This window comes from Ruegeria sp. AG7 (assembly GCF_056541545.1).
The window spans coordinates 55,596-168,552 of the sequence record NZ_JBQFYP010000007.1 but is presented as its reverse complement, the minus strand read 5'-3'; the positions used below and the strand labels follow the sequence as shown (position 1 = coordinate 168,552).

Genomic DNA, 112,957 nt, shown 5'->3' with positions numbered 1-112,957 from the left:
ACCGGATGGAGATCATCCCGTTGGCCGGTTACACCGAGGACGAAAAGCGTGAGATCGCCAAGCAGCACCTGATCAGCAAACAGGTCAAGAACCATGGTTTGAAAGCCAAGGAATTCGAACTGACCGATGAGGCGCTGCAAAAGATCATCCGCACCTATACCCGTGAGGCGGGCGTACGGAACCTTGAACGTGAAATCGCCAAGGTTGCGCGCAAGTCGCTGACCAAGATCATCAAGAAGGACGCGGAAACCGTTAAGGTCACACCCGAAAACCTGCAAGATTTCCTGGGTGTGCCGAAATTCCGTTATGGCCTGGCCGAGCAGGACGATCAGGTTGGTGTTGTCACCGGTCTTGCCTGGACGTCAGTGGGTGGCGACCTGTTGCATATCGAAGCGTTGAAACTGCCCGGCAAAGGGCGGATGAAGACGACCGGTAAGCTGGGCGATGTGATGAAGGAATCCATCGACGCCGCTTCGTCCTATGTGCGTTCGATTTCACCTCAGATCGGGGTAAAGCCGCCGCAGTTTGACAAGATCGACATTCACGTTCACGTGCCGGATGGCGCGACACCCAAGGATGGCCCATCGGCTGGTCTGGCCATGGTCACGTCGATTGTCTCGGTTCTGACCGGTATTCCGGTTCGGAAAGACATTGCTATGACCGGCGAAGTCTCACTGCGCGGGAATGCGATGCCGATTGGTGGTTTGAAAGAAAAACTGCTGGCCGCGTTGCGTGGTGGGATAAAGACCGTTTTGATCCCGGAAGAGAATGAAAAGGATCTGGCGGATATCCCGGACAACGTCAAAGAAGGGCTGAAGATCATCCCGGTCAAACATGTCTCGGAAGTTCTGGAACATGCTTTGGTGCGTAAACCGGAACCGATCGAATGGGACGAAGCCGCGGAAGAGGCCGCAGCAGCGGCTGCCGCGTCGCCCGGTAATACCGGACCTTCCGCGACCGCGCATTAAGTCTTTGGTGGGTCAACAAAAGGCGAAGCAATAGCTTCGCCTTTTTTGTTGAGGGATGTAGTGAAGACCGCACCATGCAGCGCCAAGACGCTGCATGAAACCAGCGTTTCATTTTGGGCATCGGTGTGCTCTGGAAAATGGTGGGTGATAACGGATTTGAACCGCTGACATCTTCGATGTGAACGAAGCGCTCTACCACTGAGCTAATCACCCATGGGACGGGGTGATATCTTTCCCGAAGGTTGGCTGCAAGGGAAATAGAACCTGCGGCATCCGCAAAAAATCGCGCCGTATACAAAATTCTGGAATCTGACAAAAAACTTGAAAACGCCGCTTGACGCTGCCCGAGCGTAGCCATAATACACCCAAACGTTCAGCAATGAACATGCAGCGGGCGGTTGTAGCTCAGTTGGTTAGAGTACCGGCCTGTCACGCCGGGGGTCGCGGGTTCGAGCCCCGTCAACCGCGCCATCGCTGCCATCCTTGGTCCAGGCAAAAGGCCACGAAAATAGATGCGCGGTTGTAGCTCAGTTGGTTAGAGTACCGGCCTGTCACGCCGGGGGTCGCGGGTTCGAGCCCCGTCAACCGCGCCATTTTCCTCCTCAATCAGATCAACGGTTGCGCCTTTACGGGCACCTTTTCCAATCCATTGATCATTGCAGGTTCTAATCGGCGAAATTTCGACTGTTCACTAAATGTTCTAACTTTTCTGTTGGAGTCTTGGTCTGGCTCGCCTATCTCTTAACCACTTGTTTGTTGGGGGCCGCATATGGCTGAGCTGAAGAATATCGAGGTGCGCGGCGCGCGCGAACATAACCTCAAAGGTATAGACGTTGATATCCCTCGGGATCAGTTGGTGGTCATCACCGGACTGTCGGGTTCGGGGAAGTCCTCATTGGCGTTTGACACCATCTATGCCGAAGGCCAGCGCCGGTACGTCGAAAGCCTTTCGGCCTATGCCCGGCAGTTCCTGGATATGATGGAAAAGCCAGATGTCGACCATATCAGCGGCCTGTCTCCGGCAATTTCGATTGAACAAAAGACGACGTCCAAGAACCCGCGTTCAACTGTGGGCACGGTAACCGAAATCTATGACTATCTGCGTCTGCTGTTTGCCCGCGCCGGAACGCCCTACAGCCCAGCCACCGGGCAACCGATTGAGGCGCAGCAGGTGCAGGACATGGTCGACCGGATCATGGCAATGGAAGACGGCACGCGCGGTTATCTTCTGGCCCCCATCGTGCGCGATCGGAAGGGTGAGTACAAAAAAGAATTTCTGGAGCTGCGCAAACAGGGTTTCCAGCGCGTCAAGGTGGACGGAGAGTTCTACGAACTGGATCAACCGCCTGTATTGGATAAGAAATTCCGTCACGATATCGATGTGGTTGTTGATCGACTGGTTGTGCGGGAAGGTATGGAAACGCGCCTGGCCGACAGCCTGCGCACCGCTCTGGATCTGGCGGACGGGATTGCCATATTGGAAACTGCCCCGCGTGTGGGTGATCCGGAACGCATCACATTCAGCGAGAATTTTGCCTGCCCGGTCAGCGGTTTCACCATTCCCGAAATCGAACCACGCCTGTTTTCGTTCAACGCGCCCTTCGGTGCCTGCCCGGATTGTGACGGTCTTGGAGTTGAGTTGTTTTTCGATGAACGCCTGGTGGTGCCGGACCAGACGCTGAAACTCTACGATGGTGCTTTGGCCCCATGGCGCAAGGGTAAATCCCCTTATTTCCTACAAACCATCGAGGCCATTGCGCGCCATTACGAGTTTGACAAGAACACGCCCTGGAAAGACCTGCCTTATAATGTGCAGGAGGTCTTTCTGCGTGGGTCCGGGGATGATGAAATTCAGTTCCGGTACGATGAAGGTGGGCGCGTCTATCAGGTGACCCGCAGTTTTGAAGGCGTGATCCCGAATATGGAACGCCGGTACCGCGAAACCGACAGCGCATGGATTCGTGAGGAATTTGAACGATATCAAAACAATCGTCCCTGCGGCGCCTGCGAAGGTTACAGGCTTCGGGCCGAAGCGCTGGCGGTAAAGATCGCCGGGCTGCATGTGGGGCAGGTGGTGCAGATGTCGATCCGTGAGGCTTTGGCGTGGATCGAAGACGCGCCCAACCACCTGAGCGCCCAGAAAAACGAAATTGCCCGCGCCATTCTCAAGGAGATTCGCGAGCGACTCGGTTTCCTGAATAACGTTGGTTTGGAATATCTTACGCTGTCCCGTTCAAGCGGAACACTGTCAGGTGGCGAGAGCCAGCGTATTCGTCTGGCCAGTCAGATCGGCTCGGGGCTGACCGGGGTTCTCTATGTTTTGGATGAGCCTTCGATCGGGCTGCATCAGCGAGACAATGACCGGCTTCTGGGTACGCTCAAGAACCTGAGGGATCAGGGCAATACGGTGATCGTTGTAGAACATGACGAGGAAGCCATCCGTGAAGCTGACTATGTTTTCGATATCGGTCCGGGAGCAGGTGTACATGGCGGGCAGGTGGTCAGTCATGGAACGCCTGCGCAAATCGCGGCGGATGCGGCCTCCATTACCGGGCAGTACCTTGCAGGAACGCGTGAAATCGCAGTTCCGGTACAGCGCCGTAAAGGCAAGAAGCAGAAAGTCACGGTGGTCAAGGCCACAGGCAACAACCTGAAGAATGTCACAGCCGAATTCCCCTTGGGCAAATTCGTTTGTGTCACCGGAGTGTCTGGCGGGGGTAAATCCACCCTCACCATCGAGACATTGTTCAAAACCGCGTCAATGCGGCTGAACGGAGCACGTCAGACACCAGCACCCTGTGAAACCATCAAGGGGCTGGAACACCTCGATAAGGTCATCGACATCGACCAGCGACCCATTGGGCGAACGCCGCGTTCAAACCCGGCGACTTATACTGGCGCCTTCACCCCGATCCGAGATTGGTTTGCCGGTCTGCCCGAGGCTAAGGCACGCGGATACAAACCGGGTCGCTTCAGCTTTAACGTCAAAGGCGGGCGGTGCGAGGCATGTCAGGGTGACGGTGTCATCAAGATCGAGATGCACTTTCTGCCGGATGTCTACGTGACTTGCGAAACCTGCAAAGGCGCGCGGTATAACCGCGAGACGCTTGAGATCAAGTTCAAGGGCAAATCCATCGCGGATGTGCTTGATATGACAGTGGAAGATGCGCAGGAGTTCTTCAAGGCCGTGCCGTCAATCCGGGACAAGATGGACGCCCTTGCTCGTGTGGGTCTTGGCTATATCAAGGTGGGTCAACAAGCCACAACGTTGTCAGGTGGCGAGGCGCAGCGGGTAAAGCTGTCTAAGGAACTGTCGAAGCGTTCAACCGGGCGAACGCTCTATATTCTCGACGAACCGACAACAGGTCTGCATTTCGAAGATGTGCGCAAGCTGTTGGAAGTGCTGCACGAACTTGTCGATCAGGGCAATACTGTGGTGGTGATTGAACATAATCTGGATGTGGTCAAAACTGCGGATCATATCATCGACATTGGACCTGAAGGTGGTGATGGCGGTGGCGAAATCGTCGCCACCGGAACACCAGAAGACATAGCCGATGTTGAACGCAGCCACACCGGGCGATACCTGAAGCCGATGCTGAAAGGGGCGCGCGTCGCGGCAGAATAAGTGCCTAGACGCGGCCTCAGTTCAGGATATCTGCGATCGCGCCGATCAGGTTCAGGACTTTGCGTGTCTCGGGGTCGACCCGGTACACGTAATCACCCGCACGGACATATGAGTAGTTTCGGTTCAACCCATAGCGATAGGGGTCATTGATCCAACGGTAGTCGTTGGTAATGAAGTCACCATCGCGATAGATTTTCTTTGCCTGACCAGGCGGCACGCAGGGAACGGATTTCTTGGCCAGGCCCGGAGGGCAATGCCCGGCCTTGTTCTTTGCAACCGCGGCAACCGGGGAAAGGGCCAAAGCCGCCAGAGTTGCCGTCGTCACCAAAAATCTCGTCATGTCGCCGTCCTTTGCGATTTGGCCAGCCGGGCCTTTTGTTCATGACTGCCTAGATGGTCGCTTGCCCAACATCTGTCAAATCGTTGGGCAAGATGCCGCCAGTTGTCTTAGTCACGCCCGCGCTTTTCGAACCGTGGCAGCATGGCACTGAAATCGCGTCCCTTGCCATCTTCGTTCTCGACAAATTGCTCATAAAGCGCGGTGGCCACCTGACCCATCGGTGTATCTGCATCTGCACTCTCTGCCGCCTGCTGGCTGAGGCGCAGGTCCTTCAGCATCAGCTCAGCCGCGAATCCGGGGGCGTACCCATTGTCCGCCGGGCTTTGCGGACCGACACCGGGGGCAGGGCAATAGGCGTTCATCGTCCAACTGTATCCGGACGACGTACTTACCACGTCAAACATCTTCTGCCGGTCCAGACCAAGCTTGTCGGCTAGGGCGAAGGCTTCACAGGTTGCGATCATGGTGACACCAAGGATCATGTTATTGCAGATTTTGGCGGCCTGGCCGGCACCGGCCTCACCACAGTGAACAGCTTTCTGCCCCATGATGTCGAACAGGGGGGATGCCTTGGCAAACGCGGCCTCTGATCCGCCAGCCATGAAGGTCAGCGTGCCAGCTGCAGCACCACCGATGCCGCCTGAAACCGGCGCGTCTACGGACAACAGTCCGGCGTTGATGGCCTGATCCGCAACTGCCCGCGCGCTTTCCACGTCAACCGTCGAGCAATCGATTAACACGGCACCTTGTGCCATTGCGGGAATGATTTGATCGGCAACGGCCCTCAGAATCGCACCGTTTGGCAGCATCGTGATGACAGCATCGGCCGCTGCGACGGCTTCCGAAGCGGTTTCGGCCGGAGTAACCCCGTCAACCGTCACGCCCGCTGTGTCAAAGCCAAGTACCTTATGACCGGCTTTTGCCAGATTGGCCGCCATTGGCGCGCCCATGTTTCCCAGTCCGATGAAACCGATTTGCATCTCTTAATCCTCTTCGAAAGTCAGGGCGTCCGCACCCAGGGGCTGAAGCATTTTCGACACGGCAACCAGAGGGACGTTCATGTCAGGAAACTGCCAGTTCGGATTGCGATCCTTGTCGATGATCTGCGCGCGGATACCTTCCAGAAAATCTCCATGCTCCATCGCGCGGTAGGTAAAACGATACTCCATCTCCAGAGCTCGGCGTATGGTCAGAGAAGGGGTGCGCAGGCGGTGAAGAATCTCGATCGTGCAGGTCACGGAAAGCGGTGCGTTCTTCCTCAGCATGCCCAGAGTTTTCGCCGAAAACTCACTGTCGTCTCTGTGCAGACTGTTCAGAACGTCGCCAAGGGTTTCACCGGAAAAATGCTGATCGATTTGGGCCTGCATGTTCACCAATTCACCATCAGTCGGTGTATCGGCGTGGTCAGCCAATAGTTCAGCGTTTCCAGAGGCTTCGAGCAACTCGATCAGATCGGACCATTGCGATTGCGGGATGAAAAGATCGGCAAACCCTGCAAAGATCGCATCCGCAGGCCCCATCCGATAGCCCGTTGTCCCTAGAAACTCACCCGCGCGTCCGGGTGCAAGGGCCAGCATCAACGAGCCGCCGACATCCGGCACCAGTCCGATGGAGCATTCTGGCATGGCAATCTTTGCGCTTTCTCCCACAACGCGATGGCTGCCATGGCATCCGATGCCAACACCGCCGCCCATCGCGAACCCCTGAAGAAAGCTGATGACCGGTTTGGGATATTCGAATATCAGGGCATTCAGACGGTATTCGTCACGCCAGAATTTCTGACCGTAAGAAAAATCGCCCTTGGTGCCGGTTTCATAAAGTTCAGCAATATCACCGCCCGAGCAGAAGGCTTTTTCCCCTTCGGCGTCCAGGATGATCAGGTCGATCTCATCGTCCTCGCGCCAGTTGCGCAGAGCTGTGTCGATGGCCATGCACATGTCATAGGTCATCGCGTTCAGCGCATGAGGACGGGTCAGGGTGATACGCCCGGCACGGCCTGTGGTGCGGATATCGATATCTGACATGGATGCCTCAGCGATTGGCAAGCAACTGGCGCGATACGATCACACGCATGATCTCGTTCGTGCCTTCCAATATCTGGTGCACACGAAGATCACGCACAAGCTTTTCGATGCCGTAATCAGCAAGGTAGCCATAACCACCATGCAATTGCAGGCACTGATCCACCACTTTCGATCCGGTCTCAGTGACGAATTTCTTGGCCATGGCGCAGAACTTCGTGGCATCGGGTGCGCCCTGATCCAGCTTCCAGGCTGCCTGCCGAAGGAACGTGCGCGCGGCCTGCAATTCGATCTCCATATCCGCCAGACGGAACTGAAGGGCCTGAAACTGGTCGATGGATTGGCCAAAAGCCTTACGTTCAGACATGTATTGCAGCGTCATGTCCAGCCCCGCCTGAGCGGCCCCAAGGGAACAGGCAGAAATGTTAAGCCGACCGCCATCCAGCCCCATCATCGCATATTTGAACCCGTCACCTTCCGTGCCCACAAGGTTTCCGGCCGGTATCTTGCAATCGTCGAACTGAACTTGCGCGGTGGGTTGGCTTTTCCAGCCCATCTTCTGCTCGAGCGCGCCGAAGCTGAGTCCGGGCGTGCCGTCTTCAACGTAAACGGTCGATATCCCTTTGGGTCCATCCTGACCGGTACGCACCATGCAGACGTAAGCGTCGGAATATCCGCCGCCTGAAATGAAGGCTTTTGTTCCGTTCAGCGTATAGCCTTCATTGGTTCGTTCAGCACGTGTCTTCAGCGCCGCCGCATCCGATCCAGAACCGGGCTCGGTCAGGCAATAACTCAGCACAGTTTTCAAGCTCAGAACATCGGGCATGATGCGCGCCTTGAGGTCATCGTCGGCAAAATTGTCGAGCATCTTGGCGCACATGTTATGGATTGACAGGAACGCTGCAACCGACGGGCAGGCCATCGATAAGGCCTCAAAAACCAGGGTTGCATCCAGACGGGTCAGGTTTGACCCACCGCTAGCCTCTGACACGTAAAGGGCACCAAAGCCAAGCTCTCCGATTTGGGGCCACAAGGTTTTGGGGATCGTTCCATCAGACTCCCATTGCCGGGCAAAAGGGGCGATATGTTCCTGCCCAAAGGCATGTGCCATATCGAAAATGGCTGTTTGTTCCTCGCTGAGTGCGAAATCCATGGCGCTCCCTCCCATCGGCAATGAATTGAACGGTTGTTTATTTCTGAATTCTTACAGAAATTTTGCAGGTTCAACAATGGCTCTGGGCAGGGGACTGTCGTCGCCAGTGCCTAAAGATCCGCGTGGAACTCTTCGATCAGGTGGCGCACGACGGCCTTGCCGGGATCTTCCCCTCGTGCGGCAGCCTCGGCGTGAACGCGGCGCTGGCGTGTGGCCGAGGTGCCGTTTTCGGCAATCTGCCGCAGGCGGGCAAGTTCCGACATTGTGCCCAGTGCCTCGGCATCTTCGGCCAGCAATCCCATCAGATCACCGATCAAATCGGACATGGGTTTGATCGAGCGATCGCCGAAGTCGATCAATCCTTCGCCCACACCATATCGCTGCGCGCGCCAGCGGTTTTCACCAATAAGAAAGCGATCATATTGCCGCCAGCGCAAGTTGCGATCTTTCAAGCGGCACAGCATTCTGGTCAACGCCTGAATAAGGGCGGCAAGTGAAAGCGTGTGCTCCAACCTTGGCTGGACATCCATAATCCGCGTTTCAAGCGTTGGAAAGCGATGCGAGGGGCGCAGGTCCCACCAGATCTTAGTGGTATCTTCAATGACCCCCAGTTCAATCAAAATACCTGTCGTGCGTTCATATTCGCCCCAGCTTGCAAAGACCGGCGGCAGACCAGTGCGCGGCAAATTGTCAAAGACAGTCAGGCGGTACGAAGACAGGCCCGTATCCTCGCCATTCCAGAAAGGCGAGGACGTGGACAACGCCAGAAGATGCGGCAGGAAGTAAGACAATTGCGGCATCAGATCAGAACGCAATGCTTGGCTTTCAACCCCGACATGAACATGCATTCCGCAGATCAGCATCCGGCGGGCCACGCCCCCCAGCGCATGTTGCAGCGCATCATAGCGTTCTTTGCGGGTGTGATGCTGATCCTTCCAGTTTGCGAAAGGGTGGCACGACACGGCTATTGGCGACAGATTATAATCCGCTGCCCGTTCTGATACACAGGACCGCAGGCGTTTCAGGTCCTCGCGCGCCGAAGCGACGGTTGCATGCGGGCGGGTGCCGACTTCAATCTGGCATTGCAGGAATTCGGGGCTGACCTGACCTTCGAAATCATTCTGACAGGCTTCCATCAGCGCTTCGGGGGCTTCGGACAATTGGAGGCTGTCGCGGTCTACAAGAAGGTATTCTTCTTCGATCCCGATCGTGAATTCCTGCTGCATGGCGGCCCTCGCGGTAGTTATTTCGATCAGTGAATACGGAAATTTTCTTTTTGCCAAGGGTTTGCCCGGCTTGTCCTTGCAGAGGAACGACTAGCAAAGGTAAGGAACATCGCAGCAAAGACTACGGAGCCAGCGACTTGAAACCCAGAAAATTCCCGCAGATCAACGCCGCCCTGGATGAGCTGGGTGTGAAACTGGTCGACAAGGTCACCGAACAGGATGAGCGCACACGGTTGGAAGCTTTTGAGGCTGCCGGAGGTCTGACGCGCCCCGTCTATGCTTTGTCCCCGGGGATGGATGGGTTTGATATTTCGCAGCTGGCCAGTGAATACGCCATGCACAAGAATGCGCTAGAGGCGCTGAAGGATCCAGAGCGCAATCAGACTGGCTATCGTACCGGAAACGGCTATTACGACAGCCCGGACGCGGATGCCTTGTATCTGATGATCCGCCGCTTTCAGCCCCGGCGGGTGATCGAGGTTGGATGCGGTAACTCGACCCGAGTAACCCGGCAGGCGGTCATCGATGGCGGGTTTAACACCACAATTACGGCCATCGATCCGTATCCCCGCGCTGACATTGTCCATGTTGTTGATCGGTTCGAACAAAAACGGCTGGAGGAGGCCGACCCGGCGCTGTTTTCAGAGCTGGAAGCCGGCGACATCCTGTTTATTGATTCCAGCCACGTCGTGCGGATGAGCAACGACGTCGCTCATCTTTTTTGCCGCATCATTCCAACACTGAAGCCCGGAGTGGTGATCCATGTGCACGATGTTTTTCTGCCCTACGAATACCCCAAGCGGTTCTTCTATGATTGCCCAGGTTGGGGTGAGCAGTACATGCTGCACGCTTTGCTGCAATCTGGCGCGTATTCAATGCTTTGGCCGGGATATTACTTGCAACAGGATCGACCCGATGCTGTCGCCGATTTGCCCTTTTTGGCTGAAGGGCGCGCGCAAAGCATCTGGGTGCAGCTAAAAGAAAAATGATCTCAGACTGATCCGGCGTGACGAAAGCCACGTATCCCTTTCCATAACAAGCTGGAGAGGAGAAGACAGCCATGTTTCGTCGTACTTTTATGGGTGCCGCCGCCGCATTTGCATTTGCCATGCCGCTCAAAGCGCAGGCTGCAGATATCGTTGATACCGCTGTAGCAGCCGGATCGTTCAACACGTTGGTGGCCGCAGTTCAAGCCGCAGGTTTGGTAGATACCTTGAAAGGAAAAGGTCCATTCACCGTCTTTGCCCCGACAGACGAAGCCTTTGCCGCACTACCCGAAGGCACGGTGGAAACGTTGTTGTTGCCGGAGAACAAGGATCAACTCGTATCGATCCTGACATACCATGTAGTACCAGCCAAAGTGATGTCCGGCGACATTGCTGGCAAGCGCGCCAAGGTTCTGACTGTTCAGGGTGATCGGCTTAGCGTGAATGCCAAAAACGGCGTCAAAGTGAATGACGCCAAGGTCATACAGGCAGACATTGAAGCCAGCAATGGCGTGATCCACGTGGTCGACGCTGTTATCCTGCCGGAATGACGCTCTGTTCCTAAAGAGATCAAAGCCCCGGCGTATGACCGGGGCTTTTGCTTTTCTGAGCTGGTAGATTAGATCAAACGAACCTGTGTGCCGACCTTAACCAGCGGATACAGTTCTTCGACATGCTGGTTGTAAAGGCCGATACAGCCAGACGAACTCTGCCGGCCGATCTTGCGGGTGTCATGCGTGCCATGAACCAGGTAAGCGGGCCAGTCCAAATACATTGCACGGGTGCCCAGCGGGTTTCCGGGATCACCGCCATCGATCCGAATAGGTAGGCTGGGGTCACGCTCGCGCATCGAGGCAGTCGGTGTCCAGCTTGGAAACTCGGTCTTGCGCACAACTTTTGTGTAGCCGCGTTTTGTAAGCTCTTCGCTCATGGGTACAGAGCTGGGGTACAGCTTATAGGTGCCATCCGGCGCCCAATAGTGAACCGCGCGGCTGGTAATGTCGGCCAACAGGCAGCCTACGCCCAGCTCATCAAAATGGTCCTGCCAGTTTTGCTGCGAGAAGGACGACACATTGCGCCGTACCGGCAACTGTGTGCTGATCGCGTCTTCGGTTTGCGGGAAAGCATCAGTGCTTTGTGCCCGAACAAGGGCGGGGGTCGCCATCAGGGATGCAACGCCTAGCAGGGCGGAACGACGAGTTATTCGGGATTGGGACAAGGTTGCCTCCGGTAAGTTCACTGCTCGCTGTGTATTTGGCGGCAAGATATTTCCATTGGACGCAATTTTCCAGAGCGACGCACCTGAATTTCTTGTGAGCGTGGGGAATTTGAAAGCTGGTCGGCGGAAAGATGCGAAAACCCGGCCCTGAATGCGGCCGGGTTCCATGGTCGTGCAGGCTGAAATCAGTCCATGGCTTTGAAGTTGAACTCGCCACCTTCCTTGATGCCGGACGGCCAACGTGCGGTCACTGTTTTAGTGCGAGTGTAGAACTTGAAGCTGTCCGGGCCATGCTGGTTCAGATCACCAAACATGGATTTTTTCCAGCCACCAAAAGTGTGATAAGCCAGCGGAACGGGGATCGGAACGTTGATACCCACCATGCCGATATTGATCCGGCTCGCAAAGTCGCGCGCTGTGTCACCGTCGCGGGTAAAGATCGCTGTGCCGTTGCCGTATTCGTGGTCCATCGCCAGGCCAATCGCCTCTTCGTAGGAACCTGCTCGGACAGTCGACAGAACCGGGCCAAAGATCTCTTGTTTGTATATGTCCATGTTCGGAGTGACGTGGTCAAACAGGTGCGGGCCGACAAAGAAACCGTCCTCATAACCTTGCAGGCTGAAGTCGCGGTTATCGACAACCAGCTTTGCGCCTTGCTCGACACCCGAATTGATCAGGCCAAGGATACGTTCTTTCGCGGCGGCGGTTACAACAGGGCCCATGTCGACATCGTCACCAGCGGTGTAGGGGCCTACTTTCAGCTTTTCGACGCGTGGGATCAGCTTTTCGATCAGCTTGTCCGCGGTTTCTTCACCAACGGGAACCGCAACAGAGATTGCCATGCAGCGTTCGCCAGCTGCGCCAAACCCGGCACCGACCAGCGCGTCGGCGGCCTGATCCAGATCGGCGTCCGGCATGACGATCATGTGGTTCTTGGCACCACCAAAACACTGCGCGCGTTTGCCGTTTGCTGTGGCGCGGCTATAGATATACTGCGCGATCGGGGTAGACCCCACAAAGCTGACGCCCTGAATGATCTCGCTGTCGAGGATCGTATCAACGGCCTCTTTGTCGCCATTCACGACCTGAAACACGCCTTTGGGCAGACCGGCTTCGACAAACAGTTCGGCCAGCATCAGCGGAACCGAGGGGTCACGCTCGGAGGGTTTCAGAACAACGGCGTTACCGCAGGCCAGTGCAGGACCGACATGCCACAGTGGCATCATCGCAGGGAAGTTAAAGGGCATGATCGACCCCACGACACCTAGTGGTTGGCGCATGGAATACATGTCGATGCCGGGGCCTGCGCTGTCTGTAAACTCACCCTTCAGCATCTGCGGTGCACCGATGCAGTATTCGATCACTTCCAGACCACGCTGCAAGTCGCCCTTGGCATCGGGGATGGTCTTGCCGTGCTCGCGGCTTAGTGCCTCGGCCAGTTTGTCCATGTCGCGGTTCATCAGGCCGACCATTGCCATCATGACACGTGCACGTTTCTGAGGGTTGGTTGCGCCCCATTCCGGCTGGGCAGCGGCTGCGGCCTCAATCGCCGCCGTGGTTTCCGCAGCACTTGCCATCGGGCACTTGTATTGAACCTCGCCCGTTGCCGGGTTGTAGACGTTGTCGAAACGACCGGATGTACCGGCGACCATTTCGCCGTTCAGGAAATGGGTCAGATCTTGCATCAATAACTCCTCCGATAGATTTATGCGCACAATAGGCTTGCAGAAATCCCGCGAACAGAGGCAATGTCTCAAAAGAGTTTTGCAAAAATGCAAAAGGAAGCGGTGTGACTCCAAACTGGGACGATATGCGGATCTTTCTGGCCGTGGCGCGCGAGGAAAGTCTTTCCTCCGCTGGTCGTATCCTGAAAATCGACCCCGCCACCGTGGGGCGACGTGTTGCGCGATTGGAAACGACGCTGGATTCTGCGTTGTTCACCAAGTCGCAGCAGGGCTATGTCCTGACACCGGCAGGGCAGCGCCTGTTGGAGCATGGGTTGCATGCCGAAGAGGCGATGCGCGCAGCGGCCGGGGCCGTGGCAGGATCCACGAAATCACTCAGCGGGCAAATCCGGATCGGCGCGCCAGATGGCAGCGCAAATTACCTGTTGCCCCAGGTCTGCGCCAGGATCAGTGATTCAAACCCGGAACTGGATATTCAGATTCTGGCTCTGCCGAGGGTGATCAACCTGTCCCGTCGCGAGGCCGATATGGCCGTGACCGTCAGCGCGCCAACCGCAGGGCAGCTTTTGGTCAAGAAAGTCAGTGACTACAAACTGCACATGGTCGCGACCGATGAATATTTGAAACGTCACGAACCAATCCACTCGGTCGCTGACCTCAAGGGGCACCGGTTGATCGGTTACATCCCTGACATGATCTTTGACCGCGAACTGGATTACCTGAACGATATTGGGGTTGACCGTGTCGCGCTTGCATCGAACTCGGTCTCGGTGCAATTGCGGCAGGTCAGTTTGGGAACAGGCGTTTGCGTGGCACATGACTTTACGTTGCCGTTCCATCCGGGGCTACGGAAAATCCTGACGGATCAAGTGAGTCTGACACGAAGTTTCTATCTGGTCCGGCATGAAGGAGATCAGCGCAATGAACGGCTGAACCGCTTTGCCGATGCCCTAACGCGCGGCATTCGCGAGGAAGTGCTTCGATTGGAAGCAGATGCCGGTGCTTGACAGGTCGCCACAATCGCGCAACGCTTTGGAATAAGTGTTATTATTCCGGAGGAATTCTTCATGTTGGTACAGGCTATCCTGACGTCCAAAGCGACAAACGGCGTTGTAACGGTGGCGCCAACGGCGACAGTTTCAGAAGCCTCGAAAATTCTTGCGGAAAAGCGGATCGGGACGGTTGTTATTTCGGACGATGGCGGAGAAACCGCTATTGGAATTCTGTCTGAACGCGACATCGTCCGCGAGCTTGCCGCCAGCGGTAGCGGCTGTCTCGACCAGCCTGTAAAATCCTACATGACGCAGGATCTGATCACGACGACGCGTCAGGCCTCAGTTCAGGATATCATGGCCCGCATGACAGAAGGGCGCTTTCGACATATGCCGGTTGTCGAAGACGGTAAACTGATCGGCATCGTCACACTTGGTGACGTGGTAAAGGCCCAATTGGCCGAACTGGCGATGGAAAAGGACGCCCTGGAAGGCATGATAATGGGGCACTAACAGCAAGGGGTGCCAAAGCAATCACTTGCACCTGCAGCAAAGTTGTGTTTGCTTGCGCAGAAATTTTGTTGCGCAGGAGGGCGCGATGCGGGTTGGTTTGTATCCGGGAACCTTTGACCCTATCACCATAGGGCACATCGATATCATTCGCCGGGCGGCTGCATTGGTGGATAAACTTGTCATTGGCGTCGCTATCAACCGGGACAAAGGCCCCTTGTTCTCGCTGGAAGAGCGCGTCGCGATGATCGAGGCCGAATGCGCCGAACTGACCGAACAAACCGGCACAGAAATCATCGCTCATCCCTTCGAAAACCTATTGATCGATTGCGCAAGGGATGTCGGTGCACAGATCATCGTGCGCGGTTTGCGCGCTGTCGCGGATTTCGAGTATGAATTCCAGATGGTTGGTATGAACCGCGCACTGGACGACTCGATCGAAACTGTCTTTTTGATGGCCGAAGCACGCCATCAGGCGATTGCTTCAAAACTGGTGAAAGAAATTGCCCGTTTGAACGGAGACGTGTCGAAATTCGTCACGCCCCGTGTCAATGCGGCACTGCGTGAGCGGTTAGGCTAGGGCACCCATAGCGGCGGCCGTATCCAGCATCCGGTTCGAAAATCCCCATTCGTTGTCATACCAGGCCAGCACGCGAACCAGCGTGCCGTCGGTGACTTTGGTTTCTGCCAGTGACACCGTCGAGCTGTGCGAGTCGTGGTTGAAATCGACCGAGACCAGAGGACGGCTTTCCGCGGCCAGAACACCGGGGATCTTTGCCGCGGCATCAATGAACAGTTGATTGACCTCATCTTCGGTCGTTGGGCGCGAAACCTCGGCAACCAGATCAACGACCGAAACGTTCGGGGTGGGTACCCGGATGGCCTGACCCGTCAATTTGCCCCTGAGTTGCGGCAGTACCAGCCCCACAGCGGCAGCTGCACCGGTTGTGGTGGGGATCATCGACAGGGCTGCGGCGCGCGACAGGTAGGGGTCTTTTCCAACCGTGTCATGCACAGGTTGGCTGGCGGTATAGGCGTGAACGGTGGTCATGTTGCCATGTTTGATGCCAAGACCAGCGTCCAGCGCTGCGGCAACCGGAGAAAGGCAATTTGTGGTGCAGGATGCGTTCGAAACGATCAGATCGTCGGCGGTCAGTTCGCTGTCGTTGACGCCAAAGACGATGGTTTTCACACCGCCGTCACCCCGTGCAGGGGCTGAGATCAGGACTTTCCGTGATCCGTTCTTGAAGTGACGTTCAGCTGCTTCGCGCGTGCGGAAAACCCCGGTGCATTCCAGAACAACGTCGATGTCAGACCAGGGCAAGTCTTCGGGATTACGCTCACTGCTCAGGCGGATCGGGCCGCGCCCCACATCCAGACCGTCGTCTGTAAGCGTGACAGGGTTGGGATAACGGCCATGAACACTGTCAAATTCGAACAGATGCGCGTTCATGTCGGGCTTGCCCAAGTCGTTGATCGCGACGATCTCAACGTCTGTACGTCCGCTTTCCATCACCGCGCGCAGAACCCCGCGCCCGATCCGTCCAAATCCGTTGATCGCTAGTTTCAGGGTCATGGTTCGCTCCGTACAAATATCTCAGCCATATGAGTTAGCGCTAACAATTACAGATCAAGCGAAATGTCAAGAAAAACCTCTGTCATCGCCAAAAAGCGAGCCAGTCCAGAAAGTCGTATAGCTTCTTACCGAGGAACAACATGTGCTCGGTTCCATACAAGGCTACGTCCAGCATCATGCCCCCAAGCAATAGGACGCCAAGCCAGATAGCGATTTGATTGTTCATGTCGGTTCCGAACGAAAATGCCCGCCCAGATAACCTGAGCGGGCACCAACGTACAAGCGAAGTCCGAAGGGTCAGTTAAGGCGGCCCATGGCGACGGCTACGTCTGCCATGCGAACCGAGAAACCCCACTCGTTGTCATACCAGGCCAGCACGCGCACCATGCGATCATCGACGACACGGGTCTGGTCGGGTGCGAAGATCGAGCTTTCTTCGGTGTGGTTGAAATCGGTTGATACCAGCGGTGCGGGCTCATATCCCAGAACGCGCTGCATCGGGCCCTTGGCTGCTTCTTCGACGATTGCGTTGATCTCGGCCACCGAGGTGTCACGCGACGCGCGGAAGGTCAGGTCAACCGCTGAAACGTTCGGGGTAGGGACCCGGATGGCAGACCCGTCCAGACGGCCTTTCAGGTTTGGAAGAACTTCACCCAATGCTTTGGCAGCACCGGTTGAGGTCGGGATCATCGACATTGCGGCAGCGCGGGCGCGATAGAGGTCGCTGTGGCGACGGTCCAGCGTGGGCTGGTCGCCGGTATAGGCGTGAATGGTGGTCATGATACCGTGTTCAATGCCGACGCCCTCGTCCAGCACCTTGGCCAGCGGGGCCAGGCAGTTGGTGGTGCAGGAGCCGTTCGACACCATGTTGTCGTTCGCGGTCAGGGTGTTGTGGTTCACACCAAAAACGATGGTTTTGTTCACGTTCTTGCCGGGGGCGGACAACAGCACCTTACCTGCACCGCGATCCAGATGTGTTTTGGCCTTGTTGCCGTCATTGAATTTACCGGTGCATTCCAGAACGACGTCACAGTCTTCCCAGTCCAGTTCATTCATATCGTAGGTGGAAAACATCTGCATCGGGCCACGGCCCAGATCCATTGTGTTGCCTTCGATCGAAACTTCGCGCGGGAACCGCCCGTGAACGCTGTCATATTTCAGCAGATGCGCAGAGGTTTCCAATGGGCCGGTTGCGTTGACTTTGATCACTTCGATGTCGTTACGCCCCGACGCGGCGATGTGCGACAGGGTGCAGCGGCCAATACGGCCAAAACCATTGATACCGACCTTGATGGTCATGTGACGTCTCCTGATGCGCTTGCGTTGAGGGCCATATAGCGGCGAAATGGGAATCTCAAAAGGGCAAAAACGGCATATTTTTAAGGTGTTAGCGCAAACCTGCGACGGTTGCGCTAACGCTTGCGCTAGCCGTTGGATCAGGTAGGGTCCAGATGCGGCAGCGAAAGGGAAAGGAAACGCAATGAGTGGTCTTTTGGCCTTGTTGGACGATGTGGCCGGGATCGCCAAGGTTGCGGCGACATCGGTGGATGATGTCGTGGCCGCGGCGGGCAAGGCAGGGGCCAAGACGGCCGGTGTGATCATTGACGACGCTGCGGTAACACCAAAATACGTTCAAGGCTTTGCCCCGGCGCGCGAATTGCCGATCATCTGGCGTATCGCGCGCGGTTCGGTTTTCAACAAAATCATACTCCTGTTGCCGGTAGCCTTGCTGCTGGCCAATTTCGCCCCGTGGCTGATCACCCCACTGTTGATGCTGGGTGGATCATATTTGTGTTTTGAAGGCGCCGAGAAGATTTTTCACGTTCTGTTTCCTCATGGAAGCCACGTGATAGAGGAAGACATGAAAAACCGGGATCCGGGCCATCTGGAAGAGCAGAAGGTCAAGGGCGCGATCAAAACTGATTTTATCCTCTCAGCCGAGATTATGACCATTGCACTGGCGGCGATCGAAGCGCCAAACCTTTGGATGCAAGCCGCAACTTTGGCCGTTGTGGGGATTGGCGTGACGGTGGCGGTTTATGGCTCGGTGGCGTTGATCGTGAAGATGGATGATGTTGGGCTTTATCTGGCGCAGAACGCGCCGACACCTATCGGTCGCGGTCTGGGCCGAGGGTTGGTCAAGGCAATGCCCGCGGTGATGAAAACACTGTCCATAGTAGGAACTGCGGCGATGCTGTGGGTGGGGGGCTCGATCGTCATCCACGGGATGGAGGTGTTGGGCTTTGGATGGTTGGGCCATCATATCCATGATTGGGCCTATGCCATTGGGCATACTGTGTCTGATCAATGGGTTGGCGCGGTTGAGTGGGTATCCAAGGCCACGATGGATGGCGTATTTGGTTTGGCTTGGGGATTGGTTTTGATCCCTGTTGCAACCCGGATCATAGCACCACTGTTAAGTAAGAATGCGAAACACTGAATTGACCCGTTACCGTCTGGGCACGACCATCGATGGCCCGCTTAATCGAAAAGTGGGCACCCGCGGATCAAACGGCAGATCCTCAATTATTTCTGCTTTGAGTGTTGCTGCCGACGAGGTCCCATTCGATGAATCCGAGCTGTACAGTTTCTTGCATTTTTGTGTTGATACCGCTTTCAGGGCGCAGTAGCGTAGCCGTTGGTTCGGGGGACGCTTTTACAACGCTTTAGTGGGTCAATCGGCTACTTATGTTCCGCTGTCTGGAACACTTCTTCGCCAGGCGTTGTCTTGCCTCGGCCTGCAAGCACCTGAGATAGTGGTGGTGCAAGGACGGTATGAGTTGCGATTGGACTACGCTCTAAAAGCCTATGAAGAACTTGCGCTTCGGGTAAAGGCTGAACCCAAATGAAAAGGGCGGCCAAGGCCGCCCTTTACTCGATCAGATGGGACTGATTTACAGCCCCAACAATTCCTTGACCTTGGCCACGGTTGCTTCGGCGGTGATGCCGAAATGCTTGTACAGTTCACCGGCAGGGGCCGAAGCACCAAAGCTGGACATGCCGATGAACCCGGCTTTGGCTTCGCGGCCACGTTCACCCAGCAACCAACGATCCCAACCACCAGCACGAACCGCAGCCTCGATACCAACGCGGACCGGACCTGCCGGAAGGACGCGCTTGCGGTAGGCTTCGTCCTGCTCTGCGAACAGTTCCATGCAGGGCATCGAGACGACGCGGGTGCCGATGCCCTCGGCTTCGAGCATCGCTTTGGCTTCCATGGCCAGCGACACTTCGGAACCGGTGGCAATCAGGATCGCCTGACGCTTACCTTCTGCTTCGGCCAGAACGTAAGCACCTTGTTCGGTCAGGTTCTTGGTCTTGTGCTCGGTACGTACCGTTGGAACACCTTGACGGGTCAGCGACAGGACCGAGGGGCTTTCCTTGAAGGTCAGCGCCAGTTCCCATGCCTCGGCCGTTTCAATGGTGTCAGCGGGGCGGAACACAAAAGTGTTGGGGGTTGCACGCGAGATCGCCAGATGTTCGACAGGCTGGTGGGTCGGGCCATCTTCGCCCAGACCGATCGAGTCATGGGTCATCACAAAGACACTGGGGATCTTCATCAGCGCGGCCAGACGCATGGACGGGCGGGCATAATCTGTGAAGGCCATGAACGTGCCACCATAGGGGCGGATACCACCATGCAGCGCCATGCCGTTCATCGCGGCCGCCATGCCGTGTTCACGGATACCGTAATGGATGTAGCGACCCTTGCGGTTATCCGGAAGGAATACACCCATATCGGCCGATTTGGTGTTGTTCGATCCGGTCAGGTCCGCCGAACCGCCAACGGTTTCGGTCATGATCGGGTTCACAACGTTCAGGACCTTCTCCGACGACGAACGGGTGGCCAGTTTTGGCTGGTCTTCGGACATCTGCTTTTTGAAGGCACGAATGGCGCTAGCCAGTCGCTTGGGGGCCTCGAACGCATAGGCGCGGGTGAACTCAGCCTGCTTACGCTCGGACAGTTGTGCGAAACGCGCTTCCCATTCCGCACGCTCGGCAGCGCCACGCGATCCGATGGCTTCCCATGCGGATTTGACGTTGGCAGGCACGTCAAATGCATCATGCGTCCAGTCATAGGCCTTCTTGGCAGCCTTCAGCTGATCCGGATCGGTCAGCGCACCGTGCCCCTTTGACGTGTCCTGAGCCGCGTGGCCCAAAGCGATGTGGGTTTCGCACGCGATCATGGTCGGCTTGTTCGACTTCTTCGCCTGAACGATGGCCGCGTCGATGGCCTTGGGGTCATGACCGTCGATTTCGATCACATGCCAGCCCGAGGCCGCAAAGCGACGAACCTGATCGGTGCGGTCGGCGATGTCGACGGTGCCGTCGATGGTGATGTTGTTGTTATCCCAGAAGACGATCAGCTTGCTCAGCTCGTGACGGCCGGCCAGCGTGATTGCCTCCTGGCTTACGCCTTCCATAAGGCATCCGTCGCCCGCGATGACATAGGTATAGTGGTCAACAACCTTCTTGCCATAATGTGCACGCTGGATTTCTTCGGCTATCGCAAAGCCCACGGCGTTCGAGATACCCTGACCCAGCGGGCCGGTCGTGGTCTCAACGCCAGCGACCAGGAAGTTCTCGGGGTGGCCTGCGGTTTTTGCGCCCAACTGGCGGAAATTCTTGATCTCCTCCAGCGTCACATCTGCATATCCCGTAAGGTACAGCAGCGAATAGACCAGCATCGAACCATGGCCGGCGGACAGGATGAAGCGGTCGCGATCCGGCCAGTTCGGGGCCGAGGCGTCAAACTTCAGATGCTTTTCGAACAGGACGGTGGCGACATCAGCCATGCCCATGGGCATACCGGAATGTCCGGAGTTTGCAGCGGCGACGGCATCAAGGGTCAATGTGCGGATGGCCGCAGCTTTGTCCCAGTGTTCGGGGTTGGCATTGCGCAGCGCAGTCAGGTCCACGGGCGTTGTTCCTTTGGATAAAAAGCAGATTGCGGGCTCAATACCACTCAGCACTCAAAGTGCAAGCAGAACCGGGGTTTATCCGCTTGGATTGCGTGAACTGCGTGGTCCAAGTGGTTGAAAGCAAACAGTGGGTATTTTCTGTCGCATTCCGTTAGACTGGCGGCAGGCGGGATTCGATTTTGATTCGGATCGCTTCGCAACAAAACGAACCTTGATAAAGAGGTGACAGGGGCATGAGCCAACTTGAGGAATTACAGCACCGCATTATTGCGGCGATGGACCGTATCGGAGCGGGTGTCGACGCATTGGGCGGCGCGTCCGTAGATGCCCGGCCGGATGACGGCCTCCAGGCAGCGCTTGAAGATGAAAAAGTTGCGAACGCGCAGCTTCAGGAACGTCTGAGAACCCTAAAGGAACAGCACGAACAGGAAGTGGATGGGCTGAGAGCCGATCTTGAGGAGTTGCGAAGCGCTCCGACCAATACAGCCGAAACAGACGCTCTGCGATCCGAGCTGGAAGAAGCCCGTGCGAAAATCGCGACGGTCGAAGCCGCGCGCGCTGAATTGGCCGAAGCCAAGGCCGCATTGGACAACAGCACCGAGCTGGAGGCGCTGAAAGCGGAAAACAGCCGTCTAAAGGACGAACTGTCAGATACAGTCCGCGTCGACGACCTGAGCGCCGAGCTTGAGATGCTGCGCGCTGAACGGACCAGTCACGGAGCTGCAATGTCGCGACTGGACGACGATCTGCAACGGATGCGCAAGGCAAACGAGCAGTTGCGCACTGCGATAGAGGAATTGCGCGCCGCCGCCGCCGAAGGTGTCGCAGATGCCGAGCTGCTGAACCGGGCCACCGTCGCGGAACTGGAAGCAACGCGCGCAGCACAGGCGTCAGACGCCGCCGAAGCGCAGGCAGTTCTTGCAAGGTTGGAACCTCTGCTGTCGCAGGCGAAACTTGTTGAAGGTGAGGTAGAGTGATGCCCGAAGTGACCATTCATATCGGCGGGCGCGGTTTTGACGTATCCTGCCGAGACGGGGAAGAGCCCTTTCTGCACGCTGCCGCCAAAGTGTTGGACGACGAGGCACAGGTGCTGTCCGATCAGATCGGTCGTATGCCCGAATCCCGCATGTTGCTGATGGCCGGCTTGATGCTGGCCGACAAGACTGCGGCAACAGAGGACAAGGTCAAATCGCTCGAAGGGAAACTGGCCGAAGCCGAAGCCGAGCTTCAGGCGCTGCGAAGCGCCCCGGCGCCCGAACCTGAGCGCATCGAAGTGGCTGTGGTTCCGCCATCTGTTACAGATACGCTGGCCGAACTGGCCGCACGAGCCGAAGCGCTGGCCGCAGTAGTTGAGGAGAAAAAGGCAAGATGAAGGTCCTGCGCAAATTCATCTGTGTTGCGGCGCTGGTCGTGCCCGCAACAACGGCACTGGCCGAAATCGATATTCTGTCTGTCACCTTCACCTGCGAAAACGGAATACCGCTGCCTGTCACCTATTTCAACGCACCGGATAGTACAGGGGCAGCGGCAACCTTGGTGGACAATTCTCTGGTTGTGATGCGTCAGGTCGAAAGCGGATCAGGTATCCGCTACGAGTCCTTTGGTGAAGGTGGAACCTACATCCTGCGCTCGAAAGGGTGGGACGCGTCGGTTAGCTATTTGGCGGCGGGCGCCGCCAATGAGCAGGAGATCTATCGGGGTTGTTCCAGCCGGTAGGCCGGATTACGCGTTTGCTTCGCGGATTTTGTCGGCTGCTTCCTTGTTGTAGCCGACATTGTTTTCGTCGAACAACGCATCCAGTTCACCCGACAGGGTCATCTCGGTGATGATATCGCAACCGCCAACAAACTCGCCTTTGACATAAAGCTGGGGCACAGTTGGCCAGTCGGAATAATCCTTGATCCCCTGACGCACTTCTTCGTCGGCCAGAACATTCACATCCGTGTACTCGACGCCCATATAGTTCAGCACGCCAGCCACGCGCGAGGAGAACCCGCATTGCGGCATTTCCTTGGTGCCTTTCATATACAGCACCACATCGTTGGCTTTGACGGTTTCGTCGATCCGGGTCTTAACGTCGGTCATCTTGTTTTCCCTTTTCATCCGCATCTGCGGGGATTGTTCCATCACTGGGCAAACTGGGTGCCCATCCTTCCGTTTCAAGCTGCCGGTGTTCAGCCTGCGCCATTTTCACCGGATCAAGCCCATATCTCTCAAGGCCGCCCATTTTGCTGAGTTCACCCGGATCCGGACGCATATCGGACAGTTTTCTTTTTCGGTTGCGTTTGACATAGGCTTCGATCAGCGCGGCGGCAACTATCAATGCTGCAAATAAACCTATCCAGAACAACAAGCCATTCATAATTGGGCACTCTTAACCTTCGCGCTGTGTGAGTTTTCGCCGTCTCATATTCCTTGTGACGCGCCAATATCTGGGCCCATATTTCAGTAGCTTCGGTAGATCACAAAACAGGATCGCCAAGGAGCTGATAACGTCTAAGAACAGAAAGGTTAGTCTCAGTAGAGCCCATCCTATCGGTTCGTCCACTATTCAGGCACTTTCGTGGTCAATGCCAGTGCGTGCAGCTCTCCATCCGGGCCATCCATCTTGCCCTTCAGGGCCGCATAGACGGCGCGCTGTTGTTGAACTCGGTTTTTGCCGCGAAAGCTTTCGTCCACCACCATGGCGGACATATGAACACCGTCGTTGCCGCCAACCTGAATGACCGCATCAGGAAAGGCTTCTCGCAGCAGGTGTTCTATTTGATGGGCGCTCATCGGCATGTAGGTAACTCCTGAAGGTCTTTCCAAAGATGTAGAGCGCTTGAACCTGGCGCGCAAGGGCACATGAATGTGCCAAAACGACGAAACCTGCGCTTATTCAGGGCGCAGGTTTCGAGCGATATTTAAACAGCCTGATCAGGCGACGGCGTCGGCAAAGCTGTTGCGGAAAACGGCCGTCAGGTCTTCTAACGAGGCCTCCGAGCCGCCGATCCTGACGGTATCGCCAGTAAACCGACCTACCGAGACCAGCGGTACACCTGCCTGACCCGCCGCGATCATCAACGCTTCGGCCTGATCAAAGTTGCAAGCGACCAAATACCGTGCCTGATCTTCCCCGAACAGAAATTCCGTCGGTGCATCATCCAGACACACGCCTACCCCGGCGGCCTCGGCCAGTTCGAAGGCCGCAAGCGCAAGGCCCCCATCACTCAGGTCTGTGCAGGCCTTGATCATTCCACGATTGGCGCGAATGAAATCGCCGTTGCGTTTTTCAGCGTCCAGATTCACATGCGGCGCGTCGCCATCTTCTCGGTTGAAGACCTCGGCCAGAAGGGCGGACTGGCCCAGATGACCTTTGGTTTCGCCGATCACCAAAGCCACGTGGCCCTCGCGCACCTCGTTGCCGATGATTTCATCGCTGTGATTCAGCAGCCCGACAGCGCCGATTGTGGGCGTTGGCAGGATCGCCTGACCGTCGGTTTCATTATACAGCGACACGTTGCCGGATACGATCGGCATGTCCAGCGCGCCGACTGCGGCGCCGATGCCCTGAACGGCGCCGACAAACTGACCCATGATTTCGGGCTTTTCCGGGTTGCCGAAGTTCAGGTTGTCTGTTGTGGCCAGCGGTTTGGCCCCAACAGCCGTCAGGTTACGGTAGGCTTCGGCCACCGCCTGTTTGCCGCCTTCAACCGGGTTGGCGCGGACGTAGCGCGGGGTCACGTCAGAGGTGAACGCCAGCACCTTGTCGGTGCCGTGAACACGCACCATACCCGCACCCAGGCCCGGTGTCCGGTTTGTATCCGCCATCACCATCGTGTCGTACTGCTCATAAACCCACTGCTTGCCCGCGTAGTTGGGCGACGACAGCAGGGCACGCAGGCCGTCAATCGGGTCGATCTGAGGCACTTCGGCAAGGTCTTCGGCTTCGGGCGTCGGCACCCAAGGGCGATCATATTCGGGCGCGGTCGAAGACAGTTTGGACAGGACGAGATCGGCCTTGACCTCACCGTTATGCATGATCAGGAAGCGATCCTCGGCAATCGTTTCACCGACGATGGCAAAGTCCAGGTCCCATTTCTCGAACACGGCGCGGGCTTCGGCCTCAAGCTCGGGCTTGAGAACCATCAGCATGCGTTCCTGAGATTCGGACAGCATCATCTCATAGGCTGTCATATTCTCTTCGCGCTGGGGGACGTTTTCCAGATCCAGGCGCACGCCCAGACCACCCTTGTCGCCCATCTCAACGGCGGAACAGGTCAGGCCCGCAGCACCCATGTCTTGAATCGAGATCACGGCGCCGGTCTGCATCAGCTCCAGTGTTGCTTCCATCAGGCGCTTTTCGGTGAAGGGATCACCCACCTGAACAGTGGGGCGTTTTTCCTCGATGGTGTCGTCAAATTCGGCCGAGGCCATCGTTGCGCCACCAACACCGTCGCGACCAGTTTTTGCACCAAGATAGACCACCGGCATGCCCACGCCCGACGCGGCAGAGTAGAAGATCTTGTCACTGTCGGCCAAACCGGCGGCAAAGGCGTTCACAAGGCAATTGCCGTTGTAAGCGGGGTGAAAGCGGACCTCGCCCCCAACGCAGGGAACACCGAAACAGTTGCCATAGCCGCCAATACCTTCAACCACGCCGTTGACCAGCTGGCGGGTTTTGTGGTGGTCGGGTTCACCGAAGGACAGCGCGTTCATCGAAGCGATCGGGCGCGCGCCCATGGTGAACACATCCCGAAGGATGCCGCCGACACCCGTTGCCGCACCTTGGTAGGGTTCGATGTAGGACGGGTGATTGTGGCTTTCCATCTTGAAAACCACGGCCTGACCGTCGCCGATATCCACGACACCGGCATTCTCGCCCGGGCCGCAAATGACCTGAGGCCCGGAGGTTGGAAGAGTGCGCAACCATTTCTTCGACGACTTGTAAGAACAATGTTCGTTCCACATCGCCGAGAAAATACCAAGCTCGGTAAAGGTCGGTTCACGCCCGATGATCTCGAGGATCATGTCATATTCCTCGGGCTTGAGCCCATGTGCTGCAATCAGATCGGGTGTGATAGCGGGCTCTTGCATCTTCTGTCCTGTGTCCAAGTGGGCCGAGATTGCGCGCCTTGTAGGGCAAGCGCGCGCGTGTGGAAAGGGTCAAGACGGCGCAGGTCGCGTCTTTCAAAGAAAAACGGAACCGGCATCACGGCCGGTTCCGATAAACCGCACAGCAGTCCTGCTGCAAATCGCGGACGTAAACCGCGAAGATTACGCCGATCCCTGGTCCTTTTTGACCTCGGCAGCAGCTGCGGCGCCAACAGCAGTCTTCTGTTCGGGCGTCAGATGCTCGACCTCTTCCAGCCCGGGAATTGCAACGCGCACCTCGCGGCGGGCAAAGTCAATGCCGTTGGCCTTGAACTCGGCCTTGACCTTGTTAAAGATCTCCTTGCGCAAGGTGAACTGCTTGCCGGGCTTTGCCATGAATTTACCGCGAATGATCATGCCGACATCGTCGAAGTCGAACACGCCCTGCGATTTGAACGGTTGCAGGAAGCCTTCTTTGTGGGTTTCGTCCTCCATCATCTCGGCCCCGATCTTCTTGAAGATTTTCTTGACCTTGTTCGGGTCGGTATCGAAGGGCACGGTGAATTTCAGCTTCATGATCACCCAGTCACGGCTGTAATTCGTAAGCTTCTGGATTTCACCATAAGGGATTGTGTGCACAGGCCCCCTGTGATGGCGCAGTTGCATTGAACGGATCGAGATTTTTTCGACCGTTCCTGTGGTTCCGCCCACATCGACATATTCGCCGACGCGGAAGGCATCATCGATCAGGAAGAAAACACCACCGACGATATCCGCCACCAGTTTCTGAGCACCAAAGCCGATGGCCAGACCCAGAACACCGGCACCGGCCAGAAGCGGTGTGATGTTGATACCCAGCGCACCCAGGGCCAGCAGACCGAAGATAACCGAGATGGTGATCTGGGCCGTAATCCGCATCAGCGGCAGAACCGTCGCCAGACGAGAGCCCCCGGCACCGCCGCCTTCACCGCTTGCTTCCTCGTCGACCGCTTCAGCCGCGGTCTGCTCTTTGGCCAGCCTGCGGTTGATCCATAGTGAAACAACCTCGTTCAGGATGTAGCCGACCGCAATGATCAGAAGGAATTCAATGACAGCGCCGCCAACTTCGGCACTGACACCGGCCGAGGCGACATTGCGCAGGTCAAGATGCCACGTGCGGGCGATCATGAAAACCACGACCAAACCCGCAATAACCCGCCCAATCCGGATATAGCTGCGCTTGGCCGCGCGATGAGCGCGTTCGGCCAGCGGGCCTTCGCCTGACATTGGCGGCTGCAAGTGGCGCACCAGCCCGCGGATCAACGTGTCGAGAGCAGGGGCAATCAGCAACCAGAACATGGTTGTGAAATGCGCACCACCTCCAAGCAATCTGAGCGTCGACGGATCGCGTTGCGCGACCAGGAATTCGACCAGCAGCCAGATTGTCACCGAAACGCCAATGGCGAAGTAGGGATAATAATGCGCAACTTCTTCATCGAATTTCGTGTGATCCGGATCTGTTCCCAGCATCATCTGAGACAACCCTTCGCGCGCGGTCCATGCGATGATAGCGATATAGACATGGGTTGCCGCGTTCAGCCAGAAGCCGATGCGTGTATCGTCACCTGTCACGCCATTAAGAGCGTTAAAGCGCACAACAAACAGTGTGAACCCAATCAGGATCAACAGCCCGATCAGATTGCGATGCAGATATTTTGCCCAATGGTCGTCAATACTCACCAACCGATATTTGGGCTTCTCCGGTGCCAGAACAAAACGTGAGGCCGCAGCCCCCAGGCGCGGAATCCAGATCAGATAGAACACAAACGGAGCGGCATAAGTGATCTGTTCGGGTGTCAGAAGCCCGCGACCAATCGCGCGAATGACAACATAGAACACGATCAGCCCGGCAATTTCGCGGCAGAACCTGCGGAACAGGTAACTGACAGCTCCCTTGAGATCAGCCTCCTCCCCAACTTCGGTCGCTTCATGCCAGCGACGGGTCAGGAAAATGAACAGTTTCTCGGCTATGAAACCCGCAATCAACACAGAAAGAATAAGCCCAAACAGGGTAAGGACGCCGGACGTTCCAAACGTGTCGCTGAAATTGCCAAACGCAGTTATCTGTGCCGTGACAATATTGGGAAGCGTGGTCAGAACATGTGTCCAGGACGAGACCATCTCGGCCCATATCTCGCTGATTTCGGTCAGCGGGTCTTCCACGTTCGCCTTCTCGGCAGCCTGCTTTTCGGCGACTGCATCAAGGCGCTCTAACAGAATGGCGCGCACCTGGTCATCTGACATGCGGGCAACCAGACCATCGACCTGCTCAGGTGTTAGATCGTCCGGAATGGTCACTGAAGAAGTTGAGCCGGTATCTTGCGCATAAAGCGGAACCGCCAAAAATAAAGTGCAGACAATCGCCAACATAAGGCGGAATGGGTGGAACATGGATTTTCCCTCGAACACGAAATTATCTCGTTTTTTTGGGATCATATGCCAATGCGTGTATTTTTCCCAGAGCTTTCGCTGACTTGATACAACACCTTGAGCAAAAAAAAAGGCCGAGCAATAAGCTCGGCCATAGTCCAACAGGGAGGTATGAAGATGATGAGCGTTTCAGCATCACCGTCTTCGAGTGCTCATTTAGGGGTCAGTTTGTGAACGTTCAAGGAAATTAACCCTGAAATGACCTCATGCCCGCTATGCTTTGTGTGCATAGCTATAATTTCCCCATCTTTTTCAGCTGTTTGCGCTGTGCGATAATCTCGTCCTGCACAAAGTCACGGAACGCCCCGACACGTTTTGAATGTCGAAGTTCTTCGGGATAGGCCAGATACACCGGCACGTCAGCGGTTTCGATATCCGACAGAACCGGCACAAGATGCGGGAAATCCTGTGTGACGTAATCTGGTAGAACCCCAATCCCGAGATTGTGCAACACACCCTGAAGAACGCCAAAGTAGTTGTTCACCGTCAACAGCGAAGCAGGATTGTAGGTCATAAGATGGCGTACCATGGCCGCACTGGCACCTACTTGGGGTGCCGCGGGTGTCTGACAGATCAGCCGGTGATTTTGGATATCCTCCAGTGATTTCAGCATTCCACCATGGGCTTCGATATAGTTTTGCGTAGCGTAAAGCGCCATCTGAACCGTCATCAGGCGTTTGCGCACCAGATCTGCCTGGCTGGGTTCCTTCATGCGAATGGCGACATCCGCTTCTCGCATGGGGAGGTCCAGAACACGTTCTTCCAGCATCAGGTCGATGTTGAGATCAGGGAATTGTTCATAAAGCTTGGGCAGGCGCGGGGCGAGCCAAAGCGTGCCAAATCCAAAGGTCGTCGTGACCCGAAGAACGCCAAAAACCTCTTCCTCGCTGTCGCGAATGCGCGCGGCTGCTGCGTCCAGCCGTTTTGACATGGCGGATGTGGCGTCGAACAACAGTTCACCCTGCTCGGTGAGAATCAACCCCCGGGCGTGACGGTGAAAAAGGGTGGCATCCAATGACTCTTCCAGCGCGCGGATCTGTCTGCTCACGGCGGATTGAGACAAATTGAGCTTGTCCCCGGCATGTGTGAGGCTGCCCGCATCGGCCACCGCGTGAAATATTCTAAGCTTGTCCCAATCCATCGCCGCAACTTTCGTTATCTTTTCGAACGCCTATATGAAACAGGTAACAAGTTCTACAATCAAAGGCCGAAATCGTTACGGTTCAGTGCATAAAACCTATACAGGTCAGAAATTATGACCTAAAATGCGCTGAGTACATGCACACTGATCTGGCGAGGGGAGACGTCTGATGAGTCAGCCACAGATTACGTTAAACGACCGGTTCGATCTTGAGAAAAGCCCCGTTCTTCTGAACGGAACACAGGCGCTTGTCCGGTTGATGCTGATGCAAAAGGCCAGAGACCGGCAGGCGGGACTGAACACTGCGGGGCTGGTGACTGGATATCGTGGCTCGCCACTGGGCGCTGTTGATCAGCAGATGATGCGGGCGCAAAAGCCGTTGTCCGAAAGCGATGTTACGTTTCAGTTTGGATTGAACGAAGATCTGGCGGCAACAGCGCTGTGGGGCAGCCAACAGGCCGGCTTGCGCGGCGACGGTAAGTTCGATGGGGTTTTCGGTCTTTGGTACGGCAAGGGGCCGGGCGTAGATCGGTCCGGTGACGTCATGCGCCACGCGAATATGGCCGGTACCGCCAAGCATGGCGGTGTGCTTATGGCGATGGGTGATGACCATACTGGCGAAAGCTCGACCGTGTTGCATCAGTCCGAATGGTCACTGGTGGATATGTATATGCCTGTCGTCAGCCCGGCGGGCGTGCAGGAAATCCTCGACTACGGAATTTACGGCTATGCCCTCAGCCGTTTTGCCGGGGTTTGGGTTGGGCTAAAGACCATGAAGGACACAATCGAGGTTACTTCGGTTGTGGATGGTCGCCCCGACCGAATGCAGGTTGTCGTACCTGATTTCGATATGCCGGAAGGCGGTTTGAATATCCGCCTTGGGGACACGCCGCACCTGCAAGAAACGCGCGTCATCGATTACAAGAGGTTTGCAGCCGAGACGTTTTCACATGCCAACAAGCTGGACAAGCGGATATGGGGCAAACCGGGTGCAAAGATCGGGTTTGTTGCGGCCGGTAAGAACTGGCTGGACCTGACCCATGCGCTCTCGCTTTTGAACATCGACGAGTCCGAAGCCGAGCGGCTGGGGATCACGACCTACAAGGTGGGACAAACCTTCCCGCTGGACATGGTCGGGTTCCACGACTGGGCCGAAGGACTGGACCTGATCGTGATCGTCGAGGAAAAGCGCAAGCTGATCGAAGTTCAGGTCAAAGAAGCTATCTTTGACGACCGTCGCGGCCGCCGGGTTTATGGGTGGTACAAGGGCGGCGCCGGTACGTTGCATCGCGATGAACTGTTCCCGACCCGCGGCGCGCTGGACCCGATCATGATTGCCGAAAAGCTGGGTGAGATCCTGATCGAAGAAGGGCGCGAAACCGATGGTATTCGTGCGGGTCTGGCCTCATTATCCGAAGCACGCCGGGCTGACAACGCACAGGAAATTGCAACGCGGCTTCCGTATTTCTGCTCGGGCTGCCCGCATAACAGTTCGACCAAAGTCCCCGATGGCAGCCGTGCCTATGCAGGGATCGGTTGTCATTACATGGTTCAGTGGATGGACCGGAACACCACCGGCTTTACCCAGATGGGCGGTGAAGGCGCGAACTGGATCGGTGAGGCACCGTTTTCGACCACCAAACACGTGTTCCAGAACCTTGGCGATGGCACCTATAACCACTCGGGCGTTCAGGCGATCCGCGCGGCGTTGTCAGCGGGCACGAACATCACCTTCAAGATCCTGTTCAACGATGCCGTCGCCATGACGGGCGGGCAGGAGAATGAAGGCGATCTGACCGCAGAACGGATCGTTGCCGAGGTCAAGGCCATGGGTGTCCGTGAGGTTGCTCTGGTCTATGACGAAAAGGAAGACGTGAACTTCAAGGCTCTGCCGTCGAATGTTCAGACGTTCGAGCGTGCGGAACTGATGCAGGTGCAGGAGAAATTCCGCGAGATCGAGGGTGTTTCGGTCATCGTTTATGTTCAGACCTGTGCGGCCGAAAAACGCCGTCGCCGCAAACGCGGCACGTTCCCGGACCCGGACAAGCGTGTGTTTATCAATACCGATGTGTGCGAAGGCTGCGGCGATTGCGGGGTGCAGTCGAACTGTGTGTCGATTGTGCCCAAGGAAACAGAACTTGGGCGTAAGCGCGCCATCGATCAGTCAAGCTGCAACAAGGACTATTCCTGCCTGAACGGCTTTTGCCCATCCTTTGTCACGCTTGAGGGGGCGAAGATCCGTAAAGAGGCAACGACCGAAATCGACTTGCCGGACCTGCCGATGCCGGTGTTGCCCAAGATCAGCGGCACCCATAACGTGGTGATCACGGGTGTCGGGGGAACCGGTGTTGTCACGCTGGGCGCGATTCTTGCGCAGGCTGCCCAGATTGACGGCAAAGGCGCGGGCATGATGGAAATGGCGGGCTTGGCGCAGAAGGGCGGCGCGGTTCACATCCATTGCCGTCTGGCCAACGCACCCGAAGACATCAGCGCCATCCGTGTCGCAACCGGCGAAGCCCATGCGCTGATCGGCGGTGATCTGGTGGTGTCCGCTGGAGCCAAAACTTTGGGCCTGACGCGCACAGGCCGTACAGGCGCCGTTGTGAACAGCCATGAGACGGTAACAGGCGACTTTACGCGCAATACCGAGTTCCGCATTCCTGCCGATCAGCTGGAACTGGCCCTCCAGGCACGGTTAAAAGAAGGTGTCTCGCTGTTTGACGCGACCGAGTTGGCACGCGCCGTGATGGGCGACTCGATCTATTCCAACATGATGATCTTTGGCGCGGCGTGGCAGCGGGGGTTGTTGCCCGTCAGCCATCAGGCGATCTTTGATGCCATCGAATTGAACGGAACTACGATTGAACGGAACAAGCGTGCGTTCGATATCGGGCGTTGGGCCGTTCTGCATCCCGCTGAAGTGCAATCCATTCTGTCCCCGACCGTGACCGAGATGCCCAGATCGCTGGATCAGAAGATCGAATTCCGCGCAAGCCATCTGACCGATTACCAAAGTGCGCGGCTGGCCAAACGGTATCGCAAGCTGGTCGACAGTGTTGAGGATGCGGATATCCGCGAGGCGGTGGCAAAAGGCTATCACAAGCTTTTGTCCTACAAGGATGAATACGAAGTCGCGCGCCTTCTTCTGACAAGCCGTGACAAAGCGGCTGCCGAGTTCGATGGCGATTTCAAGATGACGTTCCATCTGGCCCCGCCCTTTTTGGGGGGATCGGGCAGCAACGGCAGACCCCGCAAACGTGCGTTTGGCGAAGCCATCCTTGGCCCACTGAAGCTTTTGACCCGGTTGAAGGCACTGCGCGGTACGCCACTGGATATCTTCGGCTATTCGTCGGAACGCAGGATGGAACGTGCGTTGATCCGTCAATATGAAAAGGACATGCGCGAGGTTCTGCCGCTTGTATCGCAGACAACACGCGATGCGATTGCTGCCCTGGCTCGTTTGCCGCTGGATATCCGTGGGTTTGGCCCCGTATTGCGCGAGAACGAGGCCAAAGCAGCCAAACGGCGCGAGGAGTTGCTGGCCGTCATTCGCGGCGGAGGGACAGGGTTGCAGGCTGCGGCGGAATAAAACGTCACAAGCGTGTCACGATAGCTAGGCAAAATCGTTACTTGCACTTATTTTGCAGGCAGCAAACCGGAGACCCATATGCCTTCCCGTCGTCATGCCGTTCGCGACATTTCCTATGCGCATTCCGCCGAAACCAAAGGTGGGCGGATGGTCATCAAGCTGATGGAGAACACGACGGGCCGTATGCGCCTGATCAAACGCGCGGACGGGTACGAGAAAGACGTTGCCAATGGGCGCGACTTTTGGGCTGTGATGGTCGAACGCTATGGGCTTACACTGGACGTGGCGGGGGGATCGCTTTCGAATATCCCGAAAGACGGTCCTCTGATCCTGATTGCCAATCATCCCTACGGAATTCTGGATGGCCTGATGATGGGACATATCCTGTCCGAGACGCGGGGTGATTTCCGCATTCTGGCCCATCGGGTGTTTCGCAAGGCCGAAGACCTGAATCGCATCATTCTGCCAATTTCGTTTGATGAAACGAAAGAGGCGATGCAGCTGAACCTTGAGACCCGCAAAACCGCACTCACATATCTGGGCGAAGGCGGGGCGATCGGCATTTTTCCCGGCGGCACGGTCAGCACCGGGGTTAAGCCGTTTTCCCACCCCATGGATCCGGGTTGGCGCGGGTTTACCGCGCGGATGGTGGCGAAATCTAATGCCACAGTTGTTCCGGTTTTCTTTGATGGCCACACCTCTCGTCTGTTTCAGATCGCCAGCCATCTGCACAGTACTTTGCGGATGGGCCTGCTGATCAAAGAGTTCAAGAAACGCGTTGATACACCGGTGAAGGTCGTAGTCGGAGAGCCGATCAGGCGCGACATTCTGGACCCGCTCAGCAAGGATACGCGCAAGATGATGGATTTCCTGCGCAAAGCCACGTATGAGCTGTCTCCAACGCCGTTGAAGTCTTATGATTACGGCTATGAGTTTGAGGAACGGCATCGCGCCTGAGTGATCTAATGGCAGTAGGTATCTTTGATTCCGGTTTGGGCGGTCTGACCGTCCTGAGTGCCGCACAGCAACGTCTGCCGGACGTTGATTTCCTGTATTTTGCAGACAGTGCACACGCGCCATACGGTGTGCGTGATGCCGAGGATATCTATCAGCTGACCCGCAAGGCGGTTCAAGATCTGTGGTCGCGTGGCTGCAATCTGGTGATTCTGGCCTGCAACACGGCCAGCGCCGCAGCGTTGCGGCGGATGCAGGAAGAAGGCGTGCCCAGCGGCAAACGCGTTCTTGGCGTTTTTGTCCCGTTGATCGAAGCACTGACCGAACGGCAATGGGGCGACAATTCTCCGCCGCGCGAAGTGGCCGTCAAACATGTGGCGTTGTTTGCAACGCCTGCCACCGTGTCCAGCAGGGCCTTTCAGCGGGAACTGGCATTTCGGGCCATCGGAGTAGATGTCGAGGCACAGGCATGTGGCGGCGTTGTGGATGCCATAGAAGACGGTGACATGATCCTGGCCGAAGCCTTGGTGCGCAGCCATGTGGATGCGCTGAAACGCAAAATGCCAGAACCTCAGGCTGCTATTCTGGGCTGCACGCATTACCCGTTGATGGCCGAAGCATTCCAGGCGGCGTTGGGTGACGATGTGCAGGTTTACAGCCAGGGTGCGCTTGTTGCTGACAGTCTGGCAGATTACCTGCAACGTCACCCCAACATGTTGGGCGAGGGCCCGAGTGGTTTTCTGACAACTGGCAAACCCAATGTAGTCAGCGACCGGGCGACGCAGTTCCTCCGACGACAAATCACGTTCCAGGCTGCCTGACTTAGGTCAAGGACGCAGCCACTTTGCTTCCCTTATTTCAAGGCCGTCACATCGGCGGTCGAAACATGTGACACTCAAGTGAAAGAGGTCTGACATGACCCATAAAATCGCAATTTTGGGCGCTTCGGGCTATACCGGCGCTGAACTGGTGCGGCTGATCGCCGAGCACCCGAACATGGATATCGTCGCGCTGGCCGCCGAACGTAAGGCTGGCATGACCATGGCGCAGGTTTTCCCGCATCTGCGCCACATGGATCTGCCTGATCTGTGCAAAATCTCCGAGATCGACTTTTCGCAGGTTGACCTGTGTTTTTGCGCTTTGCCGCACAAAACCAGTCAGGAAGTGATCCGGGACTTGCCGAAAGATCTGAAAATCATTGACCTGTCTGCCGACTTCCGGCTGGCCGACCCCGACGAGTACGAAAAATGGTACGGCAATCCGCATACCGCGCTAAAACAGCAGGAAGAGGCGATCTATGGTCTGACCGAGTTCTACCGCGAAGACATCAAGGGGGCACGGCTTGTTGCGGGCACCGGGTGCAATGCGGCGACCGGGCAATATGTTCTGCGGCCGCTGATATCTGCCGGGGTCATTGATCTGGACGATATCGTTCTGGACCTGAAATGCGCTGTGTCAGGGGCAGGGCGGTCATTGAAGGAAAACCTGCTGCACGCTGAACTGAGCGAAGGCAGCAACGCCTATTCCGTTGGAGGGACGCACAGACATCTTGGCGAGTTTGATCAGGAGTTTTCGAAACTTGCCAGTCGGGCTGTGCATGTGCAGTTCACGCCCCACCTTATCCCTGCAAACAGGGGTATTCTGGCCACAACCTATGTGAAGGGCGACCCGCACAGCATCTACGAAACGCTTGCCAAAGCCTACGCGGACGAGCCGTTCATCCAGATGCTGCCGATGGGTGAGACTCCTTCAACCCACCATGTGCGGGGGTCGAATTTCTGTCATATCGGTGTTGTGGCGGATAGGATTGAGCGGCGCGCAATTGTGATTGCGGCGCTGGATAACCTGACAAAAGGTAGCAGTGGGCAAGCCTTGCAGAACGCGAACCTGATGTTAGGTGAAGATGAAACTCTGGGCCTGATGATGGCCCCGCTTTTCCCGTGAGGATGGTATGAAAACGCTCAAGAAACGTCGGCGCGTACAAGTCATTCTGGTGGCAGTTGTTGCCTTGGTGGCGGCAACAGCGTTGATTGGCTGGGCATTGCAGGACGGGATCAACTTTTTCCGCTCACCCAGTGAGGTGATTGCTGAGCCGCCGAAACCAACCGAGGTGTTCCGGATTGGCGGCTTGGTCGAAGAAGGTTCGATCATTCGCGGACAGGGCGAAACCATTCGTTTTGTTGTAACGGATGGCGGCGAAAGCGTTCCGGTCTCATTCACAGGTGTTCTGCCTGACCTTTTCTCGGAAAATCAGGGAATGATCGGCACAGGCAGTTACGTGAACGGCGTCTTTGAAGCGACTGAAATTCTTGCCAAACATGATGAAACCTACATGCCGAAAGAGGTCATGGACGCTCTGAAAGAGCAAGGTGTCTATAAAGGCGCGGAAGAAAGCTGATAAACTCTCTGAACCTGCTTCGGAGCGTTGCGTGCATGGTGCATGCAGCGCTCCGTTTCGTTTTGAATCGTTAATGTCTGTCGGAAACGGTGTGGCCACCTAACGTTACGAGGGTGGTATGCAGACGGTACGCCAAATTGCCAAAGAGATTGTGGCCCGTGAAGGGGGCTTTGTTTATGACCCCGACGATCCGGGCGGAGCAACCAAGTTCGGGGTCACGATTCACACCCTGCGCAGGCTGGGCTTGGATCTGACCGGCGACGGCCGGATTGACGAGGCGGATGTGCGCGCTTTGTCCCCTCGGCAAGCGGTCGACATCTTTGTGCAGCATTATTTCGACAAGCCGCGCATTGGTGAGCTGCCCGAAACCCTGCATGCCTCTGTTTTCGACATGTATGTGAATGCCGGTGCGCAGGCGGTGAAGATTCTTCAGCGGCTGCTAAAGGAAATGGGGTTTAACGTCACTGCCGATGGCATAATCGGCCCGCAAACCGTGGCGGCCTGCGAAAGCGCGGCGCAGCCAGAGCCCGGCGTCTTGCGCGACGCTTACGGGATTGCGCGGCGAAATTACTATTTTCGCCTTGCTGATCGGCGGGCTGCATCCAGAAAATACGCGCGCAGCCGTTCAGGCGGCAAAGGTGGCTGGATAATACGGGCCGAAGAGTTTCTTTCGCCGCGTTATCACCTTTCGGACAGCGACTTTAACAAAAGGATCGCGGCATGGGGCTGATTTCAGGTGTGCTGGCGCTGCTGTTTGGAAACGGCCGCAACGTCTTGCAGGAAACCGCAGAACTCTATCGTGAAAACACGGAAGCAAGCGCAGTACGGGCTAAAGAGGTTCAAACTCAGGCCATGTTACAGTTTGGTTCCGAATTTCAGGCGCCTCAGAAGGGTCTGTTTGACCGTGTCATGGACGGCGTGAACAGGTTGCCGCGCCCGGCGCTGGCATTGGGAACGCTTGGCTTGTTCGTTGCCGCCATGGTCGACCCAATATGGTTTGCCGCACGGATGCAGGGCATAGCCTTGGTACCAGAGCCGCTCTGGTGGTTGCTGGGCGTGATCGTGTCGTTTTACTTTGGCGCGCGTCACCAGAGTAAAATTCAGGATTTTCAGCGGGATATCCGCTCAACCATGACGCAACTGCCAACGGTCATGAGCAATATAGAGGCCTTGCGCACCATGCAGAGCGACAGCCCCGGTGCTGCCGATCCCGGTCCGGATGCTGTACTGACCCGCGATGTCGTACTTCCCGAAGAAAACCAGGCTCTGAACGATTGGCGAAAGCTTCGCGGTATCTGACCCGCGACACTTTGTGCGTGCAGAACAAGCTAAAGGTCATGGCCCCCGGTTCCGCACCGGCGTATATTCCGGGGCATGATTACAGAACTTGGCCACTTCACCCTGATCCTCGCCTTCTTTGTCTCCATTGTGCAAAGCGTTGTTCCACTTATCGGCGCCTCAAAACGCTGGACCGGCTGGATGGCCTTTGCAGAGCCCGCCGCGATCGTCCAGTTCCTGCTGACGGCGTTTGCATTTGGTGCTTTGATCTGGGCGTTTGTAACGTCTGACTTCTCCCTCAGGATTGTGGTCGAGAACAGCCACACGGCAAAGCCGATGCTGTACAAGATCAGCGGAACATGGGGCAACCACGAAGGATCCATGCTGCTGTGGGTGCTGATCGTCACCCTGTTTGGAGCGATGGCGGCTTTCTTTGGTGGCGGCTTGCCACCGACACTCAAGGCCCGTGTTCTGGCCGTTCAGTCGGCCATTGCCGTGGCGTTTTTCGGTTTCATCCTGTTCACGTCGAACCCGTTTGACAGGCTTGCCATCGCTCCGTTTGACGGGCGTGACCTGAACCCACTGCTGCAAGATCCTGGGCTGGCCTTCCACCCGCCGTTTTTGTACCTCGGCTATGTCGGGCTGAGCATGGCATTCAGCTTTGCGATTGCTGCCCTAATCGAAGGGCGTATCGATGCAGCATGGGGCCGGTGGGTGCGCCCCTGGACGCTGGCGGCATGGGTTTTCCTGACTATCGGAATCGCGTTGGGATCCTGGTGGGCTTATTACGAACTGGGCTGGGGCGGTTTCTGGTTCTGGGACCCGGTGGAAAACGCATCCTTCATGCCCTGGCTGCTAGCGGCGGCGCTGTTGCACTCGGCAATTGTCGTGGAAAAGCGCGAAGCGTTGAAAAGCTGGACCATTCTGCTGGCAATTATTGCGTTTGGATTTTCCCTGATCGGCACGTTTATCGTGCGTTCAGGTCTGCTGACCTCGGTACATGCTTTTGCCAATGATCCTGAACGCGGTGTGTTCATCCTGATCATTCTGGTCTTCTTCATCGGTGGCGCGCTTACCTTGTTTGCCGCGCGGGCGCAGGCGATGGAGGCCAAGGGCGTTTTTGGCATGGTCAGCCGCGAAAGCGCGCTGATCGTGAACAATGTCCTTCTTGCGGTCAGTTGTTTCGTTGTCTTTGTCGGGACGATGTGGCCGATGGTGGCCGAGATGATGTTCGACCGCAAACTCTCGGTCGGGGCGCCGTTTTTCAACGCGGCCTTTTCACCGTTCATGGTTTTGCTGGGTCTGATCCTGCCGATCGGGGCCATGCTGCCGTGGAAACGCGGTCGGTTGGGCAAAACGGCCTGGTCCCTGCGCTATGCCTTTGGTCTGGCGCTGGCGATTGCGTTGTTGGTTTGGGCAATGCAGACCGGTCGCAGCGCACTAGGGCCCGTAGGCCTGTTTCTGGGGGCATGGATCACTTTCGGTGCCGCCATTGATTTGTGGAGCCGGACAGGCCGCAATGGCAGCTTCAAACGTCTGATCCGACTTCCGGGCGCCGATTGGGGTAAGGCAGTTGCCCATACCGGCCTTGGCGTGACGATCTTTGCGATTGCCGGTCTGACCGCGTGGGAGGCAGAAGATATCCGTGTGGCGCAGCTGAACCAGCCGTTCGAAGTGGGTCAGTTTACACTGACGTTGCAGGACGTGCGACGGGTACAGGGGCCGAACTATTTTTCAACCACGGCTGATGTTTTGGTGGAAAAGGGCGGTCGCGCCATCGGAACGCTGCATCCCGAGAAACGGGATTATCCCGTCGCACGCATGCCGACGACCGAGGCCGCGATTGACTATCGTTTTCTTGGTGACCTTTACGTCGTCATCGGGGATCAGCAGGCAGACGGTGGCTGGGTCATGAGAACCTATATCAAACCGCTGGCGAACTGGATCTGGGGTGGATGTATCCTGATGGCGCTCGGCGGTGTCCTCAGCCTGAGCGACAGGCGCTTCCGCGTCGCCGCAGGCGCGCGTAAATCCCCCGCTGGCGGAGTACCCGCAGAATGAAGCGCCTTGTTCTGATCCTGCTGCTGCTTTCAGCACCCGTGTTCGCGGTACAACCTGATGAAGTTCTGGACGACCCGGTTCTGGAGCAGCGGGCGCGCGACCTGAGTGTTGGATTGCGGTGCCTGGTGTGTCGCAATGAAAGCATTGACGAAAGCAACGCCGATCTGGCGCGCGATCTGCGTCTGCTTTTGCGCGAACGTTTGGTTGCGGGTGACAGCGACGAAGAGGCCATCTCGTTTATCGTTGACCGCTACGGCGAATATGTCCTGCTCAAGCCCACCACCAGTGGTTCGAACCTGCTGTTGTGGCTTGCCGGGCCGATCATGCTGCTGATCGCTGCCGCAGTCGGGCTGAACTTTCTTCGCACACGCGCCAGGGCGCAGGTTTCAGGTGAAACCGAAGCTCTAAGTGCGGAAGAACAAGAACGCCTTCGCCAAATTCTTGAAGACTGACGTTTGGTTCTGCTTTTCCCAACCTGCCCGGACAAGTAAATGTGCTGAAACACGTGGCGCGAGGGAAAAAGTCTTCATGAATTACGAAACGGTTCTATTGGACATATCGGACGGTCTGGCGGTTCTGACCCTGAACAGACCGGACAAGATGAACGCGCTGACCACTCGGATGCGGGCAGAGATTACCCACGCGATGAAAGACGCTGCGGTTAAAGCGCGCTGTATCGTTATCACCGGGGCAGGTCCGGCGTTTTGTTCCGGGCAGGATCTGGGCGATGCATCATCGACCGGTAAGATCGATCTGGAACGATCATTGCGCGACGAATACGAGCCGATGCTGGAAACCATCCACAGCTGTCCGGTTCCGACGATCGCTGCTGTAAACGGACCTGCTGCGGGGGCAGGGGCCAACCTTGCGCTGTGTGCGGATGTGGTTATTGCAACGGAGAGTGCGTACTTCCTGCAGGCGTTTGCACGTATCGGCTTGCTGCCCGATGCCGGGGGCACCTGGTTCATGCCGCGCCAAATGGGCTTGGCCAAAGCGATGGGGGCCGCCTTGTTTGCTGACAAGATCAGCGCCCGGCAGGCCGAAGAATGGGGCATGATCTGGGAAGCTGTCCCCGATGATGCGTTTGCCGCACATTGGCACAAAAGGGCAGAATATCTGGCCAAAGGTCCAACCGCCGCCTATGGCGCGATCAAGCGTGCCATCCGCGAGACCTACGAAAACACATTGCAGCAGCAGCTTGCAACCGAGGCGCATCTTCAAGGTGAATGTGGCCGGTCGCGGGATTTTGCAGAAGGTGTGGTGGCGTTCATGGAAAAACGCCCTCCGAAATTCGAAGGGCGTTGATAAGCGTTAGGCGCGGCGACGGCGACGCGTGCGGCGTTCGGGGCCTGCGTTGTCCTCGGTTCCGTCCGAAGCCGACGAAAACGGCCCCAGTGCCTCGGTGATCTGATCCAGTGTCGGGCGCTCGCCGCGCGAAGTGGTATCCAGCGCTTCGCGCATTTTGCGCAGATGATCGGGCATGGTCCCGCAGCACCCGCCGATGATTGTTGCGCCCGAATCCCGTGCCATGGCAGCATACCGACCCATCAGTTCGGGTGTCCCGTCATAATGGATATGGCCATCCACGTATTTCGGAATGCCCGCATTGCCCTTTGAGATCAGCGGACGCTCGGTGCCTTGCGCTGCAAAACCCAGAACCGTGCGCAGGATATCCGACGCTCCGGTGCCACAATTGGCCCCAAAAGCGATCGGTGGGTTTGGCAAGGTTTCAACCAAAAGCGCAAGATCGGCCGAGGTGACACCCATCATCGTGCGCCCGGCCGTGTCAAAGCTCATCGTGCCGCACCAGGGCATGTCGGCCAGCGCAAAGGCCTCGGCTGCCGCGCGGAATTCCTCTGGCGCGCTGATGGTTTCCACCCAAAGAACGTCAACTCCGCCCGCTTTCAAAGCCTCGGCCTGTTCATGGAACATTTCAACCGCGTCGGAATGCGACAGGCTGCCGACTGGCTCCATAATCTCGCCGGTGGGTCCAACCGATCCGGCCACGACGATAGGGCGCCCGGCTTTGTCCGCGATTTCACGTCCAAGTTCTGCGCCGATACGGTTCAACTCGCCCACGCGGTTCTGCGCATCATGCAGTTTCAGACGCGCCGCAGTGCCTCCAAACGTGTTGGTCAGAAACAGGTCGCTGCCCGCATCGACCGACCCCTGATACAGCGCCCTGATCTTGTCCGGAGCATCCACGTTCCACAGCTCAGGCGCGTCACCTGATTGCAGACCCATGTTAAATAAGTTGGTCCCCGTTGCACCGTCCGCAAGAATGGCGTCTTTGGTGTCCAGAAGTTTGCTCAGCGCGTTTGTCATAGGGTTATTCCAGAAAAAGCGTATAAACGCTGCAAAAAAACAGAGACGCCCCGTGTCTCATGACCAGGGCGTCAAATCAATTTCATAAAACTCATGAAGATCATGAATTTTGCATTTCAGGCAATCAGTGCTCGCCTTCCACCATCACCTGTTCTTTGGCTTCAACCAGAAGCTCGGCCATTTTCGAACGGATCGTGGCTTCATCCGCAAGATCACCCAAGTAGGCTTTGACCGCCTCGACAACATCGTCTTCGCCGACATGCTGTAGGTCGGTATGAACCAGTTCCTGGCCGTATTTCCGTGCCTGTTCAACAGTTTCGCCCTTCAGCGCAGACGCCCAGACAGCCATAAAGCGGTTGCGGCGCATCCGAGCGATGAACTGCATCTTTTCGTCATGGGCGAATTTGCTTTCAAACGCGGCTTCACGTTCGTCGAATGTGGTCATTGGTTGGGGACCCCTTGGATTACCGTTTCTCACTGATGATATGACAATAGGACACTCTGGGTGCAAGGTATTTGCGCTGCGTCAAAGGCCCTCGGGGCAGCGAACTTGCGGGAACGCAGGGCTTGCACTATGAGGACGCCAACGTGAAGGGACTCATTCCCTTTCGCCAGTCTGGAAAGGTCGCTTATGGCGCGTCGCAAGAAAATCTACGAAGGCAAGGCCAAAATTCTGTATGAAGGCCCCGAACCGGGCACCATCGTACAGTATTTCAAGGATGACGCCACCGCGTTCAATGCCGAGAAGAAAGACGTGATTGACGGCAAAGGCGTGCTGAACAACCGTTTGTCCGAGTTCTTCATGACCGGGCTGACCCAGATTGGTATTCCGAACCACTTCATCCGGCGCCTGAATATGCGCGAACAGCTGGTGCGCAACTGCGAGATCATTCCACTGGAAGTGATCGTGCGCAATTACGCGGCCGGTTCGATGTCGAAACGTCTTGGCATCGCAGAAGGGACGCAATTGCCACGTCCGATCGTTGAATATTGCTTCAAGGATGATGCTTTGGGCGATCCTCTTGTCACCGAGGAACATATTGCCGCGTTTGGCTGGGCCAGCCAGCAGGACATGGACGACATCCTCAGCCTCGCGCTGCGCGTGAACGATTTCCTGAGCGGCGTGATGCTGGCGGTGGGTATTCGTCTGGTTGACTTCAAGATCGAAATCGGGCGCGTGTTTGAAGGCGACTATCAGCGGCTGGTCGTTGCGGATGAAATCAGCCCGGACAGCTGCCGCCTGTGGGATATCAAGACCGGTCAGAAACTGGACAAGGATGTATTCCGCCGCGATCTGGGCAGTCTGACAGATGCCTATTCCGAGGTCGCCCGAAGACTGGGTGTGCTGCCTGCCAGCAACGTCACCAAGCCGACGCTGATCAACTAAATACCACGCCTTAGAAACGCCGCCCCCTCAGGGCGGCGTTTTGTCTTTGCCAAGTTGTTGGTAGAGCAGGGTGTTTGTGTGTGGCCGGGCCGTTTGATCAGATGACCATTCCGAAGCTTCCAGCTGCCGTGCCGGCAAAACTACTCGGGTCCAACTGACGGCGCAGGATCGTCACCTACCTGCGGCAAACTGCGTTTGAAACAGGGTTGTCGAAACCCATCAGGCGCGCTATCCCCCGCGCAACGAAATGGGCCTTGTATGCGGCCCTCAGGTGGAGTTGCCAAAATGAAAGCACGGGTTCATGTGATGCTCAAGAACGGGGTGCTGGACCCGCAGGGCGAAGCAGTACGGCACGCATTGGGTGCAATGGGCTTTGATCAGGTCGAAGGCGTACGTCAGGGCAAAGTCATCGATCTTGAGCTTGCCGATGGCGCAACCGAGGCAGACGTGACCGAGATGTGCGAAAAGCTTTTGGCCAACACCGTCATCGAACGCTACGAGATCGAACTGGTCTGATTGATGCGGGCCGCGCGTCTGATCACCTATCGTCAACCGCTTGAGGTGTCGACGATCCCCGATCCGGTTCCCGCCGAAGACGGTGTTGTGGTGCGAGTGCTGGCCTGCGGTGTGTGCCGGTCCGACTGGCACGCGTGGTCGGGCTCAGACTCGGACGTTGTCCTGCCCATGACACCCGGTCACGAGTTTTGCGGCGAGGTGGTCTCGGTCGGTGCGCGCGTTAAACGGTGGCGTGTTGGGGACCGGGTGATTGCGCCCTTTATCCTTGCCTGTGGGCATTGCCCGGACTGCGCAAAGGGTCATCAGACAATCTGTCCGAACCAGGTCGTGCCCGGCTTTACCTGTGACGGGGCTTTTGCTGAATATGTTGCCGTGGCTCATGCCGATGCCAACCTGACATCCTTGCCCGACAGCATCGCGCCTGAAATCGCCGCCGCATTGGGGTGCCGCGTAACCACGGCGTGGCAGGCGCTTGTTGGCCGGGCGCAGGTGCAGGGTGGTGAGTGGATTGCTGTATTTGGCGGCGGCGGTGTCGGAATATCAACGCTTCTTCTTGGCAAGGCGCTCGGCACGCGTGTTATCGTAGTCGATGTCGCCGAGGACAAGCTGGCCTATGCCAAAACTCTGGGCGCCGACGCGGTGGTCAATGCCGCGACATGTGATGCCCCACAGGCGGTGAAAGACATCACCGGTGGCGGCGCCGATGTTGCGATCGAGGCGCTTGGCGTCGAAGCCACGACCGTTTCCGCCATGCGATCCCTGCGCAAAATGGGGCGCATGGTGCAAATCGGAATGCCCACGGGGGACCATGCACAGATGTCGTTGCCGATGGATGTGCTCTATTCTGGTCAGCTCTCCGTATTTGGCACCCGTGGGATGCCAAGCTGGCGCTATCCGTCGCTGTTGTCGCTGATCGCGGGTCAAGGGGTCGACCTGAGCCCGCTGGTGACCCGGAAAATAACCCTGAACCAGGTAAGCGCCGAGCTTGCCGCTTTTGACCATCCAACGCCTCCGGGTGTTGCGGTTGTCACAGATTTTGTCTCGTAGGAGGGCCCGCCATGCGTGCAGCCGTAATCGTTTTCCCCGGATCCAACTGTGACCGAGATCTTGCCGTCGCCTTTGAGCAGGCCGGTTTTCAGGTCGATATGGTCTGGCACAAAGACGCGGCTTTGCCCGAAGGTATTGATATCGTGGGTGTGCCGGGCGGGTTCTCTTATGGAGATTACCTGCGTTGCGGCGCAATCGCGGCCCAATCGCCGATTTGCAAGGCCGTCGTCGAACACACGCAGCGCGGCGGTTATGCCGTAGGCATTTGCAACGGTTTTCAGGTTCTGACCGAAACCGGCATTTTGCCGGGCGCGTTGCTGCGCAATGCTGGGCTGAAATACATCTGCAAGACCGTTGGCCTAAAGGTTGAGACCAGCGACTGCGCGTTTACCAGCGGCTACAACGCAGGCGATGTGATCGGTATTCCGATTGCGCACCACGATGGCAACTATTTTGCGGATGACGCGACGCTGGCCGCGCTGAAAGATCAGGACCGGATCGCTTTTACCTATGCCGAAAACCCGAACGGCTCGATCGGGGATATCGCCGGAATCCTGTCGGAAAACCGCCGCGTTCTTGGCATGATGCCGCACCCCGAACGCGCAGCTGATCAGGGTCATGGCGGCACAGACGGGGTGGCGTTGTTCCGCGCATTGTCAGGTGTGTTTGAAGCGGCGTGACTTGAGGTCTCGCCCGCCGGGGCGTAACCTTTTGCCATGAACACAGAAGTTCGATCTGGCTGGTCAAATATGTTGAAACCGTTTCGTGGTGCGCCGCTGGGCTGGCGGTTGCGGCTGGCGGTTCTTGTTCTGCTGGTCGCGACAATTGCAACGGTCTGGGTGACGAACCGGCTGTTGACCGACAGGTTCACCGAATCCACGCGCAACCGGGCAGAGCTGCGACTGACGCTGTATTCGGGCAACTTGCTGAGTGAATTGCGCCGCAACTCGATTGTTCCGCAATTGCTGGCCCGCGACCCGACGTTGATTTCGGCATTGCAGTCAGGCGATTACACCCTGTCTACCCAACGCCTTATTTCATTCGTGGAAGAGATCGGCGCGGCCTCACTGGTTTTGCTGGACAGCGACGGGCGCACAGTTGCCGCGACCGACCGGAACAGGTTGGGCGAGGGGCACCGGAACACACCCTATTTTGTGGATGCGATCCGCTCGAACGCGACGATCTTCTCCGTTATTCCCAAGGACGCAGGCGGGTACAGCTTTGTGTATTCGCGCCGGTTGGAGAACGGGGCCGAGTTCCTGGGCGTAATCGTCGTCGAGGTTGACCTGCAAAAGTTCGAACGCGCCTGGGCAGGTATCTCGGATGCGGTGATGGTTACCGACAGCACCGGCAACATCATTTTGTCCACGGAACCCCGCTGGCGCGGGCTGGATGAGAACACGGCGATGCTGCGCCAACCTCCACAAGGTGCGATCCAGCGCGCCATCCGTGCAACAACCGATTGGACCGCGCTGCCGCCTGATGCCTATCTTCAGGGCGAAGCTGTGATGCGGATCGAGACGCGCATTCCGTTCCGCGGCTGGCAGATGACCTCGTTCACGACTTATGCCTCGATCCGGGAAAAGGTGAACAGCGTTCTGGCGCTGGAAATCATGGGGTTTGCGATTCTTCTGGCGCTTGCGTTCTATGCGTTGAGCCGTCGCGCCACGTTGCGCATGACCCTGTTCCAGCGCGAGTCGGCAGAGCTTCGCGCATTGAACGCACGGCTGCAGCGGGAAATCGCTGAACGTGAACGGGTTGAAAAGACGCTGGATTTGGCGGAACAGACGCTTGCGCAAAGCTCGAAACTGGCCGCCCTGGGCGAGATGTCGGCGGCGGTCAGTCACGAGTTGAACCAGCCTCTGGCGGCAATGAAAACCTATCTGGCCGGGGCCCGTCTGCTGCTGCGCCGCAACCGCCCGGAAGAGGCCCTTGCCAGCTTTGGTCGCATCGATGGTCTGATAGAACGGATGGGCGCAATTACTCGGCAGCTCAAGTCTTATGCACGCAAGGGCGCGGATGCGTTTTCACCAGTAAATCTTGGTGAAGCGCTGGCCTCGTCCCTGTCGATGATGGAGCCGCAACTGCGTCAGCGACACGTGAAGATCACACAGATCGTACCAGAGGAACCCGTGATCGTGATGGGGGACCGAATGCGCATCGAACAGGTCATGGTCAACCTCTTGCGAAACGCGCTGGACGCCACCAAATCAGTGGCGGAGCCGGATGTGGAAATCATCCTGGCAGCTGGTGACACGGCTGTGTTGACCGTACGCGACAACGGGCACGGAATCGAGGATATCGAAAACCTGTTCGAGCCGTTCTACACAACCAAACAGCCCGGAGACGGTGTTGGTCTGGGGCTTGCCATCTCGTCAGGGATCGTGAACGACCATGGGGGACGGCTGACTGCACGCAACGGCCAATATGGCGGTGCGGTGTTTGAAATGCAGTTGCCTGCACTGGGAAGCGACGGCCTTGAAGCCGCGGAATAACGAGGAATGACTATGGCACAAGCCATGAAAATTGCCATTGTTGACGATGAACAGGACATGCGCCAATCGATCAGCCAGTGGCTCGCTTTGTCCGGCTATGACACGGAAACCTTCGCCAGCGCGGAAGATGCGCTCAAGGTGTTGGGTCCGGATTATCCGGGGATAGTGATTTCGGACATCAAGATGCCCGGAATGGACGGCATTCAGCTTCTCAAAAAGCTGATGGGCGCTGACAGCACCTTGCCCGTGATCATGATCACCGGTCACGGCGATGTTCCGATGGCTGTTGAGGCGATGCGTGTCGGTGCATTCGATTTCCTTGAAAAACCCTTCAACCCCGACCGCATGTCTGAACTGGCCAAACGGGCCAGCAATGCGCGGCGTCTGACATTGGACAACCGCGCGCTGCGCCGGGAATTGTCCGGCGGCACCCAGATCATGAACAAACTGATCGGTGCCAGCCCGGTTATGGAACGCCTGCGCGAGGATATCCTCGATCTAGGTCAGGCGGATGGCCATGTGCTGATCGACGGAGAGACAGGGACCGGAAAGACGCTTGTCGCACACGCCCTGCACGCGGTTGGAAGCCGTGCCGGCAAGAAATTCGTGCTGGTGTCCTGCGCGGCGCACGAGGAAGACGCGTTGGCCAAACGTCTGTTTGGGCCGATGATGCCTGAAGACGCCCAATTGCCCGCCATCGAAGAGGCGCGGGGCGGAACGCTGGTTTTGGAAGATGTCGAAGCGCTCAGCGATTCCCTGCAAGCCAAGCTGCTCAGCGTGATGAACGAGCAGGGCACGCCGGCCGAGACACGCATCGTAGCGATCTCGAACCTGCAAGAGGCCGGAAAAACCTCCGAAGATGTCTTGCGGCCTGATCTGTTCTATCGATTGGCCGCCTTGCGCATCACCATGCCGCCCCTGCGCCAGAGGGGCGAGGACATCCTGACCCTGTTTACCCGTCTGAGCGAGCAGTTCGCCGAAGAATACGGTTGTGATGCGCCTCAGGTAAGCGCTCAGGAAGCCGCGCAGCTGTTGCAGGCGCCCTGGCCGGGGAACGTGCGCCAGTTGATCAACATTGCCGAACGCGCGGTACTGCAATCGCGCCGTGGGTCCGGAACGATCGCCTCGCTGTTGATGTCGGATCACGAGGAAATGCAGCCGGTCATGACCACCGAAGGCAAGCCGCTGAAGGAATATGTCGAAGCCTTTGAACGGATGCTGATCGACAACACGATGCGGCGGCACAAAGGATCTATCGCGTCTGTGATGGATGAACTGTGCCTGCCGCGCCGAACGCTGAATGAAAAGATGGCCAAATACGGCCTCCAGCGGTCGGACTATCTGTAAACTTTGTGACGGGGGCTCTGCCCCCGTCGCCTTTGGCGACTCCCCCGGGATATTTTTGGCCAGATGAAGGCGATCCCGCATGCCACGGTTGGGGGCGGTGCAGTTTGCCCATTGTCTTTTCCACAGGACTGCTTTTATTGTGTCCGGACGGGCCGGGCCAGTTTTGTGTCCATAAGCCCCGAATCATTGAGTTTCGCTGCTTTGCTGAAGGTGATGACATATTATTCGCCGCAAAGCAGACCGATTGTGCCCCTTTCGGGGCAATGTAGTACCTGAGCCCGGAACGTCTGGGCGAAAGGAATAAATGGGCAGGCTGCGGCTAACGCGCCTGTCGGAGAAGAACCGCGATGACGCGCGCGCAACGATTGAGTGACCGGGCAGGGGGCCACAGCGCCAGACCCTGCCGCGCGCCGTCCGATATCGCCCTGACAAGACACCTCCCCAAATGTGCCTGTCCACCTGGACGGGTCAGGACAACGCGTTTGGCGCGGTGCACCAAGGACACATGGCTAAGAAAATGCTTATCGATGCCACCCACGCGGAGGAAACCCGCGTCGTGGTGGTCGACGGAAACAAGGTCGAGGAGTTCGATTTTGAATCCGAAAACAAGCGCCAGCTTGCTGGCAACATCTATCTTGCAAAAGTAACACGGGTTGAGCCGTCGCTTCAGGCGGCCTTTGTGGATTATGGCGGGAACCGGCACGGCTTCCTCGCGTTTTCGGAAATTCACCCGGACTATTACCAGATCCCCATCGCCGACCGCGAGGCGCTGATGGAGGAAGATCGCGCCTATGCCGAGGCCATGAAGGCGCGGGATGAGGCCGACGAGGGCAAGCCGAAAAAGCGGCGTTCGCGCGCCCGATCAAAGGCCGCGGATCTTAAATCGGACGATCTGGTCGAAACGATTGAAGTTTCGACCGAGCCGACCGGTATGGAAACCATCGACCTTGACGATGCCGACATGGAGGTGCCCGAGGGGACATCGCCTATGGAAATCGTCGGTGAAACACCTGTTGAGGAGCCTGCGGACAACGAAGCGCCAGAAGCTGTGTCAGATGACACTGCTGAGGAAACGGCTTCGGAAGACGAGGCTCAGGCTGAAACGGTCGAGTCTTCACAAGACGATGCAGCAGGGGATTCTGATGACGCGGCGGATGCTTCAATCGCTGACGATGGCGATGAAGCGTCTGAATTGTCTGAGAATGACCCGGACGCAGATGATGGCGATGCGGATGAGGAACACGCTGACGCAGCCGCGAAAGATGACACGATTGAAACCGTAGCCGAGGAAGACGACAGCGAGGACATCCGCCCTCAGCGCAAGCCACGCCCACGCCGGTATAAGATTCAGGAAGTGATCAAAGTGCGCCAGGTGCTGCTGGTGCAGGTCGTCAAGGAAGAACGCGGCAACAAGGGGGCAGCCCTGACGACCTATCTGTCGCTGGCAGGTCGCTATTGTGTTTTGATGCCGAACACCGCGCGTGGCGGTGGGATCAGCCGCAAGATCACCAACGCAGTTGACCGCAAAAAGCTGAAAGAGATCGCCGCGGATATTGATGTTCCGACAGGGGCGGGTTTGATTATCCGGACTGCAGGCGCCAAGCGCACAAAATCGGAAATCAAGCGCGACTATGAATACCTGCAACGCCTGTGGGAGCAGATCCGGGCATTGACCCTGGAATCCATTGCACCTGCGAAGATCTATGAAGAAGGCGATCTGATCAAACGGTCGATCCGGGACCTTTATAACCGCGATATCGACGAGGTTCTGGTCGAGGGCGAGGGCGGATACCGCATCGCCAAGGACTTCATGAAGATGATCATGCCGTCCCATGCCAAGAATGTGAAACGGTACGAGGACGCGCTGCCGCTGTTTGCGCGCTATCAGGTGGAAAGCTATCTGGCGGGGATGTTCAACCCGACCGTTCAGCTGAAATCTGGCGGGTATATCGTGATCGGCGTGACCGAAGCGCTGGTGGCAATCGACGTGAACTCGGGCCGGGCCACGAAAGAAGGCTCGATCGAGGAAACGGCGCTGAAAACCAATCTGGAAGCCGCGGAAGAAGTGGCGCGTCAGTTGCGTCTGCGTGACCTTGCCGGTCTGATTGTCATCGATTTCATCGACATGGACGAGCGCAAGAACAATGCGTCGGTTGAAAAGCGTCTTAAGGACAAGCTGAAAACCGACCGTGCCCGCATTCAGGTCGGCCGGATTTCGGGTTTTGGCCTGCTCGAGATGAGCCGTCAGAGGCTGCGCCCGGGTATGATCGAGGCGACCACGCAGCCATGCCCGGCATGCCATGGCACCGGCCTGATCCGTTCGGACGACAACATGGCGCTGTCGATCCTGCGTCAGATCGAAGAAGAAGGCACACGCCGCCGCTCGCGCGAGGTTCTGGTGCGCTGCCCGGTCAGTATCGCGAACTTCCTGATGAACCAGAAGCGCGAGCATATTGCCCAGATCGAATCGCGCTATGGCCTGTCTGTACGGATCGAAGGCGATGTGCATCTGGTCAGCCCGGATTTCTCGATGGAGAAATTCAAGACCGCCAGCCGCATTGTTCCCGAAGCGACAGCTCCTGTCGTGTCGGTCGATGCCTCGCTGATGGATCTGGTGGATTCTTCGGAAGAGGAGGAAGCCGAAGAGGATATCGCGTCGATTGAAGATGATACCAAACCCAAGCGCAAGCGCCGCCGTCGCCGTCGCAAGAAAGGCGCGGGCAACGGTGACGCGGCGGAACAGGGCGCGGATGACGGCGAAGGGTCAGAGCAGGAGGATGCCGTAGGCGAATCCGCTGAAACGGAAACCGCTGTCGAGACAACCGAAGCCGAAGCAACGGAAGAGGAAAAACCCGCCAAGCCCAAGCGTAAGCGCGCTCCGCGTCGTCGTAAGAAAGATGCGGTAGCAGAAGAGGGTGCGGAACAGTCGGAAGCACTGGACACCGATGCCGGGGCCAATGCACCGGCGGTTGAAGAGGCGGCCTCAGACGCAGAAGCCGAACCTGCCGAGGCGGCTGTCGCCGAGCAAAGCGAAGCCGCTGAGGCTGTTGACGCTGCGCCGGAAGCAACAGAGTTTGCCGAGCAGACTGAGGAAGTCGCACAAGCTGAAGCGATCGTTGCGGTGGAAGAACCTGAAGTTCAATCTGCCGATGAGCCGATCGAAGACGCACCCGTGGAAGAAACACCCATGGCAGCAGAACCTGAACCGGTGCTTGAAACTGCGGCAGATGAACCTGAGCCAGAATCCGACAGGCCCAAACGGCGCGGATGGTGGTCGCTGGGCAACTGATGAAAGGGCGGGCAGATTTGCCCGCCTTTTTTATATCACAAAGTCAGTCGGTTTTTCGGATCAGATAGACCTGATGTTCGCCGTCCAAATCCTGAGACAGCAATGTGTGGCCAGCCTCGGCGCAAAAATGCGGGACATCGATGATGGCTGCCGGATCATCAGCCAGCACACGCAGTACAGAACCTCGCGGCATGGATTTCAGCCGTTTGCGGGCCTTGAGGACGGGCAGGGGGCACAGAAGGCCCAGCGCATCCAGCGTATCTGTAATCTCTGACATGATTTTCGGGATAGGGCGTAGTTGTAATATTGTCCAGATTCCAAGCACGAGGATGTGACTCATTGGCCCCGTGACGGACCGCCATTCATCACTTATGTGCTTAGACATGTTCGGAATAGAAATCATAGACGCGGGGCTGCTGCCCGCCATGTTTGTTGCCCTGCTGGGTGGCCTGATTAGCTTTCTGTCGCCTTGTGTGCTGCCCATCGTGCCGCCCTATCTGGCATATATGAGCGGCGTCACGATCAACGAAATGCAGGATGAGGCCCGCGCCCGGCGCAAGGCAACCATGTCAGCGCTGTTCTTTGTGCTGGGCCTGTCGACGGTTTTTCTGCTGTTGGGATTTACCGCATCTGCCTTTGGAGTGTTCGTGCTGCAAAATCAGGTGCTTTTTGCCAAACTGTCCGGTGCCGTTGTCATTGTCTTTGGTCTGCATTTCCTGAATGTCTTCCGCATCCCCTTTCTGGACCGCGAAGCGCGGATCGAAACCGGCGATTCCGGTGGCTCGGTCTTTGGTGCTTATATTCTTGGGTTGGCCTTTGCTTTCGGCTGGACGCCCTGTATCGGCCCCCAGCTGGGCGCGATCCTGTCCCTTGCGGCAACCGAGGCCTCGGTGGCGCGCGGCACGCTGTTGCTGGGTGTTTATGCAGCCGGATTGGGTATTCCGTTTCTGCTGGCAGCCATGTTTCTCAACCGCTCTATGACCGTGATGAACCGGATCAAGCCCTATATGGGCGTGATCGAAAAGGTCATGGGAGGGCTGCTGCTGTTCGTGGGCATCATGCTGATCACAGGCCTGTTCACCCGCTTCAGCTGGTGGTTGCTTGAAACCTTCCCGGCGCTTGCGAATTTCGGCTGAGCGTCTGCCCCCCTTACCTTGACCTAAAGCCTGCGTTAACTTGCGCGGCAGAAGGTAAAGGCATGAGCAGTCAGAGAAATCAGTCACAGGTTCGCAAACGCCGGGTGTTCTACATCCCCGGTTATGACCCAATGCCGCCGCGACGATATCGCGAGCTTTACCGAACCGAGTCGCAGGCGCAGGCCCGGATCTCGGGATATGAGATCGCCATGGCCCCCAAGTCTGTAAAAGGTCTGTTCGGCTGGTCCGTGACATCAATGCAGGACGGTGCGTCTGTTGAGACAGAGATCGAAGTACTGGTCTGGTCAGACATCGTGCGCGGCAGCATGTCCGCGTCGATCCCTTCAACCTATGCGCAGTTGGCCCACACGGCGTGGATATACATTTCGACCGGTGCTTTGTGGCGCCTGATGCGGTTGCGCAAGGGCCCGGTGATTGCGGCGCTCTATCCGGTGGCGATGTTGGTGTCTCAGCTGCTGGTTGCGTTTGCAGTCGTGTGGGCATGTGTGGCGATGGCTGGCTGGTGGGGTCTGTTTCCGGGTATCGCCGTTGCGGTTGCGCTGATGCTGTGGTTCCGCAAGATCGACAACCGGCTGTTTGCCTATTACCTGATGCATGATTACGCCTATTCCGCGCAGCTGAAGGGGGAAACTCCGCTTAAACTGAAGGACAGACTGGCCGTATTCCGCAAGGCGATTGAAGCCGCTCTGATATCCGGTGTGGATGAGGTACTGGTCGTGGGCCACAGTTCGGGCGCGCATATGGGGGTGTCTGTTCTGGCCGAGCTGATCCGCGACAGGGCTGTGCCGAAACAGGGGCCAGAGTTGTCGTTCCTAAGCCTGGGGCAGGTGATGCCTATGGTATCCTTTCTGCCAAATGCGCATGGCCTTCGGTCCGACCTTCAATTCCTGTCCTCCAGTTCAGACATCACGTGGGTCGATGTCTCGGCCCCCGGGGATGGCTGTGCATTTGCGCTGTGTGATCCGGTGGCCGTTACAGGGGTGGCCGGACCAGAGAAACGCTGGCCGCTTGTCCTGTCGGCGGCCTTTACCCAAACCCTGTTACCTGAACGTTGGAAAGCCTTGCGCTGGCGGTTTTTCCGGCTGCATTTTCAGTACCTTTGCGCCTTCGATAAGCCGGGTCTGTACGACTATTTTCGGATAACGGCAGGCCCTTTGACGCTAAAGCAGCGGTTCCTTGGGCGCACACCTTCGCGCAGCCGGATTGAGACGCCAGTGTCCAAATACACGTCGGTGCGCCCATGACCCCGCCCAAGCCCCAGCCACGCGCAGACAAGGTTTCCCTACTGCGCTATCTGAAACTGTTTCGTCAGGATCTGCTGTCTGCGCAGCCAGCGCGCCTTTATCGCGCGTGGATGGCCGAATTCAGGACACCCTTCTTTCGATCTTTCCTGATCAATCAACCGGACCTGATTGACACCGTCCTCAGGAAACGCCCCGAAGATTTCCCTAAATCGGGCCGGATCAGCGAAGGCCTGCGCCCCTTGCTTGGAAATTCGGTGTTTCTAACCAATGGAGAGACGTGGAAACGTCAGCGGCGCATCATTGACCCGGCATTTGAGGGCGGGCGGCTGAAAGACACGTTTCCCGCCATGCTGGCCGCGGCAGACGCATGTGTTGAGCGGTTGCGGCCCCATGTCGGCAAACAGATCGAAGTCGAAGAACAAACAAGCCACGCCGCAGCGGATGTGATTTTTCGCACCTTGTTTTCGGTGCCAATTGACCACGCCATAGCCAGCAAGGTGTTTGAAAAGTTCCGCAACTACCAGCGCGAACAACCTCTGCTGAACCTTGCAGCCTTCGTTCCGCTGCCCAAATGGATGCCTCGGTTTCACTCCCGGACGACACGGAAAAACGCCGAAGACATTCGTAACCTGATCACTGACCTGACCCATGAGCGGGCTGAGGCGATCAAGGCCGGAACCGCCCCCGATGATCTGGCAACCAAGATCATGACGACCGCTGATCCTGAAACCGGCCAGTTTTTCGGGCCCGAGGAGATGGTTGATCAGGTCGCGATCTTCTTTCTGGCAGGCCATGAGACCAGCGCATCGGCTCTGGCGTGGACATTGTATCTGCTGGCAATTTATCCCGAATGGCAGGAAAGGATTGCTGACGAATCTGCCGCTCTGGACGATCCGACATTTGCCTCGGTTTCCAAACTCAAGATCAGCCGCGACGTGTTTCGCGAGGCACTGCGCCTTTACCCACCAGTTCCCATGATGGTGCGAGAGGCCACGTGCCCACACCGTTTTCGAAACAGGGACGTTCCCAAAAGGTCACAAATCGTAATCAGCCCCTGGCATCTGCACCGTCACGAACGATTATGGGACAACCCCGACAGCTTTGACCCGACTCGCTGGAACAGTGAAAACGGCAAGACATGCCAGCGCGAAGCATATATCCCGTTCTCCGCAGGTCCCCGCGTTTGTACCGGGGCCGGGTTTGCCATGGTCGAAGGGCCGCTGATCCTGTCGATGCTGGTGCGAAATTTCAAATTCGAAACAATCAGCGGCAAAACGCCGGTTCCGGTGGCCCACCTGACCGTTCGATCCAGGGATGGCATATGGTTGCGGCTGATTGAGCGCTAACAAACTACCATCGGTCCTGACTGTGATGTATGCGGGGGGAGACATCGGAATCATCATTGAACGGGAAAACACTATGGCCAAAGCAGAACAGCGCGCGCAGATGATCAACGGCGCAGGCTTTATCGCGGCATTGGATCAAAGCGGCGGCTCGACCCCGAAAGCTTTGGCGTTGTACGGCGTTGACGCGTCGACCTACAGTTCGGACGCTGAGATGTTCGGTGAAATACAAAAGATGCGCGCGCGGATCATTCTGGCAAATGACTTCACCAAGGACAAAGTCATCGGTGCGATTCTGTTCGAACGCACCCTCGGGGAAGAGATCGAGGGCCGCAAGGTCGCAGATTACCTTTGGTCGGTCAAAGGCATCGTGCCTTTTCTGAAAATCGACAAGGGCCTCGAGGATCAGGCCAACGGCGTTCAGCTGATGAAGCCGATCCCCGGTCTGGCCGACACGCTGGCAAAGGCAGAAGGCGTATTCGGCACCAAGGAACGTTCGGTCATCCACGAGGCTAATGCCGAAGGCATCGCGGCCGTGGTCGCCCAGCAATTCGACGTAGCCCGTGAAGTGACTGACGCCGGGATGGTTCCAATCGTCGAACCGGAGGTCAACATTCATTCAGAAACCAAGGCCGAGGCCGAGGAGATTCTGAAAGCTGAAATCCTGAAGAACCTCGACCAGCTGGTCGAAGGGCAGGAGGTCATGCTGAAGCTGACGATCCCGACACAGGCAAACCTGTATGACGAACTGGCCGACCATCCGCGCGTTCTGCGCGTTGTCGCGCTGTCAGGCGGGTATTCGACCGAAGAGGCCTGTAACCTGCTGAGTCAAAACGGCAAAATGATCGCGTCTTTCTCTCGCGCACTGACCGAAGGTCTCTCGAAACAGCAATCGGACGCCGAATTCAACGCCGCTTTGGGCGGCAATATCGACAAGATTTTCAAAGCCTCTGTCTGATCCTCAGACGGGTTTCGTGAAAGAGCGGCGCAACTGTGCCGCTTTTTTTCTGCTGATACAGCCCTCGGCATGGTCATTGACCAGTCCCATGGCCTGCATGAACGCAAACACCGTCGTGGGGCCAACAAACTTCCAGCCCCGTTTCTTGAGGTCCTTCGACATCGCCACCGACTCGGGCGATGTGGATGCCGATTGTGGGGGCGGCGGGGTTTCCGCCTCATACCGCCAGACATAAGCCGCCAGCGATCCTTCAGACGCCACCAGCTCCTGCGCGCGGCGGGCGTTATTGATCACAGCCTCGATCTTGCCCCGGTGGCGAATGATCCCATCATTTTGCAGCAGACGTTCAACATCAACTTCAGAGAACTCGGCCATCTTGTTGAAATCAAAACCGTAAAACGCTTCTCGGAAATTCTCGCGCTTGTTCAGGATCGTGCGCCAGCTAAGACCCGACTGAAAACTTTCCAGGCACAGTTTCTCGAATAACCGCTGATCATCCGAGACCGGAAAACCCCATTCGTTGTCATGATAGTCAAAGAATTCCGGCGCGGCCTGGCACCAGGAACACCGAGGTTGACCGTCTGGCCCCAATACTGTGTTGCTCATGTATGTACCCCTTTTGTTCCTCGGGGACGTTACACCCAACGACCAAGATCTGACAAGTGTTAAACCTTGTCTCGGTACCAGTTCAGAATAAACACGCGAATAGCCGAGGCCAATCCGGTTTCCGGGTCGCGGTCAACATCAATTTGCGCAGCCAGTGCATTGATTGGCTGATCTTTTTCTTTCGCAATGTCGCGAAATGCCCGCCAGAATTCATCTTCAAGCGAGACAGATGTCCGGTGGCCCTTGAGGGTCAATGAACGTTTTACCGGGCGACCGCTCATTCATCCAGCTCGTGATTGTCAAGGTCACGCTTCTGCTTGTCCTGCTGAAGCCTGACAATTGCTTTCTCGGACTTGGTGCGCCCAAAGGCGACGGCATTCTCATCTGCGCGGGCCTTCTTCTCGGCCCGCGCCTTTTCTTTTCGATACCGGTTCAGGTTGACCGGCTTGCCCATTAGTCTTTCGGGCCGATCATCTGTTCGGGGCGTACAACGGCATCAAAGGTTGCCTCGTCCACAAACCCCAGCGCAATGGCTTCTTCCTTGAGGGTTGTGCCGTTCTTATGCGCGGTCTTGGCGACCGTGGTGGCGTTGTCATAGCCGATGGTCGGGGCCAGCGCCGTCACCAGCATCAGCGATTCCTTCATCAGCTTGTCGATGCGCGGCTCATTGGCCTTGATGCCCAGCAACATCCGCTCGGTAAAGCTGTCGGCGGCGTCGCCCAGCAGCTGGATCGATTGCAACAGGTTGTAGGACATCATCGGGTTATAGACGTTCAGCTCGAAATGGCCCTGACTGCCTGCAAAATTCATCGCGGCGTTGTTGCCCATTACGTGCGCAGCGACCTGTGTCAGCGCCTCGGCCTGGGTCGGGTTCACCTTGCCGGGCATGATGGACGAGCCGGGCTCGTTCTCGGGCAGGATCAGTTCGCCAAGCCCCGAACGCGGGCCAGAGCCCAGAAAACGGATGTCGTTGGCGATCTTATAGCAGCTGCCCGCGATGGTCGCCAAAGCCCCGGACATAAAGACCATAGCGTCATGAGCGGCCAGCGCTTCGAACTTGTTTGGCGCAGTCACGAAGGGCAGGCCGGTGATCTGCGCCATATGACCCGCAACAGCTTCGCTCCAACCGTTTTGGGTGTTCAGGCCGGTGCCTACGGCGGTGCCGCCCTGCGCCAGCTCATAGATGCCGGGAAGCGCTGCGTGAACGCGTGCAATCCCCTGACGGATCTGGTGGGCATAACCGCTGAATTCCTGCCCCAGTGTCAGAGGCGTTGCATCCTGTGTATGGGTCCGGCCAATCTTGATGATGTCCTTGAACTCATCAGCCTTCTGCTCAAGACCAGAGGCCAGCTTTTCAAGCCCGGGCAGAAGGACGTCACGAACACTCATCGCCGTGGCAATGTGCATCGCAGTTGGAAAGGTGTCATTCGACGACTGACCCATGTTGCAGTGATCGTTCGGATGCACGGGGTCTTTTGAACCGATTACACCGCCCAGAATTTCGATGGCGCGGTTCGCGATGACCTCGTTCGAGTTCATGTTCGACTGGGTGCCGGAACCCGTCTGCCAGACGACCAGCGGAAAGTTGTCGTCAAACTGGCCGTCGATCACCTCACCCGCAGCCTGAATGATGGCATCGGCAATTCTGGCATCCAGCTTGCCGGTTGCCTTGTTCTCCATCGCGCAGGCTTGCTTGATCACGCCCAGCGCACGCACAATGGCAATGGGTTGTTTTTCCCAACCGATCGGAAAGTTCATGATCGAACGCTGCGTTTGCGCCCCCCAATACTTGTCGGCAGGAACCTCGAGCGGGCCAAAGCTGTCGGATTCGGTGCGGGTCTGAGACATCTGTCACTCCGTCTGGTATGCTGTTGTATGCCGTTTAGCCGCAGCTAAGCCGTGACGCAATCGGCCAGTTGCGCGCACCTTAAACCCAAGGGCGTCAAAGGTATAGGCGCGGGGTGCGTCACTTTTATTGTTATCGTCGGGGAATGTGCCATTGTGCGCGGCCCCCTCTCAGCTACAATAGGTTAGTAGCCGCCTTGGAGGACAAGATGTCGAATTTCCATCGCATTACGCTTGAAAAAGCGATCGTGTTATTTGCTGTCTGTGCTTTGTGGCTGTCCGTTTTGGGCGCATCTGCGCGCGCCGCGGACATTACCCCGTTCCTGGGGGATTATGTGGGCTCGGCAAATGTCGTGGATGCGGACGGAACCTCAACTCCAAGGGATATGAGCGTTTCAATTTTCGAGACCAAAAACGGGTTCAACGTCAGCTGGCAAACCACCACCTACAAGCTAGACGGGCGGGTAAAAGAACAGCAGTTCTCGATTGACTTCGTGCCCTCGGACCGCCCGGATGTGTTCTCGGCCGCGATGAAACGCAATGTGTTCGGTCATGAGGTTCCGCTGGACCCGATGAAAGGTGAACCCTTCGTATGGGGACGTATCGTTGGCGACACACTGACCGTGTTTTCGTTGTTCATCGACGTGGACGGCGGATATGAATTGCAGCAGTTCGACCGAACACTAGCCGAAGACGGGCTGAACCTGTCATTTTCACGCTTCATAGACGGCCAGAAATCCCGATCAGTCGAAACATTTCTGATGAAACGCTGAACCCCGCGCCGGGCGGGGCTCAAAGGCTTATTTGCGGAAGCTGTCCAGCGACACGACATCGGCGTCGTGATGTGCCTCTTCTTCCTCTTCGACCTCGATCAAGTCATCTGCAACATAATCGTCATCATCTTCGTCGTCCGGGCTTTCGAACCGCAGTCCAAATTCCACCGATGGATCGACAAAGGTCTTGATCGCGCCATAAGGAATATAGAGCGGTTCCGGCGCGTCCCCGAAATTGAGAGTAATGGCGAACCCGTTCTCTCCGACTTCGAGGTTTTCAAACCAGTGCTGCATGACGATTGTCATTTCTTCCGGATACCGGTCGCGCAGCCAATCCGCGATGTCCACGCCATCTTCGCGTGTGTCGAAGGTAATGAAAAAGTGATGCGCTCCGGGCAGACCGGATTTCGATACATCCGTCAGCACAGTCTTGATAAGCCCGCGCATGGCGGTGTGCATCAGGTTGCCATAGTCGATGCCTTGCGACATGTGTCATCCTCAAAAGTGGTTAAGCTCAGCATAGGGGTTTTGTTCGGAAACGAAAGGGCAGGTATGATCGGATTGATCAGATATTATGCGCAGCCAGCCCTGCCATTGACATCAGAACCAGCACCGTACCGATCCCCAATTTTAGTCTAAATATCAATATTCCAGCAATAAAGGTTAACGCAAGCGCCGGGATATCGAGCGAGGACAGTCGGGGCACGGGTATTGCCGTCGGACCCAAATTCATATCTGGCACCGATTCGAAAAGAACATTCAGGGCAAACCACACGGAAAGGTTGAGAATCACTCCGACAACAGCGGCGGTGATGCCGTGAAGGGCGGCAGACAGGCGCGGACGCGTGGCCAGACGGTCAAGATAGGGGGCCGTCAGGAAAATCCACAAAAAGCAGGGCACGAACGTTGCCCATAGTGCGACAGCGCCCGCAGCAAGCGCCAGTGAGAATCCACCGTTGATCTGCCCCGCCAGCATGGCGACGAACTGCGTAACCAGTATCAATGGTCCGGGGGTGGTTTCCGCCAGCCCCAATCCGTCGATCATCTGGTCTGCACTGATCCAGTGGTACCGATCCACAACGGTTTGCGACATATAGGCCAGAACGGCATAGGCACCACCAAAGGTCACAACGGCCAGACGGGCAAAGAACCACCCCAAATCGCTGAGCAATTGATGCCCGCTGAGTGTCAACGCAACAAGCGGCCCCAGCCAAAGCGGCAACCAGATCGCTATCGTCCGGGCCGAGCGGGCAAGGTGCGGCGTGTCCTGAGCCGTGGCTGCCTCAGCGGGTCCTTGATGACGCAAATACCCCCACAGGGCCGCGATCAGAATGATCAGCGGGAAGGGCAGGTTGAACAGAAAGATCGACAGAAACGACAGGCCCGCGATGACACGATGTTCCATATCCGTCAGCGCCTTACCTGACAGCTTGCGCAGGGCTTGCAGGACGATCACGATGACGGTCGCCTTGATGCCGGTAAATGCGGATTGCACCAGTGGAACGTCGCCAAATGCTGAATAAAGCGCGACTAGAACAGCAATGACAAACGCCCCTGGCAAAACGAACAGGCTGCCCGCAATCAGCCCGCCCACGACACCGCGCAAGCGCCAGCCAGCATAGGTTGCCAATTGCATTGCCTCTGGACCGGGCAGCAACATGCACAAGGAAAGCGCGCGCAGATAGGTCTGTTCATCCAGCCAGGGCCTGCGCTCGACCAGTTCTTGATGCATCAGCGAGATCTGGGCGGCGGGGCCGCCAAATGACAACAGGCCGATCCGTCCGAATACCTTGAAAAGGTCCAGTGCCGAAGGTCTCATGCGCCATGACCCGATGGCCAGTCATGCTTTTCATCAAACCCGTCGCGTGCCCAGCGGAACAGAGCATCATAAAGGTGCAATCCGGCTTCAAGTTGAGCATGGTCATCGCGATACTGGCGGGACAAACCTACCGAGAACGCCAGCAACCCAGCGGCTTCCGGGGCCAGATCATGCTGGTCGGTATCCGCAGCGCGAATGATCCGGGCCATACGCTCAAGCGCCTCGGTTCGCAGGTCAAATGCCCGGATCATCGTGTCAAATGTGCAGCCGCTGTCCTGATGCGTCCAAAATGTACTCGGAACGTCAAAGGGGGTGGCATCAAAATGATCAACGACTCCCTGAACTTCTTCCGACGCGACGAAAAGGAACCGTGCCTTGCGGTCAACAAACCGGCGGATCAGCCAGGGGCAGGCGATGCGGTCAATTTTGGGTCTTTGGCGCGTAACCCACAATGTGCTGCCATTAACGCGCGCCGGTAATACCGACTGGGGGATCAACGGCGCCTCACGCTGTTCGTGCCACCCTTCAAACCCACCTTCCAGATGTTCGGCGTTTTTGCCCGCCCCTCGTAGCCAGGACGCTACCCCCTGACTGAGCTTTTTGCCCTTGTGGCAGATTATTACACAAGGGTCGTTACCAATCAGACGACTCATCGCGTCGATTTCCGTGTGCGGACAGCGAATTGATCCCGGAATCAGCCGCGGATTCTTACTGAAATCCGCATCAGTGCGTATATCGATCAGAACAGGCGCCTGAGGCGTTCCGATTAACCGGCTCAATTGGGTCGGTGTAATGGCGTTAAGAGCAGCCATAGCATGTCTCCTTTAGTCATTCGGATCCATGCGAAGCTTGGGCTGACGCCTCACGGGGTGTTCGCAAGCTGACCCCCTGCGTCAGTGCTACCGCGCAAGAACATAGGGGGTCAAGATTGCGGTTTGAACCGTCAGGACCAGTCGAGCCGCTGACCGGTCATGCACACGGGAAGGGTATCGGCGGGAAACTGCCCCATCTCTTCAAAAAACGAGATGAAATCGAAATGATTATACGCTTCGACCATCTTATTGTCTTTGAACCGGGCCATGACCTGACCGGTCACCTCCAAAGGGGCACCGTTATCGGCCCGGCACGTCTGCACATGCAGGATTGCGGATACCCAATCGCCGTTTTCGATGATCTTGGGCAAATCCACCTTGATATCCCCTAAGACATGACGAAACGCCGTGACGAGGTCCCGAAAATCGTCCGCACCCACCTGCATTTCGGGGATCAGCCCCTCGGCCATGGTTTCGGGTGCAAAGAACTGATCGATCGCCTCGGTGTTTCCGTTTTCTCAAACCTCAGAATACTAGGATCTGAGTATCTCTGAATTCGTCATCCCAACGCTCCTGTCCAACTGCCAACACTATGGCAAAAAGGAATGAACAAACTCTGAATCTGCGCAAAGGCGGCATAAATATCAGACATATTGGGGGGAAGTGCAGGTTTCTGTTGCCAGGTACCTGCGAACCCCGCCTTACGCGGCTAGGCGCAAGGACTTAAGTTTCGGTCTTGTTACTGCTTACGCAGCAACTGCAACCGGAGCACGATTGTCGTTTGCAATTGTACTGTTTTCGCCGGTAACGGTAGCAGACAGCCGAGACAAAGCTAACCCCTTTAGACGTTCGTCGATCCTGTTTCGGCCCCATGATCCTCAAACGAAGGATTTTGGTGGAGCCGCCGGGTACCGCCCCCGGGTCCGATCCGCTTATTACGAGCGCGTTTATGTCCATAGTCCCGAAGGACATCTCATATATAGGTGAGGTGAGCGGCGGATGCAAACCCGGATTGCGTATCTTTGTTTGCCGTTATTACAAAGCGTTACGAAGTTATGTTGAAGTTGGCGGCGATCAAGCACATCTCCAGTACCCGTTCGATTCCACCGAAAGTAGCTGCCTTCAAGAAAGGCGGGTTATCCAGCGCCAATGGCAGGAACCGGTCTAGCGCGGCACCGGCATTGATTACGCCCAAGGACAGTGCGTTCCGGCCCAAAGGAAAGCGATTAAACCGCCGACCACAGCCCCAAAAGACCAACCAAAACAAGGCTCAGCGCCCAGATGAGTTCAAGGTTGAACCAGCTGCGGGACAAGAAACGCAGCCCCAGCCAACGATAAACGGCGAAGGCCAGAAACCCTCCGCCCAGAACCATGGCGGCGGTGTGCAAGGCCGCGACCCCCAGAACCAGCAGACCGTTGGTTGTCATGATTTTGGAAATCGCCTGATGACCGGCATCCAGTTCATCCAGCTGGCACAGACCCAGATAAATCGGAACCAGCATGAGGGCGGCCCCATGGGCAAGGGCCACGAGAAACGACCACAGCGCCAGTTTGCTGGGTGGTATACGCGACAGAAAACGGGGATGGCGGCGGGTGATTGCAATGTAAAGCCCCATCGCGATGACAATCAACGCAGCCCCGATGCGGATTTCCTTTTGATAATCGACCAGAACGGCCATCAGCGCAAAGGGCAGAAGGACACCCAGCATGGCAACGAAATGCCCACCGGCCAAGGCCGCCAGTGCGCGCCACAGGGCGGATTGGCGCTGCTCCATCAGGGCCGAGGAAACCGCCAGCGGCCAGCCCATCCCGGGGTTCAGCCCGTGATACGCGCCGCTCAGAACAACGGCCAGCCAAAGGCCAGCCGTTGATGTCATCAGGGTTTCCAATTCAGACCGAGGGGTAACAGAAACTGTCGGTTGAACAATCTCCGCCCTCCAGCCGGATTTGGTGGCTGCGATATCCATTGGGGAAATCGACCCAGAATTTCGGGTCCAAAACCAGCCCGCCATTCTCGCCCACATCCGCCTTGACCATGGCCGCACCGCCTTCTTCGGGATAGAACTGATCGTCCCACGTGGAATAAAGCGAATTGGTCCAATAGACGCGTTTACCATCGCGGCTGATCTCGACCATTTGCGGCCCATAGCCAAAAGTCTGACCGTTCGGATGTTTGGTCTTTTTGACAATCCCTCCGATTTCGACCTTCCCGGCAAGGGTCGGGTTCATCGGATCGGACACATCATATTGATGCATCTCGCCGGTGCCCCAGCAGGCGACATAGAGGTATTTGTCATCCAGACTCAGGTCGATATCGGTGACCAGTGGTGGTACGGCGGCAAACCCCTTGAGAAGATCAGGAAGATCATCTGGATCAGCGGGTTGCGGGTCGATGGTGATCGTTTTCTTGGCTTCGAACGTGCCGTCGTCATTGCGCCACCACGTAAAGATTGCGCCTTGAAGGTTGGTGGTATCAACGACAACGCCGCAGAACCCGTGTTGTTTGACCGGGTCATGCGCGGGCCGGATTTCCAACGCCATCTGGTGGTTTTCGCCCAGATCGATGGTCTGAATATTGGTCCGGTTGCGCAGGTTCCAGAAATGGATGCGATGACCGTATTTGTTCGAAAGCAGATCCTCTGCCACCAGCCCGTTTTCAAATTGTGGGGGAAGGCCCCATTCGGAACTGACCATGTAATCGCGCGGCAGATTCCACCAGAAATCATAATGCTTGTCCTGCACGCCGCGCTCGATCTCATAGCGCCCGATGATCTCGAAGCTTTCACAATCCATGATGAAAATACCCGGAGGACCATCCGTGCCGTCCTCGCCGCCGCCGCCCAGCGTGCTGACATAGATGCCTTCCGGCCCGCAATGGATCGTGTGCGGTCGTGAATACCCGGTTTTATCAAAGACTTCCTCGGGTTCGATGATCTTGTGAATCTTCGCCTCAAGCGGGTTCTTTACATCGATGATGTATATCCGGCTAGAACGGATACCGGGGATGATCAGATAGCGACGTTCCAGAAACGCATGACCGCTGAGCGGTGACAGCGATGAGGAACAGGCATTCCAGCCGAAATGGTGAAACTCGTCGCCTTTTTCGGGCATGATCACCTGATGCACGATCTTCCCGAAATCGGCCGAGGTTGGATCGACATTCACAACTGCCAGCCCGTCAGGTTGCGAAAAATCGGGGCTGAGCATCAGCGTGAAAGCAAGCGTTTCAGCAGGGCCTTCCATTGCCAGCTTGGCTGACGGATAAAAGGTTGGGTCCGGTCTTTTGTTCATAACGTCCTCCCGTAAGTCATTGTCATTCAATTCATATTGAGAGTTCCGGTCTTGACGCCGGATGACATTCTGCCTGCTCGTACCTTTGCCTTTGAAAGTTTGTTTCCGTTTAAGCCCTCAGGCCGGTTTCCGTTTGCGTTCGGCCACATCGTGGGCCAGTTGCTGTGTGTAATGTTCCAGATCGACCAGCGCGGCGTCGACGGTATCTGCGTCTCTGGCCTCAAGCGCGTCTGCAATTCTGGTGTGCAATGCGATGATTTCTTCGCGCGAACGTGCCGTGAAGGTAATCATGTTCATCAAAGGCTGCATCGCCTCGACCGCGCCAGCCAGTTGATAGGACAGGACCGGGTTGTCGGCCCCGTCCACCAGGGCCCTGTGGAACGTGACGTCTGAGGCACAAAATGCCTCATCCGTCAGGCCGGGCTGGGACTGGCGAAAAATTTCCGCCCGCATCGTGGCAAGCTGATCCGCCGTTCGTCTTTGGGCAGACAGGGGGGCACAGGCGCGCTCCAGCGCATAGCGGGCCTCGCAGGCCGTATCAAAGCTGACCGCGTTCATCGACAGCAGCAGGGTCGAGGTTGTGATCTGCTGCGAATAGGCATCTTCGAAACTCAGGCGGTTCACGAACGCACCTCCGGTAGCGCCACGCTGCGTGCGGATCAGGGACTGCGCCGCCAGTCGTTTCAAAGCCTCACGCACCGTTGGGCGCGAGACCTGAAATTGCTCGGAAAGTTCCGCTTCCGAGGGCAGGCGCGCATCCACGATCAACTCGCCTGAAACAATCGCGTCCCGGATGGCTTGCGCAATCTGGGCAGACAGGTCGGCGGTTTTCCGAGGTGCGGTTTTCATGTTCAGAAGACCCTGAGCAAATTTTTATTTGTCTGACATTTAAAAGTCTGACATTTGAAAAGCAAGAGAGTTGAGTCGGGAGGCCGAAGTGAGTCGTACTTGGCTGCGCAGCGGAATGTGGCTGGGCTTTTATGTCCTGATCCTGTGGGCGTGGTGGGTCATGTTCGCGATGGGCCGCGACATGGACCTTGACCTGATTGGTCGTCCGGGGCCCATGGGGCAGGCGATGGCTGCGATGGACCCGCGCATGGATATGTACATGCCGATGGCCGAGTTTGGCACGCTGTTCTGGATGTGGGCGATCATGATGGCGGCCATGATGCTGCCGACACTTGTGCCAACCCTGCGCAGCTATGACGACCTGATCCGCGGTGCCAATGGCACCCGTGCCGGTTGGCTGGGTGTACTTGCAGGGTATTCGTTGGTTTGGGTCGGGTTTGCGGCTGTGATCGCGGGAACGCAGCGGGCCCTGCTGTTTGGTGGCGTGATTGATATGCTGGGCATTGCCAGGTCCGGCTGGGTTGCGGGCGGGTTGATGATCGTAGTTGGCGCGTTTCAGTTCTCGCGCGCCAAAGAGGTCTGCCATGGTGTGTGCCACGCCCCTATGGCCTATTTCCTGGGCCATTGGAGAACTGGATTTGCGGGCGGCGTCCGCATGGGGCTGGACCTTGGTGCCTTCTGCGTCGGATGCTGCTGGGGTTTCATGGCGCTTGGTTTTGTGGGCGGTGTCATGAGCCTTTTGTGGATGGGTCTTGCGACCCTATTCATGGTTTTGGAGAAACTTCCCCAGATCGGTCATGCTGTAACCCGACCGGTGGGATTTGTATTGATTGCGGGCGGTCTTGTCCTGCTCGTTTACCCTATTAACTACGGAGGATAAGCCAATGGCAAAGAACAGAAAACCGGATGCCGACCGGTTGCCCGTCAGCCAGCGTATCGACAGCCGGATGCCCAATCCCAAACGTCGCGAGATGAGCCCGACGGACTGGGCCATCAAGGGGGAGTTGATCCTGAACTGCTCGTGCGATGTGTTCTGTCCCTGCGTCGTTTCACTGGGCGCGCACCCTCCGACCGAAGGGCATTGTCATGCCTGGATGGGTATTGTCGTTGATGAGGGCCATTATGAGGGCGAGGACCTGTCGGGTCTGAATATCGGCCTGCTGGTCGATATTCCCGGCCGGATGGGCGAAGGCCAGTGGAAAGTGGCGGCTTACGTAGATGAGCGCGCCAGCGGCAAAGCCTATAACGGGCTGCTGCAAATCTTCAGCGGGCAGGCGGGCGGTACCACCGGTCTGTTCACCATGCTCGTCAGCGAAATCATCGGGGCCGAACGGGCACCGGTTCAGATCGAGCGTGACGGCACCAAGCGCCGCATCATGATCGGCCGCAAGATTCAGGGTGAGATCGAGATGCTGGCGGGCAAAGACCCCGAACATCCCGTGATGGTTTCAAACTCCAAATACTGGATGGGTCCTGACATCATCGTGGCGCGCGGCACCAAGTCGAAAGTGCGCGACTACGGGCGCGTTTGGGATTTTGGCGGCAAGTCCGCTGAAATCTGTCCGATCGATTGGCACGGGCCCAAGTGATGATCACAGGCGCGCTTGCGCAAGAGATGGCGCGGTAAAATCACTGGCAAAACTCGCAGTTGGCCGAGTTTCTGCAATAGTTGTCGCATCAGAAACTGACTGTTGATTGGGCCAATCAAAAGGTGCTTAGTCGTAAAAGAGGTCGACATCACAATGTCTTACGAAAACTGTGTCATCCATATCTTCAACCATCAGACCCACCACCGGGATCAATTGCACAAAATGCTGACCGAAGTTGGTTCGCAAACGCCCGTCAGCGACATCGTCTTTATGCCCAAGGAGGTTTGAATGCCGCAGATTTCCGCCTCTCGCCGCTTGCGGCGCACACCGTTTTCAGAAGGGGTCGAGGCCGCAGGGGTCAAGGGATACACGGTTTACAACCGCATGCTGTTACCCACGGTCTTCGACAGCATCGAAGCCGATTACCGGCATCTGAAATCCCATGTGCAAGTCTGGGATGTCGCATGCGAGCGGCAGATCGAGCTGCGCGGACCGGACGCCGCGCGCTTGATGCAGATGCTGACCCCGCGCGATTTACGGGGGATGTTGCCGGGGCAATGTTTCTATGTCCCCATCGTGGACGAAACCGGAGGCATGCTGAATGACCCGGTTGCGGTAAAACTGTCCGAAGACCGCTGGTGGATTTCAATCGCTGACAGCGACCTGTTGTTGTGGGTCAAGGGAATCGCCGTTGGATATCGTCTGGATGTGCTGGTGGACGAACCGGATGTGTCACCTCTTGCTGTTCAGGGTCCCAAAGCCGACGACCTGATGGCGCGTGTCTTTGGCGACCGGGTGCGCGACATCCGGTTCTTCAAATTCGATATGTTCCAGTTTGAAGGTCGCGATCTGGCTGTGGCGCGATCGGGCTATTCCAAACAAGGCGGGTTCGAGATTTATGTGGAAGGCAGCGATATCGGCATGGCCCTGTGGAACGCCCTGTTTGCAGCAGGGGAAGATTTGCAGGTGCGCGCCGGATGCCCGAACGTGATCGAACGGATTGAAGGCGGCCTTTTGTCTTATGGCAATGACATGACCGACGACAACACCCCGCATGAGTGCGGTTTGGGCAAGTTCTGCAACACACATACCGCGATTGGCTGTATCGGTCGGGACGCGTTGCTGCGTGTGGCCAAGGAAGGGCCTGTTCAGCAAATCCGCCCCGTCGCCATTGCCGGCGATCCTGTACCGGGCTGCGACCGCCCATGGGGCCTTTACGCGGACGGCAAGCGTGTGGGGCAGGTGACCTCGGCCGCGTGGTCACCCGATTTCAACACCAACGTCGCCATTGGCATGGTACGCCTGAGCCATTGGGATGCGGGAACGGAGCTGGACGTAGAAACACCAGATGGAATGCGCCGCGCGACCGTGCAGCCGCATTTCTGGATTTAAAGGGGGGTTTTGGGGGCGCTGCCCCCGTCGCTGCGCGACTCCCCCGGGATATTTGGGGCCAGGTGAAGCAACGGGCCGGTTACAGAAACACGAAAGGAATTGAGAGATGTTCAATGCACTTGTGATGGACAAGGACGAAGAAAGCGGTTTGGCGAGCGCGTCGGTCAGGCAACTCACGCTGGATGATCTGCCGCATGGCGACGTCACGGTCGCGGTTGAATATTCCACAGTGAACTACAAGGACGGTCTGTGTCTGTCCCCCAAGGGGGGCGGTTTGGTGCGGGCGTATCCGCATGTCCCCGGAATTGATTATGCCGGTACTGTCGAGGCATCGACCGATGCGCGTTACAAGCCGGGTGACAAGGTTGTTCTGACCGGGTGGCGGGTAGGCGAGGCGCATTGGGGTGGTTATTCGCAGAAAGCCAGTGCCAAAGCGGACTGGCTTGTGCCTCTGCCGGATGGGCTTGATACCCGGCAGGCGATGGCTGTTGGTACCGCCGGGTTTACCGCGATGCTGGCCGTGATGGCGTTGGAGGATCACGGGCTGACCCCCGATCGCGGCCCGGTTCTGGTAACCGGGGCGGCCGGTGGTGTCGGGTCGGTGGCCACTGCCATTCTGGGTCATCTCGGCTATCAGGTGGCTGCCGTGACCGGGCGACCCGAAACCGGAGATTATCTGAAATCGCTGGGTGCAACGACAATAGTGCCCCGCGATGAGCTGAATGAGACAACCAAGCGCCCGCTGGAAAGTGAAACCTGGGCAGGCTGCGTGGATGCTGTGGGCGGTGCGATGCTGGCGCGTGTGCTTGGGCAAATGAAATACGGCTGCTCGGTCGCGGCCGTGGGTCTGGCGGGCGGTGCGGCGTTGCCTGCAACGGTGATTCCCTTCCTGCTGCGCGGTGTGAATCTTTTGGGCATCGACAGCGTGATGCAGCCCTATGAAAACCGGGTTCGTGCCTGGCAAAGGATCGCAACCGACCTGCCCATGGACAAGCTCGAGTCGATGGTTCAACCGGCGGCCTTGTCTGATCTTCCGCAACTGGGTGCCGATATCCTGAAAGGGCAGGTCAAAGGGCGCGTTGTTGTCGATTTGAATGCCTGAGCGCAGATGACAGCCTAAACCCGATACGATGCCGTGTCGGGTTTTGCGAAGGTGCGTTTGGTACAAATTGATCGCAACACCTCTGGCCATTGGTACAAAACCGCCTCATGATTGCTATACATCCCAAATGTGATGGCGTAAGACCCATCCAAAGAGTACCTGAATACGGGGAGTGAGCAGCATGTCTGACGACTTCGAACTGGACACCGATGACCTGAAACGCCGCATGGATGGCGCAATGGCCAATCTGAGAACCGAATTTGCCTCGCTGAGAACCGGGCGCGCATCGGCTTCGATGCTTGAGCCTATTATGGTAGACGCTTACGGCTCGACGACACCGATCAACCAGGTGGGCACCGTCAACGTCCCAGAGCCGCGCATGGTCACTATAAATGTGTGGGATAAGTCATTGGTAGGAAAGGTTGAAAAGGCCATTCGCGAAAGCGGATTGGGCATCAACCCGCAGCTGAACGGCACAATCATAATGCTGCCGATTCCCGAGTTGAACGAAGAGCGTCGCCGTGAACTGGGCAAGGTCGCTGGCCAATATGCGGAAAGCGCCCGGATCGCGATCCGCAATGTGCGCCGGGACGGCATGGATCAGATCAAGAAGGCAAAAGCGGACGGTATGTCTGAAGACGACCAGAAGCTGTGGGAAAGCGAAGTGCAGGATCTGACGGATGCGATGATCAAGGCTGTAGATGCGGCGCTTGAAACCAAGCAAACTGAAATCATGCAGGTCTGATCTGGTCTGATGCCGAAAGATCCCCAAACCGATCCGGTCTGCGGCCCGCGCCATGTCGCTATCATCATGGATGGCAATGGCCGCTGGGCGCAGGCGCGTGGTCGCCCCAGGCTGTTTGGGCACCATGCCGGTGCGCGGCGTGTTCGCGAGGTTGTCGAGGCCTGTCCACATCTGGGGATCAAGTACCTGACTGTGTTTGCATTCTCGACCGAGAACTGGAAGCGAACGCAGGTTGAGGTGGCCGGGTTGATGAGCCTGTTTCGGCGCTACATCATCAAGGAGACACGGACCCTGGCAGATAATGGCATCCGGGTTCGGTTCATAGGTGATCGGGTAAGGTTGGATTCAAAACTGATCGAATTGATGGATTCACTGGAAGAAGAAACCAAGGACAACGACCTTGTTCATCTGACGGTCGCCCTGAATTATGGCGGTCGGGACGAGGTAGCGCGCGCCACCAAACGTCTCGCGCGGGATGTGGCCGACGGGCAGCTTAAACCCGAGGATGTGGATGAAGAAACGTTGCCTAAGTATCTGGATACACGCGTTCTTCCGGATCCCGACCTTGTCATTCGAACCAGTGGCGAAGCACGGATTTCAAATTTTCTGCTGTGGCAGTCCGCCTATTCCGAGTATGAATTTATAGATACGTTGTGGCCGGATTTCACCGCGGCAGAACTCGAAAGGCTATGTCGCAACTATGGGGCCAGAGAGCGCCGGTACGGGGCGGTTCTGGCATGAGTGATGGCCGGTGGTCTGATCTGACGAGCCGGGTCCTTTCTGCCGCCGTTCTGGTTGCGATAGGGGCCATCGAAGTCTGGCTTGGCGGTCTCTGGTTCGAGGTCTTCATTGCAGCTGCTTGTGGCCTGATGACCTGGGAACTGGTCCGGATGATTGACCCTGAAAGCCAGGGTGTGGCCGTGCAGTTGGGCGTTCTGACTGCGTTTGCCGTTATCCTCAGCTACCACCTGCCGGCGCTATACACGCTCCCTGTCGTGCTTGCGCCAGCTTTGGTGGGTATGGGACAGATCGGTCGTTCGAAAACCTTATACGGCTTGTTCGCGGTCTGGATTGTTGCGGCTGGTCTGGGATTCATTTCCATTCGCGAAAACTCGGGATTTGGCTGGATGGTCTGGCTGATAGCGGTGGTGGTGGCCACGGATGTGGCGGGCTATTTTGTGGGCAAAATGGTCGGAGGGCCCAAGTTCTGGCCAAAGGTCAGCCCCAAGAAAACATGGTCTGGAACGGCAGGCGGATGGGCTGCCGCGGCCTGTGTCGGTATCGCCTTCGCAAGCCACGCGGGTTTCGGATTTGCCTTTGTTGTTGTTTCCGTTTTCGCATCAATGGCCAGCCAGGCGGGTGACATAATCGAAAGCGCGATCAAACGTAAGTTCGGGGTCAAGGACAGTTCGAACCTGATCCCCGGCCATGGCGGCTTTCTGGATAGGTTCGACGGCATGATGGGGGCTGCGGTGTTTGTTCTGATCGCAGGGCTTCTGTACACGCCGGGTGAGATGTAATGCGACGGATTTCCGTTCTTGGCGCCACGGGTTCGATCGGGCAAAACACGCTTGATCTGATTTCGCGTAATCCCGAAGGCTATGATGTGGTGGCGCTTACCGGCGGTGCGAATATTCAACAACTTGCCGATGACGCTCGTCGGTTGCGCGCCGATCTGGCTGTCACGGCACACGAAGACAGGTTGGAGGACCTGCGCGTCGCCTTGGCAGGCAGTGGGGTCGAAGTGGCGGCCGGGCCGCACGCAATTGCCGAGGCTGCCGCGCGTCCGGCGGATTGGGTCATGTCAGCAATCGTTGGGGCAGCGGGCCTTGCGCCTGGGATCGAAGCCCTGAAACAAGGGACGACACTGGCCTTGGCCAACAAGGAAACACTGGTCTGCGCCGGATCACTGGTTCTGGAAACTGCCAAAAACCATGACGCGCGTTTGCTTCCGGTCGACAGTGAGCATTCTGCCGTGTTTCAGGCGCTGGTTGGCGAAGATATCAAAACGGTCGAACGCGTGATTATCACCGCAAGTGGCGGAGCGTTCCGCGACTGGCCGCTGAAGGATCTGGCAAACGCCACCGTCGAACAAGCGTCCAGCCATCCGAATTGGGATATGGGACAGCGGATCACAATCGACAGTGCCTCGATGTTCAACAAGGCGTTGGAAGTAATAGAAACAAAAGAATATTTCGGAGTATCTCCGGATCAAATCGAAGTTTTGGTTCATCCTGAATCCATTGTCCATGCAATGGTCGGGTTTCGAGATGGCGCAATGATGGCACATATGGGCGCCCCCGATATGCGCCATGCCATAGGGTATGCGTTGCACTGGCCGGAAAGGCAGAAGCTGCCGGTTCAGCGGCTGGACCTGGCAAAGCTGGCTCAGCTACGCTTTAACGAACCGGATCTCACTCGCTATCCAGCCCTAAAACTTGCTTGGGACGTCATGGAGTGCGGTGGGCTGGCCGGCGCGGTATTCAATGCCGCCAAGGAACGCGCGCTGGATCACTTCATTGCGCGCCGGATCGGCTTTCTTGATATGGCGGACACCGTTTCTGCCGTATTGGACAGGTTTGACGCAACGGGTGGCCTTATTGATGCCCCGATGACACTTGATAACGTACAGCAAACCGACCATCTGGCACGTCAGTGGGTCGATAACACTGTGATGGAACGAGCAGGATAGAATTTTGGACGTACTTTCCCTGATCCCGCAATTCGGCAATCTGCTGTGGACGATTGTTGCCTTTGTTATTGCGCTGTCGGTCATTGTGGCCGTGCATGAATATGGCCACTACATTGTGGGCAGGTGGTCGGGTATCCATGCCGAAGTCTTCTCGCTCGGGTTCGGGCCGGTGCTCTGGAGCCGCAAGGATAAGCGCGGAACCAAGTGGCAGATCGCAGCATTGCCTTTTGGTGGATATGTAAAGTTTCTGGGCGATGCCAATGCAGCCTCGGGCAAGGATGAAGAGGCGATGGAAGACATCGCGACCCAAAATCCTGAGGAGTTGCGCCGCACCATGCACGGCGCCCCGTTATGGGCACGGGCAGCAACTGTCGCGGCTGGCCCGGTCTTTAATTTCGCCATGTCCATTCTGGTTTTTGGCCTGATCTTCTGGTCACAGGGCGTTTCGCGTGAACCCCTGACCGTTGGCGCGTTGCAGCCTTTGCCAGGCACCGTGCAGGAATTGCGCGAGGGAGATGTGATTACGGCTATCGCCGGTCGTCCGACACCGGACTATGACGAAGAAGGCGCATGGAAGGAGTTCATCGACGACCTTCCTGTTCAACCGGTTCTGGATTATTCTGTGATCCGGGACGGTGAACCTCTTGAGGTTCAGGCCCCATGGATGTTCCCGCCGCTGATCCGCCAGGTTGCCCCGCGTAGCGCGGCTATGGATATCCAGCTGAAGCAAGGGGATGTCATCACCTCGGTCAATGGTGAACCGATCTTTGCCTTCGATCAGCTAAAGGATCATGTCGAAGGATCAGACGGTCGCGTCTTACTGCTTGAGGTCTGGCGAGATGGGTCCGAGTTGGAATTTGCCCTGGCGCCCCGGCGCACGGATGAACCGCAGCCTGATGGTGGTTTTGTCACCCATTGGCGCATCGGAATCGTCGGTGGCATGATGCTGGAGCCTGCTACGGTACCGGCTGGTCTTTTCGATTCCCTAAAGGGCGGTGTCATCCAGACAGGCCGCATCATCGAAGGGTCCTTGTCCGGCATGTGGCACATGGTGACGGGCGCAATCAGCACCTGCAACATCTCGGGGCCAATCGGAATTGCCGAAACCTCGGGGGCGATGGCCAGCCAGGGGGCGCAGAACTTTATCTTCTTCATTGCTGTCCTTTCGACGGCCGTAGGCTTGTTGAACCTGTTTCCCATTCCGGCGCTGGATGGCGGGCATCTGGTTTTCTACGCCTACGAGGCCATTGCCGGGAAACCACCCAGCGACCGGGCGTTGCGCATACTCATGGGCATTGGAATTGCGACCATTCTGACGCTGATGCTGTTTTCGGTCAGCAACGACCTGTTCTGCTGAATGTGGCGGCTGGAGCAAATTCCAGCCGCATTCCCGCCATATTTCAGCGCTACAGTATTCCCGTCAAAAGGGAACAGTAATGTCCAAAACGCTGAAAAAATCGTATCAAAGCTTTAGCTTCCTGTTCATGTTGAATTGGGACGTTATGCTGAGCTTTGCCGTTACAGCGTTGGCAATGGCTGGGGCCGCCTATCTGGCGGGAATGTGATTCTCGGCTAAATCGTAGGTCTGTTGTCCCGTGGCTGTCTGCCTGACTGCTTCGATATCGCCTTTTGACAAGCTCATTCAATCCCGTTACTCAGCATTAAAGTCTCAAAATTCTGGGTAAAGCATAAAATGACTGACAGGCGAGACGCAGGCACATCCTGCGGGGGGCATAAGCCGATAAACAATATTTTGTGGCAGGCGCTAACGGTTTTTTTCCTTTTTGTTGCGGTAAGCTTACTGGCGTTTCCACATGCGGCATCGGCGCAAAGCTACACGATCAACTCGTTTGATGTTGAGGGGAATCGCCGGATCGAAACCGGGACAATCATCGCTCGTACCGGAATCGAACCGGGCCAGACCGTAACGGCCGGACAGCTTAACGATGCCTATCAGCGTTTGCTTGACAGTGGTGTATTTGAAACAGTCGAACTGACACCGCGCGGCACGACTCTGGTCATTCAGGTTCAGGAATACCCAACGATCAACCAGATCAGCATTGAAGGGAATGCTCGCGTCAAAGACGACGTTCTTCTGGACGTGATCTCGTCGCAACCACGCCGGGTTTTTACGCCTCAGGCGGCCGAAGCGGATGCTGACACGATCGCCGAAGTGTATTCGGCCCAGGGTCGTGTCGCGGCAACTGTCATTCCTCGCATCATCCGTCGCAGCGACAACCGGGTCGATCTGGTCTTTGAAGTGGCAGAAGGCACGACCATTGAGGTCGAGCGCGTCAGCTTTGTCGGCAACCGCGCCTTTTCGGACCGGAGGCTGCGCCGGGTACTGGAAACCAAACAGGCAACGTTTCTGCGGACATTCTTCCGCAACGACACGTTTATCGGCGACCGCATCGAATTCGACAAACAAGTCATTCGCGATTTCTACCTGTCGCGGGGCTATATCGATTTCCGTGTGAACAGCGCCAACGTCGAATTTACCCGCGAACGGGATGCCTTCTTTCTGGTGATGAACGTCACCGAAGGCCAAAAGTTCTCGTTTGGAAAGATAACGACGGTTAGCGAAATCGCCGGGGTCGATGCGGCGCCGTATCAGGATGCGCTGAAAATCAAACCTGGCGTGACCTATACGCCGACGCTGGTGGAAAACTCGATCGCGCGGCAAGAGCGCCTTGGGTTGAAGCAGGGCGTTGATTTCCTGCGTGTTGAACCGCGTGTGACGCGCAATGACCGAGATCTTACCCTGGACGTCGAATTTGTTCTGACGAAGGGTCCGCGTATTTTTGTTGAGCGGATCGATATCGAAGGCAACACCACCACGCTGGACCGTGTGATCCGCCGTCAGTTCGACACCGTCGAAGGTGACCCGTTCAACCCGCGTGAAATCCGTCAAGCCGCGGAACGCATCAATGCGCTTGGGTTCTTTGCGGTTGCGGAAGTTGAGCCTCGGGAAGGGTCGTCACCCAGCCAGGTCATTCTGGATGTTGATGTCGAAGAACAGCCTACAGGCTCTCTGAGCCTTGGCGGCAGCTACTCGGTCACAGACGGCTTCGGGATTGCAATCGGCCTGAACGAGGCGAACTTCCTGGGACGCGGTCAGAATCTTGGTGTGTCCATCTCGACAGCACAGGATTCAGAACAGTACACGATTAACTTTACCGAGCCCTATTTGCTGGGCCGAAAGCTGCGTTTCGACCTTGGACTGGGTCTGTCGGCAACCAATTCCGGCTTTGCAAGTTACGACACGAGCTCGTTGTTTTTCACACCTCAACTGACCTATGCAATCGGCGAACTTTCTGCTCTTCGGTTGCGCTATGACTGGGACCGCAGCGAGATGACCCAGCAGAGCGATCAGGTCAACGGTGCGGTGATTGCGTCTGAGATTGCGCAGGGGAAACGGACATCCAGCTCGCTGGGACTGTCATACATCTATGACAGCCGGATCGGTGGTCTGGACCCGAATTCAGGCGTTCTGTTCGAGGTTGGCGTCGACGCGGCGGGTCTTGGTGGCGATAACAAATACTTCAAAACCACCGCTCGCGGGATCGCCCAAACACGGGTCTGGAACGAAGAAGTCGTTCTGCGTGCAACACTGGAACTGGGTGCGTTTAATTGGACTGGCGATGGTTTCAGCCGCGCTGTTGACCGCTTTGTTTTGGGGCCTCGTACCTTCCGCGGGTTTGAACCGGCCGGTATTGGCCCGCGTGATTTGTCCAATGGCCAGGATGATGCCATCGGTGGCAACTATTACTGGGTCGCGCGTTTTGAAACCGATTTCCCCTTGGGTCTGCCCGAGGAGCTGGGCCTGCGGGGCGGTCTGTTCTATGATGTTGGAAACCTATACAACATCAACGATGTGAACACCGCAGGGGCAAATATCCTTGGTGCAGACGGGTCCATTCGTCACGTAATCGGCATCTCGGTCCTGTGGGAAACACCGTTTGGACCTTTGCAGTTCAACTTCTCGAAGGCTCTGAAAAAGGAAACGTTCGACAAGGAACAGAACTTTGACCTGACCATTCAGGCACGGTTCTGATCTGCGATGACGAACAGGTTCTTTACCTTGATACAGGGCCCGCTTTGGGCCCTGTGTGCATTTTTGATGCTGTTTCAGGCCCCTTCGGCTGAAGCACAGCAACTGGGTGTTCCGCAAGCCAGCGTGGTCACATTGTCCGGCGAGCAGCTGTTCAAGAATTCGGCATTCGGGCAGCGTGTTTTGCGCGAGATCGAAAAAGAAAGCGCGATGCTTGCGGAAGAAAATGAACGGATCGTCGCGGAACTCAGCCGCGAGGAAAAAGACCTGACTGAAAAGCGTGCAACCATGCCAGCCGAAGAGTTTCGACCTCTGGCCGAAGCGTTCGATGTCAAGGTGCAGTCCCACCGTGATGGGCAAAGAGCAAAGCTTGACGCGTTGGCGCGTCGCAGCGAAGAGGCGCAACAGACGTTCTTTGAAATAGTTCGTCCGATCCTTGTTGATTTGCTGCGCGACTTTGGGGCCAGCGTGATCATCGAACGTTCCAATGTCGTTGTAAGCACGTCAGATATCACAGAAGCTGCGATAACCCGTGTAAACACGGCAATTGGCGATGGCAGCGGGCTGCAAAAAGACAAGAGCGAATAGGTTCGCTTGCCCTTACGAGGCTGTATTGCTAACCACGCTGAAAAAGAAACATTCAGAACGGGATACCTGCATCATGACAACGGAACCCAAAAGCGCCGATATTCAGTTGATCCAAAGGATCCTGCCGCATCGTTATCCGTTTTTGCTGGTCGATAAGGTGGTTGACATCTCTGGCTATCAATCGGCCCGCGGTATCAAGAACGTCACCATGAACGAGCCGCATTTCCAGGGGCATTTTCCGGGAACTCCGATCATGCCAGGTGTTACCATCGTTGAGGCGATGGCGCAGACCGCAGGCGTGATGCTGGGCGTGGGTATGGATGTCATCGACACCGATTTGCTGATCTATTTCATGAGCATCGACAAGTGTAAATTCCGCCGGAAAGTTGTTCCTGGCGACGTGCTAGAAATGCATGTCGAAACGGTTCGCGGCAAAAAGGGTGGCAAGCTTTTCAAATTCAACGGCCGCGCAACTGTTGATGGTGAAGTGGCCGCCGAGGCAGAATTCTCGGCCTATGTCGATTGGGATATGGAAAAAACAACATGAGCGGTATCCATCCCAGCGCGATTATCGAAGACGGAGCGCAGATCGGGCAGGATTGCATCATCGGTCCTTTCAGCTATGTGGGCGCCAATGTAAAACTGGCTGATCGGGTCGAGTTGAAGTCTCATGTCGTTGTGACCGGTGATACATCGATTGGCGAAGACACCGTGATCTTTAATTTTTCGGTGATCGGTGAGATTCCTCAGGACCTGAAATTCGGCGGTGAAAACACACGCCTTGAAATCGGTCAGCGCAACCGCATTCGCGAGCATGTAACGATCAACACCGGAACCGAAGGCGGCGGTGGCGTAACCCGGATCGGGGATGATTGCCTGCTTATGGCAGGTGTTCATGTGGCCCATGACGTACAGATCGGCAACCGGGTTATCATGGTGAACCACGCGGGCGCAGCTGGTCACTGTATCGTCGAGGATGATGTAATCGTCGGTGGCATTTCGGGCCTGCACCAATGGGTGCGCGTTGGACGTGGGGCTATCATCGGTGCGCTCACCATGGTGCCCAAAGACGTCATTCCCTACGGACTGGTACAAGCATCCAGGGGTGAGCTTGAAGGTCTGAACCTCGTGGGTCTCAAGCGTAAAGGTGTTTCGCGCGAAGACATCTCTGCACTGCGTGCCGCGTTCAAGGAGTTGTCTGAAGGCGAAGGAACGTTCATGGATCGCGCCTACCGTCTTGGTCAGGGTAACGACAGCGACTATGTGCAGCGGATCGTTGATTTTGTCACCGGACACAGCGATCGGTCGTTCCTGACACCGAGGAAATAGGAACATGCTTGCGTTGATTGCGGGAACCGGGGCGCTGCCGACCGAATTGGTTGCCCAATTGGCGGAACGTCCGCTGATCTGCGCGATGGAAGGTTTCCTGCCGGATGATCTGGTCGCAGATATCGTGTTTCCGCTTGAACAGCTTGGCAGTTTTATCGCCGGGCTTCAGGCGAAGGGCGTGACCGAGATCTGCATGGCCGGCGCAGTTCGGCGCCCGAAGGTTGATCCTAAACGTATTGACGCGGCAACGATGCCATTGGTTCCGGTGATCCAGCAGGCCATGCTGTCGGGTGATGACGGAGCCTTGCGGGCTGTCATTGGCCTGTTGGAAGGCGCAGGATTGCGGGTGTGCGCCGCGCATGAAATCGCCCCTGGCCTGTTGCCGCCTTTGGGCTGTCTGACTGATGTGCACCCATCCGAGAGTGATATGGCAGATGCAGACCGCGCTGCCGGAATTCTGCGGGCCATGGGGGCTGCGGATATTGGTCAGGCCTGTGCAGTCTCAAAAGGGCAGGTGTTGGCAATCGAAGGCATCTTTGGAACCGCCTGGATGCTTCAGTCCCTGACACAACGCCCGGATGCGGGGGGCGGCATACTGTTCAAAGGCCCAAAGCCCGATCAAGATCGGCGTGCTGATCTGCCTGCCATCGGGCCCGACACCGTCACGGATGCGGTCGCGGCAGGCTTGTCTGGCATCGTTCTGGAAAAGGGCGGTGTGCTGGTTTTGGAAAAAGAACAGGTCATCGCCGAATGTAACCGTCTTGGGCTGTTCCTGTATATCCGCGAGCGAGCGGTCTGATGCGTGTTTTTCTGGTCGCCGGTGAACCTTCGGGCGATCGGCTGGGCGCCGCGCTGATGGAGGGGCTGAACACCCTGATCCCCGATATTGAATTCGACGGGGTGGGCGGACCTTTGATGGCGGCTCAGGGGCTGACCAGCCGGTTTCCGATGTCGGAACTTTCGGTGATGGGTTTGATCGAGGTTCTGCCGAAGTTTTTCCACCTCAAGCGTCGAATCTCGGAGACCGCGCAAGCAGTGTTGGACACGCGGCCGGACGTTCTGATCACCATCGACAGCCCCGATTTCAGCCTGCGTGTCGCCAAAATCGTCAAAGCCGCCAGTGATATCCGCACCGTGCATTACGTCGCGCCCAGTGTCTGGGCCTGGCGTCCGGGGCGAGCGGATAAAATGGCAAAGGTCATCGACCATGTGCTGGCACTGCTTCCGTTCGAGCCGCCATACATGGAGCGGGCAGGGATGGAGTGTGACTTTGTCGGCCATCCAGTTGCCAGCGAACCGACGGCAACACAGGCTGAGATTGCAGCAATCCGGAGCAGGTACGACCTAGGGGATGCACCAGTCCTGCTGGCTCTGCCCGGATCGCGCCGGGGTGAGATCGAGCGCCTGGCAGACACGTTTGGTGAGGCATTGCGGCTGTTTTTGACGGATCATCCCAGTTATCGCGTCGTGGTTCCAACCGTGGGTGCAACAACTGATCTGGTCAACGATATGACGCAAAACTGGCCGGGCGCACCAATAGTGCTCGACCCGCGCCAAATCGGGGCCGGGCAAGCCACCATCGAAAAACGCGCGGCCTTTGGCACAGCACGTATTGCGCTGGCCGCTTCGGGTACGGTTTCTTTGGAACTGGCCGCGCAGAATACACCCATGGTGATCGCCTACAAGCTCAATTGGCTGACCCAGAAAATGGCTGAACGCATGGTCAAGCTGGACACTGTTACATTGGTCAACCTGGTATCTGAAACACGCGCCGTGCCTGAATGCCTGCTGAACGATTGCCAGCCAGAAAAGATCGCCAAGGCCCTGCATGATGTGACCAATGCCCCCGACGCTCAGCAACTTGCGATGAACCTGACAATGGAAAGGTTGGGGCGCGGAGGAGAAGCTCCGGGATTGCGGGCGGCACGAGCTGTGCTGGACAGAATGCAGATTGAGCATGCTTGATCACACGCTGTTCGCCGCTTCAGCCGGGATTGCCATGATTTCCACCAATCTGGACAATCTGGCCGTCTTGCTGGGTTTGATACTGGTGATCGAGCAGCGCCGCGCCATCATTGGCTTTGCCGTCGCGCAAACAATTGTTCTGACATTGGCCATGACTGTCGCCTTGGGCGTTGACCAGAGCGGCGCGCCGTTTTGGATCGGGTTTCTGGGTCTTGTGCCACTGGCCTTTGGTCTGCGCGGTATCTGGAGGCAGCTTTTCGGGGCCAATTCTGAAGGAACCGAGGCAAAAGGGGCCGTGACCTCGGTGGTTACCCTGTTCCTGAGCCTGTCGATTGACAGTTTCGCGGTCATGACACCGTTATTGGCGGATTCTACCCCCTCATACCGCGTTGCCGCCTTGATTGGCGCAGCACTGGCCGCTTCCGTGCTGGTCTTTACCGCCGCCTGGGGCGCCCCTCGGGCCAAAAGCCTGGGGCCACGCGTCGCCCGAATGGATAGGGTCGCCCCATATATCATGGTCTGCGTTGGGCTCTATATCCTTTTCAATTCGCCTACGGACGCCCTGTAAGAAATTTGTTCCGGCGTTCCGTCTCGGGTTTGTGATCCGCGACCGTCTGTTGCAGCGGTGCGGACTTAAAGTATCCTCTCTAAAAAAGGAGCTTTCATCATGACCCGCATTCCCCCTTTGTCAGACGCCGAGATGGCAGACGAGACACGCGCGTCTCATGCGGCTTTGGGCGCTTATGGTCCGTTCGACAATTGGGCCCGGGTCGCCGCACATTGTCCACCGGTTCTGGAACATGTCGCAGGGATGCTAACAGCGTTACGGGAACAGCAGACCTTGCCGCGTCGTGCGCTGGAACTGGCCATGGTGACGGTTTCCAAACTGAACGCCTGTGACTACTGCGTCTCGCATCATACTCCGCTGTTGACAGTTGCTGGTCTCAGTCCCGAAGGCGCGGCGCGTTTGCCAGATGTTGACAACCACCCCGAGCTGGACGCGTGCGACAAGGCCGTCGTGCGATACGCCGAGGCGGTAACGACACGATCAGGCCGCATGCGCGACGCCGAGGTTTCCGACTTGCGGGAATGGTTCAGCGATGCCCAGATTGTCGAGTTAACCTGGCGCATCGCTTTGTGCGGTGCATTCAACCGGTTCAACGATGCACTTCAGATCCAGATCGAACCCGAGGTTGAACCGGTTTCAGCCTAGTACCCACGCCAGATCCAGCCGCCGCCAAAGATGCGGCTACCTTCTGAGGCATAGAAGACGCAGGCCTGACCGGGCGAGATGCCTTCTTCGGGTGTCAGCAATTCAACCTCGGCAGTGGTTTCGGACAGCGGTCGAATAATGGCTTCACGCGGGGGGCGGGTCGAACGGACCTTGACTGACAGGTGCCATTCTTCGCGAGAAGTGAAGGGTTCATCGCCCAGCCAGTTGATCTCACGCACGGGGACGACACGCGTTGCCAGCATCTCTTTGGGGCCGACAACGACCTGTTTCTTGTCCACGTCCAGCTTGACCACATAAAGCGGCTCGCTCAGACCGCCGATGCCCAAGCCACGCCTTTGGCCGATCGTGTAATGGATCACACCGTTATGCTGTGCCAGAACGCGGCCATCGGCATGAACAATCTCGCCCGGCTCCGCAGCACCGGGGCGCAGCTTTTCAATGACGCTGGCATAATTGCCGTCGGGCACAAAGCAGATGTCCTGACTGTCAGGCTTGTCCGCCACAGACAACCCATATTGAGCCGCCATTTCGCGGGTCGCGTCTTTTGAAGGCAAATGACCCAACGGGAAGCGCAGGAAATCAAGCTGTTCCGGCGTTGTCGAGAACAGGAAATAGGATTGATCCCGGTTGGCATCTTCGGCGCTGTGCAGTTCCGGGCCGTTTGGCCCCATCTTGCGCTGGATATAGTGCCCGGTGGCCATACAGTCGGCCTCAAGATCCTTGGCGGTTTCCAGCAGGTCCTTGAATTTTACCCGCTCGTTGCAGCGAATGCAGGGTACGGGTGTTGCGCCTGCCAGATAGCTTTCTGCAAACTCATCGATCACCGCGTCCTTGAAGATGTTTTCGTAGTCCAGAACATAGTGGGGAAACCCACGCTCTTCTGCCACGCGGCGCGCATCGTGGATATCGATCCCGGCACAGCACGCCCCTTTCTTGGCCAGAGCCGCTCCATGATCATAGAGTTGCAGTGTCACACCGACCACGTCATAGCCCTGATCGGCCAGATAGGCTGCGACAACAGAGCTATCGACGCCCCCCGACATGGCCACAACCACCCGCGTTTCCGAGGGCGGTTTGGCAAAGCCAAGCGAGTTCAGCGGGGGCTCGGTGTCGAGGGCCATTGGCGGTTCCTGTCGGGTTAAGAAAGACCGGCAGAATATAGGAAAATTCTACACACTCTCAAGAGGCGGTTTCATACGACCTTAAGTAGGCTGGTGCCAGCTTTGATGCAGCAAAGAGGGTAAAGCGATGTATTTGCACAAAGTGGAAGGGCCAAGGTCTGTTTCTCTGCCGGATGGGTCCATACTGACACGCGCCGATCTGCCGCCGACAAGCACAAGGCGGTGGGTGGCCTCGCGCAAGATTCTGGTCGTGCGTGGGGTACTTTACGGGCTGATCAGCCTGTCTGAGGCAAAACAGAAATACGGGATCAGCGACGAAGAATTCAACGGCTGGGTTTCCCTGGTCGCGGAACACGGTGTCGAGGCTTTGAAAGCCACGGCCTTAAAAAAGTATCGACAACCTATAGGAGAGCGGGAATAAATGATTCAACGGTAACGTCAGATTAACCATTCTTGGTCAGGTTTAATTTTAATTGGAGTTATTGACCCGAATTGGAGCAGTGAAAATGCGTATACTTCTTGTCGAGGATGATCCGACCACGTCCAAAAGCATCGAACTGATGCTGACGCATGCGAACCTTAACGTCTATGCAACGGATCTTGGCGAAGAAGGTATCGATCTGGCAAAGCTCTACGATTACGACCTGATCTTGCTGGACCTAAATCTGCCGGACATGAACGGGCATGAAGTGTTGCGCCAGTTGCGGATTGCCAGGGTGGAAACACCGATCCTGATTCTATCGGGTGCAGATGATACGGACAGCAAGATCAAAGGCTTCGGGTTTGGCGCGGATGACTACCTGACCAAGCCCTTCCACCGTGAAGAACTGGTGGCCCGTATCCATGCCATCATCCGCCGGTCGAAAGGGCATTCGCAGTCCATCATCCACACAGGTCGCGTGGCCGTTAACCTGGACGCCAAAACCGTCGAGGTGGACGGAAAAACCGTGCACCTGACAGGAAAAGAGTACCAGATGCTGGAATTGCTCAGCTTGCGCAAGGGTACGACTCTGACCAAGGAAATGTTTCTGAACCACCTATATGGCGGCATGGACGAACCCGAGCTGAAGATCATCGACGTCTTCATCTGCAAACTGCGCAAAAAGCTCAGCAATGCAACCGGTGGTGAGAATTATATCGAAACCGTTTGGGGCCGGGGTTACGTGTTGCGCGACCCGCAAAGCAACACATTGGACGAGACGCGAATGGCGGTCGGCCTCTGAATTGAACCGTTTGTGTCGCTGGTAGTCCAGGGCGGCACTTTGCACTCACGGCTCAGCACATCTGGACCTAGCCATGGCCTCGCCCTATCACTGAGGTCCAAGAACGCGTGACAGGGCGAGGCCATGAGCAATTCCATTCCCATATCAGACCTGACGGATGATGAGGCGCGTGCCGAACTGGCGCGGTTGGCGGACATCCTGTCGCGAGCCAACACTCTGTATCACGCAGAAGATGCGCCCGAGTTGTCGGATGCGGATTATGATGCCCTCAAACGCAGAAACGCCGAGATCGAGGCGCGTTTCCCCCACCTGAAACGTGCTGACAGCCCGACAGAGCAAGTCGGGGCCAAACCGGCGGACGGGTTTTCAAAAGTTACTCATGCCGTCCGAATGATGTCATTGGGAAATGCGTTCGACGATGGGGACATTGCCGATTTCGACATCTCGATTCGAAAATATCTGGGCTTTGATGCAGGCGCGCGACTGGCTTTCACAGCTGAACCCAAGATTGACGGCCTGTCTTTGTCCTTGCGATATGAGAACGGACAGCTGGTTCAGGCCGCGACGCGGGGTGACGGTGAAGTTGGCGAGAACGTGACGGCCAACGCCTGCACAGTCTCTGATATTCCACAGCTGATCGAGAACGCGCCCCAAATTCTTGAGGTCCGGGGCGAGATTTACATGTCTCATTCCGATTTTGAAGCGTTGAATGAGCGGCAGGCTGAACGGGGGGGCAAACCCTTTGCCAACCCGCGCAATGCAGCGGCAGGGTCACTGCGCCAGCTGGATTCGGAAATTACCCGTTCCCGCCCATTGCGCTTCTTCGCCTATGCATGGGGTGAACTGTCAGAACCTTTGGCAGATACTCAGATTGGAGCAATTGAGCGTCTTGCGACCCTTGGCTTTCCCACGAATTCCTTGACGCGCCTATGTGCCACGACTGAGGACATGATCGCTCATTACCGGGATATCGAAGCGCAGCGTGCGACCTTGGGGTATGACATCGATGGGGTCGTCTACAAGGTAAACGATCTGTCTTTGCAGGCACGTCTGGGTTTCCGCTCAACGACGCCAAGATGGGCAATTGCGCATAAGTTCCCAGCCGAACTGGCCTGGACCAGATTGGAGGCGATTGACATTCAGGTTGGTCGAACAGGGGCGCTTAGCCCCGTGGCACGGTTGCATCCTGTAACGGTTGGCGGAGTGGTCGTCTCCAATGCCACATTGCACAACGAAGATTACATCGCAGGGCGCGATGCCAAAGGCGGCGCGATCCGTGATGGAAAAGATATCCGAGTGGGCGATTGGGTTCAGGTCTATCGCGCTGGCGACGTGATCCCCAAACTGTCGGATATCGACTTGTCCAAACGCCCCGCCGATGCACGCCCCTTTGCCTTTCCGACACATTGCCCCGAATGCGGGAGTGATGCGATCCGCGAAGAAGGCGACGCGGTTCGACGGTGCACCGGCGGCCTGATCTGTCCCGCGCAGGCCGTTGAAAAACTGAAACATTTCGTGTCGCGCAAAGCCTTTGATATAGAAGGGCTGGGTGCAAAACAGATTGAAATGTTCTATGGTGATCCAACCCTTCCGATCAATGCGCCAGCTGATATCTTCACGCTGGAACAACGGGACGCAGCCAGTCTGACGCGGTTAAAAAACCGGGACGGGTGGGGCGAAACATCCGCCAGGAACCTGTTCGAAGCCATTGATGAAAAGCGGAAAATTCCCTTTGCGCGCTTGTTGTTCGCACTGGGCATTCGGCATGTTGGCGAAGTGGGTGCGCGCGATCTGGCGCTTTTTTACCGCGACTGGGATGCGATGGCACTCGCGTTGGACACTGCGCGCCCGGCCGCGCTGGCCCAACGGCAGGCCGATGAGGCGGAAGATGCAGAGCGTGCGGCAGCGCAGCTTGAAGGGCGTCGCGCGCGCGTGAAAGAAGTGCGGGACGCAGCCATCGCGGACGCCAATGTCGCAGCCGATGCCAATGCCGCCTGGGCAGAGCTGATCGGCATAGACGGAATTGGCGCAACGCTTGGCCTTTCACTGTCGGAAGCATTTGCCAATGAAGAGGAACGACGGGCTTTCGACACGCTGCGCAGCGAATTGACGGTTATCGCCCCCGACGCGCCAGCCTCGGACAGTCCGGTGGCGGGTAAAACCGTAGTGTTCACCGGAACGCTGGAAAAGATGACCCGCGCCGAAGCCAAAGCGCGAGCCGAGGCCTTGGGCGCTAAGGTTTCTGGCTCTGTCAGCAAGAAAACCGATATTCTGGTCGCGGGGCCCGGGGCAGGGTCAAAGGCGAAAAAGGCGGCGGAACTTGGGATCGAAACTTTGGACGAGGATGGCTGGCTTCAGCTGATAGAAGGCGCATGAGCGGACGCCCCGAACAGCTTTTCCCGCTATTTGCGGGGCTGGAAACGTTGGATGGCGTCGGCCCCAAGACGGCACAGGCCATGGCGCAGACCGGGGTGGAATCCCCGCGCGATGTTCTGTTCAGCCTGCCTTATGCCGTGGTGGATCGGCGCAGGCGGGATACAATTCAGGGGGTGGACCTGCCAGCCACTCTGACCGTGGAAGTGACAGTCGGCCCGCACAGGCCGCCTCACAACAAGGGAGGGGCTTATCGCGTTCATGTCGAAGACAGTCAGGCCGATTTCCAGCTGGTCTTTTTCCACGCACGTGGTGAATATCTGAAAAAAGTTTTGCCGCAAGGATCTCGCCGCGTGGTTTCCGGCAAGTTGGAACTGTTCGACGGCATGGCGCAGATGGTGCACCCTGACCACATGCTGCCCGTTGAACAAGCCGGAGATATCCCGGAATTCGAACCGGTCTACCACCTGACGCAAGGGCTGACCCAGAAAACAGCGTTCAAGGCCAGCCGCAGCGCATTGGCACGCGCACCCAAGCTAGAGGAATGGATCGATCCGGCGCAGGTGTCACAGCAAAACTGGCCGAGCTGGTCTGCGGCCATTCACGCCGGTCACAATCCGCGCGGCGCTGATGATGTCGCGCCGTTTGCCCCTGCGCGTCAGAGATTGGCGTATGACGAATTGTTTGCGCATCAGCTGACGCTCGCTCTGGCCCGGCAGCGAGAGCGCAAGTCGCGGGGGATAGTCAGCGTGGGAACCGGGGCACTGCAATCTAAAGTGCTGGCAAGCCTTCCCTATCGCCCGACTGATGCACAAACGCGCGCTATTGATGAGATTTCGGCTGATATGGCGTCTGACGCCCGAATGAACCGACTGTTACAGGGCGACGTCGGCGCCGGTAAGACGCTGGTGGCCATCATGGCGCTTCTGATCGCCGTTGAGGCAGGCGGGCAGGGCGTGATGATGGCCCCGACCGAAATTCTGGCACGCCAGCATCTGGAAGGGTTGCGCCCACTGGCCGAGCAGGCCGGAGTGGTTCTGGAACTGCTTACCGGACGTGATAAGGGCGCGGAGCGGCGTGCCAAGCTTGAGGCACTTAAACAAGGCGATATTCACATTCTGGTTGGCACACATGCAGTGTTTCAAAGTGATGTTGAATTCAAGGCGCTGAGATTGGCCATCGTCGACGAACAGCACCGGTTTGGCGTGCGGCAGAGAATGGAATTGTCGGAAAAAGGCAAGGGGGCCGATGTTCTGGTAATGACCGCCACTCCGATCCCACGTAGTCTTGCGCTGGCGCAATATGGCGACATGGATGTTTCGGTGCTGGATGAAAAGCCTCCGGGGCGAAAACCGATCAAAACGGCGATTGTCAACACACAGCGCATGGACGAAGTCATCGCCCACCTGCGGCGAGCGATTGATGAAGGGCGACAGTGTTACTGGGTGTGCCCTCTGGTCGACGAATCCGAAGTTTCGGACCTGACGGCGGCCGAGGAACGCTTCAAACGTTTGCGGGCCATTTTAGGCGAGGGAGTGGTGGGACTGGTTCACGGACAGATGCCACCCGCCGACAAAGACGCCGCGATGAGCGCGTTTCAGAACGGGCAAACAAAGGTCCTTGTTGCCACGACGGTGATCGAGGTCGGCGTGAACGTACCCAACGCAACGATCATGGTCATTGAACGGGCCGAGATCTTTGGGCTGGCGCAATTGCACCAGTTGCGGGGGCGCGTCGGGCGCGGGGATGCGGAATCCACTTGTTTGCTGATGTATCAACCACCGCTCAGCGAGGGAGGGCGTAAGCGGCTGGAGGTTCTGCGCGAAACAGAAGATGGCTTCCGAATCTCGGAAACTGACCTTGAGATGCGAGGCGCGGGCGATCTGATCGGGACTGCGCAATCCGGGTTGCCAAAATTCCATATCGCGGACCTGGAACGTCAGGCAGGATTGATGGCCGTCGCCCAATCCGATGCGCGGGCGCTGCTAACGACCGATCCCAAACTGACCTCTGACAGGGGACGGGCCGCACGCGTACTGTTGTGGTTGATGAAACAGGATCAGGCGATCCGTTTGATTTCAGTGGGTTAGCTTTAATGTTCTCTAAAGTTCACAAATGTTCCCAAAAAGTTCTTTACCTGCGCTTGGAAATATGAGAACAAAAGGTCAACAAAGGATTAAAACTCTGACCGGAGGTGACCCTATGCTGACCCAGATCAAGACCGCTTTCAGCCGCGCGCAATCGACCATCCTGCAAGATGCCGTTGGCGTGTTGTCCTTGGTCGTGATGCTGATGGTGGCCCTTCACCTGCCAGTTGGTTTCTAAGCCTTTCTGCCTGCGATCTCGTGCCGAAATATCCGCGCTGTCATCCCCATTTCAGTCAAGGGTGACCTGCCTGTCCCAAACCCCTTGAGGGGCCATGCCTCGGCCCCGCGCGGTACACCGGACCCCACGCGAGACACGCAATACCTGCCGCCGCCCTTTCGCCCGGAAAGCGCGGCGGCTTTTTTTACAATTGGCCGGTTTTGAAGATTTCCAACAGTGCGGACAGGACTGAGTTGGCAGCAACCGAGGCCAAAATCATCCCCATTACACGGCTGATGATCGCCGCGCCTGAATGGCCGATCAGCCGAATGATGGGCTCGGCCAATAGCATCAGTACAAACGCAACCAGCAATACAGAAAGCATGACAAGCGCTGTGATACCCTGATCAGCGATACTGTAACGGTGGTTGTCGGTCAGGATAACGATTGCCAGCATCGCGCCAGGGGATGCCAGTGAAGGCACGGCCAGCGGGAATATCGCCGGGTTCTGCTGGTGATACGCGTCTTCACGATCTTCTTCGGCTTGCCGTTGTTCGACCTCTTGTTTGCTTTCACCAAAGATCATCGTCAGGGCAAACAGAAACAGGATAATGCCGCCAGCGACCTGAAACGAATTAAGCCCGATATCCAGCGCTTCGATCAGCACCTGACCAAATACAAGGAAAAACAGCAATACGGCAGCACTTATCACGGCTGCTAACAGCGCTGTCCGCCGCCGGCCTGCCGCGTCCAATCCCGCAGTAACGGCGATGAAAACGGGAATTGTTCCAATCGGGTCGATAACGACCCAAAGCGTCACGAAATGCTCGAGCAAATTATTCAAACCCATCCCTCCTGAAATCTTGGCAGAGGGTAAACGGGTTTCCGCCAAATAGCTATAATCAGGCGCAGTTTGCCTGTTCAGCCTTCGCCATGGCCTCAGCCGTGGCATCCAGTACCAGCAGGATCGACGCATGGCGGTTCTTATAATCCCGAGCGGGCATCAGCACCTCAAGCCCGTCAAAAGGTGCATCGGGTGCAGGACCGCCATTCTTGAGCATGGCCGCCAACTGATCGCGCGCAGCTTCGACCTGCGCCCGCGACGCGCCAATTATTGCATCCCCAACGACCGAGGCAGACGCTTGCCCCAAAGCACAGGCCTTGACGTCCTGACCAAAGGCACTGATCTGACCGTCGCGAACCTTGATGTCGACAGTTACAGTCGATCCGCATAAAGGTGAGCGTTTCTTGACGGTTGCGTCGGGATCTTCCAGTCGCTCAAGATGCGGAATATCCGCAGCCAGCGCCAGAATGCGCCCGGAATACAGCTTAATCAGATCGTTCTCGCCGCTCATGGCTTTCCCTCGTCGTGTGTTACCCATACATAGTGGCCAGCCCACCGGATGCAAAAGGTTTTTCAGATGTCCGACCCAGTCGTGTTTGACCCCTCTAAATTGAGATTTAATGCGGCGGGTCTGATCCCGGCGATTGCGCAGGATGAAGCATCAGGCGAGGTTCTGATGATGGCCTGGATGAACGTGCAGGCGGTTGAAAAGACCCTCGAAACCGGGCGGGTAACCTATTGGTCGCGCTCCCGGCAGGCCTTCTGGATCAAGGGCGAAACCTCGGGCCATGTGCAGGAACTGGTGGATTTCCGGATCGATTGCGACCGGGATTGTCTATTGGTTCTGGTCCGTCAAACCGGTGCAGCCTGCCATACCAACCGACGAACCTGTTTTTTTACCGCCGTTCGGGATGGGGTCGAGGCTGAACTGATGGCGCCAATGGAGTAGGGGTCAAAGCCCAACCATTCGGCGTATGTCGCCCGGGCTAGCCCCTTCGGCCCGGTATTTTGAGATCGCGCGGGCATCATCGCGTTTGGCCAGCCGTTTGCCTGCATCATCGCGGATCAGGTCGTGGTGGAAATACTCGGGTGTCGGCAGGTTCAGTAACACCTGCAACAGAACGTGGATGCGGGTCGCGTCAAACAAGTCCCGTCCCCGTACCACCTGTGTTATACCCTGAGCCGCGTCGTCAAGTACGACGGACAAATGATACGACGTCCCCATGTCACGGCGGGACAGAACAACATCACCTATGGTGGCAATCAACTCATCAGGCGAAAAGGTGACAATGCCGGTTTCGCCGCCCGGACCCGAACCCAGCTCAAGAAACTGATACCTGTCGGGGTTGCGGACCGCCTGACACGCCTTGACCACGTCCAATCGCAATGGGTCCTGAGTTGGACGAGGAAGTTCCGATAAATCTTTGCCAACAAACCTTTTTCGACAAGTCCCAGGGTAAACAAGCCCGTCGGGTCCAAGCATAGGTGCGCCTTCCTGCGGCGCACTGGTTGCAGCGGCGATATCTTTGCGATTACACGTGCATGGATACAAAAGACCCTGCGCCCATAGCTGATCCAGCGCCTTGTGGTAAAAGCCCAAACGATCCGATTGGCGCATCACGGGCTCCGGCCATGTCAGCCCCAACCATCTGAGGTCGTGGTAAATCTGATCCTCCCATAGCTGTCGCGAGCGGGATTGATCGATATCCTCAATTCGCAGCAGGAACCGGCCGCTTTCAGAAGCAGCCCGATCGCTGGCAACCAGCGCAGAATATGCGTGCCCAAGGTGAAGGGGGCCTGTTGGGGATGGCGCAAAGCGCGTTACGAGAGTCACGCTTTTTCTAATACATACACGTCAGAGTTAAGGTTGATACCGGGCAGGTGGGGGCCGTGTTCACGAAATAACAAACGTGCGGCCCCCATGTCGACCCAATCCGTCAGACGGCAGGTGAATTTATGGTCCGCCAACGCATGATCGTTCAGCGAAAAGCCAAGCAAACCACCCTTGGGCAACGCGTGCATCAACAAATCCAGTGTCTCGGGCGGGGCAGCACCTTTTCCGATCACTCCTATGGCAGTAATCATCGTGTACTCCCCACGCTTCAAAGGCGCGGGCTTGGCGATATCGAATCCGGTCAGTGTTCGATAAACGCCCTTGCTGGCGGCTTCCTGAAGCATGTTCTCTGTTGGGTCCATCCCATCGATGACTTCAAAGCCAACAGCGCGCAGGGCAAGCCCCGACAACCCGGTGCCGCAGCCGTAGTCCAGAATTGGGGTCTGCGGCTTCGGTGCGAAAGACCACAAAGCCGCTGCTACACGGCCCGGCGTGGCGTAACCGTGTTCACCGACTTCCTTTTCATAGGTTGCAGCCCAGTTCTGATAGTGCGCTTCAGTCGCTTCAGGCGTGCCGAGGTTGTATGTGCTGTTCAGAAACGTGTCGTTCATTCCAGCATGCTAGGCCGAGTCCGCATTACGCGTCCAGTCAGCAATGTTCCAACCAGGTACTCCATTCAGCTTTGGCCCGGTCGGTATAGGCCTTGTACCGGTCTTTACGACCCCGACGCCCGCCTTTCAGGCCATCCACGGGGCGAAACAGGCCGAAATTCACGTTCATCGGCTGAAAGGTCTTGGCCTCGGCACCACCCGTAATGTGGTGAATCAAAGCACCCATTGCGCTGTCTTGCGGAACAGCGGGCAGGTCACGCCCCAAAATCTGAGCAGCGGCAAACCGACCAGCCAGCAACCCCATCGCGGCGCTTTCTACATAGCCTTCCACACCCGTGATCTGTCCAGCAAACCGAATGTTGGGTTTGGATTTCAACCGCATTTGCGAATCCAGAAGCGTGGGAGAGTTGATGAACGTATTGCGGTGAATGCCGCCCAACCGGGCAAAGCTGGCATTTTCCAAGCCAGGGATCATACGGAACACGTCGGTCTGGGCGCCGTATTTCATCTTTGTCTGGAAACCCACGATGTTAAACAAGGTGCCCAATGCGTTATCGCGGCGCAACTGCACCACTGCATGTGGTTTCACGCCGGGCTCATGCGGGTTGGTCAGCCCGACCGGTTTCATCGGACCATGGCGCAGCGTTTCGCGACCGCGTTCGGCCATAACCTCGATGGGTAGACAGCCGTCGAAGTAACTTGCTGCCTCGCCTTCGTGAAATTCGGTTTTTTCTGCTGCCAGAAGCGCGTCTATGAAGGCCTCGTACTGATCCCGGTCCATCGGGCAGTTCAGATAGGCCGTCCGCTCTTCTTCGGTCTCGCCCTTGTCGTAGCGTGATTGCATCCACGCTTTGCTCATGTCGATGCTTTCGGCATAGACGATCGGTGCGATGGCGTCGAAAAAGGCAAGTGCGTCAGACCCTGTCTCGGCCTGGATGGACTGACCCAGCGCGGGCGACGTCAGGGGGCCGGTCGCAAATATCCACTGGCCATCGCTGGGCAGGGTCGTCACTTCTTCGTCGGTTACCGTCACGCGTGGGTGGGCGCGAAGTTTTGTGGTCACACTTTCTGCAAACGGGTCACGGTCCACAGCCAGCGCGCCACCGGCTGGCAGGCGGTGTTCATCGGCTGTTGTCATGATCAACCCATTGGCGGCACGCATTTCCCAATGCAGCAGACCCACTGCGTTCTGCTCATCATCATCCGAGCGGAACGAGTTCGAGCACACCATTTCCGCCAAATTGCCGGTCTGATGTGCAAAGGTGCCGATGGTCGGACGCATTTCGTGGATCACAACATCCACGCCCATTTCAGCAACTTGCCAGGCCGCCTCTGACCCGGCCATGCCGCCGCCTACAATATGCAAAACTTGTGTCATGCGATGCCACATAGGGCAGACCACAATCGGGCGCAACTGAGGCAAAGCGGTTTCACGAATTTTATAGAAGGGGTCTTGGGGTCGCCGCTGCGGGATTGTCAGCGCTGGTGAGAGAGACCAGCTGGAGGGACCTTCCGCCCACGGCGACCCAAAAGTGTCCTGAGGCCTTGGCCTCGACCCAGCTTTGCCACAGTGTCGCCCTTTTGGAAAGTGCAAAATTCAAAACAGTGGCGAAAAATGTGCAAAACAATTGCATTATTGGGACCAATTTGGGGGACGTTTTTCGATAAAGGCTGAAATGCCTTCTTCTGTATCCCGGTACAGCATGTTCTGCGCCATTACGTCACCGGCATAGGCATAAGCCTGATCCAGCGGCATAAGAAGCTGTTGATAAAACGCCTCTTTACCGATTTTGACAGCGGATCCCAGCTTGGAAGCAACCAGTTCTGCCAGCGCATTGGCTTCGTGTTCAAGACGCGTCTCGGGGACAACGCGGTTGACCAAACCCAAATTAGCCGCACGTTCGGCTGATATGAATTCACCAGTCGTCAGCATTTCAAATGCCTGCTTTCTGGGGATATTGCGGCTGAGGGCCACCATTGGTGTCGAGCAGAACAAACCGATATTAACGCCGTTCACCCCAAACCTTGTGCCTTCCGCGGCGACGGCCATGTCACAGGTGGCTACCAGCTGACACCCGGCGGCGGTTGCAATGCCGTGGACCTGTGCGATGACGGGCTGGGGTAGGGACTGGATCGACATCATCACTTTCGCGCAGCGCGAAAACAGGTCATTGAAATAAGCTTTGCCACCATCTTCGGACTGGCGTCCGGCCGTCATCTGTTTCAGGTCGTGCCCGGCGCAAAAAACCTTACCCTGACCCGCCAGGATCACAGCCCGGATCGACGTGTCTTCACGCAACGTGTCCAGTTCAGCCTGAAACGCCGACAGCATCTCGTCACTCAGCGCGTTCAGCCGCTCTGGGGCGTTCATTGTAAGCCGTGCAACAGCGCCGGTGTCGTTACGTTCCAGAATTGCCATCTTGCCCTCCGATCCTATGTTGGGCCAACTCTAGGTCGGTATGAGCAGGAGGGAAAGCATGGCTTTGGCAATGAACCGGGACGAACTGTCACAATACCTAAAGGAGGTTTTCCCGCAGGTGCATAAAGACTTTGTCGTCGAGGACCTGACCGAAGATACAATCACCATGCGCCTTGTTGTGAAGGATCAGCATCTGCGGCCGGGGGGTACGGTTTCGGGACCATCCATGTTTGGGCTGGCTGATGTTTGTGTATACGCGATGGTTCTGGCGCGAAAAGGGCGTCAATCCCTGGCGGTCACAACGAACAGTTCCCTGGATTTTCTACGCAAACCAGCAGGCAACACGGACATGATTGCTATATGTCGCCTGCTGAAACTGGGCCGGACTTTGGCCGTCGGTGACGTACTTATGTATTCCGATGGCGCGGAAGACCCTGTTGCCAGAGCGACGATGACCTATTCCCTGCCACCTGCAGGGTCCGCGGCCGCGAAATTCGGATAAAAAAGACCGGGGACAAGCCCCGGCCCAGGAAGAGGTCCCAATAATGGGACTGGGGATCAGTTAAATCTGCCAAAAATGGCGCTTTACCTCGCGGCGCGCATCATGGCGTGTCAGACCGACGTCTTTCAGCAAGCGGTCATCCAGATAACTAAGATTGACGCGGCTACGGCGACGACGCTCCCATTGAGTGACCGCTGCCGCAAACCGCACGGCCAGTGCAGCGGCCAGAGGCAGCCGGGGGCTGTCGGTCAGCAGCAGAAGGGCGGGGGTGTGCATTGTGCGTGTCATCTCGGAATTCCTTTCAATTGTATTGACACAAATCAGTTGTACTTGGTACACGTGACTGATACATTCGAAATTGTGTCAAAAGCAAAGGAAGAATTGTAATGGATACAATTTGGCCAGAGGCGCTACCGAAATCCAAAGGACCGAAATACACTCTGGTTGCTGACACAATTCGAAAAGCCATAGATAACAAATCTTTGGAAGTGGGCGTCAAACTTCCTCCGGTGCGCGAACTGGCGTATCGCCTGCAAATAACGCCTGGTACAGTCGCGCGCGCCTATACAATCCTGACAGATGAGGGGTTGTTACAAGCCGAAGTCGGGCGTGGTACATTTGTTGCGCCGCCAAAATCGCCCATTCTTGACGACGTTTGGGCGCGGCAACTGCATCTTCGGGACGACAAATACAATGCCAATGTAAGTCTGTTCAGCCCTAGGTTGGCAGATATGGGGCAGGTGTCCCTGATCCGTGAATGTCTGAAAAAAGTGTCGCAAGCCGATCCGGGTTTGTTTCTGAATTACCCGACGCGTGACGCGTACCAGCCCGTGCGACAGGCGGTTGTGGACTGGTTGTCAGACCTTCCGCTGGGCGCACTGACCCATGATGATATTGTGTTGACACATGGCGGCCAGAACGGGCTTTGCGTTGTGTTTCAGACGATCCTGCGCGGGCCCAAACCTGTCGTACTGGTCGAGGACCTGTCTTATGCCGGGTTCCGTCGCGCAGGCGAACTGATGCGCGCGGAAGTGGTCGGTGTGAAGATGGACAGATGGGGTGTCGATCCGGCAGCGTTAGAACATGTTCTGCGCCACACGACAGCGCAGGCCGTCTGCGTGTCGCCAGAAGTTCAAAACCCAACGGGCGCACACACACCGTTGGAGCGGAGGAAAGAGATCGTTGAGATTGCCCGTCGCTTTGATTTGCAGATCATTGAAGATGATTGCTATCGCATGGGCGATGCCCGAGAGCCCAGCTTTCGGGCACTGGCGCCTGAACGGGGATGGCATGTGTCATCAATCTCGAAGATTCTGACACCGGCATTGCGTGTGGGTTTTGCTATCGCCCCCAGAGAAAAAAGTGTGGATCTGCGCCGGTCCGCTGAATACGGATATTTCGGATTGGCCCAGCCCTTGGCGGAATTGACCCGCCTTCTGCTGTCCGATCCGCGTACGCGTCAGATCGCCAAGGATGTGCGCACGCGGATGGGGGATTATTTACGCGTTGCCGTCAATACCCTGGGTGGGTTTGATCTGAACTGGGCCCCGGACGTTCCCTTTGTCTGGCTGAGCCTTCCGTCTGGCTGGCGGTCGGCTGCATTCAGTCGCGCGGCCGAGCGGGAAGGGATACAACTCCGATCCGCCGACGAGTTCGCGCTGCGCGATGGGCGCGCGCCGAACGCGGTACGTATTGCCATGAATGGTCATGTGTCACTGGAACGGTTCGAGGACGCGATGCAGCGCCTGCGTGTTCTATTGGACAATCCGCCTGAACAAATCAGTGTTTGAATATGGGGTAATATAATACCGATTTTCTAAGTATTTGGTTTTACGTGCATAAATAAGACCAATGCCGCTTGACCTGCGTGCGGGCACCTCATAAAACCCGTCCATCGAATTCGGGCCGCTCCGCTGGGGCGGTCTTTCACATCAAACAGGACTATCCTGCCATGAAAACCTTTTCTGCAACACCTGCAGACATCGACAAGAAGTGGATCCTGATCGACGCTGAAGGCGTTGTTCTGGGCCGTCTTGCTTCGATCGTCGCCATGCGCCTGCGTGGCAAGCACAAAGCGTCGTTTACTCCGAACATGGACATGGGCGACAATGTCATCGTGATCAACGCTGACAAAATCCAGATGACCGGCAAGAAGCGCGAAGAAAACTTCTACTGGCACACTGGCCACCCGGGTGGCATCAAGTCGCGCACCAAACAGCAGATCCTGGATGGCGCACACCCCGAGCGTGTTGTCTTCCAGGCCGTCAAGCGTATGCTGCCAGGCAACCGCCTGTCGCGCCAGCAGATGACCAACCTGCGTATCTATGCCGGTGCCGAGCACCCGCACGAGGCCCAGGCCCCCGAAGTTCTGGACGTCAAGTCCATGAACAAGAAAAACACCCGGAGCTAATGACCGATGGTTGATCAGATCAATACTCTCGAAGAGCTGAGCGCCGTCGCAGGCGTTGAAACCGTGGCCGAAGAAGTCATCGTACGTGAACCCGTACGTGACGAGCTGGGCCGCTCCTATGCCACTGGCAAGCGTAAAGACGCTGTTGCCCGCGTTTGGATCAAGCCGGGTTCCGGCAAGGTCACCGTGAACGGCAAAGATCAGGACGTCTATTTTGCACGCCCCGTTCTTCAACTGATCCTGCGCCAGCCGTTCCAGGTTGCCGGCGTAGAAGGTGAATTCGACGTTGTTGCAACCGTAAAAGGCGGTGGCCTGACCGGTCAGGCCGGTGCGGTTAAGCACGGCATCTCGAAAGCGCTGCAACTCTATGATCCGAACCTGCGTGGCGCACTGAAAGCCGCTGGCTTCCTGACCCGCGACAGCCGCGTTGTGGAACGTAAGAAATTCGGTAAGCGCAAAGCCCGCCGTTCGTTCCAGTTCTCGAAGCGCTAACGCTGAACGACAAAAAAACTCTTGTAAAACAAACGGCTGCAAGATTTTGCGGCCGTTTTTTATTGTTAGCAGATTGTTAGCAGCACACTGATATCATTGACGTCTTGGTTTAGCGAAATTAGCATAATTTTAGCGTTTGCAGCATTGGAGAAACGGGCAGGGCGTGGCTTACTACAAAAATAGACAAGAACACTACGATGGTGCGCTCTTGTTGTTTCAACGCAATCTAGACGTAGCCGTTCCCAACTCAAAAACACATCGCGCTGCAAGCTGGTACATGCGGCTAAAGATAGCTGGGCAAAAAGGCTACTACACCCGCAGCACTAGGCGCACGAAGTACGAAGAAGCGTTTGTTCATGCACAAGCTGAGTTCTTGCGTTTGCAGCAGGCTGCAAGGATGGGACACAGCTTAGACGAATACACTTTTGAACGACATTGGAACGATTGGTATGAGCGCAACGTAAGTAATGAAACTTGGGCTGAAGCACGCGCACGCTGGCACAAGATGTATTTTAATCGTTACTTCAAAGACTATTTTTCCAACAGCGACGGAACTTCAAAACTTCTCAACGAAATCACCCCGCAGTATGCGCATGGCTATTGGGATTGGAGAAAGTCGTATTGGACAAGAGACGAGGCAAAAAAGCTACTCAGCTACAATCCAAAAAGGCGAGGTAGCAAAACTCGTGGCACAGCAAACGCCAAGCGTTTACCCGCATTGAAAACGCTGCAAATGGAGCAAAACGCTCTTAACCAAATCTTCCATGATGCCTTTGAGAAGGGCCGCATGCAGCAAGTGTTTAAACTGCGTGTTGCGAAAAAAGGAGAAGCACCAAACAGGCGTCCGGCCTTTGATAGTGAGAGAGAACGGAAGATGTTATCTCAGAACTTTCGACGCTACAGAGAATGCAAAGGTCGGTTTGCAAGTACGGGTTTGAACAAATGGCATGTCCTGCACCGTGCCCAACTCTCATACTTCGTTTTGTTCCTAATGCACAGTGGGTTGCGTGTTGGTGAAGCGCGAGAAATGAAGTGGGTCGATGTGCAACTTAATGAAGAAGTAGATGGGGAAGATGAGCGTATTGCTGAGGTGCGCGTGAGCAAAGCTACGAAAAAGGGAATAACGCGGCTCGTTCAAACTCAGCCCGGCGCAAACGAAGCGCTTATTAAATGGAAAGAACTTTCGCCGCACACCTCTGAAAGTGATTGGGTTTGGTTTGGTCAACAACTTGATGCTGACGGCAAAGCAAAACAGATTGGGGATTTAAACAAGAGTTTTCAACGCGTTCTGCGAGAGATTGAAATTGACGATAGGGAAGGTGGTTTACTTTTTGACAGGGACGGTGACAGGCGCAGCTTATACAGCTTGCGCCACACCTATGCGACAGTACGGTTGGAGAAAGGCGATGTGAACGTTTACGACTTGGCGCTGAACATGGGGTGTGAGGTTAAGCAGATCGAAAAGCATTATTCCCATGTCACATCTAAGTCGCGCAGGTCACAGATCACTCAGACAAAACGGAAAAAGCGCAAAGATGCAGCAGATTCTGGGGCTGCTATGCAAGATGATGCGTTCTTAAAAGAAGCAAGTAGGCGTTACAATGCAGGCGAACTGACTAAAGAAGCGTTTTTGGAAATTGCAAATTCTTCGCAAAAGAATTCAGTATGACCAACAACCACTACCGAAAAAGATCTTCCCTTTTTTTCGACCTGTGTACGTTCGCGTAGTACACAGTACCCGAGCGTATTGCACCAGGTCCTCGGCTGTTGGCTAGGTAAGTACCAAAACTAAAGTAATTCTTGTTGGACCTTTTGCCGTCTTCATTGATGTTGTTCGGATCAAGATTCGGGCCGCGATGTGTTAGTTTGCGATCACCATCAATGTAAACTTCAATGACGCCGTTGCCACTGTCACTCCAATTCACAAACATTTCGACACGGGTCCATTTACCTTTAACAGTCGGCATTTCAACGATTTTCTTAACCGCGACCCCGTCACAGTCGTGGTTTTCCCGCGTGCCTACGCTCTTGAAGGTAACCAAAAACAGAGCGTTTCCGTGACCGGGGCGAGTCCAGTGTCCCACTGCAGCATGTGGGCAGCGTTCTGATTTCCATTGCGCAAAGATATTCCACGCCGATTTTTGCTGCCCTTGTGTTGGATAGCTTTGAGGAATCAAAATATCAAAGCCGTACCAGACAGGACTGGGTTGTGGAAAAGCGCTGTAGAATGATTTTCCATTTTTCTTTTCTCTAAGCTCGCTTCGCACGCTGCCGTAGTCGCAATCCCCCTTGCCGCTGCTATCTGGAAGTTTTTTGGATTTGCACTCGCCGCCGTAGATTGAGAATGAATGCACATACTTTGCGTCGATACCCTCAACCTTTTTGAGTTTTTTGTATGACTTGGGAAGATTTTCTTGTTTCTGTTTGAAACTGTCGAAGTCAACGTCTGCGGTGACTAGTGTCGGGCTGAACAAGGCAAGGGCTGCAGAAATGAGAAATGCTCGAATAAACATATAACATCCTGATATTATGTAACAATGATGCTAGCTGAAACATATGAACTAGCAAACCTATTTTTTGTGAGATTGAGCAGAGCAAAAGAGCTTTGCGGTTCATTCAGTTTTGAGCTCAGAGCACATTTTGGGGAGCTACAAGTGAGAGGATTCACAGGTAGAGAAAGCGTGCAAAATGACTGCAATCAACCGCCGGTTAGTACGAGCGTGTGGTGTACAGATGATGCTATACCCGCTGTTAAACATAAAGATGATTTTTGGGCGTTTGTAGAAGCTGGCCGTAAGCTGGGTGATTTGCACGTAAACTATGAGAGTGCGGAAATGCATCCAGTTACAATTGCTGAGGGCGACCTGCGCTTGGCTAATATAGACGATCCCGTAAGCTACTTCCGTGTCGAGCAGATGCGTTATGGCGGTAAACGCGGCAGTGACAAGACAACGCTTCACTACAACAACAACATCACGCTCGTCGACATACCGCTTGCGGCATATGAATATGTTGTAAATGGCAAGCCAGCGTTGGATTGGGTTGTTGAGCGGCAGCGTGTGAAAACCGATCCCAAAAGCGGAATTGTGAACGACGCGAACGATTACGCGAACGAGACAATGCAAGACCCTGCTTATCCGCTAAAACTGTTTCAGCGTGTCATAACGGTAAGTTTGGAAACGATGAAATTGGTGCGGAGTTTGCCTAAGCTGGAGCTAAAGGAAGTCTAAGGCGATTGTGGTATAACGATCATCAAGAACTCTGACATAGTTGATCGGCGATTAAGTCCGAGCCGACTTGCCTAAAGCAGTTCTATCGCGTTGCGAAGCTTGCTTTCGTTGTAGTCAATGTAGCGTTGAGTGGTGCTAATGTCTTTGTGTCGGGCAAGTGCTTGTATGACCCGGACGTTTACCCCCTTGTCAGCAAGCTCGGTCAAAAACTGTCGGCGGCCACTGTGGCTGCTGGCACCTTTGACGCCTGCAAGTTCGTAAAACCGAGCAAACAGGTTGACGATGGTTTGAGCGCTGAACCCGCCGCGCTTGGCGCTAAAAATTAGCGCTGCTTGCGGATTCTTGATGTGGCGAGGGTAGGTGGCAGCGTATTTGGCGAGGATTTTGGCAAGCCGCTTGCTTACTAGCACGGTGTTTGCTTCGTCGCCTTTGGTTTGTCCCGCTACTAAGAACAGCGTGTCGCGCACTTGTCCTTGTACATCGTATACGTCGCCAGCTTTCAGTCCTGCTATCTCGCACGCACGAAGACCGGCAAAAAAACTGAGTGCAAAAATTGCACGGTTTCTTGACTTGTACCGATGTGCGTCGATTACCGCATATACGCGCTTTCGTTCTACCTCTGTCAGTAACTTGGCTTGTTTCATAACTCACCTAAAATGTGTGGTTTCGTTGTAATGTATTGTAAATTCACACATTTTGGCGGACGACCGAAAATTTAACTCAAGTTAAGCCTTTGGCCGCAAATGGAAAATTTCAGAAATATTAGAGATTATACAATTCATAACATTTTCGGTTTTGGCGTTTTTGCCGGAACGACGGACAAAATGCTGTGCTGTTCCTGCAAGTAAGCTTCCAAGCTGGCTATCACCTCTCGCAGTGTACCGATTTCTGAATCGACTATGCTGCCTACGTGCTTTTTGCGTAGATGGGTCAGCGCAAGTTTGATCTGAGCAGTTTGGAGACAAGCAATGGCTGCTTGTGCGCTGAGATCACTGTTGCTGTTTTTCTGGACGGCAAACCAGCTTCGGCTTCGTCGGCACCAGTCCTGGCTGAAGTCCTCAGCAGATTCGACCAGAGCTTCAGCTTTAAGATCAATGTAAATTTTCTCCATCAGTAACATATGGGTTCTCCTTGATAATTTGGGTTTTGTTGAAAAAGGTTTTTATGTTGATGCTCTGCATCAACAGCCGGCACTGTTCATAGCTTCGCTCTCGCTTCGCATTCACAGCATCAGCCTTTTTGGGTTTTCAGGCAAAATGTCTGAAAAAAAAATTTCAGTTTGTTTGAAGGGCTTTATTCTGAGCAAATAGATCGCGCCTGTCTTTGGCACGATCCAGTTGCGCGGCTTTATTCGTCGCTTAACAGGCTACACTCACCAAACCTTAAAGGAAGAGCAGGTTTTGCTATCATCTCTATTACTGGGCATCATACGCACGCGCTGGAGCTGGTGTAGCGAAGCTAAACCCAGCGCGATGACGGGTACTGCAATGCAGCGCGTCGGTCCGTCTCACTAAAATTCACGCATTGCTGCGCTACAACCACTACGACAACAATAAACGCAGTTCCGCATAGGCAGCGCGTTTTAGGCATCCTGCGCGCGATGGCAGGGTAGATTGTTGAAGCGGACAACTGAAAAGTCCGTTTGCTACCGTCTCACATCAGAACGGGTTCACAGCACAATAATATCCGGCGTGCTAACCTTTCGATCAGTTTGTAACGAAGGAAGGCTTGTGCCTTAGCTTCTTAATGTATTTACCACGTTCAGGCAGAAGGGGCGTGATTACCGGAATATTTCGGCTTTTTGGGCCTACTCGGTTCAGCAACACGCACGGGCTTCGTAGGTGGCTTGGGATCAAGCTCAGTTTCACGTTTCTTAGCCTTGCGTCTATTCGCTGCAGTGGTGCTATCCTGTTCTTGCAGTCTCACTCCCTCAATGCAGTAGTCAGCGGTATCTAGCAGCCACTGTGTAACTCGCACCTGTTCATGCTTGGGCAGCGTGCCGAAATCCTTGCGTAACTCGAAAATGGTTTTCTTAATTTCTCTTAACGACATGTTGTACCTCCTCAAGCTATTTAGCTTGAATGAGCTAAGGAGTTTCGTTTGCGTGGATTTTAGTGAGCACGCCCGAGAATTACTCCATTATTTGCCTAGACATGTGGGCTTAATCGATCAGAAAAAAGTAGCGGCCGTTAAGTAATCAAACGGCTTTCGTAGCTTGGTCGGTCAGTGCGTAGGACACACTCATCACAAAAACAGCTGTTCTCGCAGGACGCGTTCGATCACTGGTCCGAGCCCGCTCGCTGCCGCAGCCACTACTACGGAACGTTTTTTCGCAATCACAACCAATACGGGCGTGCACCGCCGCATGAACATTGATAAGTTGCCCGCGATTTGATGAGGGTACAGAGCGTGACGACTTACGACATAAAGATCAAAAACTGCAACAGCATTGATGAAGCGAATGTTCAAATCGAGAAAAACCGGCTGAATATTAAGTACGGGCCCAACGGACTGGGAAAAAGCACTATTTCGAAAGCGATAGCTGGGCACATAAGCGGCGATGGCAGTTTGAAGGACTTGCTCCCTTTCAAGTTGCGTAAAGTTAAAAACTCAACTTTGCCTTCGGTAGATGGTACCGGCGACATTCAATCAGTTCTGATTTTCAATGAGGATTACGTTAATCAATTCGCGTTCCAGCAAGACGAAGTTGTACAGAACAGCTTCGAAATATTCATAAAGACCCCAGAATACGATACCGCAATGGACGAAATCACAGCGTCCTTTGATGGAATAAGAAAAGCATTCCTGAAAAGCGAAGAGATTGAGCAGACAACCAAGGACTTGAAGGACCTTAGAGACGCATTCGGAAAGGCCAACAAAGACGGGACAATTTCGAAAAGCAGCAAAGTTCTCAAAGCTTTCGGCTCCGGCAATAAAATAGACAACATTCCTGATGAACTTTTACCTTTCGAGACCTTCATCAAAGGTGAAAAGCCCTCAAAATGGATCGGATGGCAGATCAAAGGAAACGAGTTCATGCAGGATGGCGACACCTGTCCTTACTGCGCCACAGAACTGCCAACGCAAGAGCAAAAGAACACGGTGCAAGCAGTTTCCCAACAATACAACGCGACCGCGGTTGATCATCTGAACAACCTAAAAGCGGTTATTGAACGACTTGGGAAATACTTCAGTTCAGCATGTCAGGAAAATTTGGAAAAAGTTGTAAATGCAAAAATCGAGCTGACAGCGCCGCAGGAGAGCTTTCTCAGTAGCCTCAAGACTTCGATCACCGCACTTATCGAACAACTTGATGGTCTCCGAACAATTTCCTTTTTTTCGCTTCGCGACGTTTATGAAATTGACGCCAAACTCCAAGGACTAAAGATCGACCTCGGTATGATCGATAAGTTGGACTCTGAGGAAACGAGAAAGGTCACAGACCCGATCAACGCTCAACTCGAAGAACTCTTAAAGAAAGTCGGCATTCTGAAAGGGCTGGTTGGCAGACAAAAAGCTAAAATCAAAAAAGCCATCGAAATAAACCAGTCCAGCATTAACGGCTTTTTGAAGTCGGCAGGCTATCGCTATTCTGTGTCGATTGTGCCTGAGCCTGACTCTTACAAGATGAAGCTCGAGCACGAAGACCTCAACGAGCATATCGAGATGGCGGGTCGGCACTTAAGTTTTGGCGAAAGGAACGCATTTGCGTTGGTGCTTTTTATGCATGAAGTAAACAGTAAAAGACCCGACTTAGTCGTCTTAGATGACCCTATTTCATCCTTCGACAAGAACAAGAAGTTTGCAATTATGCATGAACTTTTTCGTGGAAAAGGTAGTTTGCGAGACTGCACATCAGTAATGTTGACCCATGATATCGAACCTGCGATTGACGTCGTCAAAAGTACGGCAGGGCTTTTCGCGGGATCAAATCCTCAAGCCACTTTCCTTTCATCAAAGCAAAACGTAGTTTCCGAAGTAGCTATCACGAAAGGTGACATCAAAACTTTCGGACAAATCTGCAATGAAATTGTATCGGGCGAAGCTAATCCACTGATCAAAGCGATCTATCTACGCCGACATTTCGAGATCGCGAACAACGTGGGGTTGGAGTACAATCTCTTGGCCAGTCTTTTGCACAAGCGAGCAGTGCCAACGCTTCAAGATTCAAGTGGATCGCGAGAAATGACAGTTTTGGAAAAAGCGGAAGCAGAAACCGCCGTCAGTGGTAGAATTGAAAACTTTGACTACGATCAACTCCTGGTTCAGCTGAACGACACCAACGAAATGATTGATCTGTACCATTCGACAGAAGTGGGTTACGAAAAAATTCAGTTGTTTCGGCTTATTAACGGTCGTCACGACGATGATGTGATTTCTAAGTTTATCAATGAGTCGTATCACATTGAAAATGAATACGTGATGCAGCTAGATCCGCGGGTATTTGACAGCATTCCTGAGTATGTTGTGAAAGAATGTGACAGGTTGCTTCCAACAGTGGTCAAGGTGGCCTAGCACGCGATCAACTCTTACACACTTGCCACGAAATGCGCTGACGCACCATGAAACGTGAAGCTAAGCTGAAAAAAATACACGAGCAGCTTACACGTGGAAAAATCGTGCAAAATCGCCAGTTGCGAACTTGGTTGACCGCTGAAGAGTATTCACGGTTTGAGGAGGATTGGCGCGAACAGATTGAACTGCGTCAGTACTTAAAAAACAAACCCAAGCAAATCTTGGAGTATGAAAAGCGGTTAAAGCGTGCGAGTCTCACATACGGCAGAGCGGACAGTTTTAGCGGGCGGGGTCGCCACAAAGCAGCACAAAAATTGCTCGACCAAGCCGAAACCGAGTTTGAGCGCCTCGCTGAATTCCTGTCTGAAATACTAGAAGGTGATGCGACCTTAGATCATTGGGTTCGACAGAGAAGCATGTTTTGACGCCACCAATACACCGCACAGCAGTTCTGAGAATTTTCCCCGCGTCATCACTTCCCGCAGCCTAGAAAATCAAGGTGGCGGGCATTTGACGGGAATGAAGACAAAGCGCCAAACCAAGATCGATGCTGTAGAAAGAGCATTAGAATCCATGCAGCATAAAGACGAGGATGATGCGGCGAAGTTTGCGGAACGCATGTCAGTTGCACGTAAGCTAAAGAAGCTCGCGTCCGATTAAAAAACGCGCTGTGGCGCTCAAAGAAGGTCATACAGCGCCCATAAGCAACTAATACGCTATGTGCACCGTTCAGGCTGGATTGTTTGATTGTATGTTGGGCAAAATACGTTTTTGTGTTTGGCGTAAGGGTTTGTTTTTGGTCGCTAATATTAGAAAGAGACAGCAAAATTGTGTTCAATGCACAAGGAGTGAAGCATGTCTAATCTATCAAAACTCGCCATTAAATCCGTTGTCCGCACCAAAAACCAAGACCCAACGCGTCAGCGTAGGTTGAAGCTCGTGGCTGCTTTGGAAGAGCAAATGAAAGTAGCGGATGCAGCCCTAAAAAGAGAAGACTACACGGTTGAACGTAAAGCTTGGGTAAAAAACGAAGCTGGCGAAAAAGTGCTTGTTGATCGCATGTGCAAGGTTCGAGCATGGTTTTTTGAACAAGACGGTGGGTGGTATGTGCAGTGCAAATACGGAAACAAAGCGCTCGCACTGGCGGGCGGCAATGCAGTTTTGGTAAAGGCGCTGAAAGACGTGAAAGCTGCGTTGGTGACTTTGAAGGCAGCTGCTGAGGCTGGTGAGTTAGATGAAGTCATTGAAAATACGATAAAAAAGCGCGAGAAAGTGGAGGCGCAGTTTCACCGTAATCGTTAGCAGTTTATTAGCAGAATTTTATTGATACTGTAGCTTATCGTAAAATATATAAAAATTAGACGTTCAGGTTAGCGAAGCGTTAATTCGCCGGGAATACCCAAAAGAAAGGGCTCGCACTAGCGAGCCCTTTTGCTTTTGGCGGGTTGTTAATCATTCTTCGTAGACGAGTTTCCACGCACCGTTTTCAACAACGTTGACGAACACAGTATCTGCGCCCTGATGATCCTCAGGACCATAGGTGATGTGGTTGCCAACCAGATCGTCCTGATAATCCAGCGTTTCCATCGCTGCGATGAAACTGTCCTGCGTCAGATCAGGGCCTGCGGCCTCCAACGCCTTAACCATCATTTCAGCCGCCGAATAACCCAGCATGGCAAATCCGACCGGATCTTCGCCTGTGGCTGCCTTGTATTCCTCGATAAATGCGGCCGGGGCAGGTTGATCCGCACGCGCCCAAAGATCCTGCCACGAAGCTGCCGCGTAGAATCCATCGGTCACGCCACCGGGCACCTGCGCCACGACCGTCAGGAAACTGGCCGAGGTGCCGAGAAATTTCATATCGGTCAGACCCATTTTCTTAGCGGTGCCCACGACAGTGATCGCCTGCCGCACCCCAAGCGCCATGGTGACGATATCACAACCCTCTTCCTGGAGCTTGCTCAGCGATCCAACGAAATCCGTCTCATCCGGTTTATGGGTGGTTTCTGATCCAAAAGTGAGCCCGGCTTCTTCGGCTCCGGCCTTGCTGCCTTCTAGAATTTCCTCACCAAAATCTGTCGGCAGGTACATGGTGCAGACCGTCTTTGAGCCAAACTCGCCAGCCAGATAGTTCACACCGACACGCGCCTGATCGAAATAGGTCGAGAAGGAGGTGAACTTGTTCCGCATTGGTTCCTGCAACATCTGACGCGCAGCTGTAAGAGGCGCTACGTTGGGAATGCCTTTGGGATCCAACAGCTTGAACCCTGCCATGTTCATCGGCGTGCCAAGCGATTGCAGCATGGCAAATACCTTGTCGCGATTGAGCAGTTTGTTATAGCCCTGCATCGCACGTGGCATCTGATAGCCGTTGTCTTCGACCACGTAACGAATTTTTCGCCCGTGCACGCCACCGGCTGCATTCACCCGATCAAAGACGACATTTGCACCTTTGGTTGCCGGAACACCCACTGCGGCGAATATCCCGCTCAGGTCGTTGACAGAACCAATGACAATCTCATCATCGGTCACGCCCTGTGTTTGCGCCCAACCAAGTGTTGCCGATGCTGTCAGCAGTGATGCAGCCGCCAGACTGTTGCGTAATTTCTTCATCTCTTTCCTCCCGTTAATCTTTTGGTCAAGTGTACATGTCTTCGATCAGATGCCCGTGTTTCTTTTCAACCAGTCCGCGTTTCAGCTTCATCGTCGCAGTCAGTTCGTCGTCTTCAGCGGTCAGCAGGACGTCGATCAGACGGAAATCCTTGATCTGTTCGACCCGCGCAAATTCTGCATTAACAGCGGCAATTTCCGAACTGATCAACTGCCTGATTTCCGGTGCCGCGCATAGCGAGGCAAAATTCGAGAAGGGGATTTTATGGCCCTGCGCGTATTTTTCGACATTTTCCTGATCAATCATGATCAGTGCCGTCAGAAATTTGCGCCTGTCCCCGATGATGATTGCGTCCGCGACATAATGACTGAACTTAAGGCGGCTTTCGATCTCGGCTGGGGTGATGTTCTTACCACCTGCGGTGATGATGATATCCTTCAGGCGGCCCGTGATGGTGACATAGCCATCCTTATCTATTGACCCCATATCCCCGGTACGCAGCCAGCCATCGGCGGTGAAGGTTTCTGCTGTCTTCGCGTTGTTGCGCCAGTATCCCTGAAAAATGTTCAGGCCCTTTAGTTGGATTTCGCCATCGTCCGAGATGCGAATGTCGCACCCTTCGACAACTTTGCCTATGGTTCCGATCTTATTGCTGTCTGTGGTGTTGAGCGTGGCGAGGCCCGAAGTTTCGGTCATCCCGAACCCTTCCACCAACGGCACGCCGATGGACCAGTACCATTTTAGCAGATCGGTCGAGATTGGCGCGGCGCCTGTTCCGCCTCGTCGCAGTTTGTCCAGACCCAACATTCGGCGCAGGTTTTTCAAAACCAGCTGATCCCAGAACCAGAATCTGGTGGTGACGCCGGATGGAACTGGTTGGCCTGCGCTCAGATATCCGGCACGGCGCGCACCAGTTTTTAATGCCAGGCCGAATGCCAGCCGCCCCAAAGGCGTGGCTTCCTGTGTCAGGATCTGGACGTGTGAGTAGATCTTTTCCCAAACCCTTGGCACCGCTGTGAAGGTTGAGGGCGAAACCTCCTGAAGGTTCGCGAAAACAGTTTCAGGGCTTTCGGCAAAATTGACAGTGCAGCGGGCCGCCAAGGGGAAATAGACCGAAACATCGCGTTCCAGAATGTGACACAGAGGCAGGAAACACAGCTGTTCATCGCTGGGCAGCGCTGGCAGCACCCGTGCAGCGGATTCGATGGCGGCCAGGATGTTTTCATGGCTAAGCATTGCGCCTTTCGGCTGACCGGTTGTACCCGACGTATAGACCAGCAAGGCAATGTCCTGCGGTTTGGCCAATGCGATTTCCGCTTCAAAGCGCCCGGGCTCGGCCAGTTCCGCCTCTTGGCCCAAGGCGAACAACTCGTCGATCATCATGCAGCGCGGATGGTTCAGGTCATGCAGCCCTTCGTCCTCGAGGATGATCACCTTGATCAGATCGGGAACCTCGGTCTCAATTCCCAGAAACTTGTCCAGATGCTCTTCGTCCTCGACAATCAGAAACCTGCTGCCGCTGTCGTTGATCAGGTATTGCAACTGACTGGCGGAATCTGTGGTGTAGACGCCGGAAGCGATACCGCCAACGCCCTGAATGCCCATGTCGAGCCATGCCCATTCCTTGCGGTCCTCGGACAGGATTGAGACCACATCGCCGCGTTCCAGTCCCAGCTTGCGCAAGGCCAGCCCGATCCATTTGGCATGCTGCCAGTAATCGGCCCAGGAATAGGATTTCCAGATACCCAGGTCTTTTTCGCGATGCGCCGTTCGGCTGCCCAGTTCAGCACATCGGCTTTGGAACAACTCTGCAATGGTGATGCAGCCATCAACGCGTACCGGGCGCTGCCCTGCCGTTGCGTTGAACTGAACGCCGTTTATCATGACCTGAGGGGGTAGGGGCGTGGCGTCCATCCGTCTTACCTCCACGTCTTTTTCCGCTTCCAGCGGCGGCTTTCGCGCGCGCCTTCTTCCTGTTTTCCAAGATAAAAGCTCTGAATATCCTCGGATTGCAAAAGCGCGTCCGCGGCACCGTCCATGACGATGCGACCCACCTCCATGACATAGCCATGATGTGCCAGTTCCAACGCCGCATTGGCATTCTGTTCAACCAGCAACATTGTCATGTTCTGTTCTTCGTTCAGACGTTTGAGAATGCCGAAGATCTCTTGCACCAGCAGAGGAGACAGTCCCAGAGACGGTTCATCCAGCAACATGATACGAGGCCGGGCCATCAATCCGCGCCCTATGGCCAGCATCTGTTGCTGTCCGCCCGAAAGGGTTCCGGCCTCTTGCGACCGACGGTTTTTCAGAATCGGAAAATAACGGAAGACCAGCTCACGATCCTGTTCGATCTGGTCTTTGTCTTTGCGGGTGTAGGCGCCGAGACTTAGGTTTTCATCAACCGTCAGCAGTGGAAAAACTTCGCGCCCTTCCGGGATGTGAACCACCCCGCGCTGGACAACCTTGTGCGGTTCCCAGCCCTG

General features: G+C 56.0%; 111 protein-coding genes, 3 tRNA genes, 1 other RNA gene and 1 pseudogene (2 of these 116 only partly in view). 69 read left to right on the top strand and 47 right to left on the bottom strand.

Going from position 1 to position 112,957, the window contains the following annotated elements; all coding sequences use genetic code 11:
* Positions 1-968, top strand: partial view of an endopeptidase La gene (gene lon / locus ACR0BF_RS11740; protein ID WP_480537778.1) — the final stretch only. Its footprint begins 1,441 nt before the window's first position; the window shows 968 of its 2,409 coding nt (coding positions 1,442-2,409); its start codon lies off the left edge, out of view; the stop codon is at positions 966-968.
* Between the two features lie 138 nt (positions 969-1,106).
* On the opposite strand, the gene ACR0BF_RS11735 is transcribed toward lon, so the two are convergent.
* Positions 1,107-1,181, bottom strand: a tRNA-Val gene (locus ACR0BF_RS11735).
* Between the two features lie 181 nt (positions 1,182-1,362).
* Here ACR0BF_RS11735 and ACR0BF_RS11730 point away from each other — a divergent pair.
* The 3 genes from ACR0BF_RS11730 (at position 1,363) to uvrA (ending at position 4,596) form a co-directional block, all read left to right on the top strand.
* Positions 1,363-1,439, top strand: a tRNA-Asp gene (locus tag ACR0BF_RS11730).
* Positions 1,440-1,484: 45 nt separating this feature from the next.
* Positions 1,485-1,561, top strand: a tRNA-Asp gene (locus ACR0BF_RS11725).
* Between the two features lie 176 nt (positions 1,562-1,737).
* Positions 1,738-4,596 carry an excinuclease ABC subunit UvrA gene (gene uvrA / locus ACR0BF_RS11720; RefSeq protein ID WP_480624961.1) on the top strand — a complete coding sequence of 953 codons (2,859 nt, stop codon included), beginning with the start codon at positions 1,738-1,740 and terminating at the stop codon, positions 4,594-4,596.
* A 16-nt stretch (positions 4,597-4,612) separates the two neighbouring features.
* Here the strand turns inward: uvrA and ACR0BF_RS11715 are convergent, their stop codons facing one another.
* The 5 genes from ACR0BF_RS11715 to ACR0BF_RS11695 form a co-directional block, all read right to left on the bottom strand.
* On the bottom strand, positions 4,613-4,936 hold the full coding sequence (locus ACR0BF_RS11715) for a hypothetical protein (RefSeq protein WP_209504052.1): 324 nt from the start codon (positions 4,934-4,936) through the stop codon (positions 4,613-4,615).
* A gap of 107 nt (positions 4,937-5,043) precedes the next feature.
* Complete coding sequence (gene mmsB, locus ACR0BF_RS11710; protein ID WP_480624960.1) at positions 5,044-5,916, bottom strand: 3-hydroxyisobutyrate dehydrogenase; 873 nt, start codon at positions 5,914-5,916, stop codon at positions 5,044-5,046.
* 3 nt (positions 5,917-5,919) lie between these two features.
* Positions 5,920-6,960: an enoyl-CoA hydratase/isomerase family protein gene (locus ACR0BF_RS11705; RefSeq protein WP_480624959.1), complete on the bottom strand. Its 1,041-nt coding sequence runs from the start codon at positions 6,958-6,960 to the stop codon at positions 5,920-5,922.
* Between the two features lie 7 nt (positions 6,961-6,967).
* Entirely contained in the window at positions 6,968-8,110 is a 1,143-nt protein-coding gene (locus ACR0BF_RS11700) for an acyl-CoA dehydrogenase family protein (RefSeq protein ID WP_480624958.1), read from the bottom strand.
* 110 nt (positions 8,111-8,220) lie between these two features.
* Positions 8,221-9,336 carry a carboxylate-amine ligase gene (locus ACR0BF_RS11695; RefSeq protein ID WP_480472551.1) on the bottom strand — a complete coding sequence of 372 codons (1,116 nt, stop codon included), beginning with the start codon at positions 9,334-9,336 and terminating at the stop codon, positions 8,221-8,223.
* A 137-nt stretch (positions 9,337-9,473) separates the two neighbouring features.
* Between ACR0BF_RS11695 and ACR0BF_RS11690 the strand changes: the two genes are divergently transcribed.
* Both ACR0BF_RS11690 and ACR0BF_RS11685 read left to right on the top strand, forming a co-directional pair.
* On the top strand, positions 9,474-10,325 hold the full coding sequence (locus ACR0BF_RS11690; protein ID WP_480624957.1) for a class I SAM-dependent methyltransferase: 852 nt from the start codon (positions 9,474-9,476) through the stop codon (positions 10,323-10,325).
* Between the two features lie 71 nt (positions 10,326-10,396).
* Positions 10,397-10,873 carry a fasciclin domain-containing protein gene (locus tag ACR0BF_RS11685; RefSeq protein WP_480516897.1) on the top strand — a complete coding sequence of 159 codons (477 nt, stop codon included), beginning with the start codon at positions 10,397-10,399 and terminating at the stop codon, positions 10,871-10,873.
* A gap of 68 nt (positions 10,874-10,941) precedes the next feature.
* Here ACR0BF_RS11685 and ACR0BF_RS11680 read toward each other — a convergent pair whose 3' ends face one another.
* Together ACR0BF_RS11680 and ACR0BF_RS11675 are read right to left on the bottom strand one after the other, a co-directional pair.
* Positions 10,942-11,487: a L,D-transpeptidase gene (locus ACR0BF_RS11680; protein WP_480517736.1), complete on the bottom strand. Its 546-nt coding sequence runs from the start codon at positions 11,485-11,487 to the stop codon at positions 10,942-10,944.
* A 239-nt stretch (positions 11,488-11,726) separates the two neighbouring features.
* Entirely contained in the window at positions 11,727-13,226 is a 1,500-nt protein-coding gene (locus ACR0BF_RS11675) for a CoA-acylating methylmalonate-semialdehyde dehydrogenase (RefSeq protein ID WP_480624956.1), read from the bottom strand.
* Positions 13,227-13,351: 125 nt separating this feature from the next.
* On the opposite strand from ACR0BF_RS11675, the gene ACR0BF_RS11670 reads away from it, so the two are divergent.
* The 3 genes from ACR0BF_RS11670 to coaD all read left to right on the top strand — a co-directional run bounded on the left by ACR0BF_RS11670 (position 13,352) and on the right by coaD (position 15,308).
* Positions 13,352-14,233, top strand: coding sequence for a LysR family transcriptional regulator (locus tag ACR0BF_RS11670; protein WP_480476727.1), 882 nt, complete (start codon positions 13,352-13,354; stop codon positions 14,231-14,233).
* 60 nt (positions 14,234-14,293) lie between these two features.
* Entirely contained in the window at positions 14,294-14,731 is a 438-nt protein-coding gene (locus ACR0BF_RS11665; protein ID WP_480472559.1) for a CBS domain-containing protein, read from the top strand.
* 85 nt (positions 14,732-14,816) lie between these two features.
* Positions 14,817-15,308 (top strand): pantetheine-phosphate adenylyltransferase, encoded by a 492-nt coding sequence (coaD, locus tag ACR0BF_RS11660; protein ID WP_209596116.1) that lies wholly within the window; start codon positions 14,817-14,819, stop codon positions 15,306-15,308.
* On the opposite strand, the gene gap (ACR0BF_RS11655) is transcribed toward coaD, so the two are convergent.
* The gene (gene gap / locus ACR0BF_RS11655; RefSeq protein WP_480624955.1) at positions 15,300-16,304 is read right to left on the bottom strand and encodes a type I glyceraldehyde-3-phosphate dehydrogenase; all 1,005 of its coding nucleotides are present in this window, start codon (positions 16,302-16,304) and stop codon (positions 15,300-15,302) included. The two genes, coaD and gap (ACR0BF_RS11655), sit on opposite strands and share 9 nt — an antisense overlap.
* A gap of 297 nt (positions 16,305-16,601) precedes the next feature.
* The gene (gap, locus tag ACR0BF_RS11650; RefSeq protein WP_480624954.1) at positions 16,602-17,603 is read right to left on the bottom strand and encodes a type I glyceraldehyde-3-phosphate dehydrogenase; all 1,002 of its coding nucleotides are present in this window, start codon (positions 17,601-17,603) and stop codon (positions 16,602-16,604) included.
* A 181-nt stretch (positions 17,604-17,784) separates the two neighbouring features.
* Between gap (ACR0BF_RS11650) and ACR0BF_RS11645 the strand changes: the two genes are divergently transcribed.
* Entirely contained in the window at positions 17,785-18,744 is a 960-nt protein-coding gene (locus ACR0BF_RS11645; RefSeq protein WP_480624953.1) for a DUF808 domain-containing protein, read from the top strand.
* 454 nt (positions 18,745-19,198) lie between these two features.
* Here the strand turns inward: ACR0BF_RS11645 and tkt are convergent, their stop codons facing one another.
* Complete coding sequence (tkt, locus tag ACR0BF_RS11640; RefSeq protein ID WP_480624952.1) at positions 19,199-21,223, bottom strand: transketolase; 2,025 nt, start codon at positions 21,221-21,223, stop codon at positions 19,199-19,201.
* A 236-nt stretch (positions 21,224-21,459) separates the two neighbouring features.
* Between tkt and ACR0BF_RS11635 the strand changes: the two genes are divergently transcribed.
* Genes ACR0BF_RS11635 through ACR0BF_RS11625 form a run of 3 tightly spaced genes read left to right on the top strand, consistent with a single transcriptional unit; the run spans position 21,460 to position 22,942 of the window.
* Positions 21,460-22,203, top strand: coding sequence for a hypothetical protein (locus ACR0BF_RS11635; protein ID WP_480553407.1), 744 nt, complete (start codon positions 21,460-21,462; stop codon positions 22,201-22,203).
* Positions 22,203-22,598 (top strand): cell division protein ZapA, encoded by a 396-nt coding sequence (locus ACR0BF_RS11630; protein ID WP_209504034.1) that lies wholly within the window; start codon positions 22,203-22,205, stop codon positions 22,596-22,598. Before ACR0BF_RS11635 ends, ACR0BF_RS11630 begins: the two co-directional genes overlap by 1 nt.
* Positions 22,595-22,942: an MliC family protein gene (locus ACR0BF_RS11625; protein WP_480624951.1), complete on the top strand. Its 348-nt coding sequence runs from the start codon at positions 22,595-22,597 to the stop codon at positions 22,940-22,942. The genes ACR0BF_RS11630 and ACR0BF_RS11625 overlap by 4 nt, the downstream gene beginning before the upstream one ends.
* Before the next feature lie 6 nt (positions 22,943-22,948).
* On the opposite strand, the gene grxD is transcribed toward ACR0BF_RS11625, so the two are convergent.
* The 6 genes from grxD to ACR0BF_RS11595 form a co-directional block, all read right to left on the bottom strand.
* Positions 22,949-23,311, bottom strand: coding sequence for a Grx4 family monothiol glutaredoxin (gene grxD / locus ACR0BF_RS11620; RefSeq protein ID WP_480472577.1), 363 nt, complete (start codon positions 23,309-23,311; stop codon positions 22,949-22,951).
* Complete coding sequence (locus ACR0BF_RS11615; protein WP_480553410.1) at positions 23,298-23,588, bottom strand: hypothetical protein; 291 nt, start codon at positions 23,586-23,588, stop codon at positions 23,298-23,300. The genes grxD and ACR0BF_RS11615 overlap by 14 nt, the downstream gene beginning before the upstream one ends.
* Positions 23,589-23,773: 185 nt before the next feature.
* Positions 23,774-24,010, bottom strand: coding sequence for a BolA/IbaG family iron-sulfur metabolism protein (locus ACR0BF_RS11610; protein ID WP_480472581.1), 237 nt, complete (start codon positions 24,008-24,010; stop codon positions 23,774-23,776).
* 135 nt (positions 24,011-24,145) lie between these two features.
* Entirely contained in the window at positions 24,146-26,305 is a 2,160-nt protein-coding gene (purL, locus tag ACR0BF_RS11605; protein ID WP_480624950.1) for a phosphoribosylformylglycinamidine synthase subunit PurL, read from the bottom strand.
* Positions 26,306-26,485: 180 nt separating this feature from the next.
* A complete protein-coding gene (locus ACR0BF_RS11600; RefSeq protein ID WP_480624949.1) occupies positions 26,486-28,732 on the bottom strand; it encodes a mechanosensitive ion channel family protein in 2,247 nt (748 codons plus the stop codon).
* A gap of 271 nt (positions 28,733-29,003) precedes the next feature.
* Positions 29,004-29,912 (bottom strand): LysR family transcriptional regulator, encoded by a 909-nt coding sequence (locus ACR0BF_RS11595; RefSeq protein WP_480472587.1) that lies wholly within the window; start codon positions 29,910-29,912, stop codon positions 29,004-29,006.
* 169 nt (positions 29,913-30,081) lie between these two features.
* Between ACR0BF_RS11595 and ACR0BF_RS11590 the strand changes: the two genes are divergently transcribed.
* From ACR0BF_RS11590 to ACR0BF_RS11545, 10 genes are all read left to right on the top strand, one after another.
* On the top strand, positions 30,082-33,501 hold the full coding sequence (locus ACR0BF_RS11590) for an indolepyruvate ferredoxin oxidoreductase family protein (protein WP_480624948.1): 3,420 nt from the start codon (positions 30,082-30,084) through the stop codon (positions 33,499-33,501).
* Positions 33,502-33,579: 78 nt separating this feature from the next.
* Entirely contained in the window at positions 33,580-34,458 is an 879-nt protein-coding gene (locus ACR0BF_RS11585) for a lysophospholipid acyltransferase family protein (RefSeq protein WP_480472591.1), read from the top strand.
* Positions 34,459-34,466: 8 nt separating this feature from the next.
* Positions 34,467-35,276 carry a glutamate racemase gene (locus ACR0BF_RS11580; protein WP_480472593.1) on the top strand — a complete coding sequence of 270 codons (810 nt, stop codon included), beginning with the start codon at positions 34,467-34,469 and terminating at the stop codon, positions 35,274-35,276.
* Positions 35,277-35,370: 94 nt separating this feature from the next.
* Entirely contained in the window at positions 35,371-36,399 is a 1,029-nt protein-coding gene (gene argC, locus ACR0BF_RS11575; RefSeq protein WP_480624947.1) for an N-acetyl-gamma-glutamyl-phosphate reductase, read from the top strand.
* 7 nt (positions 36,400-36,406) lie between these two features.
* On the top strand, positions 36,407-36,853 hold the full coding sequence (gene ccmE, locus ACR0BF_RS11570; RefSeq protein ID WP_209504023.1) for a cytochrome c maturation protein CcmE: 447 nt from the start codon (positions 36,407-36,409) through the stop codon (positions 36,851-36,853).
* A 118-nt stretch (positions 36,854-36,971) separates the two neighbouring features.
* Positions 36,972-37,583, top strand: a complete 612-nt coding sequence (locus ACR0BF_RS11565) for a holin-associated N-acetylmuramidase (RefSeq protein WP_480624946.1) — start codon at positions 36,972-36,974, stop codon at positions 37,581-37,583.
* Positions 37,574-38,152, top strand: coding sequence for a holin family protein (locus tag ACR0BF_RS11560; RefSeq protein ID WP_480624945.1), 579 nt, complete (start codon positions 37,574-37,576; stop codon positions 38,150-38,152). Before ACR0BF_RS11565 ends, ACR0BF_RS11560 begins: the two co-directional genes overlap by 10 nt.
* 75 nt (positions 38,153-38,227) lie before the next feature.
* Positions 38,228-40,192 (top strand): heme lyase CcmF/NrfE family subunit, encoded by a 1,965-nt coding sequence (locus ACR0BF_RS11555; protein ID WP_480624944.1) that lies wholly within the window; start codon positions 38,228-38,230, stop codon positions 40,190-40,192.
* On the top strand, positions 40,189-40,644 hold the full coding sequence (locus tag ACR0BF_RS11550) for a cytochrome c-type biogenesis protein (protein WP_480553427.1): 456 nt from the start codon (positions 40,189-40,191) through the stop codon (positions 40,642-40,644). Before ACR0BF_RS11555 ends, ACR0BF_RS11550 begins: the two co-directional genes overlap by 4 nt.
* A 76-nt stretch (positions 40,645-40,720) precedes the next feature.
* Positions 40,721-41,497, top strand: coding sequence for an enoyl-CoA hydratase-related protein (locus ACR0BF_RS11545; RefSeq protein WP_480624943.1), 777 nt, complete (start codon positions 40,721-40,723; stop codon positions 41,495-41,497).
* A gap of 6 nt (positions 41,498-41,503) precedes the next feature.
* Here the strand turns inward: ACR0BF_RS11545 and bmt are convergent, their stop codons facing one another.
* Both bmt and ACR0BF_RS11535 read right to left on the bottom strand, forming a co-directional pair.
* Positions 41,504-42,517, bottom strand: a complete 1,014-nt coding sequence (bmt, locus tag ACR0BF_RS11540) for a betaine--homocysteine S-methyltransferase (RefSeq protein WP_480624942.1) — start codon at positions 42,515-42,517, stop codon at positions 41,504-41,506.
* 124 nt (positions 42,518-42,641) lie between these two features.
* Positions 42,642-42,962: a DUF1476 domain-containing protein gene (locus tag ACR0BF_RS11535; RefSeq protein ID WP_480472609.1), complete on the bottom strand. Its 321-nt coding sequence runs from the start codon at positions 42,960-42,962 to the stop codon at positions 42,642-42,644.
* 186 nt (positions 42,963-43,148) lie between these two features.
* On the opposite strand from ACR0BF_RS11535, the gene purC reads away from it, so the two are divergent.
* From purC to ACR0BF_RS11500, 7 genes are all read left to right on the top strand, one after another.
* On the top strand, positions 43,149-43,904 hold the full coding sequence (purC, locus tag ACR0BF_RS11530; RefSeq protein WP_209504015.1) for a phosphoribosylaminoimidazolesuccinocarboxamide synthase: 756 nt from the start codon (positions 43,149-43,151) through the stop codon (positions 43,902-43,904).
* 285 nt (positions 43,905-44,189) lie between these two features.
* Entirely contained in the window at positions 44,190-44,420 is a 231-nt protein-coding gene (gene purS, locus ACR0BF_RS11525) for a phosphoribosylformylglycinamidine synthase subunit PurS (protein ID WP_117872765.1), read from the top strand.
* A gap of 3 nt (positions 44,421-44,423) precedes the next feature.
* On the top strand, positions 44,424-45,467 hold the full coding sequence (locus ACR0BF_RS11520; RefSeq protein WP_480624941.1) for a zinc-dependent alcohol dehydrogenase family protein: 1,044 nt from the start codon (positions 44,424-44,426) through the stop codon (positions 45,465-45,467).
* 11 nt (positions 45,468-45,478) lie between these two features.
* Positions 45,479-46,147: a phosphoribosylformylglycinamidine synthase subunit PurQ gene (gene purQ, locus ACR0BF_RS11515; protein ID WP_480472613.1), complete on the top strand. Its 669-nt coding sequence runs from the start codon at positions 45,479-45,481 to the stop codon at positions 46,145-46,147.
* A gap of 69 nt (positions 46,148-46,216) precedes the next feature.
* Positions 46,217-47,962, top strand: coding sequence for a sensor histidine kinase (locus ACR0BF_RS11510; protein WP_480481076.1), 1,746 nt, complete (start codon positions 46,217-46,219; stop codon positions 47,960-47,962).
* Between the two features lie 12 nt (positions 47,963-47,974).
* Positions 47,975-49,309, top strand: coding sequence for a sigma-54-dependent transcriptional regulator (locus tag ACR0BF_RS11505; protein WP_480553879.1), 1,335 nt, complete (start codon positions 47,975-47,977; stop codon positions 49,307-49,309).
* A 505-nt stretch (positions 49,310-49,814) separates the two neighbouring features.
* Positions 49,815-52,598, top strand: a complete 2,784-nt coding sequence (locus tag ACR0BF_RS11500; protein WP_480624940.1) for an Rne/Rng family ribonuclease — start codon at positions 49,815-49,817, stop codon at positions 52,596-52,598.
* A 43-nt stretch (positions 52,599-52,641) separates the two neighbouring features.
* On the opposite strand, the gene ACR0BF_RS11495 is transcribed toward ACR0BF_RS11500, so the two are convergent.
* Positions 52,642-52,875 (bottom strand): sulfurtransferase TusA family protein, encoded by a 234-nt coding sequence (locus tag ACR0BF_RS11495; RefSeq protein ID WP_480624939.1) that lies wholly within the window; start codon positions 52,873-52,875, stop codon positions 52,642-52,644.
* A gap of 106 nt (positions 52,876-52,981) precedes the next feature.
* Between ACR0BF_RS11495 and ACR0BF_RS11490 the strand changes: the two genes are divergently transcribed.
* The 4 genes from ACR0BF_RS11490 to ACR0BF_RS11475 all read left to right on the top strand — a co-directional run bounded on the left by ACR0BF_RS11490 (position 52,982) and on the right by ACR0BF_RS11475 (position 57,300).
* A complete protein-coding gene (locus ACR0BF_RS11490; RefSeq protein ID WP_480493245.1) occupies positions 52,982-53,734 on the top strand; it encodes a cytochrome c biogenesis CcdA family protein in 753 nt (250 codons plus the stop codon).
* A 62-nt stretch (positions 53,735-53,796) separates the two neighbouring features.
* Positions 53,797-54,999: a hypothetical protein gene (locus ACR0BF_RS11485; RefSeq protein ID WP_480624938.1), complete on the top strand. Its 1,203-nt coding sequence runs from the start codon at positions 53,797-53,799 to the stop codon at positions 54,997-54,999.
* Positions 54,996-56,345 carry a cytochrome P450 gene (locus ACR0BF_RS11480; RefSeq protein WP_480623070.1) on the top strand — a complete coding sequence of 450 codons (1,350 nt, stop codon included), beginning with the start codon at positions 54,996-54,998 and terminating at the stop codon, positions 56,343-56,345. Before ACR0BF_RS11485 ends, ACR0BF_RS11480 begins: the two co-directional genes overlap by 4 nt.
* A gap of 73 nt (positions 56,346-56,418) precedes the next feature.
* Entirely contained in the window at positions 56,419-57,300 is an 882-nt protein-coding gene (locus ACR0BF_RS11475) for a fructose bisphosphate aldolase (RefSeq protein WP_480624937.1), read from the top strand.
* A 3-nt stretch (positions 57,301-57,303) separates the two neighbouring features.
* Here the strand turns inward: ACR0BF_RS11475 and ACR0BF_RS11470 are convergent, their stop codons facing one another.
* From ACR0BF_RS11470 to fumC, 4 genes are read right to left on the bottom strand one after another with little or no spacing between them, the layout of a single operon-like run.
* Complete coding sequence (locus ACR0BF_RS11470) at positions 57,304-57,906, bottom strand: DNA-3-methyladenine glycosylase I (protein WP_480472627.1); 603 nt, start codon at positions 57,904-57,906, stop codon at positions 57,304-57,306.
* 59 nt (positions 57,907-57,965) lie between these two features.
* The gene (locus ACR0BF_RS11465) at positions 57,966-58,187 is read right to left on the bottom strand and encodes a ribbon-helix-helix domain-containing protein (RefSeq protein WP_209504003.1); all 222 of its coding nucleotides are present in this window, start codon (positions 58,185-58,187) and stop codon (positions 57,966-57,968) included.
* The gene (locus tag ACR0BF_RS11460) at positions 58,184-58,360 is read right to left on the bottom strand and encodes a DUF4169 family protein (protein ID WP_480516943.1); all 177 of its coding nucleotides are present in this window, start codon (positions 58,358-58,360) and stop codon (positions 58,184-58,186) included. The genes ACR0BF_RS11465 and ACR0BF_RS11460 overlap by 4 nt, the downstream gene beginning before the upstream one ends.
* Complete coding sequence (gene fumC, locus ACR0BF_RS11455; protein ID WP_480472631.1) at positions 58,360-59,754, bottom strand: class II fumarate hydratase; 1,395 nt, start codon at positions 59,752-59,754, stop codon at positions 58,360-58,362. The genes ACR0BF_RS11460 and fumC overlap by 1 nt, the downstream gene beginning before the upstream one ends.
* 206 nt (positions 59,755-59,960) lie before the next feature.
* On the opposite strand from fumC, the gene ACR0BF_RS11450 reads away from it, so the two are divergent.
* Positions 59,961-60,524, top strand: a complete 564-nt coding sequence (locus ACR0BF_RS11450) for a hypothetical protein (RefSeq protein ID WP_480472633.1) — start codon at positions 59,961-59,963, stop codon at positions 60,522-60,524.
* 27 nt (positions 60,525-60,551) lie between these two features.
* Here ACR0BF_RS11450 and ACR0BF_RS11445 read toward each other — a convergent pair whose 3' ends face one another.
* The 8 genes and pseudogenes from ACR0BF_RS11445 to ACR0BF_RS11410 form a co-directional block, all read right to left on the bottom strand.
* Positions 60,552-61,013 carry an SspB family protein gene (locus tag ACR0BF_RS11445; RefSeq protein WP_480472635.1) on the bottom strand — a complete coding sequence of 154 codons (462 nt, stop codon included), beginning with the start codon at positions 61,011-61,013 and terminating at the stop codon, positions 60,552-60,554.
* A 76-nt stretch (positions 61,014-61,089) separates the two neighbouring features.
* The gene (chrA, locus tag ACR0BF_RS11440; RefSeq protein WP_480624936.1) at positions 61,090-62,343 is read right to left on the bottom strand and encodes a chromate efflux transporter; all 1,254 of its coding nucleotides are present in this window, start codon (positions 62,341-62,343) and stop codon (positions 61,090-61,092) included.
* On the bottom strand, positions 62,340-63,155 hold the full coding sequence (locus ACR0BF_RS11435) for a chromate resistance protein ChrB domain-containing protein (protein ID WP_480624935.1): 816 nt from the start codon (positions 63,153-63,155) through the stop codon (positions 62,340-62,342). Before ACR0BF_RS11435 ends, chrA begins: the two co-directional genes overlap by 4 nt.
* A gap of 131 nt (positions 63,156-63,286) precedes the next feature.
* Positions 63,287-63,658, bottom strand: a pseudogene (locus tag ACR0BF_RS11430) (nuclear transport factor 2 family protein); the annotation flags it as partial.
* Positions 63,659-63,817: 159 nt separating this feature from the next.
* Positions 63,818-64,164: a transfer-messenger RNA gene (gene ssrA / locus ACR0BF_RS11425) on the bottom strand.
* Between the two features lie 217 nt (positions 64,165-64,381).
* On the bottom strand, positions 64,382-65,032 hold the full coding sequence (locus ACR0BF_RS11420; protein WP_480624934.1) for a hypothetical protein: 651 nt from the start codon (positions 65,030-65,032) through the stop codon (positions 64,382-64,384).
* Positions 65,033-65,045: 13 nt separating this feature from the next.
* Positions 65,046-66,446 (bottom strand): selenium-binding protein SBP56-related protein, encoded by a 1,401-nt coding sequence (locus ACR0BF_RS11415; RefSeq protein ID WP_480624933.1) that lies wholly within the window; start codon positions 66,444-66,446, stop codon positions 65,046-65,048.
* 117 nt (positions 66,447-66,563) lie between these two features.
* Positions 66,564-67,295: a FadR/GntR family transcriptional regulator gene (locus tag ACR0BF_RS11410; protein WP_480472647.1), complete on the bottom strand. Its 732-nt coding sequence runs from the start codon at positions 67,293-67,295 to the stop codon at positions 66,564-66,566.
* A gap of 115 nt (positions 67,296-67,410) precedes the next feature.
* On the opposite strand from ACR0BF_RS11410, the gene ACR0BF_RS11405 reads away from it, so the two are divergent.
* From ACR0BF_RS11405 to ACR0BF_RS11315, 19 genes are all read left to right on the top strand, one after another.
* A complete protein-coding gene (locus tag ACR0BF_RS11405) occupies positions 67,411-68,175 on the top strand; it encodes a DUF2182 domain-containing protein (RefSeq protein WP_480517738.1) in 765 nt (254 codons plus the stop codon).
* A gap of 4 nt (positions 68,176-68,179) precedes the next feature.
* The gene (locus ACR0BF_RS11400; protein ID WP_480516951.1) at positions 68,180-68,884 is read left to right on the top strand and encodes a DUF1326 domain-containing protein; all 705 of its coding nucleotides are present in this window, start codon (positions 68,180-68,182) and stop codon (positions 68,882-68,884) included.
* Between the two features lie 153 nt (positions 68,885-69,037).
* Positions 69,038-69,172, top strand: a complete 135-nt coding sequence (locus tag ACR0BF_RS11395) for a DinB family protein (protein WP_480472651.1) — start codon at positions 69,038-69,040, stop codon at positions 69,170-69,172.
* Entirely contained in the window at positions 69,173-70,276 is a 1,104-nt protein-coding gene (locus ACR0BF_RS11390) for a dimethylsulfoniopropionate demethylase (RefSeq protein WP_480624932.1), read from the top strand. It begins immediately after the preceding gene.
* Between the two features lie 106 nt (positions 70,277-70,382).
* The gene (gene acuI / locus ACR0BF_RS11385; RefSeq protein WP_480553443.1) at positions 70,383-71,378 is read left to right on the top strand and encodes an acryloyl-CoA reductase; all 996 of its coding nucleotides are present in this window, start codon (positions 70,383-70,385) and stop codon (positions 71,376-71,378) included.
* Positions 71,379-71,559: 181 nt separating this feature from the next.
* Positions 71,560-72,123 (top strand): ribosome recycling factor, encoded by a 564-nt coding sequence (gene frr, locus ACR0BF_RS11380; protein ID WP_480472657.1) that lies wholly within the window; start codon positions 71,560-71,562, stop codon positions 72,121-72,123.
* 9 nt (positions 72,124-72,132) lie between these two features.
* The gene (locus ACR0BF_RS11375; RefSeq protein ID WP_480553445.1) at positions 72,133-72,864 is read left to right on the top strand and encodes an isoprenyl transferase; all 732 of its coding nucleotides are present in this window, start codon (positions 72,133-72,135) and stop codon (positions 72,862-72,864) included.
* Positions 72,861-73,643, top strand: a complete 783-nt coding sequence (locus ACR0BF_RS11370; RefSeq protein ID WP_480545597.1) for a phosphatidate cytidylyltransferase — start codon at positions 72,861-72,863, stop codon at positions 73,641-73,643. The genes ACR0BF_RS11375 and ACR0BF_RS11370 overlap by 4 nt, the downstream gene beginning before the upstream one ends.
* Positions 73,643-74,815: a 1-deoxy-D-xylulose-5-phosphate reductoisomerase gene (dxr, locus tag ACR0BF_RS11365; protein ID WP_480624931.1), complete on the top strand. Its 1,173-nt coding sequence runs from the start codon at positions 73,643-73,645 to the stop codon at positions 74,813-74,815. The genes ACR0BF_RS11370 and dxr overlap by 1 nt, the downstream gene beginning before the upstream one ends.
* Before the next feature lie 4 nt (positions 74,816-74,819).
* Complete coding sequence (gene rseP / locus ACR0BF_RS11360; protein ID WP_480624930.1) at positions 74,820-76,172, top strand: RIP metalloprotease RseP; 1,353 nt, start codon at positions 74,820-74,822, stop codon at positions 76,170-76,172.
* Between the two features lie 79 nt (positions 76,173-76,251).
* A complete protein-coding gene (locus tag ACR0BF_RS11355; RefSeq protein WP_267364732.1) occupies positions 76,252-76,380 on the top strand; it encodes a hypothetical protein in 129 nt (42 codons plus the stop codon).
* A gap of 128 nt (positions 76,381-76,508) precedes the next feature.
* A complete protein-coding gene (gene bamA / locus ACR0BF_RS11350) occupies positions 76,509-78,869 on the top strand; it encodes an outer membrane protein assembly factor BamA (RefSeq protein WP_480624929.1) in 2,361 nt (786 codons plus the stop codon).
* Between the two features lie 6 nt (positions 78,870-78,875).
* Positions 78,876-79,454: an OmpH/Skp family outer membrane protein gene (locus ACR0BF_RS11345; RefSeq protein WP_480493217.1), complete on the top strand. Its 579-nt coding sequence runs from the start codon at positions 78,876-78,878 to the stop codon at positions 79,452-79,454.
* Between the two features lie 73 nt (positions 79,455-79,527).
* Entirely contained in the window at positions 79,528-80,001 is a 474-nt protein-coding gene (gene fabZ, locus ACR0BF_RS11340) for a 3-hydroxyacyl-ACP dehydratase FabZ (RefSeq protein WP_480624928.1), read from the top strand.
* Positions 79,998-80,783 (top strand): acyl-ACP--UDP-N-acetylglucosamine O-acyltransferase, encoded by a 786-nt coding sequence (gene lpxA, locus ACR0BF_RS11335; RefSeq protein WP_480516961.1) that lies wholly within the window; start codon positions 79,998-80,000, stop codon positions 80,781-80,783. The genes fabZ and lpxA overlap by 4 nt, the downstream gene beginning before the upstream one ends.
* Positions 80,784-80,787: 4 nt before the next feature.
* Positions 80,788-81,582: an LpxI family protein gene (locus tag ACR0BF_RS11330; protein ID WP_480603668.1), complete on the top strand. Its 795-nt coding sequence runs from the start codon at positions 80,788-80,790 to the stop codon at positions 81,580-81,582.
* Positions 81,582-82,748, top strand: coding sequence for a lipid-A-disaccharide synthase (lpxB, locus tag ACR0BF_RS11325; RefSeq protein WP_480624927.1), 1,167 nt, complete (start codon positions 81,582-81,584; stop codon positions 82,746-82,748). Before ACR0BF_RS11330 ends, lpxB begins: the two co-directional genes overlap by 1 nt.
* Positions 82,741-83,316, top strand: coding sequence for a hypothetical protein (locus ACR0BF_RS11320; protein ID WP_480516967.1), 576 nt, complete (start codon positions 82,741-82,743; stop codon positions 83,314-83,316). The genes lpxB and ACR0BF_RS11320 overlap by 8 nt, the downstream gene beginning before the upstream one ends.
* A gap of 99 nt (positions 83,317-83,415) precedes the next feature.
* Positions 83,416-83,961, top strand: a complete 546-nt coding sequence (locus ACR0BF_RS11315) for a carboxymuconolactone decarboxylase family protein (protein WP_480624926.1) — start codon at positions 83,416-83,418, stop codon at positions 83,959-83,961.
* Here the strand turns inward: ACR0BF_RS11315 and mnmA are convergent.
* Positions 83,958-85,103 carry a tRNA 2-thiouridine(34) synthase MnmA gene (gene mnmA / locus ACR0BF_RS11310; protein ID WP_480624925.1) on the bottom strand — a complete coding sequence of 382 codons (1,146 nt, stop codon included), beginning with the start codon at positions 85,101-85,103 and terminating at the stop codon, positions 83,958-83,960. The two genes, ACR0BF_RS11315 and mnmA, sit on opposite strands and share 4 nt — an antisense overlap.
* A 127-nt stretch (positions 85,104-85,230) precedes the next feature.
* On the opposite strand from mnmA, the gene sciP reads away from it, so the two are divergent.
* From sciP to ACR0BF_RS11285, 5 genes are all read left to right on the top strand, one after another.
* The gene (sciP, locus tag ACR0BF_RS11305) at positions 85,231-85,524 is read left to right on the top strand and encodes a CtrA inhibitor SciP (RefSeq protein ID WP_480624924.1); all 294 of its coding nucleotides are present in this window, start codon (positions 85,231-85,233) and stop codon (positions 85,522-85,524) included.
* An 85-nt stretch (positions 85,525-85,609) separates the two neighbouring features.
* A complete protein-coding gene (ctrA, locus tag ACR0BF_RS11300; RefSeq protein WP_267364745.1) occupies positions 85,610-86,326 on the top strand; it encodes a response regulator transcription factor CtrA in 717 nt (238 codons plus the stop codon).
* Between the two features lie 123 nt (positions 86,327-86,449).
* Positions 86,450-88,702 carry an NAD-dependent DNA ligase LigA gene (ligA, locus tag ACR0BF_RS11295; protein WP_480603662.1) on the top strand — a complete coding sequence of 751 codons (2,253 nt, stop codon included), beginning with the start codon at positions 86,450-86,452 and terminating at the stop codon, positions 88,700-88,702.
* Complete coding sequence (recG, locus tag ACR0BF_RS11290; RefSeq protein ID WP_480624923.1) at positions 88,699-90,789, top strand: ATP-dependent DNA helicase RecG; 2,091 nt, start codon at positions 88,699-88,701, stop codon at positions 90,787-90,789. The genes ligA and recG overlap by 4 nt, the downstream gene beginning before the upstream one ends.
* 112 nt (positions 90,790-90,901) lie before the next feature.
* Complete coding sequence (locus tag ACR0BF_RS11285) at positions 90,902-91,024, top strand: hypothetical protein (protein WP_267366389.1); 123 nt, start codon at positions 90,902-90,904, stop codon at positions 91,022-91,024.
* A gap of 184 nt (positions 91,025-91,208) precedes the next feature.
* Here ACR0BF_RS11285 and ACR0BF_RS11280 read toward each other — a convergent pair whose 3' ends face one another.
* On the bottom strand, positions 91,209-91,847 hold the full coding sequence (locus ACR0BF_RS11280; protein ID WP_209596212.1) for a MarC family protein: 639 nt from the start codon (positions 91,845-91,847) through the stop codon (positions 91,209-91,211).
* 58 nt (positions 91,848-91,905) lie between these two features.
* A complete protein-coding gene (locus tag ACR0BF_RS11275) occupies positions 91,906-92,358 on the bottom strand; it encodes an iron-sulfur cluster assembly scaffold protein (protein ID WP_480516979.1) in 453 nt (150 codons plus the stop codon).
* A 48-nt stretch (positions 92,359-92,406) separates the two neighbouring features.
* Here ACR0BF_RS11275 and hisI point away from each other — a divergent pair, with 48 nt between their 5' ends.
* Positions 92,407-92,796, top strand: coding sequence for a phosphoribosyl-AMP cyclohydrolase (gene hisI, locus ACR0BF_RS11270; RefSeq protein ID WP_480603659.1), 390 nt, complete (start codon positions 92,407-92,409; stop codon positions 92,794-92,796).
* A 3-nt stretch (positions 92,797-92,799) separates the two neighbouring features.
* Here the strand turns inward: hisI and gluQRS are convergent, their stop codons facing one another.
* The 4 genes from gluQRS to ACR0BF_RS11250 all read right to left on the bottom strand — a co-directional run bounded on the left by gluQRS (position 92,800) and on the right by ACR0BF_RS11250 (position 96,711).
* Positions 92,800-93,681, bottom strand: coding sequence for a tRNA glutamyl-Q(34) synthetase GluQRS (gluQRS, locus tag ACR0BF_RS11265; RefSeq protein WP_480603656.1), 882 nt, complete (start codon positions 93,679-93,681; stop codon positions 92,800-92,802).
* Entirely contained in the window at positions 93,678-94,292 is a 615-nt protein-coding gene (locus ACR0BF_RS11260; RefSeq protein ID WP_480505215.1) for a class I SAM-dependent DNA methyltransferase, read from the bottom strand. The genes gluQRS and ACR0BF_RS11260 overlap by 4 nt, the downstream gene beginning before the upstream one ends.
* 37 nt (positions 94,293-94,329) lie before the next feature.
* A complete protein-coding gene (trmFO, locus tag ACR0BF_RS11255) occupies positions 94,330-95,670 on the bottom strand; it encodes a methylenetetrahydrofolate--tRNA-(uracil(54)-C(5))-methyltransferase (FADH(2)-oxidizing) TrmFO (RefSeq protein ID WP_480603652.1) in 1,341 nt (446 codons plus the stop codon).
* A 255-nt stretch (positions 95,671-95,925) separates the two neighbouring features.
* Complete coding sequence (locus tag ACR0BF_RS11250; protein ID WP_480516986.1) at positions 95,926-96,711, bottom strand: enoyl-CoA hydratase; 786 nt, start codon at positions 96,709-96,711, stop codon at positions 95,926-95,928.
* 58 nt (positions 96,712-96,769) lie between these two features.
* Here ACR0BF_RS11250 and ACR0BF_RS11245 point away from each other — a divergent pair, with 58 nt between their 5' ends.
* Complete coding sequence (locus ACR0BF_RS11245) at positions 96,770-97,213, top strand: PaaI family thioesterase (RefSeq protein ID WP_480472700.1); 444 nt, start codon at positions 96,770-96,772, stop codon at positions 97,211-97,213.
* A 60-nt stretch (positions 97,214-97,273) separates the two neighbouring features.
* Here the strand turns inward: ACR0BF_RS11245 and ACR0BF_RS11240 are convergent, their stop codons facing one another.
* On the bottom strand, positions 97,274-97,501 hold the full coding sequence (locus ACR0BF_RS11240; protein ID WP_480472702.1) for a DUF1127 domain-containing protein: 228 nt from the start codon (positions 97,499-97,501) through the stop codon (positions 97,274-97,276).
* A gap of 98 nt (positions 97,502-97,599) precedes the next feature.
* Here ACR0BF_RS11240 and ACR0BF_RS11235 point away from each other — a divergent pair, with 98 nt between their 5' ends.
* From ACR0BF_RS11235 to ACR0BF_RS11220, 4 genes are all read left to right on the top strand, one after another.
* Complete coding sequence (locus ACR0BF_RS11235) at positions 97,600-99,003, top strand: aminotransferase-like domain-containing protein (protein ID WP_480472704.1); 1,404 nt, start codon at positions 97,600-97,602, stop codon at positions 99,001-99,003.
* A gap of 161 nt (positions 99,004-99,164) precedes the next feature.
* Entirely contained in the window at positions 99,165-99,623 is a 459-nt protein-coding gene (gene rplM / locus ACR0BF_RS11230; RefSeq protein WP_480472706.1) for a 50S ribosomal protein L13, read from the top strand.
* A gap of 6 nt (positions 99,624-99,629) precedes the next feature.
* Positions 99,630-100,115, top strand: a complete 486-nt coding sequence (gene rpsI / locus ACR0BF_RS11225; RefSeq protein ID WP_209503959.1) for a 30S ribosomal protein S9 — start codon at positions 99,630-99,632, stop codon at positions 100,113-100,115.
* A gap of 163 nt (positions 100,116-100,278) precedes the next feature.
* Complete coding sequence (locus tag ACR0BF_RS11220) at positions 100,279-101,784, top strand: tyrosine-type recombinase/integrase (RefSeq protein ID WP_480493197.1); 1,506 nt, start codon at positions 100,279-100,281, stop codon at positions 101,782-101,784.
* Positions 101,785-101,794: 10 nt separating this feature from the next.
* Here ACR0BF_RS11220 and ACR0BF_RS11215 read toward each other — a convergent pair whose 3' ends face one another.
* Positions 101,795-102,628 (bottom strand): heparin lyase I family protein, encoded by an 834-nt coding sequence (locus ACR0BF_RS11215; protein WP_480624922.1) that lies wholly within the window; start codon positions 102,626-102,628, stop codon positions 101,795-101,797.
* A gap of 27 nt (positions 102,629-102,655) precedes the next feature.
* Between ACR0BF_RS11215 and ACR0BF_RS11210 the strand changes: the two genes are divergently transcribed.
* On the top strand, positions 102,656-103,345 hold the full coding sequence (locus ACR0BF_RS11210; protein ID WP_480624921.1) for a type ISP restriction/modification enzyme: 690 nt from the start codon (positions 102,656-102,658) through the stop codon (positions 103,343-103,345).
* A gap of 71 nt (positions 103,346-103,416) precedes the next feature.
* Here the strand turns inward: ACR0BF_RS11210 and ACR0BF_RS11205 are convergent, their stop codons facing one another.
* From ACR0BF_RS11205 to ACR0BF_RS11195, 3 genes are all read right to left on the bottom strand, one after another.
* Positions 103,417-103,989, bottom strand: coding sequence for a tyrosine-type recombinase/integrase (locus ACR0BF_RS11205; RefSeq protein ID WP_480624920.1), 573 nt, complete (start codon positions 103,987-103,989; stop codon positions 103,417-103,419).
* Between the two features lie 134 nt (positions 103,990-104,123).
* A complete protein-coding gene (locus ACR0BF_RS11200; protein ID WP_480493188.1) occupies positions 104,124-104,465 on the bottom strand; it encodes a DUF6626 family protein in 342 nt (113 codons plus the stop codon).
* A gap of 641 nt (positions 104,466-105,106) precedes the next feature.
* Positions 105,107-105,397 (bottom strand): hypothetical protein, encoded by a 291-nt coding sequence (locus ACR0BF_RS11195; protein ID WP_480493186.1) that lies wholly within the window; start codon positions 105,395-105,397, stop codon positions 105,107-105,109.
* A 357-nt stretch (positions 105,398-105,754) separates the two neighbouring features.
* Between ACR0BF_RS11195 and ACR0BF_RS11190 the strand changes: the two genes are divergently transcribed.
* The 3 genes from ACR0BF_RS11190 (at position 105,755) to ACR0BF_RS11180 (ending at position 109,162) form a co-directional block, all read left to right on the top strand.
* Positions 105,755-107,860, top strand: a complete 2,106-nt coding sequence (locus ACR0BF_RS11190; RefSeq protein WP_480624919.1) for an AAA family ATPase — start codon at positions 105,755-105,757, stop codon at positions 107,858-107,860.
* 47 nt (positions 107,861-107,907) lie between these two features.
* On the top strand, positions 107,908-108,285 hold the full coding sequence (locus ACR0BF_RS11185; protein WP_480624918.1) for a hypothetical protein: 378 nt from the start codon (positions 107,908-107,910) through the stop codon (positions 108,283-108,285).
* 430 nt (positions 108,286-108,715) lie between these two features.
* On the top strand, positions 108,716-109,162 hold the full coding sequence (locus ACR0BF_RS11180) for a hypothetical protein (RefSeq protein WP_480624917.1): 447 nt from the start codon (positions 108,716-108,718) through the stop codon (positions 109,160-109,162).
* Positions 109,163-109,312: 150 nt separating this feature from the next.
* On the opposite strand, the gene ACR0BF_RS11175 is transcribed toward ACR0BF_RS11180, so the two are convergent.
* The 3 genes in view from ACR0BF_RS11175 to ACR0BF_RS11165 are tightly spaced (at most 25 nt apart) and all read right to left on the bottom strand, a layout consistent with a single transcriptional unit that may run on beyond the window.
* A complete protein-coding gene (locus ACR0BF_RS11175) occupies positions 109,313-110,473 on the bottom strand; it encodes an ABC transporter substrate-binding protein (RefSeq protein ID WP_480624916.1) in 1,161 nt (386 codons plus the stop codon).
* A gap of 25 nt (positions 110,474-110,498) precedes the next feature.
* Complete coding sequence (locus ACR0BF_RS11170; protein ID WP_480624915.1) at positions 110,499-112,385, bottom strand: AMP-dependent synthetase/ligase; 1,887 nt, start codon at positions 112,383-112,385, stop codon at positions 110,499-110,501.
* A gap of 5 nt (positions 112,386-112,390) precedes the next feature.
* Positions 112,391-112,957 carry the 3' portion of an ABC transporter ATP-binding protein gene (locus tag ACR0BF_RS11165; RefSeq protein ID WP_480472712.1) on the bottom strand. It continues 207 nt past the right edge of the window, so 567 of the gene's 774 nt are visible here — the last part of the coding sequence; the start codon falls outside the window, past its right edge — the gene reads right to left on this strand; it ends in the stop codon at positions 112,391-112,393.

Excerpts from the sequence above, each read along its gene's own strand:
- ACR0BF_RS11175 (WP_480624916.1), bottom strand. The coding sequence starts at position 110,473 with ATGAAGAAATTACGCAACAGTCTGGCGGCTGCATCACTGCTGACAGCA.
- trmFO (WP_480603652.1), bottom strand. The coding sequence starts at position 95,670 with ATGACACAAGTTTTGCATATTGTAGGCGGCGGCATGGCCGGGTCAGAG.
- ACR0BF_RS11520 (WP_480624941.1), top strand. The coding sequence starts at position 44,424 with ATGCGGGCCGCGCGTCTGATCACCTATCGTCAACCGCTTGAGGTGTCG.
- ACR0BF_RS11685 (WP_480516897.1), top strand. The coding sequence starts at position 10,397 with ATGTTTCGTCGTACTTTTATGGGTGCCGCCGCCGCATTTGCATTTGCC.
- fabZ (WP_480624928.1), top strand. The coding sequence starts at position 79,528 with ATGACAACGGAACCCAAAAGCGCCGATATTCAGTTGATCCAAAGGATC.
- ACR0BF_RS11635 (WP_480553407.1), top strand. The coding sequence starts at position 21,460 with ATGAGCCAACTTGAGGAATTACAGCACCGCATTATTGCGGCGATGGAC.
- ACR0BF_RS11680 (WP_480517736.1), bottom strand. The coding sequence starts at position 11,487 with ATGGCGACCCCCGCCCTTGTTCGGGCACAAAGCACTGATGCTTTCCCG.
- ACR0BF_RS11490 (WP_480493245.1), top strand. The coding sequence starts at position 52,982 with ATGTTCGGAATAGAAATCATAGACGCGGGGCTGCTGCCCGCCATGTTT.
- ACR0BF_RS11345 (WP_480493217.1), top strand. The coding sequence starts at position 78,876 with ATGACGAACAGGTTCTTTACCTTGATACAGGGCCCGCTTTGGGCCCTG.
- ACR0BF_RS11415 (WP_480624933.1), bottom strand. The coding sequence starts at position 66,446 with ATGAACAAAAGACCGGACCCAACCTTTTATCCGTCAGCCAAGCTGGCA.
- ACR0BF_RS11410 (WP_480472647.1), bottom strand. The coding sequence starts at position 67,295 with ATGAAAACCGCACCTCGGAAAACCGCCGACCTGTCTGCCCAGATTGCG.
- ACR0BF_RS11180 (WP_480624917.1), top strand. The coding sequence starts at position 108,716 with ATGTCTAATCTATCAAAACTCGCCATTAAATCCGTTGTCCGCACCAAA.
- ACR0BF_RS11435 (WP_480624935.1), bottom strand. The coding sequence starts at position 63,155 with ATGGCTGCTCTTAACGCCATTACACCGACCCAATTGAGCCGGTTAATC.
- recG (WP_480624923.1), top strand. The coding sequence starts at position 88,699 with ATGAGCGGACGCCCCGAACAGCTTTTCCCGCTATTTGCGGGGCTGGAA.
- lpxA (WP_480516961.1), top strand. The coding sequence starts at position 79,998 with ATGAGCGGTATCCATCCCAGCGCGATTATCGAAGACGGAGCGCAGATC.
- ACR0BF_RS11600 (WP_480624949.1), bottom strand. The coding sequence starts at position 28,732 with ATGTTCCACCCATTCCGCCTTATGTTGGCGATTGTCTGCACTTTATTT.
- bmt (WP_480624942.1), bottom strand. The coding sequence starts at position 42,517 with ATGACAAACGCGCTGAGCAAACTTCTGGACACCAAAGACGCCATTCTT.
- ACR0BF_RS11260 (WP_480505215.1), bottom strand. The coding sequence starts at position 94,292 with ATGAACGACACGTTTCTGAACAGCACATACAACCTCGGCACGCCTGAA.
- chrA (WP_480624936.1), bottom strand. The coding sequence starts at position 62,343 with ATGAGACCTTCGGCACTGGACCTTTTCAAGGTATTCGGACGGATCGGC.
- ACR0BF_RS11585 (WP_480472591.1), top strand. The coding sequence starts at position 33,580 with ATGCCTTCCCGTCGTCATGCCGTTCGCGACATTTCCTATGCGCATTCC.
- ACR0BF_RS11445 (WP_480472635.1), bottom strand. The coding sequence starts at position 61,013 with ATGTCGCAAGGCATCGACTATGGCAACCTGATGCACACCGCCATGCGC.
- ACR0BF_RS11285 (WP_267366389.1), top strand. The coding sequence starts at position 90,902 with ATGCTGACCCAGATCAAGACCGCTTTCAGCCGCGCGCAATCGACCATC.
- lpxB (WP_480624927.1), top strand. The coding sequence starts at position 81,582 with ATGCGTGTTTTTCTGGTCGCCGGTGAACCTTCGGGCGATCGGCTGGGC.
- mmsB (WP_480624960.1), bottom strand. The coding sequence starts at position 5,916 with ATGCAAATCGGTTTCATCGGACTGGGAAACATGGGCGCGCCAATGGCG.
- ACR0BF_RS11615 (WP_480553410.1), bottom strand. The coding sequence starts at position 23,588 with ATGAATGGCTTGTTGTTCTGGATAGGTTTATTTGCAGCATTGATAGTT.
- ACR0BF_RS11420 (WP_480624934.1), bottom strand. The coding sequence starts at position 65,032 with ATGACATCAACGGCTGGCCTTTGGCTGGCCGTTGTTCTGAGCGGCGCG.
- ACR0BF_RS11355 (WP_267364732.1), top strand. The coding sequence starts at position 76,252 with ATGTCCAAAACGCTGAAAAAATCGTATCAAAGCTTTAGCTTCCTGTTC.
- purL (WP_480624950.1), bottom strand. The coding sequence starts at position 26,305 with ATGCAAGAGCCCGCTATCACACCCGATCTGATTGCAGCACATGGGCTC.
- ACR0BF_RS11450 (WP_480472633.1), top strand. The coding sequence starts at position 59,961 with ATGTCGAATTTCCATCGCATTACGCTTGAAAAAGCGATCGTGTTATTT.
- ACR0BF_RS11215 (WP_480624922.1), bottom strand. The coding sequence starts at position 102,628 with ATGTTTATTCGAGCATTTCTCATTTCTGCAGCCCTTGCCTTGTTCAGC.
- dxr (WP_480624931.1), top strand. The coding sequence starts at position 73,643 with ATGCGACGGATTTCCGTTCTTGGCGCCACGGGTTCGATCGGGCAAAAC.
- ACR0BF_RS11705 (WP_480624959.1), bottom strand. The coding sequence starts at position 6,960 with ATGTCAGATATCGATATCCGCACCACAGGCCGTGCCGGGCGTATCACC.
- ctrA (WP_267364745.1), top strand. The coding sequence starts at position 85,610 with ATGCGTATACTTCTTGTCGAGGATGATCCGACCACGTCCAAAAGCATC.
- ACR0BF_RS11550 (WP_480553427.1), top strand. The coding sequence starts at position 40,189 with ATGAAGCGCCTTGTTCTGATCCTGCTGCTGCTTTCAGCACCCGTGTTC.
- ACR0BF_RS11595 (WP_480472587.1), bottom strand. The coding sequence starts at position 29,912 with ATGGATTGGGACAAGCTTAGAATATTTCACGCGGTGGCCGATGCGGGC.
- grxD (WP_480472577.1), bottom strand. The coding sequence starts at position 23,311 with ATGACCGACGTTAAGACCCGGATCGACGAAACCGTCAAAGCCAACGAT.
- fumC (WP_480472631.1), bottom strand. The coding sequence starts at position 59,754 with ATGTCTCAGACCCGCACCGAATCCGACAGCTTTGGCCCGCTCGAGGTT.
- hisI (WP_480603659.1), top strand. The coding sequence starts at position 92,407 with ATGCAAAAGGTTTTTCAGATGTCCGACCCAGTCGTGTTTGACCCCTCT.
- ACR0BF_RS11170 (WP_480624915.1), bottom strand. The coding sequence starts at position 112,385 with ATGGACGCCACGCCCCTACCCCCTCAGGTCATGATAAACGGCGTTCAG.
- ACR0BF_RS11460 (WP_480516943.1), bottom strand. The coding sequence starts at position 58,360 with ATGGGCAAGCCGGTCAACCTGAACCGGTATCGAAAAGAAAAGGCGCGG.
- ACR0BF_RS11315 (WP_480624926.1), top strand. The coding sequence starts at position 83,416 with ATGACCCGCATTCCCCCTTTGTCAGACGCCGAGATGGCAGACGAGACA.
- ACR0BF_RS11205 (WP_480624920.1), bottom strand. The coding sequence starts at position 103,989 with ATGAAACAAGCCAAGTTACTGACAGAGGTAGAACGAAAGCGCGTATAT.
- frr (WP_480472657.1), top strand. The coding sequence starts at position 71,560 with ATGTCTGACGACTTCGAACTGGACACCGATGACCTGAAACGCCGCATG.
- ACR0BF_RS11395 (WP_480472651.1), top strand. The coding sequence starts at position 69,038 with ATGTCTTACGAAAACTGTGTCATCCATATCTTCAACCATCAGACCCAC.
- ACR0BF_RS11320 (WP_480516967.1), top strand. The coding sequence starts at position 82,741 with ATGCTTGATCACACGCTGTTCGCCGCTTCAGCCGGGATTGCCATGATT.
- ACR0BF_RS11480 (WP_480623070.1), top strand. The coding sequence starts at position 54,996 with ATGACCCCGCCCAAGCCCCAGCCACGCGCAGACAAGGTTTCCCTACTG.
- ACR0BF_RS11565 (WP_480624946.1), top strand. The coding sequence starts at position 36,972 with ATGCAGACGGTACGCCAAATTGCCAAAGAGATTGTGGCCCGTGAAGGG.
- uvrA (WP_480624961.1), top strand. The coding sequence starts at position 1,738 with ATGGCTGAGCTGAAGAATATCGAGGTGCGCGGCGCGCGCGAACATAAC.
- ACR0BF_RS11560 (WP_480624945.1), top strand. The coding sequence starts at position 37,574 with ATGGGGCTGATTTCAGGTGTGCTGGCGCTGCTGTTTGGAAACGGCCGC.
- rpsI (WP_209503959.1), top strand. The coding sequence starts at position 99,630 with ATGGTTGATCAGATCAATACTCTCGAAGAGCTGAGCGCCGTCGCAGGC.
- ACR0BF_RS11715 (WP_209504052.1), bottom strand. The coding sequence starts at position 4,936 with ATGACGAGATTTTTGGTGACGACGGCAACTCTGGCGGCTTTGGCCCTT.
- ACR0BF_RS11670 (WP_480476727.1), top strand. The coding sequence starts at position 13,352 with ATGCGGATCTTTCTGGCCGTGGCGCGCGAGGAAAGTCTTTCCTCCGCT.
- ACR0BF_RS11210 (WP_480624921.1), top strand. The coding sequence starts at position 102,656 with ATGCTAGCTGAAACATATGAACTAGCAAACCTATTTTTTGTGAGATTG.
- ACR0BF_RS11700 (WP_480624958.1), bottom strand. The coding sequence starts at position 8,110 with ATGGATTTCGCACTCAGCGAGGAACAAACAGCCATTTTCGATATGGCA.
- ACR0BF_RS11235 (WP_480472704.1), top strand. The coding sequence starts at position 97,600 with ATGGATACAATTTGGCCAGAGGCGCTACCGAAATCCAAAGGACCGAAA.
- ACR0BF_RS11580 (WP_480472593.1), top strand. The coding sequence starts at position 34,467 with ATGGCAGTAGGTATCTTTGATTCCGGTTTGGGCGGTCTGACCGTCCTG.
- ACR0BF_RS11545 (WP_480624943.1), top strand. The coding sequence starts at position 40,721 with ATGAATTACGAAACGGTTCTATTGGACATATCGGACGGTCTGGCGGTT.
- ACR0BF_RS11405 (WP_480517738.1), top strand. The coding sequence starts at position 67,411 with ATGTGGCTGGGCTTTTATGTCCTGATCCTGTGGGCGTGGTGGGTCATG.
- ACR0BF_RS11370 (WP_480545597.1), top strand. The coding sequence starts at position 72,861 with ATGAGTGATGGCCGGTGGTCTGATCTGACGAGCCGGGTCCTTTCTGCC.
- gap (WP_480624954.1), bottom strand. The coding sequence starts at position 17,603 with ATGACCATCAAGGTCGGTATCAATGGTTTTGGCCGTATTGGCCGCTGC.
- ACR0BF_RS11495 (WP_480624939.1), bottom strand. The coding sequence starts at position 52,875 with ATGTCAGAGATTACAGATACGCTGGATGCGCTGGGCCTTCTGTGCCCC.
- ACR0BF_RS11390 (WP_480624932.1), top strand. The coding sequence starts at position 69,173 with ATGCCGCAGATTTCCGCCTCTCGCCGCTTGCGGCGCACACCGTTTTCA.
- mnmA (WP_480624925.1), bottom strand. The coding sequence starts at position 85,103 with ATGGCCCTCGACACCGAGCCCCCGCTGAACTCGCTTGGCTTTGCCAAA.
- gap (WP_480624955.1), bottom strand. The coding sequence starts at position 16,304 with ATGACCCTGAAACTAGCGATCAACGGATTTGGACGGATCGGGCGCGGG.
- ACR0BF_RS11695 (WP_480472551.1), bottom strand. The coding sequence starts at position 9,336 with ATGCAGCAGGAATTCACGATCGGGATCGAAGAAGAATACCTTCTTGTA.
- ACR0BF_RS11185 (WP_480624918.1), top strand. The coding sequence starts at position 107,908 with ATGAAACGTGAAGCTAAGCTGAAAAAAATACACGAGCAGCTTACACGT.
- ACR0BF_RS11535 (WP_480472609.1), bottom strand. The coding sequence starts at position 42,962 with ATGACCACATTCGACGAACGTGAAGCCGCGTTTGAAAGCAAATTCGCC.
- ACR0BF_RS11500 (WP_480624940.1), top strand. The coding sequence starts at position 49,815 with ATGGCTAAGAAAATGCTTATCGATGCCACCCACGCGGAGGAAACCCGC.
- ACR0BF_RS11590 (WP_480624948.1), top strand. The coding sequence starts at position 30,082 with ATGAGTCAGCCACAGATTACGTTAAACGACCGGTTCGATCTTGAGAAA.
- ACR0BF_RS11250 (WP_480516986.1), bottom strand. The coding sequence starts at position 96,711 with ATGGCAATTCTGGAACGTAACGACACCGGCGCTGTTGCACGGCTTACA.
- ACR0BF_RS11330 (WP_480603668.1), top strand. The coding sequence starts at position 80,788 with ATGCTTGCGTTGATTGCGGGAACCGGGGCGCTGCCGACCGAATTGGTT.
- ACR0BF_RS11275 (WP_480516979.1), bottom strand. The coding sequence starts at position 92,358 with ATGAGCGGCGAGAACGATCTGATTAAGCTGTATTCCGGGCGCATTCTG.
- ACR0BF_RS11630 (WP_209504034.1), top strand. The coding sequence starts at position 22,203 with ATGCCCGAAGTGACCATTCATATCGGCGGGCGCGGTTTTGACGTATCC.
- ACR0BF_RS11470 (WP_480472627.1), bottom strand. The coding sequence starts at position 57,906 with ATGAGCAACACAGTATTGGGGCCAGACGGTCAACCTCGGTGTTCCTGG.
- ACR0BF_RS11610 (WP_480472581.1), bottom strand. The coding sequence starts at position 24,010 with ATGCCGATGAGCGCCCATCAAATAGAACACCTGCTGCGAGAAGCCTTT.
- ACR0BF_RS11200 (WP_480493188.1), bottom strand. The coding sequence starts at position 104,465 with ATGTTACTGATGGAGAAAATTTACATTGATCTTAAAGCTGAAGCTCTG.
- ACR0BF_RS11245 (WP_480472700.1), top strand. The coding sequence starts at position 96,770 with ATGGCTTTGGCAATGAACCGGGACGAACTGTCACAATACCTAAAGGAG.
- ACR0BF_RS11510 (WP_480481076.1), top strand. The coding sequence starts at position 46,217 with ATGTTGAAACCGTTTCGTGGTGCGCCGCTGGGCTGGCGGTTGCGGCTG.
- ACR0BF_RS11195 (WP_480493186.1), bottom strand. The coding sequence starts at position 105,397 with ATGTCGTTAAGAGAAATTAAGAAAACCATTTTCGAGTTACGCAAGGAT.
- purQ (WP_480472613.1), top strand. The coding sequence starts at position 45,479 with ATGCGTGCAGCCGTAATCGTTTTCCCCGGATCCAACTGTGACCGAGAT.
- ACR0BF_RS11625 (WP_480624951.1), top strand. The coding sequence starts at position 22,595 with ATGAAGGTCCTGCGCAAATTCATCTGTGTTGCGGCGCTGGTCGTGCCC.
- ACR0BF_RS11475 (WP_480624937.1), top strand. The coding sequence starts at position 56,419 with ATGGCCAAAGCAGAACAGCGCGCGCAGATGATCAACGGCGCAGGCTTT.
- ACR0BF_RS11665 (WP_480472559.1), top strand. The coding sequence starts at position 14,294 with ATGTTGGTACAGGCTATCCTGACGTCCAAAGCGACAAACGGCGTTGTA.
- ACR0BF_RS11505 (WP_480553879.1), top strand. The coding sequence starts at position 47,975 with ATGGCACAAGCCATGAAAATTGCCATTGTTGACGATGAACAGGACATG.
- ACR0BF_RS11400 (WP_480516951.1), top strand. The coding sequence starts at position 68,180 with ATGGCAAAGAACAGAAAACCGGATGCCGACCGGTTGCCCGTCAGCCAG.
- ACR0BF_RS11240 (WP_480472702.1), bottom strand. The coding sequence starts at position 97,501 with ATGACACGCACAATGCACACCCCCGCCCTTCTGCTGCTGACCGACAGC.
- ACR0BF_RS11675 (WP_480624956.1), bottom strand. The coding sequence starts at position 13,226 with ATGCAAGATCTGACCCATTTCCTGAACGGCGAAATGGTCGCCGGTACA.
- coaD (WP_209596116.1), top strand. The coding sequence starts at position 14,817 with ATGCGGGTTGGTTTGTATCCGGGAACCTTTGACCCTATCACCATAGGG.
- ACR0BF_RS11485 (WP_480624938.1), top strand. The coding sequence starts at position 53,797 with ATGAGCAGTCAGAGAAATCAGTCACAGGTTCGCAAACGCCGGGTGTTC.
- acuI (WP_480553443.1), top strand. The coding sequence starts at position 70,383 with ATGTTCAATGCACTTGTGATGGACAAGGACGAAGAAAGCGGTTTGGCG.
- purC (WP_209504015.1), top strand. The coding sequence starts at position 43,149 with ATGGCGCGTCGCAAGAAAATCTACGAAGGCAAGGCCAAAATTCTGTAT.
- ACR0BF_RS11375 (WP_480553445.1), top strand. The coding sequence starts at position 72,133 with ATGCCGAAAGATCCCCAAACCGATCCGGTCTGCGGCCCGCGCCATGTC.
- ACR0BF_RS11645 (WP_480624953.1), top strand. The coding sequence starts at position 17,785 with ATGAGTGGTCTTTTGGCCTTGTTGGACGATGTGGCCGGGATCGCCAAG.
- sciP (WP_480624924.1), top strand. The coding sequence starts at position 85,231 with ATGTATTTGCACAAAGTGGAAGGGCCAAGGTCTGTTTCTCTGCCGGAT.
- ligA (WP_480603662.1), top strand. The coding sequence starts at position 86,450 with ATGAGCAATTCCATTCCCATATCAGACCTGACGGATGATGAGGCGCGT.
- ccmE (WP_209504023.1), top strand. The coding sequence starts at position 36,407 with ATGAAAACGCTCAAGAAACGTCGGCGCGTACAAGTCATTCTGGTGGCA.
- rplM (WP_480472706.1), top strand. The coding sequence starts at position 99,165 with ATGAAAACCTTTTCTGCAACACCTGCAGACATCGACAAGAAGTGGATC.
- purS (WP_117872765.1), top strand. The coding sequence starts at position 44,190 with ATGAAAGCACGGGTTCATGTGATGCTCAAGAACGGGGTGCTGGACCCG.
- argC (WP_480624947.1), top strand. The coding sequence starts at position 35,371 with ATGACCCATAAAATCGCAATTTTGGGCGCTTCGGGCTATACCGGCGCT.
- ACR0BF_RS11555 (WP_480624944.1), top strand. The coding sequence starts at position 38,228 with ATGATTACAGAACTTGGCCACTTCACCCTGATCCTCGCCTTCTTTGTC.
- bamA (WP_480624929.1), top strand. The coding sequence starts at position 76,509 with ATGACTGACAGGCGAGACGCAGGCACATCCTGCGGGGGGCATAAGCCG.
- ACR0BF_RS11465 (WP_209504003.1), bottom strand. The coding sequence starts at position 58,187 with ATGAGCGGTCGCCCGGTAAAACGTTCATTGACCCTCAAGGGCCACCGG.